The following is a 107099-nucleotide window of genomic DNA, read 5'->3' as shown; positions in this document are numbered from 1 at the left end:
CCCGCACCGCGCAGCGAAGCAGGAACCCACCCGAAGCCCTCACCCATCCGGTGGGAGCAGGCGGGAATCCCCGGCCTTTAGGTCGGGGAGGATGTCAATCGAACCGCGCGGTGTCACCCGCCCCTCGGCGGACGATCTCGACCTCGCCGCCGGAGAAGTCGACGACGGTGGTCGGCTCGGTGCCGCAGTCGCCCGAGTCCACCACGGCGTCCACCACGTGATCGAGCCGTTCCTTGATCTCCCAGCCCTGCGTCATCGGCTCCTCCTCGCCGGGGAGGAGCAGAGTGCTGGAGAGCAGCGGCTCGTCGAGCTCGGTGAGCAGGGCCTGGGTGACGACGTGGTCGGGAATTCGGACGCCGACCGTCTTCTTCTTCGGGTGCAGCAGTTGGCGCGGCACCTCCTTCGTCGCGGGGAGGATGAAGGTGTAGCTCCCGGGCGTCGCCGCCCTGATCGCGCGGAACACGTCGTTGTCGAGCCGGACGAACCGGCTCAACTGCGCGAAGTTCCGGCACACGAGAGTGAAGTGGTGACGCTCGTCGAGGTTCCGGATCGACCTGATCCGGGCGATGCCGTCGCGGTTCCCCAGCCGGCACCCCAGCGCGAAACAGGAGTCCGTCGGGTACGCGACGAGCGCGCCGGAGCGGATGTCGTCGACCACGGTGCCGATGGTGCGTGGCTGGGGGTTGTCGGGGTGGACGTCGAAGTACTTCGCCATCCGGAGACCTTACGCGATCGAGGCGCCGGCGGTCAGGTGGCCGAGGCGACTCCACCGGCCGGCGTGCCGGGGGCACGGCCGCGCCGCGCGGTCAGTCGTCCACGGGCAGTTCGACCGGCGTGGCGACGACGTCGACCAGAGCGTCGGCGCGCAGCGCCGTGAGCGGGAGCGGCTGCCCGATGGCGTCCGCCAGCATGAGCCGCTGCAGCGCCTGGGCGCTCGTCAACGACTCCCCGCCGGCGGTGAGGAGCAGATCGCCGGGGCGCAGCCCGGCCCGGTCGGCGGGCGACCCCGGCACGACCTCGACGATGCGCAACCCGCCGTGCCGGCCGGTCCTCGCGCGGAACTCGGGAGGCAGCGGCGCGGGCGTGGTGGCGATCCCGAGGTAGGCCCGCCGCACCCGACCGTCGGCGAGCAGCGTCGCGATGATTCGCCGGCTGGTGTCGTCGATCGGCACGGCGAGGCCGAGTCCGATCCCGGCGACCGCGGTGTTGATGCCGACGACCTCACCGTCGGCGGTGGCGAGCGCCCCTCCCGAGTTGCCGCGGTTGAGCGCGGCGTCGGTCTGTATGACGTTGTCGATCACGCGACCGGCGACACCGGCCCAGGTCGGCAGCGATCGGCCCAGGGCGCTGACCACGCCCGCGGTGACGGTGCCGGCCAGACCGAGCGGGTTGCCGACCGCGACCACGAGTTGGCCGACGCGCAGTCCGTTGGCGTCGCCCAGGCGCACCGGGGGAGGGGTGGGCCCGTCGGCGCGGGCCACCGCGAGGTCGGAGAGCGGATCGGTGCCGATGACGTGGAACGGAGTGGTGCCGCCGTCGCCGAACTCCACGGTGCCGGCGTCGGCGCGTCCGACGACGTGCGCGTTGGTGAGCAGGAAGCCGTCGTCGGTGAAGACCACGCCGGAGCCGGCGGCGGCCACGAACCGCCCGCCGGGATGGCGGTGCGCGATGTGCAGCGCCGCGACCTTGGGGGTGAGCTCGGCGGCGACCGAGGTGACGATCGCGGAGTACGCGTCGAGCGCGGCTCGCTCCCCGGGGGAGCGGTCGGGCTCGGAAAGTCGCTCTGACACGATTCGGCCCTCCTGTCGGTCCTGTCGGCGCGTCTGTCCGTCCAACAACAGCGGAGCCGCTCCGCTTCCGGGCCCTCGTGGCGGGTTCCGCCGGGGCCCGCCGGAACCCGCCGACCGGAATGTCAGTGGCGTGCGTCACAGTTGTTCAGAGGGCGGGCTCCGGATCGGGAGGTCCGGGGCGACCGTCGAGCGCGACCTCGATACGAGGGGACGAGTCCCATGACGTACGCGTACGCGATCCAGGCGGAGGGCCTGGCCAAACGGTTCAAGGAGACCAAGGCGCTGGACGGCGTGGACCTGGCCGCCCGCACCGGGACGGTGCTGGGGCTGCTCGGGCCCAACGGAGCGGGCAAGACCACCGCCGTGCGGATCTTCGCCACGCTGCTCCAGCCGGACGCCGGGCGGGCCGAGGTCGCCGGGCACGACGTGGTGCGCGAGGCCGGGGTCGTGCGCTCGCTCGTCGGCCTGACGGGCCAGTACGCGGCGGTCGACGAGAACCTGACCGGCACGGAGAACCTGCTGCTGATCGGCCGGCTGCTGGGAATACCGAGGCGTGAGGCGAAGGCGCGGGCGGCCGAACTGCTGGAGCGTTTCGGGCTGACGGACGCGGCCGGGCGCGCGGTGAAGACGTTCTCGGGCGGCATGCGGCGCAGGTTGGACTTGGCGGCGAGCCTGGTGGGCCGGCCCCGCATCCTCTTCCTCGACGAGCCGACGACCGGGCTCGACCCGCGCAGTCGGGGCGAGCTGTGGGACATGCTGCGCGGCCTGGTCGCCGAGGGCGTGACCGCGCTGCTGACCACGCAGTACCTGAACGAGGCGGACCTGCTCGCCGACCGGATCGTGGTGATCGACCAGGGCCGGGTCATCGCCGAGGGCACGCCCGACGAGCTGAAGTCGCAGGTGGGCGGACAGGTGCTCCAGTTGAGGCCGGTGCGGGGGCATGACCTGGCGACCGCGCACGCGCTGGTGGCGCAGGCGGCCGGGCCGCAGACCCAGATCGAGGACGAGGTGATCACGGCACCGGTCAACGACCCCGAGCTGATGCCCTCCGTCGTCCGCCGCCTGGACGGGGCGGGCATCGCGGTCGGCGAACTGACGCTGCGCCGCTCGTCACTGGACGAGGTCTTCCTGGCGCTGACCGGCCACCGCACCGAACCGGACGGGGGACGGACCACGGCGGGCGCCGGAACCGACGACAACGACATCGAGAGGGCGGTGAGCACGTCATGACCGCCACGACGGCGGGTGCACCCCTCACCACGAGCGGCCGGGTCCGCCCGGGCGCCGGACTGCGGCAGACCGCCACCATGGCGTGGCGCAGCCTCGTCGCGGTCAAGCACAATCCGCTGGAACTCGTCGACTACAGCATCACGCCGATCATGTTCGTGTTCCTCTTCACGTACGTGCTCGGCGGTCAGATGGCCGGGTCGCCCGGCGCGTACCTGGAGTACGCCCTGCCGGGGATCATCGTGCAGAACACCCTGTTCATGACCACCTACACGGCCCTGGCCCTCAACACCGACCTCACCAAGGGCGTCTTCGACCGGCTGCGCAGCCTGCCGATAGCCCGCTCCGCCCCGCTGATCGGTCGGATCACCGCCGACCTGGCCAAGCACCTGTGGGCGACGCTCCTGATGATCGCCCTCGGCCTGGTCCTCGGCTTCCGCGTCACCGGGGGCGTCGGTGGCCTCCTCGCGGGCACGCTGCTGCTCGTCGTCTTCGCCGCGGCGGTGTCCTGGAGCGCGGTGCTGATCGGCATGCTCGCCGGCGACGCGGAGAAGGTCCAGGCGTTCGGCTTCACCCTCATCTTCCCGATCACCTTCACCAGCAGTGCCTTCGTCGTCGTCGACACGATGCCCGGCTGGCTCCAGGCATGGGCGGACGTCAACCCGGTCACCCATCTGTCGGACGCCTTCCGCGGTCTGCTGCTGGGCGGCGAGGTGGGCCGGCCGCTGCTGTGGTCGCTGCTCTGGGCGGCGGGCATAGCCGCCGTCTTCTATCCGCTGGCGATGCGGGCGTACCGGGCCAAGGTGTGAGGGGGCGGTGAGGGGGGCGGGTCGCGCTCGACGCCGTTCGAGCCCGCCGCTCCGGTGGGCGCGGCCCGCCACCGCGCCCACCGGAGCGCGGTCGTCGTCCGCTCAGAGGCCGGCGGCGGCCTTGTCCCGCAGGTCGGCCCACGCCGCGCCGGTGACGGCCGGGTCCAGCAGGACGTCGGCGGCGGTGCGGGCCAGCGCTTCGGCCGCGGCCAACATGACCGCGCGGCCCCGGTCGGAGGCGGCGGCCTCGGCGAAGGCCGGTGTGTGGTCCGAGGCGTCCGGGCCGAGGATGGCGACGAACGGGTGGATGGCCGGAACCCGCGCGCTGACGTTCCCGATGTCCGAGGAGCCGAGGTACACGCCCGGCTCGGGTTCCGTCAGGGTGATGCCGGCGTGTCGAAGGTGCTCGGCGAACGTCCGCGACAGCACCTCGTTGTCGCGGAAGTGCCCGTAGCGCGTCGACACCTGCTCGACCACGGCGGTGGTGCCGGTGGCCCGGGCGACGCCCTCGGCACAGCGACGCAACTCCTCGATCAGCTCGTCCAGGGCCGTCCCGGTCGCTCCGCGCAGCCCGAACCGTCCCTCGGCGTACTCGGGGACGATGTTGGTGGCGCGCCCGCCCTCGGTGACGATGCCCTGGATGTGCGAGCCCGCCGGCCGGCGCCGCTGCAGCGCCCCCAGCGTGTTGAACAGCAGTATCAGCGCGTCGAGCGCGTCGACGCCCTCGGTCGGGTTGCCGGTGGGGTGCGCGGCCCGACCCCGGAAACCCACGCGGTACTGCACCTGGGCGGTGAGCGGCGCGGAGGACCAGTCGTGGACGCCGGGATGGAACATCAACGCCGCGTCCACGCCGTCGAACACACCGGCCTCGACCTCCAGGGCCTTGCCGCCGCCGCCCTCCTCGGCCGGGGTGCCGACGGCCAGGACGGTTCCCGGAACATCCCCCAGCGCCCGCCGCAGGGCCAGCGCGGCGCCGAGCCCGGCCGCGGCGATCAGGTTGTGGCCGCAGGCGTGGCCGAGGTCCGGCAGTGCGTCGTACTCCAGCAGGAGGGCGACGCACGGCCCCTCACCGTCGCCGGTCCGGGCGGTGAACGCCGTGGGCATGCCCGCGACACCGCGCTCCACCGCGAAGCCCGCGCCCTCCAACTCCGCCGTCAGCAGGGCCGCCGCCTCGTGCTCCTCGAAGGCGAGCTCCGGATGTTCGTGGAGGGCGAGCGCCACCTCCCACAGCCGGGAGGACAGCGCCGCCGTCTCGCGGCCGATCCGGTCGTACACGGGGTGGGCGGTGGTGGACACGGGCACTCCGAACGATGAGTGGGGACGGGACGGGGACGCGACCGCCCGGAACCACGGGACGCCGGTCGTGGCGGCACGTGTGGTGGCGAGGGCAGGGGAGAGCGCGACCGGGACGGACGAGGCCGCGGAGAGCGGCGACGGCTCCGGTCGTGCCGAGGCGGGCGAGGTCGCTCACCTCTCTGCGGTTGCCCACGGCCGGGGCCTCGATGCCGACTCCTTGCGGCCCCGCGCGCACGGCTCCCGCGCCGGCCCCCGGTGCCGCACTTCGCGTCTGTCGCTCGAAGCGACCACGAACGAGTCGACCGGTGAAGCTCGACTGAACACGGGCGGAGGGCTGCAAAAACTCGGCAAAGAAAAGCTCGTCGAGGGTTGGGGGATCGAGCGGCGCGCGTGCTCGTTCGGGCGCCGGTTCGGGCCGGCCCTTCGTGCGCCCGAGCGCCCCGGAGGGCCGACTCCGCGCCCCGTCTCGGTGGGCTGCGTCGAGTCCCTGACGGTCCGACAGGCGCGGTGCCATCGGGTGGGAGCCGCCGGTGATGCGGTCGCCGGCGCGGCGGAAGTCCTGGCTGCCGTCGGCTGCAAGGGGAATATACGATGCGGGCACCATTCATAAGGTTTTCTTAAGAGGATGTGTGCCTCATGGCCTTCCGTACCCCGTCCCGTTCCCTGCGGGGCATATCCACCGTCGTCGCCCTGCTCGCAGTCGGCGCGACGGGGTGCGGGGATCTCGTCGACAACGCCAAGGACGGGGCGAAGAAGGTGGCCCGTCAGCGGTCGGTGTTCTCGCTCGAACCGGGGGACTGCTACAACCCGAACAGCAAGGAAGCCGAAGGCGAGACGTTCGCCATCGAGGTCGTGCCGTGCGACGAACCGCACCAGGCCCAGGTCGTCGGCGAGTTCACCCTCGACAAGGGGGGAGAGTTCCCCGGCGACGAGGCGATCTGGGCGATCGCCGACCAGCGGTGCCCCGTCGAGGCGGGGAAGTTCGCCCCGGACACCTGGGCGCTCCCCGAGGGGGTCGGCATCCTCTACTACACCCCGACCAAGGAGAGTTGGGCGACGGGTGACCGCGCCGTGAGCTGCACCTACACCAAGGAGTCGGGCACGTTCACCGGTTCGCTGGAGGTCGACGCCAAGTCCCTGAAGCCGGAGCAGAAGACGTACCTGGAGGGCGCGAACGCCGTCTACGACGCACTGTGGGTGAACCAGCCCGAGGCGGAGAACGTCGAGGACGACCTGGACGGCTACAAGGCGCAGGCCGAGGCCGTCGCGACCGCCCTCGACGCGCACATCAAGGGGCTGCGGGACATCGAGGGCACGGAGGCGGGCAAGCTGCGCGCGCAACTGGAGAAGACCGTCGACCACTGGAAGAAGGCCGCGGACGCCGGCGACGTCGACGCGTTCTACGTCGCCTACGAACCGGCCTTCACCGGCCTCGACCCCAACAAGACGGTCGCCACCCGTGAGGAACTCGGCCTGGCGACCACCGTCCCGGCCGACGACGCCGAGGTCTGGGCGGGCTGATCCTCGGGCCGTGCGGGGCCGCGCTCACTGGAGAGCACGGCCCCGCCTCCTGTCCCGTCTCCTGATCCGGTTCGGTCGAGCGGGTCGAGCGAGCCGGTCGAGCGGCTCGAAGGAGGGCACCAAGGCCCAGCGCGAGCCGTCCCGCAAGGCCGCGGGGTCGGACAACCGGGCCAAGGCCCGGCGGAGAGTCGCCCGCGTCCACGCCCGCATCACCGACCGCAGGCGGGACCACCCGCACAAGCTCACCACACGGCTGGTGTGCGAAAACCTGGCCGCCGGGCCGGCGGACAGGTAAAACGCCTGCGGAGGACCGGTAAGACCGGCCCCGGAGTCTTCCGGGGAGGCACGGGCCGATGAACCAGGAACACCGACCCGCGAGGGAAGGAGTCCCCGGCCTTCAGGCCCGGGATGAAGCCGAGTACGGCTGGACGACCGGCGAGGGCGGCCGACCCCAAAGGCGGGAAGAGCGAGTACTTGATCGGCCGGAGCAGCGGGCCGGCCCGCCCGCCGACCTCCGGGAGGGTCGGCGAACCGGTCAGTTCGGGAGAGTCTCCAGGAACTCGGCCAAGAGGGCGTTGTAACCGGCCGGGTCCTCCATGTTGGGGTAGTGGGCCGTGTTCTCGATGGCCGTGGCACGGCCGTCGGGAACGGTGCGGACGAGGCGTTCGGCCATGGCGAGGTGGTCGGACGAGTCGATGGCGCCGTTGATCGCCAGGACCGGGACGTCGATGGTCGCCGCTCGTCTCCAGGTGTCCGGAACCGGCACGAGATGGTTCGGCTCGTCACCGGTGTGCTTGGCGAGCGTCCGCCGACCCATCGCGCGCAACCGCCGCACCACGTCCTGGTCGACGTCGTCGAGCCGGCGGTGCGGGCCGGCCGCGAAACGGAGGAAGGCGTCGAGCCAGCCTTCGACGTCGCCGGCGATCAACGCGCGCCGCTGTTCGGCCAGGACTCCCCGACTCCAGGGGTCCTCGAAGACGGGTTCGCTGGTTCCGACGTTGCCGACGACCACCGCGCGGACCAGGTCGGGGTGTTCGAGCGCGGTGTCGATCGCGGTGCCCCCGCCCATCGACAGCCCGACGAGGACCGCCGGTGCGGCGTCGAGGTGGCGCAGCAACGCGGCGAGGTCGTCGGCCGGGCGGAACGGTCGGGTCGCGTTCGAGGAGGCGCCGTGCCCGCGGGCGTCCGGCGCGATGACGCGGTAGCGCGGTGCGAAGGCACGCACCTGCTCGTCCCACATGGTGTGGTCGAGGTAGCCCCCGTGGAGCAGCACCAAGGTCTGCCCCGCGCCGTCGTCGAGGTAGGCGAGGGAGCCGTCGGAAGTCTTGAAGGACAGGGTCTGGAAGCGTTCCTCGCGAACGGACATGACAGCCACGGTGGCAGTCGTCCGGGACGACGGCAACCGACGCGGCGCCACTTCCGGCTCCCGTGTCGATGGTGCGTGTCGGTAGTGCGTGTCGAGATGGTCCACGACGCCCGACACCGTGTCTTCGCCCGGCTGACCGAACGGGCGCAGGGGCAGACCCCCGACGGTGCGGTGCCGTCGCCGCTGCCCGTGTGGTGACGGGCGCCCCCGACCACCGCGATGGGCGGGCGTGGACGTGGCGACGCCGGTCGCCGGCCGGTCGAGGAGGCGCGTCTCCTGCCGGCCGCTCCCTCTCCGATCGGCCGTCGACGCCTCCTCGGCATGTGTTTGTACAGGTGTACAGGCACTTCGGTACCAGTACGTTTGCATCGAACATGTGAGGAGGGGAGGGCCATGGCCATCGGAGACGGTCACGGCGCGCCTGTCCACAGGGCCCGCCGCGACCCCGAAGGGCGTCGCCGGGCCATCGTGGAGGCGGCGGCGGAACTGATCGTGGAAGAGGGCCCCGGCGACCTGACTCACCGGCGGGTGGCCGAGCGCGCCCGGGTGCCGCTGGGGGCCACCACCTACTACTTCTCCTCGTTGGAGGAACTGCGTGAGGCGGCCCTGCAGCGACTGGCCGACCGCATCGACGAGGAACTGCGCGGCATAGCCGAGGAGTTGGCCGCGGCCGACGGCGATCCCGCCGTTCTGGCCGAGGCGCTGCACGCCTGTCTGGCCGACCGCGGACAGGTCCGGGCCGATGCGGCGCTGTACTTCGCCGCCATCCGGCGCCCCGCGCTGCGTTCGCTGGCGCTGCGCTGGTTCGACGGTTTGACGGAGATCCTGTCGGCCCACACCGACCCCGACGCCGCGCGCGCCGTGGCGGTGTTCAGCGACGGCGCGACCGTCCACGCCGTACTGCACGACGAACCGCTGGACGTCGCCGCCCTCACCCACACGATCACCACGCTGATGCGCCGCGGCACGTCCCGGAGCCGGAGCGAAGGGCGGACGGGGTAAGCGTCCTGGGCCGTGAACAGGCGCCCTCGGTGTCCTCGGCCCTGGTCGAACAACAGCACCGAACCCCCGGCCCTCCGAGCGCGAGACGCCCCGACGTCCCTTCCCGCCGACGTGCGTCACCGCGCATCGGACGGATCGGGGTCGCCGGTGTGCCACATGTCGTCGTCCCAGGGAGGCGGTGGGACTCACCGATGCCGTGCACGCGGACCGGTCACCGTGGGCCGCTCGCCGTCTCGGTCGTCCTCGGTCATCGCACGGGTTCCGTTCCGGGACGTTCAGTAGGATCACGAGGCCCTCCGTGAACGCGCAGACGTATTGAGACGGTGAAGACATGTGGCCGCGGGTCGACGGCATGCGCTCCTTGGAGCTGGGAACCCCGGGCGACCTGCGGTCCCGGCTGAACGCGCTCGTACTGGGCGGGCGGAAGACCGCCACGACCGGCTTGCTCCGGGAGTACGTGGAGGAGACGGAGGGCCTGGAGTACGCCGGTGAGAGGCTCGCCCTGCTGAACGACGACGGGCGGCGCGTCGCCACCGTCGAGGTCACCGGCGTCGAGGTCAAACCCTTCTCCGACGTGACCTGGGAGCACGCCGCGGCGGAGGGGGAGGGGGACGCGTCCCTCGAACAGTGGCGTGCGGTCCACCGCGAGTTCTGGGAGAGCACGGGCACGCCGATCACCGATCACACCACCGTGGTCTGCGTTCGGTTCCGAGTTCTCTGAGGACGACTGACGGGGCCACTGACGGAGCCGGCGAGAATCCGAGCGACCCTGGCGTGAGAGCCGGTCGGCTCGATTGACGGATTGGTGCCCGTGTCCGGTGGGCAGAGAGCCTGAGGTGTGTCATGCTCACGCCCGCCTTTCCCCCACAAGGAGGACGACCATGCACGTCCGCACGCTCGCCCGCGGCCTCACCGCCGCACTGGCGGTGACCCTCGCCCTGGCCGGTGGCCAGGCCACCGCCGCTCCTTCCCTCACCGAGGACCGTGCCCTCGCGCCACGGGTGCTCACCTACGACGCGAGCGCGTCCGCGGAGTTCAAGGCCGCGGTCGACCGGGGCGCGGCGATCTGGAACGAGAGCGTCGACGGCGTCGAACTGCGTCCGGCCGCTGCCGGACAGCGCGCCAACATACGGGTCCTGGCCGACAACGGCTGGCCCCGTGCCCTGACCACCTCGCTGGGCAACGGAACCGTCTACATCGGGCGACAGGCCGTCAGCCAGGGCTATGACACGATCCGGATCTCCGCGCACGAACTCGGCCACATCCTGGGCCTGCCGGACCGCAAGCCCGGCCCCTGCTCAAGCCTGATGTCCGGTTCCAGCGCCGGGACCGCCTGCAAGAACCCGTACCCGAACACGGCGGAGAAGGCGGAGGTCGAGAGGAAATTCGGCGGCGCGCTTCTCCAGCCGGCTCTCCGGTCGGCGGGAGCGCCGCGCAACGCGATGATCCTGGACTGACGTTCGGTGCGTGGGGGCGCGGTACCTCGCGCGCCCCGCCCGCGCACGCGCCGCCCACCTGTTCTCCCAGTGCCGTCCGTCCTGCGCAGGGGCTCGAACGCGCGATGTGATCGTGCTATATTGGATCTTGTGAGCGCCACCGAACGGCAGGTGGTGTGACGCGCGTTGGTGGTCCAAGGAAAGACGCTCCGCTTCCTGCGGGGAGATGCAGGTGCAAGGCCTGCCCAGCGCTCGACGGAGGGCCCCGTTTCCGACAAGGTCGGAAACGGGGCCCTCTCCGTTGTCCAGGCCGACGATCCCGGGTCGAGTCGTGGACCGTGCGTGCTCCGAGCCGTTGCGAACGGCCCCGGACACACGAGACGCCGTTCGTGGTGGTCCTCGTGGTCTTCGACGACGCGGTCGAGCGCCGCACGCCCCGGGCGCGGGGTCCACCGACACCCTCGTGTTCACGGGGCGCATGCCGAGGGCACGGACGGACGCGGTGTGCGCCACCCGGGTGCCGATCGGAGGAGGGCAAGGGATTCGGCCCGAATTCCCCTGCCGCTCGCCGTCATCGGCGGCACAGTGGTGGGTATGGCGGACGAGACGAGTACCAAGGCCGGCCCCACCGCGCGGGGGCGGACGGCGCCCACACACTGGGATCTGGTGGTGGTCGGGGCCGGGCCGGCCGGCGCCGCCACCGCCCTGGGCGCGTTGTACGCCGACCCCGAACTGCGCGTCCTCCTCCTGGACCGGGCGGACTTCCCCCGGGACAAGGCCTGCGGCGACGGGGTGGCTCCGCACGTCCTCGACCTCCTGGCCGAGGTCGGCGTCACCGGTCTCGTCGAGGACCGGGCCCCGGCCGACCGCCTCCACCTCGGCCGCGGCGGCATGGCCGTCGAGCGGCGGATGGCCCGCCCGGCGTGGGTGGTGCCGCGCCGGATCCTCGACGCCCGACTGGTCGACGCGGCGGTCGCCGCCGGCGCCCGGCTCCTCCGACACCGGGTCCGTGCCCTGCGGCAGCACGCCGACGCGGTGGTTTTGGACGGGGAGATCTCCGCCGGGGTCGTCGTCGGCGCCGACGGCGCCCACTCGGTCGTCCGACGCGCGCTCGGCCTGCCCCGTGGCCCGATGGCCCTGGCGCTGCGCGGCTACGCCCCGGTCGCGTCCGGGCGGCGCGGCGCTCTGGTCATCGAGTTCGGCCCCCGTCACCAGCCGTCGTACGCCTGGTCCTTCGACCGCGGTGACGGCCGGGCGAACATCGGGTACGGCGAGGCCCTCCACCGGGACCGTCCGGCGCCGACCCGCGCCCAACTGCTCGAGCGTCTCGAGGCGCTTCTGCCCGGTGCGGCTGAGGGGGCGGAGCACTGGGTCGGACACCATCTTCCGCTGTCGACGGCACGCCGACGATCTCCGGCCGGCCGTGTGCTGCTCGTGGGCGACGCCGCCGGCCTGGTGAACCCGCTGACCGGCGAAGGCATTTACTACGCCGTGGCCACCGGCATCGCGGCCGGACGCGCCGTGGTCGCGGCGCGGCGTGAGGGACGGCCCGAACGGGCGGGGGAGTTGCACGCCCACGCCACCCGCCGAATCCTGCTGTCCCACCTGCGCCACACCGCCCTGGCCGCCCGGCTCGCCCGCAGCGCACGCGTCGTCGAGGCCGCCTTGCGAGCCTCGGCCGCCGATCGGCACGTCTTCGACGACATCGTCGAACTCGGCCTCGCCCGAGGGCGACTCACCCCCGCCATCGCGTTCGGCCTCGCCCGGGAACTCGTCGCCCCCACCCGCCCGCCGGCCCGGGACCAAGGGCCGGCGTGACCATGCGCGCTCCCGCGCGCGGCATCCTGTTCGACTCGAGACGCCGGACTCGCGAGGACCGGGGTCTGCGACGCGCCGGCCCGTCCACTGTCCGACGGCGGCCGGCGTCAGCCTTCCGCGGCCTGCTCGGGCTCCCAGCGCAGCAGGTCTCCCGGCTGGCACTCGAGCACCTCGCAGAGCGCGGAGAGCGTGGTGAAGCGGACCGCCTTGGCGCGGCCGTTCTTGAGCACCGCCAGGTTGGCGGGTGTGATGCCCACACGGCCCGCGAGCTCGCCCACGGACATCTTCCGCTTGGCCAGCATCACGTCGATGTCGACGACGATCGGCATCAGATCACCTCGGCCAGTTCGGCCCGCATCCGCGCCGCCTCGACATCGCGCGCGACGGCCTGGGCGAGCAACATCCGCAGCACGAGCACGATGAGCGCGACCCCGAAGACCGCCAGGGAAACCCCGCCCAGCAGGAGCACGATGCCCGGCGCCACGGCCTCACCCGGCGCCAGCACCACCCCGAGCACGAACACCAGGAGCGCGGCCGACACGAACGCGCCGATCACGAGGTGCACATACCGGAAGGCGGTGTGGGAGAACACCGTTCCGCGTCGCACCATCGTCACCAGCCGCCACACACAGACCAGGACGACCTGGGCCGTCACGATGCCCAGGACCACGATCACGAGGATCGAGGCGCGTCGGTCCGCGAGGACACCCCCTTCCAAATCGGCGGCGAGCAGCGCCACCATCACCGTCTGGACGAACACCGAGCCGGCGAGCAGCGCCCCGAGCACGGCGCGCAGCGCAAACACCGTCGCCTTTCCCATCGCCCCTCCTTCAATCGAGCAACGATGGGAATCTATCGACATTCGATAGACTGAGCAAGGTGAGGGCGACGAGGCGGAGCTCACGGGCCGGCCGCGCGGTGGTCCCGGGCGCTGCCGTCCACCAAGCGACCGAACCACTGCGGCGGTTCGTCGCCGACTTCACCGCGACCACCGGCAGAGCCTGACGATCCGAGGCGGCCCCGTGACACGGCGCGCTCGACGCTCGCGCTGAATGCGGTCGGACGTCCGGTCTCTCCTCGGCCCCGTTCCGGCCGAGTCGCCTTCGGCCCCGGGCGCGTGTCGGGGCCGAAGGCGACCTCAACCGTCCGTGACCTGAGGGAAGAGCGCGGTGAACGCCTCCGCCGGATTCTCCAGTCCGCGGGTGAACGGCGAATCGAAGTACCAGACGAGGAAGAGGAGGAAGGCGATCAGTGCCGTGAACAGCCCGGCCAGCACCAACTCCCGCCCCGAACGCCGGATCTGCAAGGCGAACACCATGCCGACCGCGATCACCGCACCCGCCACCAGCCCCACCCACACCACACCGGGCAGCGTCGGTTCGGCGCCCTGCTCGCGCGCGGTGCGGGCCTCGTCGGCCAAGGCGACCTGCTCCATCAGGGCCTGGTGGGTCTGCGCCTCGCGCGCGGTGCGTGGTTCGTGGTCGGTGACGTTCCGCCGCAGGCGGTCGAAGAACATCTCGCCCCGCTCGGTCGTCTCGCCGTGCTCGGCCATGTACGGCCACTCAACCGTCACCGTGTGGCGGACATAGGCGTCGACGTCGCCACGCACGCCGTCGCGGACCTCGGCGGGGTAGATCCGGGCACGCTCGTGCACCTCGTGCAGAGCCTGGGCCTCCTGGCGCACCCACTCCTCGGCGGACGAACGTCCTTCCCAGACGCCCGCGATGGCCAGACCCAGCACGATCGCGTACACCACGCCGATCATCATCGTCATGTACTCGATGACGTCGGGCGTCTCCGAGGGGTCGTCGTCATCGCCCGCCCGGCGCTGCCGCAGCAGGGTGAGGGCCACGACGGCCAGGCAGGAGACGGCGACGGTGAGCAGCAGGAAGAGCCAATCGGCCATGGAAGTCCTCCAGCGGGGTTCAGCGGGAACGGGAGCCCGAACCGGAACGGGGACGCAGCGCGGCGGCGGCCAGGACGGCGGGGGCGACGATCAGCAGGGTGCGGCCGATGAGCGGAAGGCCGCCACCGTGCCCCCGACGGGGGGTGGCGGCACGGAAGAGGGGCGTGGGCGAAGCCTCGGGGGAAGGCACGGTCCGCGGCGGCGGGATCTCACGGGACGGCACGGGCGCTTCCGGGGGCCTCGGCACGGCCGCGGGAGCGGTCGTCGGTGTCCGTGTGGCGGCGGGCCCGGAGGGCGTCGGACGGGGCGTCGGCGACGAAGCACCGGGAGTGGGGACCGGGGACGAGGTCGGTGTGGGGGCGGGAGGCGGCACCGGTGTCGGGGATGTCGGGGGCGGTGTGGGAGGCGGTGTGGGAGGTGGTGTGGGAGACGGTGAGGACGTCGGGGGTGGTGGGCACGGGTGGCCCAGGATCACCGCGAGCCGTGCGCCGGGATGCTCACCGGTCGTGATCGCCACGGACAGGCTCGGGCATTTCGGCCGTGCCACGACCTCCAGTGAGGACCGGCCGTCGGTCAGTCGGACCTCGATGCCGTCTCCGGCTCGGATCCCGATGCCCGGCGGTGCGGGCCCCGGACCGGTCCGTTCCTCGGCGCGGGCACCGTCCGGCACGACGAACGCGAGGACGGCGCCGGTCACCATCGCGCACGCACCCAACCTGCTCTGCCGTCGATTCACGGGTATTTCTCTATGCGGCCCGGAGAGACGGGCGCAGGGGAACGGCGGCGGATTCCCCCGTTGCGGTGAGCCTCGGCGAAGTACGTGCCGAAAACCGGAAAACGTGCATCGGGTGAAGCGGCCGGGAGCGCCTCGATGATCCGTGCCCGGTGCGGATTCGGTGCGGTGAGCCGCAAACACCGGTGGCCCGGAAGCATCCGATCTGATGAAAGAGACGGGTAATTCTGTTGTGTCCCCGCGGCGAAACCTAGCGTTCTGGCCGACCGCCGGAGATCCCGCTCCCGACGCTCGGGTGCGGGATCTCCCCAGCACGGCGCACCACGCGCCTCACACAGGGGAGACACAGCCGATGTCGGCAGGGGCAGACAACGAAGCGCAGCGGGGCGAGCAGCTCAGCCTCGGCACCGCCGCGGCGCGGAACCTCGCCACCACCACCAAGTCCGTCCCGCAGATGCAGGGCATCACCTCCCGGTGGCTTCTCAGGGTGCTGCCCTGGGTGCAGACCGAGGGCGGCGTCTACCGGGTCAACCGGCGCCTCACCTACACGGTCGGGGACGGACGCATCGAATTCGTGAAGACCGGTTCGCGGGTGCAGGTCATCCCGCGTGAACTCGGCGAACTCGCCCTACTGCGCGGTTTCCAGGACGTGGACGTACTGACGGCGCTGGCCGGCCGCTTCGCCCAGCGCGACTTCGAGGCGGGAGAGGTGCTCGCCGAAGAGGGCACCCCCGTCGACCACGTCCACCTGATCGCGCACGGCAGGGTGCAGAAGATCGGCAGCGGAGCGTACGGGGAGCCCACACGACTGGGAGTGCTCGGCGACGGCGACCACTTCGGCGAACAGAGCCTGCTCGACGGCGACGCGACCTGGGAGTACACGCTCAAGGCAGCCACCGCGGGCACGATGCTGATCCTGCCGCGGCGGGAGTTCACCTCCCTGCTGGACGGCTCGGCCGCGCTCCGGGAGCACGTCGAGGCGTTCGCCGCCCTGCCCCGGCAGCGGCAGAACGACCGAGGGGAAGCGGAGATCGCCGTGGCGTCCGGCCATTCCGGGGAGGCCGAACTGCCCGGCACGTTCGTCGACTACGAACTCAACCCGCGCGAATACGAACTCAGCGTCGCCCAGACGGTGTTGCGGGTGCACACCCGGGTGGCGGACCTCTACAACAAGCCGATGAACCAGACCGAGCAGCAACTGAGGCTGACCATCGAGGCGCTGCGCGAGCGGCAAGAGCACGAAATGATCAACAACCGGGATTTCGGGCTGCTCCACAACGCCGAGTACGGCCAGCGGATCCAGGCACACTCGGGCCCGCCCACCCCGGACGACCTCGACGAACTGCTCAGCCGCCGGCGCGGCTCGAAGTTCTTCTTCGCCCACCCGCGCACCATCGCCGCCATCGGCCGCGAACTGAACGCCCGCGGCCTCTACCCGGACCACGTGGAGCTGCTCGGCAACCACGTTCCGGCCTGGCGCGGCGTGCCCATCCTGCCCTGCAACAAGATCCCCGTCACCAAGGAGCGCACCAGCTCCATCATCGTCATGCGCACCGGCGAGGACGACCAAGGCGTCATCGGCCTGCACCAGACGGGCATCCCCGACGAGTACGAGCCCGGCCTGTCCGTGCGGTTCATGGGCATCGACGAGAAGGCGATCATCTCCTACCTCGTCACCACCTACTACTCGGCCGCCGTCCTGGTGCCGGACGCGCTCGGCGTCCTGGAGAACGTCGAGATCTCCCGCGGGCGGGACTGACGGCGGACGGGACCGACCGCGAGCGGAACGACACGAGGAGAGGGAGACGCGGGTGCCGCAGCCCTTCGAACTGCCGGACTTCTACGAGCCGTACCCGGCGCGGCTGAATCCCCACCTGGAGGCGGCGCGGGCCCATGCCAAGGAGTGGGCCCGGCGGATGGGGATGATCGAGGGGTCGGGCGTCTGGGACGAGGACGCCTACGACTCCCACGACTACGCCCTGCTCTGCGCCTACACCCATCCGGACGCACCGGCCGCGGAACTGGCCACGGTGACCGACTGGTACGTCTGGGTGTTCTTCTTCGACGACCACTTCCTGGAGAGCTTCAAACGCACCCGGGACTCGGCCGGCGCCAGGGCGTACCTCGACCGGCTGCGTGCCTTCATGCCGATGCGTCCCGGCGGCATGACGTCCGAGGTGCCGGCGAACGCGGTGGAGCGGGGGCTGGCGGATCTGTGGGCCCGCACGGTCCCGGCCATGTCGCAGGCGTGGCGCCGGCGGTTCGCCGAGACCACGCGGCACCTGCTGGAGGAGAGCATGTGGGAGCTCTCCAACATCGACGCGGGTCGGGTCGCCAATCCGCTGGAGTACATCGAGATGCGCCGCAAGGTCGGCGGAGCGCCCTGGTCGGCCGGCCTCGTGGAGTACGCCGTGGGGGCGGAGGTGCCCGCCGCCGTGGCGACCGCCCGCCCGATGCGGGTGCTCAGGGACGCCTTCGCCGACGCGGTGCACCTCCGCAACGACCTCTTCTCCTACCAACGCGAGGTCGAGGACGAAGGCGAACTCTCCAACGGCGTCCTGGTCTTCGAACGATTCCTCGGCTGTGACACCCAGCAGGCGGCCGACGCCGTCAACGACCTGATCACCTCCCGGCTGCACCAGTTCGAGCACACCGCCCTCACCGAAATGCCGCCACTGTTCGCCGAGCACGGCATTGATCCGAAGTCCCGCGCGGACGTCCTGGCGTACGTCAAGGGACTCCAGGACTGGCAGTCCGGCGGCCACGAGTGGCACATGCGCTCCAGCCGCTACATGAACGGTGGAGGGGAGGGCCGCCCGGTCGGTGCGGCCCTCCCCGGCGGACCCACCGGGCCGGGCACCTCCGCGTCCCGCATCGTCGCCTCGCTCGCGGCCACGGCACCGGCCCGGATCGGGCGTCACACGCACCTGCCGTACCAGGAGGTCGGGCCGGTACGGATCCCGGACCTGCGCATGCCGTACACCACCCGGCTCAGTCCCCACCTGGACGCCTCCCGCGCACGCAACGTGGTGTGGGCGCGGGAGATGGGGATGATCGACGCGCCGCCCGGAACGTCGGACTGCGGCGTCTGGGACGAGCACAAGCTCAGGGCCTTCGATCTCGCCCTCTGCTCGGCCGGCATCCACCCGGACGCCTCCGCGGAGCAGCTCGACCTGACCACGGGCTGGCTCACGTGGGGCACCTACGGGGACGACTACTACCCCGTCGTCTTCGGCCGCACCCTCGACGCGGTCGGGGCCAAGGCGTGCACCGAGCGTCTGAAGGCCTTCATGCCGGTGGACCGCGAAGCCGTCCCCGTCCCGACGAACGCGCTGGAGCGGGGGCTGGCGGATCTGTGGGCCCGCACGGCGGGCCCCATGACCCCGGATGCCCGCCGGGCCTTCCGACGCGCCGTCGAGGAGATGGTCGGAAGCTGGCTGTGGGAACTCGCCAACCACTGGGAGAACCGCGTCCCCGATCCGGTGGACTACGTCGAGATGCGTCGGAAGACCTTCGGCGCGGAGTTCACCATGTCCCTCTCCCGACTCTCCCATGGCGGGGCGGTGCCGCCCGAGGTGTACCGGGCCCGGCCGGTCCAGGCGATGCAGAACGCGGCGAGCGACTACGCGGGTCTGCTCAACGACCTGTTCTCCTACCGCAAGGAGATCGAGTTCGAGGGCGAGATCCACAACTGCGTGCTCGTCGTGCGGGACTTCTTCGGCTGCGGCGCCACGGAGGCCCTGGACATCGTCGGCGACCTGGTGAACTCCCGCATGCGGGAGTTCGAGCGCGTCGTCACCGTCGAGCTGCCCTCGATGTGCGAGGAACTGGGACTCGACTCCGGGGCACGCGCCGCGCTCACCGAGTACGTGGAGGGGCTCAAACGCTGGATGGCCGGCATCCTCATCTGGCACCGCGGCTGCCGCCGCTACACGGATTCCGAGCTGCGCCGCCCGGTGGAGGTGCCGCCGCGCACCTCCCACGGTCCCACCGGCCTGGGCACCGAAACGGCCCGCCTCGCGACGCTGCTCGGCCGGGTCGCTCCCGGAGCCGGGCGACCGGAAGCGCCGACCGGCGCCCTCACGACGCTCGGATCCCGACCGTGGCCCTCGAACCCCTCGGCGAGGTGACGGGGCGAGGCGACGTGGCGACGTCGAGCACCGACCGATCACGCCACCGGCCCCACGACCGCGCCCACCACCCGGAACAGGCGGGGCGGTGGGCGCCCCACCGCCGGAATGACGGAGGGACGGGCGGTGGCCCGGCCGTGCGGTCCGGTTCTCCCGGGTGGTGTGGTCGTCCGCCGTGCCGGAGCGGGAATGCGGCGACGGGGGTGGTTGTTGCGGGACACGTGGCCGGCATGCGCGGATCAATTCCGCGTGATGCGGGCGAAAGGAGGACTCCATGACACGCACGAACACGCGCCCCGTCGTCACGCTGAGGTCGACGGCCGGTACGGGTGTCACCTACGTGACGCGCAAGAACCGTCACAACGACCCCGACCGCCTCGTCCTGCGCAAGTACGACCCGGTGGCCGGGAAGCACGTCCTCTTCCGCGAGGAACGGTGATCCGAACCCCCGCCTCTGGCGGGGGCCCGTGGGAACCCATGAGGTTCGGCGCCCACCCCGCTCACCCCGTCCTCCGCTCGTGACCGGCCACGGCCCGGTGGGCCCGCCGCCGGGCGGAGGGCGGGACGGTGGGAAGGGCGAGAAGGGAGAAAAGCCATGAAGGTGCGCAAGTCCTTGCGCTCGTTGAAGTCCGTGCCGGGGGCCCAGGTGGTCCGTCGGCGGGGCGTGACCTTCGTCGTCAACAAGAAGAATCCGCGCTTCAAGGCCCGACAGGGCTGACGGACGCCGGGGCCGCGGCACACGTGGCGGTACGTGACGTCCACCGGCGGCCCGCTCACCCGTCCGCGGCCACCGGGTCCGGTACGCCCACGACCGCACCGCGGCCCCGCGGGCTCGCCGCAGGAAAGTCCTTCCGTGACGTAGATCACGACGAGCGTCTCCGTGCGAGGTGCAACCCGCCGACAGGGCGGGTGAGTCCCACGGGGAGACCACGTTCGGCATCCATGGAAGGAATCCATGAAGCTTCACCGTGCCCTGTCGACCGCCGCAGTCATCGCCGCCGTCGGCTCCGTGTCGCTGCTCGCCTCCCCCGCCGCGCACGCGCAGGAAGGTACGTCGGCGGACAGCGGTGCTCCCTCCGCGACGGCCACCACCGGCAAAGCCGCCGATGAGGGGGACTCCTCGGCCGGACAGTCGGAAGGCACGGCGGCCTCTCCGGAGCGGGCCGAGCCGAAGTCCTCGGTGACGACGACGCCGAGCGCCACGCCGTCTCCGACGTACACCCGCCCGGCCTTCTGCTCCGGCATTCCCGAGGAGACCCGGGGGAAGACGGAGCTGCGCGGCCTCCCGAGCAAGATGGTCGCCGGATCCGGGTGGCACGAGTTCACCTACCGCGTCGTCAACGTCTCCACGGTCACGCTGATGGAGACCGACATCACCCTCTACCTCGGCACCGCCGATCCGAGGATCGACGACGTGTCCGAACTCGCCGTCACCGTCGAGTGGCTGGACCCGCGGAGCGGCGCGTGGAAGCCCGTCGAGGGCGAGGGCGCGGAGTGGGACGACAACCAGGACTTCGCCACCGTGGGCGTCCTCGAACCGGGCGAGCACGCGGACACCGACATGCGCGTCAAGGTGGGCCGGGCCGCCAAGGCGGGCACGGGCTACTTCTTCACCACGGGGCACTCGTACGGCGAGGACGGCCAGTGCGGCCACGACGAGATCAGCCAGTTCGACTTCACCGTCCTTCCGGCGGGCAGCGAGCCCGGCAAGGTCGAGGACGCCAAGGGCAAGCCGGGGAACACGGACGCCCCGGCCGGGACGGACCAGGAGCGGAACGGCGGTGACAAGGCCGGCCACGCCCCGCAGGGCGACCGCGCCGAGTCGCCGGTCGGCGGCCGGCTCGCCGAGACCGGTGCGTCGAGCGCGCTGCCGACCGGGGCCGCCATCGGCAGCGCCGCGATCGTCGCGGGAGCCGTTCTGGTCGTACGCCGTCGCAGGGCCGCCGCGGGTGAGTGAGGTTTCTCGGCGCGGTGCGGTCGGCCGTGCCCTCCGGCCGAGCGGTCCGTCCGCCCGGGGAAGCTCCGGGTGAGGAGGAGCGCTCCCAACCGCGGTCGGCGGCGCCTTGGGACCCTGACGCGTCGGGAGCCCTGAGAGCGGCGGTGGCCGTGGCGTCGATCTCGGCGACCGGCCCCTGGTGGGGGATCCGACCCCCGTGTTCGCCAGGGCCCGGGCCGAGGTCGACGAGTCGGTCGGCGCTCACCACGGCCTCGCCGGTCCTGCGCCGGCCGATCACCACCACCGGGGAGAGCCCCTCAACGCCCTCGGTCTCGGGGCTCGTCCACTTCGGCAGCCGGTCGCGGACGAACGGCGGGTGAGTCTCGCCGAGTCGGTGCCCGGCCTCCACCGCGATCGTGTCGAACGCCAGTGACGACTTGCCCGACCCGGACACGCCGACGAACACGGCCGGCCGCGCGGGACGTCCACGTCCAGGCACTTCGGACGGTCGATCCGGACGCCCCGGATACGGATCGTCCGCTCTGGCATACGACGAGGCCACGAACGGACACGGTCGCATCCCGACCACGATGGGGACGGGATCGGACGCAGGGTGGACGCTCCCCGTCGGGGGCGGTGGTGGCCGCGCGGGCTCGGCGGCCGGTGCGACGAGGGGGAAGAGGACGGGAGCCGCGCCGCCACCTCGGAGCCCGGGGGCAGGGACGCGGGAAACCTCAAAGTTGTCAGGGACAAAACATTCCGGTCGGGGCGAAAGGTCCCGCGCCCCGTTGCGGCGGGTACTCGGGCGCGGCTACGGTCGCCGCACCGCGCAGCCGCCGGCCGGCGCGTCCCGTGGGCTGCGCACCCCCACCCTCACCTCACGAGGAGCCGAAGCATGTCCTCGATATCCTCCGCCTCCCCACGGTTGCCGCTCAGACGGACCCTGGCCGTCCTGCTGGGCGCGCTGGTGGTGCTGGCCGGCCTGGCCGCCGCCCCCGCCCGGGCCGGAGAGGCCGGCACGCTGGCCACGCCCAACTTCAAGGCGCCCTACCCCTGCGGCCAGAAGTGGACCTACAGTCACCACTCCGCCGAGGTGCGCCGCGCTCTGGACTTCGTCCGCGCCGACGGCGGGACCACCGCCGGCACCCCGGTCCTGGCCTCCGCGGCCGGCACCGCCACCCGGCACTACCAGGCCGGCGGCGCCGGGAACTACATCGTCATCGACCACGGCGGCGGCTGGAAGACCTACTACTTCCACCTCGCCGCGTTCTCGGTGGCCAGTGGCTCCTGGGTCGCCCAGGGGCAACAGATCGGCACCACCGGCAGCACCGGACACTCCTCCGGCGCCCACATCCACTACGAGCAGCTCTACAACGGCGTGGGCCAGAACATCCGGATCAACGGCTCCGCGCTCGCCTACCCCGGCAGCTACCACCAGTACTACCTGACCAGTGACAACGGCTGCGGCGGTGGCACCTCCTTCATGACCTGGGGCTCGGGCGTGCGGGTCCGCGCGGACGCCTACCTCTCCTCGCCCGTGGTGACCAGCCTGGCCGGCCCGACCCGGGTCACGGTCGTCTGCCAGAAGCAGGGCGACACCGTCAACGCCGAGGGCTACACCAACAACTGGTGGAGCAAGCTCCGTGACCAGGGAGGCTTCATCTCCAACATCTACATCGCCCACCCCGACGCCAGGCTCCCCGGCGTCCCGGTGTGTTGACACCGAGCCACCGACGGTGACGAGGGGCCCGGCCTTCCGGTCGGGCCCCTCGTCCCGTCCCTCACCTCCGCGACCGCGGGCCCTTCCGTGTGGTGGGACGACCGGCGGCTGCCACCGGGCGACCGCCGCCGGCCGCACCGGAAGGGGTCAGGCGCGGACGGCCCGGCCGCGCAGTCGGCGCAGCAGCGCGCTGAACAGCCAGGCGTTGAGCACCGCCGCGGCCGGGACCAGCGCGTAGTAGGACGCCACCGCGACCGTGCCCTCGTCGGGGAGGGCGAGGACGGCCGACCCGGTCGGGAAGGTGAGCAGGACCGGCCACACGCCCGCGAACGAGGCGTCCTCGTGGTGGACGAGGGTCGAGTCGAAGGCCACCCACAGCAGCAGGGCGGCGCACAGCGCCAGATAGCCCCGGGCGATCCGGTTGTCCGCGACGCCGTCGGCGATCCGCCGCAGGGAACCGGGCTTGTCGTTCATCTCCGTCTGCCTCTCATGTCGTCGTGCTGTCGTCGTGCCGGCGTGGTGGTGCCGTGTCGTCGTGGTGGTGCCGTGTGGTCGCACCGCCGTGTCGCGGTGCCGACTCGGCGTCGTTTCGGGCCGGTCCGGCGGAGTGGAGATGTCCCGATGGGCCGCGGAAACGCCATGCCCCAAGCTTTCCGCCCGCCCGCGGCGCGCTCCTCGGCCGGCGGCACGAAAGACGTCTCCAACCAGCGATGGAGGGCACCTCGTACCGGTGGGCGACCCGTCTCCTCCCGGCTCTCCGTAGGCTCGCACCGAGATGAGGGAGAACACCCCCGCCGCGGCGGACACGGCCCTGTGCGCGGCCCTGTGCGCGGTCCTGTGCGTGACCGTCGCGGCGCTGGGCGTCGGGACCGCTCGGTGGCGCGTCCGGCGCGCGTCGCGGCGGCGGGCGGTACGGGCCGCGTACGGGCGGCTGGTCGGGGAGTGGTGCGATCTGTACGCCCACCACCTCGCCGCGGTCGTGGTGAGCGCCGACACCGCGCGGCGGCTGGGCGGGGACAGGCCGGAGCTGACCGAGGACGCCCGGACGCTCGCGGTGCGCACCGGTCGCGAGACGCTGACGGCGCTGCGGCGGCTGGTGGCGGCCCGCCCGCCGGACGGTCCGCATGGTGCCGTGGCCGCCTTCACCGGTCACGGGGCCGTCCTGCGCTCGACGAGCCGGATGGTGTCCCGGGCGGAGGAGGGGCGGCTGGACGACGTCGCGGCCGAGGCCAGGGCCGCGCTCACGGCCCTGCGGGAGGTGGCGGGAGCCCTGCGGCCGGACCCGGAGACCGTACCGGGGACCGCCCCGCTGCCGACCGCTGCCGACATCGGCGACCTGTGCCGCGCCCGACGGGCGGCCGGCCGGCACGTGACGCTGCACGCCCCGCCCGAGGCGGTGGCCGAACTGCCCGCGGCGGTCGGACTGTCGGCCTTCCGCCTCGTGGAGGAGGCGCTGGGAGCGGGGGACACCGGCGCCGCCCGAGCCGTACTGGAACGCTCTCGGAGGAACTCGCCGTCACCGTCACAGGTGTGCCGGCGGCTGCCGCGGGACCGGTCGCCGAACTGCTGCGGCTGCGCTCCGAGGCGGCGGGCGGACGTGCCGATCCGGACCCCACCGGGGTGGTGCGGGTACGGCTGCCGATCGGACCCGACCGGCCGGCGGACCGGTAGCGCGGCGCGTCGGGACCCGGCGGCAGCGCCGACCGCCGCCGGCTCGCGCGGTCGGGAAGTCCGCTACGCGGTCGGTGTGGTGCGCGGCCTGATCAGACCGGTGTCGTACGCCAGGATGGTGGCCTGGACCCGGTCGCGCAGCCCCAGTTTGCGCAGCAGGGCGTTCACATGCGTCTTGACCGTTCCCACGGACACCCCGAGCCGCTCGCCGATCTCGGCGTTGGTCAGCCCCGAGGCGACCAGGAGGAGGACTTCCCACTCGCGGGGCGTGAGCCGATCCAGCGCTCCGGTGGCCCCGGGAGGGGCGGGTGCGCCGTGGGCGAAGGTGGAGATCAGACGGCGGGTCACCGTCGGGGCCAGTACGCCCTCGCCGGAGGCGACCACCCGGATCGCGGACAGCAGGCCGTCCGCCTCGGAGTCCTTGAGAAGGAAGCCGGAGGCTCCGACGCGCAGCGCCTCGAAGACGTAGGCGTCCAGATCGAAGGTGGTCAGCACCAGGACCCGGGCCGCCCCCGCGCCGTCGATGATCAGCCGGGTGGCCGTCAACCCGTCCATGCCGGGCATGCGGATGTCCATCAGCACCACGTCGGGCCGCACCTCGGCCGCCAGCGCCACGGCCGTGGCACCGTCACCGGCCTCGCCGACCACCGACAAATCCGGTTCGGCGTCGACGATGGCGGCGAAGCCCGCACGGACCACGGCCTGGTCGTCGGCGATCAGCACACGGACGGCCATGAGGCCCACTCCTCGTCTGGTGGCCGGTCCACCCTCCGGCCGGCGCCGTGTCATCTTTCCACGTCCCGGGTCTCCCCGGTCACGTGCTCACCGGTGAACCACGGCGTGCGCACCGCGTGGTGACCGACCGCGTGGTGACCGATGGCGTCGAACCGGCGGTCACCCCCGTGCCGTACGGCGCCGGTAGCCTGTACGGCACCGAGCCGGCGGGGGAGTGGGGGAGGGCACATGAACGTCGTACGGCGCGCCCTGGCGGCGGTGGCCGGAACGTGGACGGCGCGCGGCTACCTCGCGCTGTGCGCCGCCCTGCTGCTGTGGACGCTCTTCGACGCGGCCTTCGTCCACCACGAGGACGCCTCGTTCGCCGGCGTCTTCCCCCTGTTGGCCACCGCGCCGCCGAGCCTGTTGATGATCTCCGTGCTGCCGTGGGAGGGCACGGCCTTCTACCTGTCGGTCTGCGCGGTCTCCGCGCTGATCAACGCCGCCGTGCTGAACTGGTGCGTGCGGGCGATGCGGCGATTCCGGAACCCTGCCGAGGGAAGTTGACGCCGCGTCACCGCCCGTCTCCTCTCTCGCTCATCACCGTGCGGCCGGCATCTCCCGCGCCGCCGCCTCGACCCCCTCGCCCGCACCTCTCTCGCCGGGTCCGTGCAAGCCGGCCGGCAACTCCCGCATGGCGGCCAGCGCCGCGCGGGCCTCGGCCGCGACATCCTCCAGCCGTCCCTCCTCGGCATGACGCACCACTCGGCCCGCCCGCTCCATGACGGCCTCACGCAGCCCGACGGCGACGTGCTCCCGCTGGGCCCGCGCCGCACGGGCCGCGTCCCGCAGCACCTCGGCGACCTCGGCCCGCTCCCGGGCCGAGGTCCGGGAGCGACGGCCGCGCACGGCGGCTCCCGCCCGCCAGACCACCGCGAACAACGCGGTGACGGCGGTGACCGCCACCGCCGTCGACAGCGGGTACGCCACCGGCCCGAACCGGTGCGGCAGCAACTGCCCGGCCGCCGCCGTCGCGCCGATCACCGCGCCCAGGACGCAGCCGGCGACCGGTACGACCCACCACGCCCGCCGACCGCGCCGCCCGTGGGCCGCCACGGTGTACACCATCGCGGCCTCCACCGCCACGCCCGCCCACAGCGCCGGCACCAGCGGGGCGGGCAACACGCCCCGGAGAGCGGCCACCGGCCACAGCGTCGCCGACGCCAGAGCGACCGCCAACGCCACCGACGGAGCGTGCCGCCGCCACAGCAGCGGCAGGGCGTGGACGGACATCAGCAGCAGGTACAGCGTGTCGGCCTGCGGACTGTGCGGCTCCCTCCCGTCCGGGACGCTCATCAGCGCGGGCACCAGCGGGTTGAAGAAGGCCACGAGCGCGACCATCACCTGGGCCACCCGCCGGCTGTCGGGAAGCCGCGGACGCCTGCCCGCCGGGGACGCGCCGGGGACGGGCAGCTCGGCGCGCACCCGCCACCCGCCGTCGGGCCGTGACCCGGCCTCCAGGCGTCCACCGGCCGTCTCCACGCGCTGGCGCATCCCCGCCAGCCCACGCCCGGACCCCAGACCGCGCACCGCGCCACCGTCCGCGCCACCGTCCGCGGTGCCGTCACCGCCGGCGGGAGCGCCGTTGTCGACGACCACCTCCAGGACGCCCCGGTGGTGCCGTACCCCGACCCGGACGTCGGCGCCGGGCGCGTGGCGCAGCGCGTTCGTCAGCGCCTCCCGCACGACGCCGAAGACGGCCTCGCCCGTCGGTCCCGACAGGTCCGCCGACAGCTCCACCCGCACTGACCTGCCCAGCCTGCCGAAACCGGCGGCCAACTCCTCGATCCGCCGTCGCCACACCCGCGACGGCTCCCGCCGGAGGTCGTCCATCACCGCCACCAGTTCGCGCAGCGCCGACAGCGTCGCACGGCCGTCGTCGGCCGCGGTCCGCAGCGCCTCGGCGGCCAACTCGGGCCGGGAACCCCCGAGTCGACGCGCCGCCTCCGCCGAGACCACCACCGAGGTCAGATGGTGGGCGCCGACGTCGTGCAGCTCACGGGCCAGCCGGTGGCGCTCGTCGTCGGCCGCCCGCAGCCGGGCCCGCTCGGCCTCGGCCAGCCGGGCCGCGGCGGCACGCCGCGCCGCCAGCAGACGTCGCCGGCTCAGTCCGGCGCCCAGGGCGGCGACCTGCGGCACCACGACCAGCAGGAAACCGACGCCCCCGCCGGCGCCGTGCAGACCGGAGAGCCACACCAACTGCCAGCACAGTTGGGTCACTCCGGTGATCACGGCGGTGGTCGCGTCGTGCCGCACCGCCACCGTGTACAGGGCGACGGCCGTCCCGACGGCGGCGAACACGTCCAGCGCACCGGGGAAGGACACGGCCGGCGCGGTGGCCGCCACGGCGGTGACGCCGGCCAGCACATGGACCGGGGCCCGTCGGCGCCAGGCCAGCAGGACCACCGCCACCGCCATGGCCAGCAGTCCCGCCCCCACCGGCACGGGACCGGTCGCGCCGGGGTGCCGCAGCGCGTCCAACGGCCACCACAGTAACTGCGCGGCGGCCAGGGCCGCCGGCGACAGCCAGTCGCGCGCGGCCCGGGATCGCACGATCCCGGGCCACACCGACCACGGACGCACGGCCCGCGCGGTGCGCGGGCTCGCCGGTCCGGGGGACGTTCCGGGGGACGTTTTGGCGGACACCGAACCTCCGAGGGGCAGCGGGACGTTCACGGGGCGGCCACGGACGGGGACCGGCGGGATGCGAGGGCGCGCCACCGGCCGATGTCGAGGCCGGGCGCCGGCACCGTCCCCGGGCTCCGCTCGGGATGCTCCCCCGTCCGTCCGACCCCGAGGACGCCCTCGTGGACACCCCACGGTGTCCACGAGGGGCCCGATCAGGCGCCGACGTAGGCCGCGAGGTGCTCGCCGGTGAGGGTGGAGCGGGCGGCGACGAGGTCGGCGGGGGTGCCCTCGAAGACGACCCGGCCACCGTCGTGCCCGGCGCCCGGGCCGAGGTCGATGATCCAGTCGGCGTGCGCCATGACCGCCTGGTGGTGCTCGATGACGATGACCGACTTGCCGGAGTCGACGAGCCGGTCGAGCAGGCCGAGCAACTGCTCGACGTCGGCCGGGTGGAGGCCGGTGGTCGGCTCGTCGAGGACGTATACGCCGCCCTCGTCTCCCATGCGAGTGGCCAGTTTGAGCCGCTGCCGCTCACCCCCGGAGAGCGTGGTGAGCGGCCGGCCGAGGGTGAGGTAGCCGAGTCCGACGTCCTCCAGCCGCCGCAGGATCCTGTGCGCCGCGGGGGTGCGCGCCTCGCCGGCGGCGAAGAACTCCTCGGCCTCGGTCACCGACATCGCGAGCACCTCGCTGATGTCGAGGCCGCCGAGGCGGTACTCCAACACCGATGCCTGGAACCGCTTCCCCTCGCACTCCTCACAGGTGATGGCGACGCCGGCCATCATCGCCAGATCGGTGTAGACGACGCCGCTGCCGTTGCAGGTCGGGCAGGCGCCCTCGGAGTTGGCGCTGAACAGCGCCGGCTTCACGCCGTTGACCTTCGCGAACGCCTTGCGGATCGGATCGAGCAGCCCGGTGTACGTCGCCGGGTTGCTCCGCCGGGAGCCGCGGATCGGCCCCTGGTCGATCGACACCACACCCGCGTCGGCGGGGAGCGACCCGGGTAGCAGCGAACTCTTTCCGGAACCGGCGACCCCGGTGACCGCGACGAGCACTCCCAGCGGGATGTCGACATCGACGTTCCGCAGGTTGTGCGTGTTCGCGCCACGGATCCGGAGCGCGCCGGCGGGCTCGCGCACCGTCTCCTTGAGGGCGGCCCGGTCGTCGAGATGGCGGCCGGTGAGGGTGCCGTGGGCCCGCAGCCCCTCGACGGTGCCTTCGAAGCAGACGGTGCCGCCCGCCGTGCCGGCGCCGGGACCGAGGTCGACGACGTGGTCGGCGATCGCGATCACCTCCGGCTTGTGCTCCACGACGAGCACCGTGTTGCCCTTGTCCCGCAGCCGCAGCAGCAGACCGTTCATCCGCTGGATGTCATGCGGATGCAGGCCCGCGGTGGGCTCGTCGAAGACGTAGGTGATGTCGGTGAGCGGGGAGCCGAGGTGGCGGATCATCTTCACCCGCTGCGCCTCGCCGCCCGACAGCGTGCCCGAGGCCCGGTCGAGCGAGAGGTAGCCGAGGCCGATCTCCACGAAGGAGTCGAGGGTGTTCCGCAACGTGGTGAGCAGCGGCGCGACCATGGGGTACTTCCCGCTCGACGAGCCCGGAGAAGGCTCGTCGAGGCCGCGGATCCAATCGGCCAGGTCGCGGATCTCCATGGCGCAGGCGTCGGCGATGCCGACCCCCTCGATCTTCGAGGACCGGGCGGCCTCGCTGAGCCGGGTGCCCTCGCAGTCGGGGCAGACGGTGAAGGCGACCGCCCGCTCCACGAACGCCCGGACGTGCGGCTGCATCGCCTCCTTGTCCTTGGACAGGAACGACTTCCGTATTTTGGGGATCAGTCCCTCGTAGGTGAGGTTGACGCCCTCGACCTTCACCTTGGTCGGCTCTCGGTGGAGGAAGTCGTGCATCTCCTTCTCGGTGAACTCGCGGATCGGCTTGTTCGGGTCGAGGAAGCCCGACTCGGCGTAGAGCCGCACGGTCCAGAAGCTGTCGGACTTCCAGCCGGGGATGGTGAACGCGCCCTCGGCGATCGACTTGGAGTCGTCGTAGAGCTGGGCGAGGTCGATGTCGGAGACCGTGCCCCGCCCCTCGCAGCGGGTGCACATGCCGCCGGTGCGGGTGTAGGTCGCCTTCACGGCCTTCTTGGCGCCGCGCTCGACGGTGATCGCGCCGCTCGCCCGGACCGAGGGGACGTTGAAGGCGAACGCGGCGGGCGGGCCGATGTACGGCTTCCCGAGCCGGCTGAAGAGGATGCGCAGCAGCGCGTTGGCGTCGGTGACGGTGCCGACCGTGGACCGGGGGTTGGCGCCCATCCGCTCCTGGTCGACGATGATCGCGGTCGTCAACCCTTCGAGTACGTCCACCTCGGGCCGGGCCGGTGTCGGCATGAAGCCCTGCACGAAGGCGCTGTAGGTCTCGTTGATCAGCCGCTGCGACTCCGCGGCGATCGTGCCGAACACCAGCGAACTCTTGCCCGAGCCGGAGACTCCGGTGACCACGGTCAACCGGCGCTTCGGGATCTCGACACTGACGTCCTTGAGGTTGTTCACACGCGCTCCGTGCACGCGGATCAGATCGTGGCCGTCGGCAACGTGCGGTGTGGGCGTCCGCGTGTCCGTGCTCGTGCTCGTGACCGTGCTCATGGTGTCTCCAACTACCGGGTGAGTGGTTCCGATGGGATCAGTGGCCGTCCGCGGTCGGTGACCCGACGGTGACGGTGGGGCGCCGGATCGTGGTGGCGCCCGGTGTGCGGAACCGGAGCTCACCGCCGACGGGGCTGGGTGAAGCGCAGCATGTTGCCGGAGGGGTCGCGGAAGGCGCAGTCGCGGACGCCGTACGGCTGATCGACCGGCTCCTGCAGCACCTCACCGCCCGCGGCGCGGACGCGCTCGAAGGTGGCGTCGCAGTCGTCGGTCGAGAAGATGACACCGCGCAACAGGCCCTTCGCCAGCAGTTCGGCCATGGCCTGCCTGTCGGCGGGAGAGGCGTTCGGGTCCGCGACGGGCGGTTCGAGGACGATGTCCACACCGGGCTGCGCCGGTGAGCCCACGGTCACCCAGCGCATCCCCTCGAACTCGACGTCGTTGCGCACCTCCAGGCCGAGGGCGTCCCGGTAGAAGGCGAGTGCCTTGTCGTGGTCGTCGACGGCGATGAAGCACTGTGAGAGCTTGATGTCCATGTGCCTCACGCTACGGGCGGGGCATGGGTTTCGCTTCTCCGTTCCTGACCGGTCGCGTGTGGATCTTGGCGACGCAGGCCGGGACGGCGGCGCCCTCGTCATGACGGCGGGCCCGGTACGAGCTCGGACTCTCGCCGACCAACTCGGTGAACCGTGAACTGAACGACCCCAGCGAGGTACAGCCGACCGCGAAGCAGACCTCCGTCACCGTCAGGTCGCCCCGCCGCAGCAGCGCCTTGGCCCGCTCGATCCGGCGCGTCATCAGGTAGCCGTAGGGCGTCTCGCCGAAGGCGGCGCGGAAGCTGCGGGAGAAGTGGCCCGTCGACATGAGGGCGAAGCGCGCCAGCGCCGGAACGTCGAGCGGCTTCGCGTAGTCGCGGTCCATCAGGTCACGGGCCCGGCGCAGCCGGACGAGGTCCTCCAAGGTCACGCGACCACCATCCCACAGCGCCGGCGCCGCCGTGGCGGAGTCGGCCGGACCCGAACGGTCCGGCCCCGGACACACCTCGCCCGCGGCGACCGGCACGGGTACCGATCGCCGCGGGCACGGCACGGAGAGGCCTCAAACACCCGTGGTGGTGTCGAGGGGAGCTCTGTGAAGGGTGGCGGGGCTCACCACCACGCGGTCCGGTGCTCGGCGTTGGTTTCCGCGCACGACGAGTGCCTGGTGATGCACGCGCGGAACGCGCGCGTGCTGCTGGACGACGTGGGGTACCCGTGGGTCCACTTGATACCGCCCGCCGAAAGGTTCCAGACCGCGGCCCAGGTGTCCGAGGCGTCCACCTTGCGGTCTCCGTTGAGGTCGACCTCGAAGATGAGGTTGTAGCCCGCCTTCGGGTTCACCACCCGCCCCCAGCCGTACTGGACTCCCCCGTAGCTCCCGTGGCGGACCTGGATGCTGCCGGCCGGGGTCTCCTTGGCCACGGCGGTCACCGGGTTCTTGATGCTGTGGACCTGGTCCGGAGTGATCCAGCCCGCGGCGGCGGCCGGGGTGGCCGTCACTCCCACGATGCCGGCGAACGCGGCGGCGGTGGCGAGGGCCCCGAACATGCGCTTGCGCACGATGCTCCTCCTTGTCGTTCCGGGGTTGCTCTCGGTTGTTGCTCGCTGCCAGTCTGTGAGGGCCGGACGAGTGGGGCGAAGTCGTTTCGGCCTGGGCCGAAAGCCCCGAACGGAGCGACACGGACGCGAGGCGTCACACGCCGTGGCGGATGCCGCGCCCGGGAGGACGGGGGCGGGTGGAATTGCTCCCCCACGTCGGCGTCGCCGGCTTCCGATCGGCACGCCGCTCGACGAAGCGTGGTCGTCAGGCCGCCGGGGCGCGGTCCAGGAAACCCTGCACGGAGATGATGCGTCCGTCCTCGGCGAGGGTGATGACGTCGAAGCCGGCAGCGGGTGAGGAACCGTCGACGGTGGACACCAGATCCCATGTGAAGCGGGCGATGTCGTGGTGGCCGTCCACCTCTCCGGTCATCCGGAATTCGAAGCCGGGGAACTGCTCGTGCACCGCGGCGATGACGGCCGCCACCTGCTCGTGGCCGTGGGCCCGGACCAGGGGGTCGGTGTATGTGCCCTCCTCGGTCCAGGCCCGGGCGACGGCCTTGGCGAGGTCCTCGGCGTCGAGGGTGTTCCAGGCGGCGAAGTAGCGCTCGACCGCGCTTGCGTATGCGTTCACGGGTGTTCCCTCCACAAGATGTCGTCCTGCCGCCGCATCGGTGCGGCGACAGGACAACCCTGTGGCAGATCGCCTCACGGGTCGATTACCCGTGAGGTCATCGGAGGCCCCCGTGGGGGTGGGGCGCAATCGCGGACGCGGTCGCGAGGCCGTGGCGGCCGAGCCGTCGATCATGTGACATGTGCGGCATCGGCCCGCGCGCACTCCATCGCCCTCGCGTGCGTTGGTGTCCGCCTCCGGGCCGTGGGCCACACCTCGGTGAACCTTCCCCGACCCGGCCTGACCGAGAGATGGAGGGCCGGGGCGGAGACGCTCCCGGCGCGGTGGCATACGCTGCGATGTGTCGTGAAGGAGGACGAGTGGACCTGGACATGGCGGCCGATGAGTTGAAGAGCGTGCTCAATCGGCTGCGACGGGCACAGGGGCAACTGGCCGGGGTCATCAGGATGCTCGAAGAGGGCCGGGACTGCGAGGACGTGATCACCCAGCTCGCCGCGGTCTCACGTGCGCTGGACCGGGCCGGTTTCGCGATCATCGCCACGGGGCTGCAACAGTGTCTGGCCGACGGCGAGCAGCCGGTGGGCGACCGGGAACAGCTACGGGCCCGGCTGGAGAAACTCTTCCTGTCCCTGGCCTGAAGGCTCTGCCCTCCGTCGCCCTCGGTCGTTCTCGGTCGTTCTCGTTCCGAAGGACCGAGCCGAAGGGCAGGGCCGCCCAACCGGAAGTGGGGCCGCCTGAGCGGCGGCCCCACGGGCGAACACCCGTCGTGGAGGGTGTTCGGCGAGAAGGTCAGGAGAGGGAGAGGAAGAGTTTCTCCATCTTCCGTGTGTCGAGGCTGTCGACACCGCCCTCCTGGGCCAGGCACTGCTTGAGGCCACTGGCGACGATGGCGAAACCGGCCCGGTCCAGCGCGCGGTTGACCGCGGCGAGCTGGGTGATCACGTCCTCGCAGTCCCGGCCCTCCTCCAGCATGCGCACGACGGCGGCGAGCTGGCCCTGGGCGCGCTTGAGCCGGTTGGCGGCCGACCGCACCTGGTCGGCGGGGAGCTGGACCATGGGGTGTTCCTCTCACGGAGGGCCGGTCGGGGACCGGCCCGTGGTCACTGACCGGGGTTCTGGGCGGCGATGGAGGCGCGGACCTCGTCCATGTCGAGTTCGCGGACTGCGGTGATCACCTGGTCCAGGGCCTGGGGCGGCAGGGCGCCGGGCTGGGCGAAGACCAGCACGCCCTCGCGGAAGGCCATCAGGGTGGGGATCGAGGTGATGTTCGCGGCGGCGGCCAGCGCCTGCTCGGCCTCGGTGTCGACCTTGCCGAAGACGATGTCGGAGTTGGCCTCGGAGGCCTTCTCGTAGACCGGGGCGAACATCCGGCACGGTCCGCACCAGGAAGCCCAGAAATCGACGAGGACGATGTCGTTGTCGGTGACGGTCTTCTCGAAGTCGGCGGCGGTCAGGGTGACGGTGCTCATGGGACGTCCTCTCGGAGCTGTCGGTTGATACCCCCTGGGGTACTGAACACCAGGGTGGTGTGGAACATTCCACCGGTCCGCCCGCCCATACGCCGGTACCCCGGCGCACCGAACCTCTCGGCGCGCCGGGGTACCGGCATATGGGCGGGCGCTACGAGCCGTGGACGGCGCGCCGCAGGGGACAGCGGGGGACGAGGCCGTAACAGAGACCGGCGCCCGCGCCGAGCGAGGCGAGCGCGGCGGCGACGGGAAGCCGCAGGTCGGCAGGGGCCTGCTGGAGGAGGGTGAGGGCGCCCATGGCCAGGACGAACCAGGCGAACACCCGGGAGAGGGCGGCGGCGGGGACGCGTTCGGCCAGGCGGGCCCCGACGAGGCCGCCGACGACGGCGGCGGCGGTGACGGCCAGGGTGAGCGTCCAGTCGATGGGGACGGTGGTGAGGTAGCCGGCGAACCCGGCGGCGGACTTCATGGCGATGACCAGCAGCGAGGTGCCCACGGCCACCGGCATGGGCAGCCCGCCCAGCAGGGCCAGGGCGGGGACGACCAGGAAGCCTCCTCCCGCGCCGACCAGACCGGTGACCAGGCCGACGGCGGCGCCGTCCAACAGGACCCGGCCCACCGGGAGCCGCCGGTGGGCGTGCTCGGAACGCACGGTGCGGCGACCGCGGAGCATGGCGGCGGCGGTGACGATCATCATGGCCGCGAACGCGATCAGCAGGACGGCGTCGGGGAGATGGCCTCCGAGCAGGCCGCCGGCGTAGGCGCCGGCCATGCCGGCCGCCCCGAACAGCACACCGGTGCGCCAGCGGACCCGGCCGCCGCGGGCGTGGCCGACCACGCCCACGGCGGAGGTGACGCCGACGACGAACAGGGAGGTGGCGATGGCCTCCTTGGCGTCCAGCCCGGCGACATGGACCAGCAGCGGCACGGTCAGGATCGACCCGCCGCCCCCGAGCAGGCCCAGGCTGACGCCGACCAGCAGCGCCAGAGCCAGGACCAACAGAAGCGTCGGCGTCACGGGGCGGTCACCTGCCGCTGTCGGCGAGCCGGGCGATGGCCTGGCGCGGGTCGACGGCCTTGGGACGGTTCCAGGGCATCTTCGACAGCGCCACGCCCATGGCGCAGGTGTTGGAGACGGCGGCGAAGACCAGCCCGCCGCCGACGAACGCCGACAGCGCCTGCAGGCCGGGGACGGCGAAGCTGCCGAGCGCGCCGACAAGGACCAGGGAGCCGGCGACCAGGCGGACCTGGCGCTCCATGTCCCAGCGCTCCTGGCCGTAGTTGGTCGGGGCGCCGGACTTCTCCCAGGCGGTGATCCCGCCGGCCAGGACGGTCAGACCGGGCCGCCCGGCCTCGGCGAGGGCGCGTTCGGCCTGACCGGCACGCTGCCCGGAGCGGCACACCAGCACCGTGTCGTCGTCCAGGAGCCGGGCGATCTCCTCGCGGTGCTCGCGCAGGATGTGCAGCGGGATGTTGAGGGAGCCGGGTATGTGGGCGGACTCGAACTCGGCGGGGGAGCGCACGTCGAGCAGCCGCGGCGGGGTGCCCGAGGTCAGCTTCTCGCGCAGGGTGGCGGCGCTCAGGTCGCGGGGGGTGGTGGGGGCGGTCATGCGGGGATCTCCTTCTGGTTGTCGGTGTTCTCGGGGGTGGGCACGGCCAGGCCCAGGTCGTGGGCGGTGTCGAAGCCGTCGTCGACGGCGACGACGTCGCGGCCGTGGGCGTGGAGCAGGGCGGCCGCGATCGAGGCGCGGTAGCCGCCGGCGCAGTGGACCCAGACCCGGCCGCCGGGGACCTCGTCGAGACGGCCGAGGAGGTCGTGGAGGGGGATGTGGAACGAGCCGGGGATGCCGGCCCGTTCGCGTTCCTGGTTCCGCCGCACGTCCAGGACGACGAGGCCGTCGTCGCCCTTGTCGAGGGCGGCTTGGAGGTCGGCGAACGAGGCACGCTCGAAGGCGGCGAGGGGCTCGCCGCCGGCCCAGTCCTCGGGGGTGCCGGTGGCCATGGCGGCGGGGCGGTCGATGCCGATGCGGACCAGCTCGCGCTGGGCCTCGGCGACCTGCTCGGGGCTCTCGCCGAGCAGGGTGAGGGGGGTGCCCCACGGGATCAGCCAGCCCAGGTAGGTGACGAACTGCCCGTCCAGGCCGAAGTTGAGACTGCCCGCGAGGTGACCCGCGGCGAAGGCGGTGCGGTCGCGCAGGTCCACCACCCACTCGCCGGCCTCGATGCGGCGCCGCAGCTCGGCCGGGTCCGCGACGGCGGGGGGAGACAGGTCGGGGCCGTCCGGGCCGGCGGCGTTGGCCGGGCCCATGTGGGCGTAGTAGGCCGGGTAGGCGTCCAGACCGGCCAGCAGCCGCTCGACGTAGGTCTGCTCGTCGGCGGTCAGCGCGGCGTTGGTCCGCTTCTCCTGCCCGATGGTGCTGGACACCCCGGTGGCCTGGGTCGCGGAGCAGAACGAGCCGAAGCCGTGGGTGGGCCAGACGGCCGTGTCGTCCGGCAGTTCGGCGGCCAGTCGGTGCGCCGAGCGCCACTGGGCCCGCACCAGGGTGTCGGTGTGCTCCGGACCGAGCAGGTCCGGCCGACCGGTGGTGCCGTACAGCAGGGAGCCGCCGGTGAACACCGCGATCCGCTCGCCGTCGGCCTCCAGTACGTAGGACAGGTGGGTGTGGGTGTGACCGGGGGTGTGGATCGCCCGTATCCGCATGGTGTCGCCGACCTCGACCGTCTGGCCGTCGCGTATCGGGGTCCGCTCGAAGGAGACCTCGTCGTCGGCGTTCACCAGGTAGGCCGCGCCGACCTCGCGGGCGAGAGCGAGGCCGCCGGTGACGTAGTCGTTGTGGATGTGGGTCTCGAAGACGTGGGTGATCCGCACCCCTGCGGCGTCGGCGAGCGCGGTGACGCGGTCGTGGTCGCGCTGCGGGTCGACCACCAGGGCCACGGAGCCGTCGTGGGCCAGGTAGGTGCGGTCGCCCAGGCCGGGGGTCTCGATGGGCAGGACGGTGATCATCGAATCTCCTCGGGGGTGGACGGGGACGTTGGGGAGGGGGCCGGTGCGGTGCTCGCCGCCGGCGCGGGCGCCGGCGGCGGGTGCCTCGGCGCATCGGTGCCGGGTGGTCTCGGAAACCATGCGGGGCTCCTGCTCGCTTGCCTGTGAAATACCCGGGGGGGTATGTCAGTGGTCAACGGTAGCAGGCCCCGGTTTATGCCCCCGGGGGTATCCGGATGTGATGTGTTTCACGGACGCGCGTTCCATCGGGCCGTCCGCCCGGCCCGTCCGCTCGTCTTGTGGGGTTGTGGGGACGGGCCGTTCCTCCGGAGGCGCGAGACCGCCTCGGCGGCGGGTGCGGAGTCCGAGCCGGTCGGACGGCACGGCTCTCCGGCGGGAGCGTGCGAGACGTCGACCCCTGCCACGAGCCCGATTCACAGGGGGTGCGGCGACCACGACCGAGACGTCGGTGCGTGCCGGAGGGGGCGTCGGTGCGTCAGGAACCGGAACCGTCTCCGCCCGCGGACCGGAAGCGGGCGCCCCGCCGCGTACGTCCCGGCGCGGTTCCCGCCCGTGCCCGCCGTGCCCCACGCGGCGGGCACGTCATCCCGGCGTCATCCCGGTGAGAGAAGGTCGTCGGCCGACAGCGCCAACCAGAGTTCCAGGCGGTCCTTCGGGTCGGCGAGCGACCGTCGACTGACCCGCTCCGCGGTGCGCAGCCGCGCGCGCAGGGTGTTGCGGTGCACGCCCAACGCGGACGCCGCGGCCTCCAGGTTGCCTCCCGCCTCCAGGTAGGTCCGCAACGACGCGGCGAGCCGGGTGCCGTTACGTCGGTCGTGCGCGTACAGCCGCCCCACCACCGCGTCGGCGAACCGGCGGACCCCGTCCGGGGCGACCGCTTCGCGCAGCAGGGTCCACGCGCCGATGTCGTCGGCGTGCACGTAGCCGTCCCCGTCGGCCGTGGCCAGCTCCGACGCGCGGCGCACCGCGGCGGCGAGTCCGGTGATCCCGTGCGCCGTGCTCGCTCCGGCGCGCAGCGCCGTGCCCGCCAACTCGCCCAACCGATCGGTCAGCCGCGGTCCCAGTCGCGGCCGGACGTCGGGCAGCACCACCACCAGCCCCGCCGGGACCGGGTGCAGCAGGACCCGCTCCTCCACCGCCGTGTCACCGATCACGTCGGTCAGCGCGTCCAGCGCGGTTCGGGCCGGCTCCGGGCCCTCGCCGTCCTCGAAACGGAACGACACGACCTCGAACGGCGGCTCCGGCAACGGGCACAGCTCCTCCAGCCGCTCCGCGCTCGCCGTGATCAGCGGATCGCCGTCCAGCAGGCCCGCGAACACCCGGGACCGCTGCTCGTGCACCTTCGCGCGCGAGGCCCGCACCCCGAGCATGTCGATGGTCAGCAGGACGGCGGCGTGGTTGCTCAACAGCCGCTGGTGTTGCCTGTCGCCCTCGGGGCAGGACAGCGCCAGCCAGCCGCGCGGCGGTCCGGACAGGCCGAGGCTCTGCACCAGCAGGTACCGCCCGCCGTGTTCGCCGGCGACCACTCCCTGCACACGCCGTCCGGAGATGTCGGTGACGAGCCGAGCGGCCTCGACGTGCCAGTCACGGTTGCCCTGGGGGCGTGACGTGGTGGGCCGACCGGCCGCGTCCATCAGCAGTGTCTCGCCGTCGACGCCGCGGGCCAGCTCGGCGAGGATCCCGCCCGGACCGGACCGCAGCGCGGCCCTGGCCATCGCCTCCTGGACCTTGATCGCGTGCCGCTCGGCACGCATCCGCTCCTCGGCGTGCCGGCGCGCCACCGCCTCGGTGACCGCGATGAAAGGCGTCCGGCCCAGCACGCCGATGACCGGGAGTCCCCGCCGGTCGGCCTCGTCCAGCACGTCGGCCGGGAGCGCGTCGAGCACCTCCGCCGCGAAGCCGATCCCCGCGCACCCGGCGTCCGAGAGCCGCCGCACGTAATCACGCCGACCCTCGGGGTCCTCCGGCAGTCCGAGGCCGACGGTCAGCACGAGTTCACCGCCGCGCAGCCATGGAACCGGGTCCATCAGCTCGGTGGCGTGTGCCCAGCGGACCGTCCGGTGCAGGCCGGAACCCCCGGCCAGCAGCTTGAGCTCCAGCCCGTCGGTGGCGAGCACATCGGCGACGGTGAGTGCCACGGACACCTCCTCGTGCTGTGCACAGCGCACTCATATGACGGGGGCAAGTGTACGGATCGCCCGGCTCTGTTCCGCTCCGGAGGGACTTAATCTGTGCCGACTTCTCGCGGCTGATGGAGGAAGCATGGCCGAGAACAATTCCCAGAGATCCCCGCGTCGGGCCGCGATCGCGTCCTTCGTGGGGACGACCATCGAGTGGTACGACTTCTACGCCTACGCCACCGCGGCGAGCATCGTGTTCGGCTCGCTGTTCTTCCCCGAGGGCACCGATCCGCTCATCGGGGTGATGGCGTCCTTCGCCACCTACGCGGTCGGGTTCTTCGCCCGTCCCCTCGGAGGCGTCCTGTTCGGACACTTCGGGGACCGCGTCGGACGCAAGGCGGCCCTGGTCACCACGCTGATGATCATGGGTATCGCGACGTTCGCGGTCGGACTGCTGCCGACCTACGCCTCGGTGGGTATGTTGGCGCCCATCCTCCTGGTGGTGCTCCGCTTCGCCCAGGGAATCGCCGTCGGCGGCGAGTGGGGCGGCGCCGTACTGATGGCGGTGGAGCACGCGCCCGAGAAGAAGAAGACGTTCTACGGCTCCTTCGCGCAGCTCGGCAACCCCGCCGGCGCGCTGCTGGCGACCGGGTTCTTCAGCCTGATGAGCAGCTTCGGCACCGACGCCCTGTACTCGTGGGGCTGGCGCGTCCCGTTCCTCGCCTCCGCGGTGCTGGTGCTCGTCGGCCTGGTCATCCGGCTGAAGGTGGAGGAGTCCCCGGTGTTCACCGAGGTCCAGCGGCAGGGCGCCTCCTCCGAACCGCCCGTGCGGCAGGCGCTGCGCACGTCGTGGCGGACGATCCTGCTGGGCATCGGTGTGCTGCCGGTGGCGGTCGGCGGCTACTACATCGTGACCACGTTCCTGCTCGCCTACTCCACCACGGACCTGAAGGTGTCCGAGCAGCTCGTCCTCAACGGACTGAGCGTGGCCGCGTTCGTGGAGCTGGTCGCGACCCTCGGGGTCTCCTGGCTCGGCGACAGGTTCGGCAAGCGCCGCGTCGTGACGATCGGCCTGATCGGTGTCGCGGTGTTGGCCGCCCCGCAGTTCCTGGTGATGGACAGCGGCAGCACCCTGTTGATCTTCTTCATGCTCGGACTGATGCGACTGGTGATGGCCGCGACGTACGGCCCGATCGCGGCGGTCCTGTCCCAGATGTTCGAGCCCCAGGCCCGCTACACCAGCATCTCGCTGTCCTACCAGGTGGCCGGTGCGATCTTCGGTGGACTCTCGCCCCTGGCCTGCACCGCGCTGCTGGCCGTGTTCGACAGCGTGGTGCCGGTGATCGCGCTGCTCGTGGCGATGTGCGTGATGAGCATCGTGTGCCTGCGGTTCGCGCCCCAGTACTCCGACACCGACCTGCTCCGCTCCACCGAGCGGACCCCGGCCTGACCGTCCCTACACACAGGAGGTTCCTTCCGTGGCGGACATCCTCGTCACCAACGCCAAGATCCTGACCATGGATCCCGACGTGCCGCGCGCCGACGCGCTGCTGGTGCGCGACAACCGCATCGCGGCGGTGGGCGACGAAGCCCCACGGCTCGCCGCCGCCGACGCCCACCGGGTCGACGCCGGTGGACGCACGGTCGTGCCCGGGTTCATCGACCCGCACAACCACCTGCTCTCCACCGCGGAGTCCCTGGCGTCGGTGGACGCCCGCTACCCCGTGGTGGGCAGCGTCGCCGAGCTCGTCAAGGCGATCGGCGAGGCCGCCGCGCGGACCCCCGAGGGGCAGTGGATCCGCGCCTTCGGCATGGACGACGCCAAGTATCCGGAGGGACGTCCGACGCGGCGACAGCTCGACGAGGCCACGGACCGGCATCCGGTGATCGTCTACCACGTGTCCGGGCACCAGGCGGTGGTCAACTCGGCCGCCTTCGCATGGCGCGGCATCGGGGAGGAGGTCGCCGACCCGACGGGCGGGCGGTTCCTGCGGGACGAGGCCGGCCGGCTGACCGGCATGGTGATCGACTCGGCGATGCAGCACCTGCTGCCGGTCGCGGTGGACATCGGCTGCCACGGCCCGAACTTCCACACCGACCTCCCCGACGAGCAGCTCCTGGGCTGGCTGTCCGACGCCGGAAGCCACTACCTGTCCGCGGGACTGACCACGATCGCCGACCCGCAGGTCTCCCGGCGGGAGCTCGTCGTGTACCGCAGGGCGCGGGCCACGGGCCGGCTGCCCGTACGGGTGATCGCCATGCCGCTGTCCCACCAGCTCGACGCGCTGTCCGCCGTCGGCCTGGCGGGGCCCTTCGGCGACGACTGGCTGAACCTGGGCGCGATGAAGTTCTACGCCGACGGCACTCTGCTGGGCGGCACCGCGATGTTCAGCGAGCCCTACGGGGAGCGCGGCGAGTTCGCCGGCAGCCTGTACTGGCAGCCGGAGCAGCTCGTCGACCTGGTGGAGCGGGCGTCGCGAGCCGGCTGGCAGGTGGCGATCCACACCCAGGGCGACCGGGCGATGGAGTACTCGCTGCGGGCCATCGAGGCCGCCGCGCGGGCGTTCGGTGACGACGACGCCCGACCGCGCATCGAACACTGCGGCTACCCCACGCCCCAGCAGGTGCGCCGGTTCGCGGGGCTGGGCGTCATCCCGGTCAACCAGCCCAACTTCCTCCACGACAGCGGTGGCGACTTCATCCGCCGGCTCGGGGACCGCGCCCACCGGCTGCAGCCGATACGCGAGGAGCTGGACGCCGGGCTGCGTCCGGTGCTGTCCAGCGACTCGTTCGTCTCCAGCCTGCGGCCCATGCACACGATCGCCAACGCCGTGCGCCGCCGCACCAGGGAGGGAGTCGAGATCGGCGCGGACCAGGCGATGACCCTCACCGAGGCGATCCGGGCCCACACCCTCGACGCCGCCTACGCGCTGCGCATGGAGGAGAAGATCGGGTCGCTGACCCCGGGCAAGCTCGCCGACGTCGTCGTGCTCGACGCCGACCTGGAGCAGGCGCCGGCCGACAAGCTCGACGACGTGAGCGCCTGGCTCACCATCCTCGACGGCACGATCGCGCACCGCGCCGCCGCGTGAGAGCGGCGCCGCCGACCGCCGGCGGACACGACGGTGTGAGGACGCCCTCGGGAGCCCGCTCCCGAGGGCGTCCTCACCCGGCGCGGCGCCGCCGGGCCCCGTCCACCGTCGGCCCCGGCCCACACGGGGCCGCGGCGCGGCCGGCGGCCCGACGCCGAGGCCTACTCCAGCCTGATCTGGCGGAGATTGGTCCTGGTGAGTTCGAGGATCTCGTCGCCGCGGCCGGAGAGGATGGTGCGAGTGGCGAAGAGGGTGAACCCCTTGAGCTGCTCGTAGGTGAGTTTCGGCGGGAGGGACAGCTCCTGTCGCGTGATGTGGACGTCGACCACCGCCGGCCCGTCGTGGTCGAAGGCGGCCCGCAGGGCGTCCTCCAACTCGCCGGCCCGTTGGACGCGGGCCGCGTACAGACCGGCCGCGCGGGCCTGCGCGGCGAAATCGGGGTTGTCCAGTCCGGTGCCGTAATGGACGATGCCCGCGGCCTTCATCTCCAGCTCGACGAACGCCAGCGCCCCGTTGTTGAAGACCACGACCTTCACCGGGAGACCCATCTGGCGCAGCGTGCTGAGTTCGCCGAGCAGCATGGCCAGCCCGCCGTCGCCCGCGAGCGCGATCACCTGACGGTCGGGGTGGCTCGCCTGGATTCCGATCGCGTGGGGCAGCGCGTTGGCCATCGTGCCGTGGTTGAAGGAGCCGACGAGCCGCCGCCGGCCGTTCATGCGCAGATAGCGGGCCGCCCACACGGTCGGGGTGCCCACATCGGCGGTGAAGGCCGCGTCGGGTGCCGCGAGCCGGTCGATGGTCGCGGTGAGGTGCTGCGGGTGCAACGGGGAGGTGTCGGGCTTGGACTGGGCCAACTTGTCCTGACGGGTGCGCACCCGGCGGTAGTGGTCGGTCATCGTCCGCGCGAAGGAGTCGTCGGTCCGGCGCTCCAACAGGGGCAGCAGGGCCTGTGCGGTGTCCTTGACCGTGCCCACCAGGGGGACGTCCACCGGTACGCGGCGGCCGATGTGCTCACCGCGCACGTCGACCTGCACCACGGACGCGTTCGGGGGGTAGAACGGGCGGTAGGGGAAGTCCGTGCCGAGCATGAGCAGCGCGTCACAGTGCTCCATCGCCCGGTAGCCGGAGCTGTAGCCGATCAGCCCGGTCAGCCCGACGTCGTAGGGGTTGTCGTACTCCAGGAAGTCCTTGCCCCGCAGCGCGTGCACCATCGGCGCCTTCAGCGCGTCGGCCAGCGCGACCGCCTCGTCGTGCGCGTCGGCACAGCCCGCCCCGGCCAGGATCGTCACCCGATCGGCCCCGTTCAGCACCTCGGCGGCCCGCTCCAGCGACGCGTCGTCGGGCCGGATGTGGGAGGAACTCCTGACCACGGGGCGTCGGGCGGCCCCTTTGGGCGCGTCGGCCAGGAACATCTCGCCGGGGATGACCAGCACCGCCACCCCGTCGCGTTCGAGAGCGGTGCGCATGGCGATCTCCATGAGCCACGGTACCTGCTCGGGGGTGCTCACCAGTTCGCAGTACACGCTGCACTCGCGGAACAGGAACTGCGGGCGGGTCTCCTGGAAGTAGTCGCTGCCGATCTCGTCCTGCGGGATGTGCGCGGCGATGGCCAGGACGGGCACCCGGCTGCGCTGGGCGTCGTACAGGCCGTTGACCAGGTGCACGCTCCCCGGTCCGCTGGTGCCGGCGCAGACCGTGAGGCGGCCGGTGACGCCGGCCTCCGCGGCGGCGGCGAACGCGGCGGCCTCCTCGTGCCGCACCAGTTCCCAGGTGATGCCCCCGTCGCGCCGCAGGGCGTCGGTGAAGCCGTTGAGGGAGTCTCCGGGCAGGCCGTAGACACGGCGCACTCCGGACGTCTTGAGAGTGGCCACGATGAGATCCGCGACGGTGCCGGCCATGCGTCTCTCCTGACTCGGGTCGCCGGGCGGGACCCCCGCTGACCCAGCTCGGCGATGGTGGGCATAGGGGCTGCGGTCGTGCGGGAGCGCGTCCTCGTCGACCGCCGCACGTCATGCCACCAGCATGGAACGGTTCGGGCCTCGCCGCACCCGCTGGTCCGGGCACGGTGGTGACGCCGGTCCGGTCCGGGCCGTGCTCGCCACCGGCCCGGTGGTGGAGACCGGGCCGGTGGCTCACGTGGCCTCCGTACCCGCGAGGCGGTCGGAACGGTCCACGCCGTGCCTCTCGCCCACCGCCCGACGGGACGGGTCAGCGAGTGTCGGTCAGCCCGCCGGTGACGGCGACGATCTCGCCCACGGTGTAGCTGGAGTCCGCGTCGGAGGCCAGGTACACGTAGGTGGGCGCGACCTCCTCCGGTTGGGCCACGCGCCCCAGCGGGCCCTCGTCGCCGAGCCGGGCCAGGCCCTCCTCGGGCATGTTCCGGTCGGCGACGTTGAGCACCGTCCAGGTGGGGCCGGGAGCGACGACGTTCGCGCGGATGCCGTCCTTGGCCAGGTGCGGGGCGATCGACTTGGTGAAGTTGACCAGGGCGGCCTTGGCGGCCGCGTAGTCGATCATGGTGTCGCTGCCCTTGAGGGCTTCTTCCGAGGCGGTCGCGATGATCGCGTCGCCCGTCTCCAGATGGGGCCGGGCGGCCTGCACCAAGTGGTAGTAGGCGTACACGTTCACCTTGAAGGACCGGTCCCAGTCCTCGAAGGAGAGCTGCGACAGGTCCAACTGGCTGTTGAGGTGGGCCGCGTTGTTCACCAGGACGTTCAGGTCCCCCAGCTCCCGCACCGTCCGCTCGACGGCCTCGTGGCAGAACGACGCCTCGGCCAGATCGCCGGGGAGCAACAGGCACCGGCGCCCCTCGGCCTCCACCGCGCGACGGGTCTCCTCCGCGTCCTCCTGCTCCTCGGGCAGGTACGCGATGGCGACATCGGCGCCCTCGCGCGCGTACAGCACCGCCACCGCCCGACCGATGCCCGAGTCGCCACCGGTGATCAGCGCCACCTTGCCGCGGAGTTTGTCCGCCGCGCGGTAACGCCCCGCCCGGTAGCGCGGCCTCGGCTCCATGTCCCCCTCGTGTCCCGGGGGTCGCTGTCGCTGCCCGGGGTAGGGCGGCCTCGGTTCCGAGACCACCTGCGGGGCACTGCCGCGGGTATCGTCGTCGTCCTGCATGTGCGGGAAGCCTCCTGACATCTGAACTGAGAGGAGCCGAGAGGAGTCGGCCTCTCGTCACCGTCTGTGGCCGGATATCCCACACGGTCATGGACAAACGGGAAGCAGCGGAGAGAAGGTGTACCGTGCGGCTTCTTGCCGTGCGCCGGAGGCACCCGCGCCGGCGCGCCGCATCCGGGCCGACGGTCGGCATGCGCGCCGGCCGCGCGAGCCGCGCACGGTCTTCCCGACGTCACCTCCTGGTCAGACAGAACGGGTGCCCGGCCGGATCGATGAACACCCGCCACCTGTCGCCGCCCGGCTGCGACTCAGGCTTGACCGCGCCCGACTCCACCAGCGGGGCCTCGGCTCGATCGAGGTCGTCGACCGCGAAGTCGAGATGGACCTGCTGCGGCACGGTCTGCTCCGGCCACCGAGGAGGCCGGTGGCCGTCGACCCGCTGGAAACCGATGACCAGCCCGTTCTCATGGACGAGTCCCGCGAAGTCGCCGTCGGACCGGTCGGCGAGTCGAAGCCCGGTGGCCCGTTGGTAGAACGCGGCCAGTGCCAACGGGTCGGCGTAGTCGAGCGTGACCGCTGTCAACGTCATCCGCGTGGGCGCATGGGCACTCCGTCTCGGCTGTCGCGCTGTCGGGGGCACGGGGCGTCTCATCGTAGGGGTCGAGCACCCACCCCGTTCGACCCTTCCGAACGTGGAGCCGTCACACCGGCCCTCGGCCCGGACGCTCCCACGGAGGTCGTGTCACGGCCGCACAGGGGCGGACGGTTCTCCTTCCGGAAGGCCCCCGATCCGCGCCCGCGTGACGACCCCCACCGTCCGACGAGAAGCATCCACGTGATCTTGTCCAGGGCCCAATGGCCCCATTGACCAGGGACATTGGGGTATATCCCCTCAATGTCATACTGACCGGCGATTTCACCGGGCGGGTCGGCCCTGTTCGCCTCGGGTCCGCCCACCACTCCCTACACGTTTCTCAGGAGCACACCCATGCCTCGCCTCTTCCGTCGACTCCCGGACGGTGCGCCGGACCGCACGGCCCGACGTCCTGCCGCGCCGGCCGCCACCTCGGTCGAGGTCGGACCGGGTGCCGCCCGGGGCGTCGCCGTCGGGAGCGAGACGCGGAGGGGGTGCTGACCATGAGCGTGGAAGACGGGACGTACCACGCACTCCTCGCCCGCCACGACGCGATGCGACTGCGTCGGCGGCTGCTGTCTCCGGGAAGCGGCCCGGACGGCGGCACCGGCACCCGGCCCCCGGCCGGGGGACCGTACGACGGAGCCGCCGACCAGCGGACCATCATGCGCCACCTGGACCTGGTGGCCCCGTTCGACGAGCTGATCACCCATCTGTACCGGGCGCTGTTCGCGCGACACCCCTCGCTGCGATCGCTCTTCCCCGCTTCGATGGAGTTCCAGCAGGCCCATCTGGCGCGGGCGTTCTGGTACCTGCTGGAGCACCTGGACCAGCCCGAGCGGATCGTCGAGACCTTCACCCAACTCGGCCGTGACCACCGCAAACTCGGCGTGCGCCCCGCGCAGTACGCGGCGTTCGAGACCGCGCTGTGCGAGGCGCTGCGCGTCCGGGCCGGCGAACACTGGAGCGAGGAACTCCAGCAGGCGTGGGTGCGGATGCTGCGGTTCGGCGTCACGGCCATGGTGCGGGGAGCGGATGCCGCGCTGCGCGAACCGCCCTGCTGGCGTGCCACGGTGACGGGGCGTCGACTGTACGGTCCGGACCTCGCGGTGCTCCGCGTCCGACCGCACGAACCCTTCCGGTACCGGGCCGGCCAGTACGCCGCTCTGGAGTCCGCGCGACTGCCGCACACCTGGCGCCCGTACTACCTGGCCGGAAGGCCCGGCGGAGACGGGGAGTTGGAGTTCCACGTCCGGCGTACCGGCCCCGGCGGAGTGAGCGAGGCCCTGGTGCGCCACACCGCGATCGGGGACGAGGTGCGGATCGGGCCGCCCAAGGGAAACCTGACGCTCGGCGAGGAACCGAGGGACGAACTCCGGCTGGTGGCCTGGGACACCGGCTGGGCCGCGATGAAGGCGCTGCTGCAGGAGGTGGACGGTCGTGTGCGTCCGGCGTTCGAGCACCGGACGCACCGGACGCACCGGGTGCGTCTCTTCCTGGGCGTCGAGGCGCCGGCCGAGGTGTACGACGCCGAGTACCTGACCGGGTTCGAGCGGAGCCGCCCGTGGCTGACCGTGGTCCCGGTGACGGGCGGGGGACCGGGAGAGAGCCCGTACGACGGGTTGGCCCGCGAGGTGATCCGGGGCGGCCCGCCCACGACCGGCCGCACCCTGGTCGCCGGGCCGCCGGCGATGGTCCGTACGGTGACGGCCGCCCTCGTCCACGCCGGAGTGCCCGCCGAGCGCGTCCACCACGACCCGCTGCCGTCCGGCACGCTCCGTGTACGTCCGGATGATCGAGGGTGGGCCCACGAGTAGACTCGCACCATGTCCGCTATGTCCGTGATATTCGCTTCTTCGGTCCTCGCGGGGAGGAATGTCGCGGCACGCCGCCCGAACCGGCGGCCCCGCTCCGAGCCCTCCCCGCCCGGACGGCGTCGTCCCCGTCCCGCCACCCGCGAGGAAGAGTCCCTTTCGCGCAAGGAGTCCCCATGACCGACCGCGCCCACACCGTGCCGGCCGGCCTCGACGGCATCCGCGCCGACCTCGAGGACCTCTACAAGGATCTGCACGCACACCCCGAACTCGGGCTACGGGAGCACCGCACGGCGAAGAAGGTGTCCGACGCCCTGCGGGACTTCGGCTACGAGGTCGTCGACGGCGTCGGCGGCACCGGTGTGATCGGGATTCTGGCCAACGGCGAGGGCCCGACCGTCATGGCCCGCGCCGACATGGACGCCCTTCCGGTCCGCGAGCGGACCGGCCTGCCCTACGCCTCCACGGTCACCGTGACCGGCGACGGCGGCACCGAACAGCCGGTGATGCACGCCTGTGGGCACGATGTGCACGTGACCTGCCTGATCGGCTGCGCACGGCTGATGTCCCAGACCAAAGACGCCTGGCGAGGCACCTTCGTGGCCCTTTTCCAGCCCTCGGAGGAGAACGGCGACGGCGCCACGGCCATGATCGACGACGGCCTGACGTCCAAGGCGCCCCGACCCGACGTGGTGCTCGCCCAACACGTCCTGCCCTACCCGGCCGGCTACGTCGGCATCCGCTCCGGACCGTTCCTGTCGGCCGCGGACAGCCTGCGCGTCACCGTCCACGGCCGGGGTGCGCACGGCTCCATGCCCCAGGCCGCGGTGGACCCCGTGGTGATGGCCGCGATGATCGTCGTGCGCCTGCAGACCATCGTCTCCCGGGAACTGGCCGCCACCACCCCCGCCGTCGTCACCGTGGGCAGCATCCACGCCGGCGCCGGCCCCAACGTCATCCCCGACAGCGCCGTCATCGAACTCAACGTCCGCACCTACGACGACGCCTCGCGCACCCAGGTCCTGCACGCGATCGAACGGATCGTCAGGGCCGAGTGCGAGGCGTCCCGGTCGCCGAAGGAACCCGAGTTCGAGAGGACCGCCACCTTCCCGCCCACGATCAACGACGAAGCCCCGACCCGGCGCGTCGCCGAAGCGTTCGCCGCCCACTTCGGCGACGACGCGCACACCATCGACCTGCAGACCGCCAGCGAGGACATGAGCGAGATCCCCAAGGCGTTCGGCGCGCCGTTCACCTACTGGGGCATCGGCGGCATCGACCCCGACCTGTACGCCCGGGCCGCCGAGAACGGCACCGTCGCCCAGGAGATCCCGGTCAACCACAGCCCCACCTTCGCCCCGGTCGTCCAGCCGACCCTGGACACCGGCGTCAGCGCCCTGACCGTCGCGTCCCTCGCCTGGCTCGGCACTTGACAGCGACCTCGCGGTGGGTGGGGACGGCGAGGCCGGGGGCGAGGAGTCGCCTTGACCGCAGGCCGCGAGCGGGACGGGAGCGAGCGCGGCGAGCACGGTAAGGGCGAGCGCGGTGAGAACGACACGTCCTACGGCCGCGGGGCCGGTGCCCTCCGTCGACACGGAGGGCACCGGCCCCGCGGCATTCCCGTTGCCGGCCCGCTTACTTGAGGTAGACGAGGCCGTCGGTGGTGACGGTGGGTCGGCCGCTGGTGCCGACGACCACGATCTTGACGGTGTGTTTGGCGCTGGTGGACCAGGTCTTGGTCCAGATGGCGTCGCGGTACTTGGTGGTGGCCGACTTCAGGTCCACCGTGGCGGCCTTGGTGCCGTCGACGTAGATGTGGGCCTGCCCGGAGGTGGCGGCGCGGGAGACGACCCAGGCGACCGAACGACCGGTGAAGGTCCAGCTCAGCGAGGCGTTCTTGGCGGAGCTGGAGTAGGACTTGCCGCCCAGGTAGCTGGAGGAGGACTTGGTGGTCCAGGTGCCCTTCTTGGTGGCCGACGACTCCTGGAGGATCACCGGAGTGCCGCTCACCGAGGCGGTGGCGGTGTTGCCGGCCTGATCACGGGCGGTCAGCGACCAGGCGGTGGCGGTACCGGATTTGGCGGTGTGGGAGGCGCTGGTGGTGGCCGGGGCGTAGGTCTTGGCCACGGGCTTGGTCAGCTTGACCTCCTTCAGGGCCGCGTTGTCGCTCGCCTTCCAGCTCAGGGTGAGCGGGACCGCGGCGGTGTTGACGGTGCCGGTGCGCAGGGCGAGCTTGGGCTTGGTGGTGAAGGTGGGCGCGGTGGTCTCGGCGACCACGGTCGCGGACGCGGTGGTGGCGGTCTTGCCGGAGACGTGGACGGCGCGGACGGCGACCTTGTGGGTCCCCACCGCCAGTGTGGCCTTGGCCGAGGCCGCGTTCCCCGCGGTGGTGGCGGCGACCTTGCCGTCGACCAGCAGCTCGTACCGGGTGATCAGCGCGGTGGGAGTGCCGGCCTTCCAGTTCACCGTGACGCCGGCCTTGGTGTAGTACGTCGAGCCCGACTGCCCCGCGCCGGTGACCGAGGTGATGGCCAGACCGGTGACGGGACCGGCGGCATGGGAACGGATGGTGGCGAGTTGGCCGTAGAGCTTGTCGCCGGGGCACTGGGTGTTGTAGCCGTCGCGGTGGCCGTGGACGGCGGGGAAGGACAGTTGCGTGCCCTTGGCCCAGGTCTTGCCCGTGTAGCTGCGACCGGCGTCACCGGCGGTGAGGGTCGTGGTGCCCTTCGGGTCGACGCCGTACTGGCCCAGCTTCCACGCGGCGATCCTCGCGACCGAGGTCAGTGCGGCGGTGGAGGCGGCGGTGTTGGTGTAGGTGCCCAGGATCGAGATGCCGGTGGTCTCGGCGTTGAAGCCGTAGGCGTGCGCGCCCATCACCGGACGGTCCACGCCGCCCTTGCGGCCCTCGTAGATCTGCCCGCACTTGTCGACCAGGAAGTTGTAGCCGATGTCCTTCCAGCCCAGCGTCTTGACGTGGTACGCGTAGATGCCGCGCACCACCGCCGGGGCCTGGGCGCAGGTGTAGTCGTTGGACTCGGCGGTGTGGTGCACCACCACCGCCTTGACCTTCCCACCGGGCAGGTAGCCCGGTTCCTCCGGGCTGATCGTCTCGTCCGCTCCCCAGCCCGCGCGGTCGGTGATCGACGGCCGGGGAGCGGTGGACGGCGGTGCGGGCGGAACGCTCGTCGTGGCGCTCGCCGTGGGCGGCGCGCTCGGCGCGGGCGGCGAGGAGGAGGCGGGCGGCGTGGTGCTGTCCGTCGGGGTGCCGGGAGCCGTCTCGCTCGGTGTCGTCGTCGGCTCCGCCGTCGGCTCGGCCGGTGTCTCCGTGGCCTCGGGCGTCGGGTCGGTCGGGTCGGTCGGGTCGGTCGGCTCCACGGTGGGCTCGTCCTCGGCGAACGCCACCGGTTCCATCCCCCCGGCGGGGACGTCGCCCGGATCGATCATCTCCAGGCGCAGGCCCTTGGGCAGCCCGGCCGAGGCCCCTTCAGCGGACCTGACCCGCACCTCCACCCCGTCCGACGGGCCCACCCAGGCCGGTTCGGTGCCGCCGCGCTCGGCGCCGGACTCGCCCTGCCCGCTGTCACCGTCCAGCCTCAGCCAGCCCGACCACTTCCCGGTCGTCGCGCTGCGGGTCCGCGCCTCGACGGCGCCGCCGACCCTGGCCGACGGGTCGGTCCAGGTGACCCCCAGCATGCTGAACGGTTCGACGTCCCGCCGCCCCAGCTCGGCGCTCCGGCCGCCGTCGGCGACCTTCAACGCGGTCGAGCGGATGTCGGACCGGACCGACTGCCCCGATGCTCCGGATGCCCCGTCGTCGCCGACGCCCCCGATGGGAGAGCCGACCACCCCCTGGAGCACCAGCACCCCCGAAACCCCCGCCGCCACCGCGGCAGCCGTGCCCCATATTCGACGCGATCTCATACCGCACCCTGTTTTCTTCTGTTTTGGTCTGATCAGGGGGACCAATCACCCCACCGAACCGGAACGGTAGCGGATGCGGAATCAGGGCACGGACACGCCCGGGGAACCACGGCGCCGCCGGTCGGCGCGGGAGACGGGAACAGTGCACCGCCCATGTGAGCTCCACGCCCGGCGGTGTCACGGGATGCTGGGATTCGCGTGGAATTGCGCGCGTGCGTGCTTCACCGTTCGATCTGCTCGGCGCCTGAAGGTCCGCCTCACCCTTTCCCCTCGCGTGACGCACATCACCTTCACCAAAGGCGGTCGTCCGGTCGCTTGTGGCCGAAAATCTCCCCTCTCTTTCACTCGTCGGCAAATCCGCTTCCGTGTGGAGAGGCTCGGACGCCCGCCGCCGCCGTGCCCACGGTCCCGCGGTGGCGGGGCTCCCACCCGGCGCGCCCGCCGCCGTGTGGTGTCAGTGGGCCCTGCCGGGATGGCCGGCGGCGTCGATGGAACGGAAGCAGCACATGGCCGAGCAGGTGGCCCGCCGCATGGCCGAACGGATCGCCACGAACGCGCCGGACGGCTGGGTCCGGGCCGTGTTCTCTGGGAATGCGGGACGCGGCGGAAGCGGACCGACCGGCGGCCACACCGTCCCCGGCACACGTGCCCTCCAGTGGCCGCCCGAGATGCACTCCTGCCGGCGGAACCGGCGGACGCGATACGCGACGACTGCGGCTGGGAGCCCGTCAACTGGGAGACGGACTGCCGGCCTTCCGGCGAGTACCGGCTGGTCGTGTTCATGGACGGCGTCGGCCGCGTGACCGGGCAGGGCGGCGGATACGAGATCGTCCCGGCCCCCGACCACCGCCTGCCGCAGCCCGGCATCCGCCAAGAGGCGGCCAGCGTCGCCCCGGCCGGCGACCCGGAGCCGGCCGCGACGAGGTTCCGCGCCTGTCTCCAGCGCCGCGTTCGACGACGGGCGTGACCGTCTCGGCCGAGGCGCGGGTGCTCTGCGGCCGGCGGAGCCCCGAGGGCCGCGCCGACGGGCCTGCCGCATGGCAGGGATCACCTCCTTGCTATAGTGGTCTATACCACTAGAACGCTTTTTCCGATCGGCAGGCCCCACGTGGAAGTTGTCATCGTTCCGGACGCCGGCGCGGCCGGGGAACTCGTCGCCGAGACCATGGCCGACCTCTTGCGGCGCAAGCCCGACGCGCTGCTCGGTGTGGCCACGGGCTCCACTCCGCTGCCCGTCTACCGGGCGCTGGCGGCCAAGGCCGCCGCCGGTGCCGTGGACACCTCGCGCGCCCGGATCTGCCAGCTCGACGAGTACGTCGGCCTGCCCGCCGGACATCCCGAGTCGTACCGCTCGGTGATCCTGCGCGAGGTGGTGGAGCCGCTCGGGTTGGACGAGGCGCGCTTCCTGGGCCCCGACGGCTCCGCCGAGGACATCCGGGCGGCCTGCGAGAAGTACGAAGGGGAGCTGGCCGCGGCCGGTGGCGTGGATCTCCAACTGCTCGGCATCGGCACCGACGGACACATCGGTTTCAACGAACCGTGCTCCTCCCTGGCCTCCCGCACCCGCCTCAAGACGCTCACCCGGCAGACCCGTGCCGACAACGCGCGTTTCTTCGGCGGTGACATCGACCAGGTGCCGCACCATGTCATCACCCAGGGCATCGGCACGATCCTGGAGGCCCGCCATCTGGTGCTGCTCGCCACCGGGGAGGGCAAGGCGGAAGCCGTCGCGCAGACCGTCGAGGGGCCGCTGTCCGCGCTGGTCCCGGCCTCCGCGCTGCAGATGCACCCACACGCCACGGTCGTGGTGGACGAGGCCGCGGCGTCCGGGCTGAAGCTGGCGGACTACTTCCGCTCCGCCTACGAGACCAAACCGCACTGGCAGAAACTCTGACGAGCCGGCACGAGACCGCACCGCGGTACGTCGGGGGCCGCCACCGCTCCAGGACCGAGCACGGAAGGACGCACTCCCCGGGCCGGTGAGTTGCCGGGGGTGGGAAGGCACGAGGCCGCGCGGTTGCCCGTTTCCCCTCTTGATGGCCCATCGGGTGTGGTGCAGGGTGATCGCGCGGGACGGCCCGCCGACGAGGCGCGAAAGGGGGGCGTGGATGAGGCATACGCCCTTCTTCAGGTGGGTGCTGGCACTCGGCCTGGTGCTGATCGGGGGCTCGCTGGGCCTGTACATGGCCACGCCGGGTTTTCCCGAACTCCGGCAGGTCGACTTGACCGTGCTCGAAGAGAAGCCCGACGGGACGTGCACGGTCCGGTGGACGGATCCTTTCGAGCATCGGGAGCGCGAAGCGCCGTACCTGTGCGATGCCGAACGGTCGGAGATTTTGAAGGCGCCGCACTACGACCCGGTTTCCGGCTTCGGCTGGGAGACCGGGTTCGTGATCGCCGCGGGCCCGGACAGAGGCGAGCCGTACTCGCTCAAGGAGGACGACGGAGCCGCCGATTGGCGGACCGAGCTCTCCGACATGCTGCTGGGAGGAGGACTGTTCCTGACGGTCGTCGGTCTCGTCGGCGGGACCATCCGCGGACTGTTCCGGGGCCATGGCGTCAACCCCGAGGTCATCCGTCGGGCGGAGCTGCTGCGGGAGGCCGCCGAGCTGGTGGCCCGGGACCACCGGCGGGCCGTGGAGGCGGTGCGCGGGGCATGGACCCCGCTGCATCGGGAACTGGTGGACACGGACCGGCCGGATCCGCGAACCACGGCGCTCCTCGTCGCTCTGCGAGTGCTGGTGGAAGCCGGACCACAGGCACGGAACGCGGCGGAGACGGGCGGGGAACTGGCCGAGCGGCTGGAGTCGCTGTTGGCCGACGCAGCGCCCGCCTCCGGGCTCAGGCACATGGTGCGTGCGGGGCCGGAGCAGCGTCGGCGTGCGCGAGCCGCCGTGGCCGAGTTGCGCTCGCTGGTGGACGAAGCCGACCGGGAAGGCCTCGCGCGGCAGTTCGCGCAGGCATCGGTCGATCTACTGCGCGGGCCGGACAGCGACCCGGTCGGCCTGTCCGCCCGGGTGGACTTCGAGGCCCGGCCCGCGGACTACCACAGGCTCCTCGCGGAGATCTCGGGTCGTGACCTCTCGTCGGCCGACTGACACGGGACATGGACGCGGGCCGCCGGCCCGACGAGCTCGTGCGCGGTCGGCGACGTGCTCGCGGCGGCCGAGACGGCGGGACGACGCATCACCACCGGCCGAGCACGAACCGTTAGGATCCGGGCCATGCCGCTGAGCGTGAAGGACGTGGAACGGTTCGAGGCAGCGAGGCCCCGTCTGGAGGCCATCGCCTACCGCCTGTTCGGTTCCGCGAGCGAGGCCGAGGACGCCGTGCAGGAGACCTTCCTGCGCTGGCAGGCCGTCGACGTCGAGCGCGTCGAGGTGCCCGAGGCCTGGCTGACGAAGGTGCTCACCAACCTGTGCCTCAACCAGCTCACCTCGGCCCGCGCGCGGCGCGAGACCTATGTGGGGCAGTGGCTCCCCGAGCCGCTGCTCGACGGGGACCCGATGCTCGGCCCGGCCGACACCGCCGAGCAGCGCGAGTCGGTCTCCTACGCGGTCCTCACCCTCATGGAACGGTTGTCCCCCAACGAGCGGGCGGTGTACGTGCTGCGGGAGGCCTTCGACTACCCGCACCGGGAGATCGCCGAGATCCTCGACCTCACCGAGGCCGCCAGCCAGCAGATCCTCCACCGAGCCAAGAAGCGCATCACGGACGGCAGGGCCCGCACCGAGATCGACGAGGCCGCCACCCGACGGATCGTCGAGGAGTTCCTGACGGCCGCCACCAGTGGGAGGATCGAGCCGCTCGTGCGGCTGCTCACCACCGACGCCATCGCGATCGGCGACGGCGGCGGGAAGGCCCCCGCCCGAGCCAAGCCGTTCGAGGGCGCCCTCGCGGTCGCGAAGTTCATGCGGGGCCTGCTCAAACCCGCACGGTCCAAGCGCGCCCTGGCCGGTGGCTCGCCCGAGGTCCACGTCACGACCGCCAACGGTGGCCCCGCCGTCGTGGCGGTCGTCGACGGCCGGGTCGTCGGCATCATGTGCCTGGAGGTCACCACCGAGGGCATCGCCGCGTTCCGCAGCCAGGTCAACCCCGACAAGCTCGAACGCGCGACCGAGGTGTGGGCGGCCACCGAGCACGGAGAGCCCCTGTTCCACGCTTTCTGACCGCCGAGACGACCCCACTTCCGGTGTGACCCACCTCACATCGCGTTCCTGTCAGGGAACGGCGTGCTGCTCGGTTCAAGGGGCGGAACCGCGGAAGACAAGGGCGGACCCGCGCAGACAGGAGCAGGAACAATGCAGCACCGCATCATCGTCCTCGGCGCCGGATACACCGGGGCCGTCGCGGCCGGTCGCCTCGCCAGGCGCCTGCACCGTGACGACGTCGCCATCACCCTCGTCAACGACGAGCCCGACTTCGTCGAGCGCGTCCGGCTGCACCAGCTCGCGGTCGGCCAGGGCCTGAAGCCCCGGCCCCTCGGCGAGATGTTCGCGGGCACCGGCGTCGAGCCGAGGCTCGCCAAGGTCACCGGCGTCGATGTCGACCGCAAGGCCGTCGCCGTCGTCGACGCGAACGGCGACGCCGAGGAGTTGGAGTACGACACCCTCGTGTACGCCCTCGGCAGCGGCTGGAACGACCAGGGCGTCCCCGGCGCCGCCGAGCACGCCCACGAGATCGCGAGCCGGCCCGGAGCGCTCCGGCTGCGCGACCGTCTGGCCGACCTGGGCGCCGGACGGCCCGTGGTCGTCGTCGGCGGCGGCCTCACCGGCCTGGAGGCCGCGACCGAGATCGCCGAGGCCCGTCCGGACCCGGCCGTCGCCCTCGTCACCCGCGGCGGCCTCGGCGACTGGCTCTCGGACAAGGGCCGCGGGCACCTGCGGAAGGTCTTCGGCAAGCTCGACATCACCGTGCACGAACACGCCGCCGTCACCGGCGTCGAGGCCGACCGCGTCACCACCGCCGACGGCAAGGACATCCCGGCCGCGGTCACCGTGTGGACCACCGGCTTCGCCGTCCACCCGATCGCGCGGGCCACCGCCCTGGAGGTCACCGACACGGGTCTGATCGTGGTCGACGGGACCATGCGCTCGGTCTCGCACCCGGACGTGTACGCCGTCGGCGACGCGGCCATGGCGGTGGGCCCCGGTGGCAAGCCGCTGCGGATGTCGTGCGCTTCGGGAATCCCCGCCGCCTGGCAGGCCGCCGACGCCATCGCGGCGCGCCTGACCGGCGGCAAGCTCCCGAACACGCCGATCCGCTACGTCAACCAGTGCGTCTCGCTGGGCCGCGGGGAAGGTCTGATCCAGTACGTCACCGCCGACGACCGAGCCGTCAACGCGGCCCTGACCGGTCGGCTCGCCGCCCTCTACAAGGAGGTGGTCTGCAAGGGCGCGGCCTGGGGCGTCGCCAATCCGACCCTCGGCCTGCCGGTCCGTCGCCGCCGCGTCGTGCGGGAGGCGACCCGGACGGATCCGGCCGTCGAGACGTCGGCCTGACACGCGCGGTGAGGCGGGCGTCCACGGCGCACGGCCCGGCCGCTCACCTCATCTCTCTCCCACGGCCGGCGCGCTCGGGACGCCGTCCTGGGGAAGGAACTTCGCGGACTTCCGGGCGAGCACGGCGGCGAAGAACGCCGGAGCCTCGTCGCCGAGCATCCGGTACAGCGCGACCAGGCTGGTGATCGCGGTGTCGGCCACCTCCTCCTGGACGTGCCGCCATGTGTGACTCCGTCCTTTTCGGGGGTTGGTGCCCCACGCGCCGATCACGGCCTGGGCGGTTTCGCCGACCTCCTCGGAGAGTTTGACCACCTGCAGTGTCCACTGCTGTTCCGGGGACAGCCCGCGGGCGGTGTCCAGATCGGTGAAGAGATCGGCGAGACGGCCGACGACGTCCCACGGGGGTGTTTCCACTACGGCTCCTCGACTCGTCGGTGGGCAAGTGCCGACCGATCGTCGGCCGCCGGGATACACGGCGACGGCCTTCCCTCCCACGGCCTCGCCGCCGGTGACATCCCGAGGGCGGAGGGTAACAGACGGGTCACCCCGGGTGAGCCGGAAAACGAAGCGCGCGCCCTACCGCCGGCGGACCGACCCGCCCCCGACGGGGCGGGCGTCGGCACCGTGTGCGTCGACGACGGGGGCGGCCCGTCGGCGCGGACATCGGGCACGGCATCCGCTGGGAGACCGGCCGGGCGGCAGGCCCCGGAGGACGTTCGAGGTCGGACACGTCCAAGCCGTCGGCCCACCGGGAGACCGCCGCGCACCCGGTCCGTCCCGTCCTACCGGGCCACCTCGGGGAGCGGCGGCGCCGACGGGCTCCGCACCCCACCGCGACCGGCGCCGCGTCGGGCGGCGGCGAGGGCCGCGTCGGTGTCGGCGGTGACCAGGTCCGCGTTGACATGGGCGCCGGCCAGGGCGCCGGCCGCGGCGGAGGCACCCACCTGGGCGGTCAGGTCGGTGGCGTTGCCGGCCACCCACACGCCCGGCACCTCGGTGACGCCGGCCGTGCCGGAGACGAAGCGGCGACCCATGCCGCCCGGCAGGTCCTCCATCGGCAGTCCGAGGCCCTCCAGGCCCTCGGCGCGGGCCTGCAGCGTGGTGGCGACCGCGAGGACACGGCGGGCCACGACCTGCCCGTCGGCCAAGCGCACCCCCGCGATGCCGCCGTCCTCGGCCTTCACGACCTCCTCCACCGGAGCGTCGACGACGCGGACGCCGCGGGCGGCGAAGCGGGCGCGCGTGTCCTCGTCCAACTCGGTGCCGCGGGTGAAGTAGACCAGATCATCGGTCAGTTGACGGAACAACAGCGCATGGTGAGCCGAGGCCGGGCCGACCGCGAGGACCCCGATGGGTTCGTCGCGCACCTCCCAGCCGTGGCAGTACGGGCAGTGCACCACGCCGTGTCCCCAGTGCTCCGCCAGCCCGGGAACGTCGGGCAGCACGTCACGCAGTCCGGTGGCCACCAGCAGCCGACGCGCCGTCAGGGCGCGGCCGTCGGTCAGGGTGACGGTGAAGCGCGGGTCGCCGCCGGCGGACGGAGCGGCCGGGACGGCGGAGGTCACCTCGCCGGCGACCACCAGACCGCCGTACCGGCGCACTTCCTCGCGCCCCCGTTCGAGCAGTTCGGCGGGTGGGGTGCCCTCCAGGCCGAGCAGGCCGTGCACTCCGTCGGCGGGAGCGTTGCGGGGAGCGCCGCTGTCGATCACGACGACCGAGCGGCGGGAGCGGGCAAGCATCAGCGCACCGTTCAAACCCGCGGCGCCACCCCCGATGACCACGGCATCGACGGTCTCATCGGGCAGTGCGTCGGTCGCGTACGCGGCAGTCGTGACAGGCATGTCCTCGTGCCCTTTCCTCCGTGCGTGGCCCCGGCCGGCCCGGGACCTCCGCTCACGACGCTAACCGCGCCTTGCGGTCAGGGCATACGATATTGCCTATGACGCAAGACGATGACGAGTTGGACAGCCTGGTACGCAAGCGGATTCGTGCCCTGCGGGTCGCGCAGGGGTGGTCCCTGGAGGAACTGGCCGGTCGAGCCCGGCTCAGCCAGTCCACGCTCAGCCGCATCGAGAACGGCCAACGCCGCCTGGCCCTGGACAGCCTCGTCACCCTCGCCCGCGCCCTGGGCACCACCCTCGACCAACTCGTCGAGACCGCCTCCGACGACGTCGTCATCGGTCCGGTGATCGACAGTGCCCACGGCATGATGCGCTGGCCCGTCAAGTCCGATCCCGGCGTGACCGTCGTGCGTCAACGGATGACCGAGCCGCCCCCTGACAACCCCTCGCGCATGCGTGCCCACCCCGGCCGCGAATGGCTCGTCGTCCTGTCCGGCACCGCGATCCTCATGCTGGGCCACCGTCGCTTCCGCATCGAGACCAACCAGGCCGCGGAGTTCCCCACGATGCTCCCGCACGCCATAGGGGCCGAGGGCGGCCCCTGCGACATCCTGGGGATCTTCGACCGAGACGCCCGCCGTGGCCACCAGCGTGGCGACAACGAGCGCGGCGCGAGCCGCCCCTCCCTGTGACGTCTCCGTGATGTCTCCGTGACGGCGCGCGACTGTGGTGTCCGGCCGGGGTGGGAGGGAGCGCACCGGCACGCACATCCCGCGCGAGCGGGTCTTGCGCGTCCGGCAGTCCGCGCGGTCTTCGTCTTGCGTATACGGAAAGAGATCGTGCCGTAGGCGCATGGCCGTCCTAGCGTGGCGGTATGACCCACACACACCCGCATGCGGCCCACCGGAACCACCGGCGCCAAGATGACGCCGACGACCAGGCGGAGATCCTCGACCTGGAGGCGGAAGTCCTCGCCACCCACACCGCCACCATCGTCGGGTGGCTGCCCATCGAGGCGAGCCCACGCCGGATCGTGGACCTGGGCTGTGGAACGGGCGCCGGCACCTTCGCCCTTCTCGCTCGCTTCCCCGAGGCGCACGTCACCGCTGTCGACTCCTCGACAGCGCATCTCCAGCGCCTGCGGGAGAAGGCATGCGCCGAGGGTGTGGACGAGCGCGTGCGCACCGTCCAAGCCGATCTCGACGTGAGCCGGCCCGATCTGGGCACGCCGGATCTGGTGTGGGCGTCGGCCTCGATGCACCACATGGCCGACCCCGACCGCGTACTGCGCACGGTGCGCGACATGCTCGCACCGGGCGGCCTGTTCGCCCTTGTCGAGCCGGCCGGTTTCCCCCGCTTCCTGCCCGAGAACGCCCCGGAGGACCGGCCCGATCTGGAAGAGCGCTGCCACGCCGTGAGCGACCGCTTCCACACCGAGCGCGTGCCCCACCGCGGCGCCGACTGGGGGTCGAAGCTGACCGCCGCCGGATTCACCGTCGAGGGCGAACGCACCTTCGCCGTGAACGTCGAGGGCTCCCGCGACGAAGCGGTCGGCCGCTATGCCCTCGGGAGCCTGCACCGCATCCGCGACGCCGTCGTCGACGCGCTCTCGGCCGAAGACCTTGCCGCGCTCGACCGGCTGCTCGACACCGACGGCCCTCACGGCATCCTGCACCGCGACGACCTCGCGGTACGCACCGAACGCACCGTCTGGGCCGCACGCCGCGACAACTGAGCCGGGCCCGGCACAGCGCCGCCGGCGAGCGCTCGGCGCTTCCCCGCGCCGGCGGCTCTCTCGTCCCCTTGCCTGCCTCGTGCGCGAACCGTGTCGTTTCGGAGGCAGTCGAGGCGAGGGCGGCCCCCGCCGTCCGACCGGCCGCGCCGGCGCCGCCGAGCGACCGGTCCCGATTTGCCCCGCCTTACCCTCTGTGCATTCTTTTTTCTTGCCGTTCATTTCATTGACGACGTGTAAACCGAATGGCTAACGTGCACTGCACCCACAGGGTGCTGCGCACCCATCCCGGACACGTGAGGCAGGCATGAGCGGCAAGAGCAACACCGTGAACACCGTCCTGGGCCCGGTGCCGGCCGAGGAACTGGGCGTCGTTTCGGTGCACGAGGCGCTGCTGTCGGTGGCTCCGGGCGCGGAATACGCCTTCGACATACGCCTCGACCGCGCCGAGATCTTCGAGACGCTCGCCGCGAAGCTGAAGGACTTCCGCGCCCACGGCGGCGGCACGATCGTCGACAGCACCGGCATGTTCCACGGCCGGGACGTCCGGCTGTACGAGACCCTCTCCCGCACGACCGGTGTGCACATCGTCGCCTCGACGGGGCAGGGCCCGGAGGAGAAGCTCGGCGGCTACTTCCTCACGCCGCAGACCAACCCGCCGACGCCGTGGCCTGCCGAGAAGTTCGCCGATCTCTTCACCAAGGAGATCACCGAGGGCATGGTGGTCCCCCGCGTGGAGCGACGCGGCGCCGCCGGCCTGGTGGCCACCGCCGCGACCGAAGAGGGCATGACCGCGACCGACGAGAGCCTGTTCCGCGGTGCGGCCCGGACCGCCCTGAACACCGGCGTCGCGGTCTCCATCCGCTACGGGAACGACGCCGTCCACGACCTCGACGTCGTCCTGGACGAGAAGCTGCCGGCCGACCGCGTCGTCGTCGGCGGACTCGACCGCGAGGACGCCGTCGCCGCCGGCGCCCCCCTGGAGGTCGCCCGCCGGGGCGCCTACGTCGCGCTCGACCACGTCGGAGTGGAGGACGAGGCCCACATCACGGATGCCGAGCGTGTCGCCCTGGTCGCCGACCTCGTACGGGCCGGCTTCGGCAATCGGGTCCTGCTGTCGAGCAACGCGACCGGGGTGGCGAAGGGCCACCCCGCCAACGACCTGCCGTACAGCTACGTCCTGACCACCTTCGTCCCGCTCCTGGAGGCACAGGGGCTCAAGCCGGAGGACACGCGGCGGATTCTCGTGGAGAACCCGCGCGACCTGCTGTCGGCGCGCTGAGCGCGCCGACGTGAAAGCCCGTCAAGTTCCCCTTCTCGAAGGTGAGTTCCGTGTCGCGAGTGAATACCGTCCTGGGGCCGATCCCGACCGAGGAGCTGGGCCTCGTCGCCGTCCACGAGCACATCGGCTACGGCATGCCCGGCTCCGAGCTGGACACGAAGTGGTGGAAGACCCCCGAGCAGCGGTACGAGGAGACCGTCCCGAAGCTGCGCGCGTTCCACGAGTACGGCGGCGGCACCTTCGTCGACGCCACCGGGATCTGCAACGGCCGTGACGTCGACTACTACAAGTCGCTGTCCGCCAAGACCGGCGTCCACATCGTCGCCTGCACCGGCTTCGTCGGCGGCGACACCGCCCTGTGGCACTTCGCCAAGGCCAGTGTGGACTACCTGACCCGGCAGTTCGTCCACGAGATCACCGTCGGCATCGGCGACACCGGAAGCCTCGCCGGTGTCATCAAGGTCGGCGTGAGCCGCGGCGGCCGTATGACGGACCTGGACAAGCGCATCTACCGCGCCGCGGCCCGGGCCTCGCTCACCACGGGCGTGCCGATCCTCACCCACCTCGCGATCGACGCCGAGAACGCGATCGCGATCTTCAACGAAGAGGGCCTTCCCCTGGACCGCGTCCTGTTCGGGCACGTCGACGACGGTGTGAACGCCGACAAGACGCGCGACGTCTGGATCGCGGAGCAGGGCGGTCGCATCGGCTTCGACACCTTCGGCTACGAGACGGAGCTGCCGGACCCGCCGTTCTGGGCCCGCCCCCGCAAGGAGCGGCTGGACCACTTCCTGAGGTTCATCGGCGAGGGCCGACTGAAGCAGGCTCTCGCCTCCGCCGACGCCAACTGCAGCCCGCTGGGCTGGCCGGGCGTGAAGGGCCACACCGTCAACTACATCTTCGAGGACCTCATCCCGGACCTCCGCGCCGCCGGTCTCGACGAGGCCGCGATCAAGACGATCTTCGTCGACAACCCGGCCGACTTCCTCACCATCCAGAAATAGAGAGAACCACCATGCAGCTCTCGGACCTGAAGAACCTGAAGATCGCCATCGTCGGGGCGGGATACGGCGGCGCGGCGGCGGCCAAGGCCCTCAGCCTCCTCGGCGCCGACGTCAACGTGTACGAGCAGGCGAATCGGATCAGGGAGGTCGGCGCCGGCATCGGTCTGCGTCCCGCCACCATGAACCGGTTCCGCCAGTGGGGGATCTTCGACGCGATCGCGAAGGTGAGCTCGCCGAGCGAGTACTTCGAGATCCTCACGGCCACCGGCGACCCGATCATGAAAGAGACGTGGCCGGCCGACGGCGAACAGACCCACACCCACCTGATCCACCGCGGCGACTTCATCGACGCTCTCCTGAGCGTGCTCCCCGAGGGCATGGTGCACCTCGGCCACAAGCTGGAGACCGTCCAGGACAAGGGGGACGGCTCCGTCCTCACCTTCGCGGGCGGCAAGACCGTCGAGGCGGACCTGGTCGTCGGCGCCGACGGCATCAAGTCGGTGGTGCGCCGGCAACTGTTCAGCGACAAGGGCCCGGTGTTCTCGGGCGAGCACGCCTACCGCGCGGTCATCTCCGTCGACGACGCCCACGGGATGGTCGTCGACGACAACCTCCGGATGTACATCGGCAGAGGCACGAAGATCTATCTGCTGCCGCTGCGCCACCGGGGCCAGGTGTCGTTCGACATCACCGCCCTGTGCCCGGACGCCACCTGGAACCCGCAGGTCACCAAGGACGACATGCTGAAGACGGTGGACGGCTTCGACGAGCGCCTCGTGAGCATCACACGCGGCCTCGACATGGACGCCGTGAACATCCGCGCGGTCTACGACATCGATCCGGTCGACACGTGGCACTCGGACTCCGTGGTCCTCGTGGGCGACGCGGCCCACTCGATGCTGCACCACCAGGGCCAGGGCGCGAACTCGGCCATCGAGGACGCCGGAGCGCTCGCCGACGCCCTGCGGGAGGCGGATTCGGTGAAGGAGGGACTGGCCCTGTACCAGGCCACTCGCAAGCCGGTGACCGACGAGCTGCAGCGCATCTCGCGCCAGGGGTGGAGCGAGGACGAGATCGACGAAGTCTTCCCCGGGCAGAAGCCCGCGGCTGCCGCGCCGAAGGAGTGACCCCCATGCCACTGCATCCCGAGATCGCCGAGTTCGTCGCCGGCCTGCCGGCCCCGCCCGAGGGCCCGCTCGACCCGGCCGCCATGCGTGCCGCGGAGGAGGCGCAGGTCGCTCCTCCCGAGAAGCGCCTGCCGCTCCACGCGGTCGAGGACGTGACGGCGCGGACGGCGGCGGGCGAGGTGCCGGTGCGGATCTACACCCCGGTCGAGGCCGACCGCCACGGCGTGCTGGTCTACTTCCACGGCGGCGCGTTCTTCCTCGGCAGCCTGGAGACGCACGACCACGTCGCGCGCTCGCTGGCGAAGGAGACCGGGCTCAAGGTCGTCTCCGTCGGCTACCGCCTGGCGCCCGAGGCCGCCTTCCCGGCCGGCCTCGACGACTGCCACGCGGCCGTGCGGTGGGTCGCCGAGCAGGGCGAGGACCTGGGCTGGGACGGGAGGACCCTCGCCCTCGCCGGCGACAGCTCCGGCGGCAACTTCGTCGCCGCGGTCGCCGCCCGGGCGCACGACGAGGGCTTCGACCGGATCACCCACCAGATCCTCTACTACCCCTCGCTCGACCTGGACTTCGACACGGACCGCTACGCCTCGCTGCGGGAGAACGCCGTGGGCTACGGCCTGGAGACGGCGGGACTGAAGCCCTTCAACGCCTTCTACATCGACAGCGGCGCCGACCCCGCGGACCCGCTCGTCTCGCCGATCAAGCGGGCGGACCTCACCGGGCTGCCGCCGGCCCTCATCGTCACCGCGGAGTACGACCCGATGCGCGACGAGGGCGAACTCTACGGCCGGCGGCTGCGGGAGGCCGGCGTGGAGGCGACGGTGAGCCGGTACGCGGGCGCGAACCACGGGTTCGTCCAACACTTCTCCTGGATCCCGGAGTACCACGAGGTCTTCGCGGAGACGCGCGACTTCCTCGGTCGGCACTGACCCGACCGACCCGGGTACGAGTTCGGAAAGAGGACCATGACGCACACAGTCGACGTCCACCCCCTGGTCTCGCCGTGGGGGCGGTTCGGTCTGTACAGCTTCTTCGTCGACGCGCCCGAGCCGGCCATCGTCGACACCGGGATCGCCTCCTCGCCCGCCGAGGGGATGGTTCCCGCGCTCGAGGCGATCGGGCGCCGCGTCGAGGACGTGCGCTGGATCCTGCTGACCCACGGCCACATCGACCACATCGGCGGGGCGCACGCCCTGTGGGAGCTCACCGGCCGACGCGCACAGGTGGTGATCCACGAGGCCGACGCACCGATGCTCCGCTCGCGGCGGGCCCACGTGGAGGAGTACCTCGCCGGCCGGGGCCGGTACCTGGACGATCCCGAGGGGGAGGCGAAGGTGACGGCCGCCGCGAACGCCGTCATCTCCGGCGAGATGGAGCCCACCATGCTCGTCAAGGGCGGCGAGACCCTCTCCCTCGGCGGCGACGTCACCGTCTCGGTGCACTCGATCCCGGGCCACACGCCCGGATCGGTCGCCTACGTCCTCGACGACCGGCGCTCGGCGTTCGTCGGCGACGCCGTACAGGTCCACGGGGCCGCCAACGGCTTCCCCGGCTACGCGGACCCGGTCGCCTACCGTGCCGGCCTGGAGTACCTGCGGGACGAGATCCGTCCGCGGCACCTGTACCTCGGGCACCCGTACCGCCGCGTCGACGGCACGCCGTACGGCGTCGAGCTCGACGCCGCGCAGGCGGAGGAGGCCATCGACCAGAGCCTCACCGTCGAGAGCCGGGTCGCCGAGGCCGCCTGCCGTTGCCTGGAGGCCGGTCTTCAGGAGACGGATTCGCCGTACTCCCCGTTCGCCCGCGCCGCCGAGGAACTCGGCTACACCGGCGACCCCACGCTCGAGCCGTCGCCGTTCTTCACCTCGATGCACGGCTACCGCACGCGCAACCAGAACTCGTGACACAGGAGCTTCGCAGTGACCGACTTCCAGACGATCCGGGCGGGCGAGCAGACGATCGCCGTCCGCAAGGACCTCCGGGTGCCGATGAGGGACGGCGTCGAGCTGGCCGTGGACGCCTACCACGGCCAGGACGACAAGCCGCGGCCGGCCCTGATCGCGATGAGCGCCTACGGCAAGGAGCTGCAGGCCCTCGCCCTCACCATGCCCCCGCAGCGCCGTCCCAGCCCGATGTGGGACGGCTGCATCGAGGCGGGCGACATCGCGCGCGTCGTCCAGGAGGACTACGTCCACGTCATCGGCGACATGCGCGGAACCGGTGATTCCGGCGGCGTCATGATCGGCAACTACAACTTCGGCGGCGTCCCCCAGGGGCAGGACCTGTACGACCTCGTCGAGTGGGTCGCGGAACAGCCGTGGTGCGACGGCAACGTCGGCATGATCGGCATCTCCTACTTCGGCTCCATGCAGGTGCTCGCCGCCGCCGAGCGGCCCCCGCACCTCAAGGCGATCTTCGTCAGCGGCGGCCACTACGACTTCTACGAGACCACCTACCACGGCGGCATCATGTGGTTCATGCCGCGTGCCGCCCGCGAGGGCCGCGGCGGGGACTCCGGCATCGCGCACACCAACGTCAGGTCCCGCATGCAGGAGGTGTACTCCCCCGAGGAGCTGAGGAAGCTCGTCGACGAGCGGCTGAAGGACCCGGACGTGGCGGCCTGGCCGAACCTCGTCCACGTGCTCAAGTACCCGAAGAACCGCGAGTTCTGGTTCGACATCGTGATGAACCCCCTCGACGGCGACTGGTACGAGGAGCGCAACCCGATCAACCTGGCCCGGAACATCGACATCCCGGTCTACCTGCAGATCGACCAGGGACGCGGCTGGACGGTGGACGGCCACATCGAGCTGTTCAACGTCTTGAAGGGACCCAAGAAGCTGGACATCGGCTCCTACCCGCCGATGCAGTCGCGCCCCTGGATCGAGGAGCACGACAAGATGTTCCGCTGGTACGAGTACTGGCTCAAGGGCATCGACAACGGCATCATGGACGAGCCGGCCGTGAGCGTCTTCGTGGAGGGCTCACGCGAGGTGGTCACCGCGGCGCAGTGGCCGCCGAAGGAGATCGAGTACAAGTCGCTCTACCTGCGCCCACGGCGCGGGCTCTCCTTCGAACCCGAACTCATGGGCGCCGAGCACGCCGCCCCCGACGGCTTCTACCAGGCGCCGCTCACCGTCACCGACAAGGTCGAGACGCTGAGCTGGAGCACCGAGCCGTTCGAGGAGCCCACCGAGCTGATCGGCACCGGCGCGGCGCACCTGTTCGCGGAGATCGACCAGGACGACACCAACTTCATCCTGCGCCTGTGGGACACCGCTCCCGGCGGCGACCGGCGGCTGATCACCACCGGTTACCTCAAGGCCTCCCACCGCGAGCTCGACGAGGAGCGCACCACCGAGGGCAACCCCTACCACCCGCACACCCGCGCGGTGCCGGTGGAGCCCGGGAAGATCGAGGAGTACGTGCTGCGGCTCTATCCCTTCGCGGCCACGTTCAAGCCCGGTCACCGCCTGGTGGTGGAGCTGTCGAACAACGAGCCGTTGGCCGACGCGCACAACGCGCTGCTGCCGCCGGACGCCTTCCACCTGCCGGTGGGCCGCCCCGTCACCCACAAGATCTACCGCGACGCCGCCCACCCCTCCCGACTCGTGCTGCCGTTCACGGTGCGGAAGGCGGCGGAGCAGGAGAAGTAGAACCAGCCCCTCGGCCGGGGATCCGTCCGGGGACTCGCCGCACGAGGCGGGCTCGTCGCCGGCGGCCCACGGAAGCACCGGCACCGCGACTCCTCGCGGTGCCGGTGCTTCCACGCTTCCACCGGCCATGCCGTCAGGTCCGGCGCACCGGGCGTGGCCGGCGTTGTCGACCGGCCGGTGTCAGAGATCCGCTGCGACGTCGAACAGCAACGCCCGAAGCCATTCGATGAAGTACTGATCGGTCAGTCGGGGGTTCCAGACCATGTCGATCCCGAGCCCGGGAAGCGGGAACGGGAACTCCTCGATCCGCAGGTCGGCGAGCGTCCGCATGGTGGCGGCCACCTGGTAGCGGAAGAGGGCGACACCGCCCGCGCGTGCGACCAGGAAGGGCACCAACAGAAAGTCGGAGATCAACTGGCCGACGCGGTAGGGGACACCCTTCTCCTCGAGCACCGTGTACGGGAAGACCCGCCGATCGGTGTCGACGACGATGTGCGGCTGTGTGGTCAGGAGGTCGAGCGCGCTCGCTTCCGGTGGCGTGTCCGGTGAGGCCACCACCACACAGCGGTCGTCGTACAGTCGCTCGCGAGGGTACGGCGAGAAGTGCCCCTCGGAGAGCAGCACGACATCGACGCCCTTGTCGGTGAAGGTCGCCTCGGTCGGCACGGTGATCGTGAGCAGACGCAGCGTGGCGTGAGGAGCGCGTTCGGCGATGAGCCGCGTCAGCCGAGGGCCGACGACGAACGCCGTGCTGTTCGTCATGGCGATCGTGATGACGCGCCGGTCCGTGGCGGGATCGAAGCGGGGCAGGTTCAGGATGTGTGCCGTCTGTTGCAGGGCACTGCGCAGCGGCGCGATCATCTCCAGCGCCCGCGGGGTCAGCGTGACGCCCGACCCCTGCCGGACGACGAGGTCGTCACCCAACAGGCGCCGCATCCTCGCGAGCGCGTGGCTCATCGCCGGCTGTGACAGACCGACGCGCTCCGCCGCCTTGGTCACCGAACGCTCCTCGAGGAGCGCGAGGAGGGGCACCAGCAGGTTGAGGTTGACCGATGCCAGTCGATCCAACCCCGAACCCGTGGCGCCCTCTCCGTCGTGTCCCATGGGGACAGACCCTACGTGGCCGCCTGGCTCATACGACGCAGCCGAGGTATCGGAATCCGGTGGTTGAGCGCCACGGCCACGCCGGTGCCGTCCCCGTACGACCAGCGCATCAACGCCGACCCACCACCGGGCCCTCCGTCGAGGTACGTCGGTTCCCCCGGCGGCGGCAGATGACCCACCGCCTTGAGACTCAGTCCGAACTGCTCGGTCCAGAAGTACGGCTGGAACCGGAGCGGCGGCGCGTCGTCGCCGTGCAGGAGAGCCCGTGCGGCGACCTTCGCCTGCTCGATCGCACTGCTCCACAGGGGGATGCGGCGCAGGCCGTGTGGGGTGGGGAAGGCCGCCAGGTCACCGACGGCGGCGACATCGGGGCGGACGAGCCCGCGCGAGTCGACCGGGACGGCGGCGCCCTTCGCCACGAGTCCCGTGTCCGCGAGCCACTCCGTGTTGGGCACGTCGCCGACGGAACTCAGGAGGAGCTCCGCTTCGAGGACCGTGCCGTCGTCGAGGACGACCCGGGCGTCCCCCGCGCGCCGTTCGAACCGTGCCGCCTCGGTCTCGACGATGGTGAGCCCCCGATCCAGCGCGGCCTTGACGAAGACCCCGGCGAGGTAGGGGCCGAGCTGGAGGATCAGCGGCGGCCCCTGGGAGACCAGGGTGACCCGGCAGCCGGCGGCCAGGCACCCCGAGGCGATCTCCATGCCGAGCGGACCTCCGCCCACCACGACGACCGACGGCCTGCTCGCCAACCGACCGCGCAGGGACAGCGCGTCGTCGAGTCCGCGCAGGGTGGTCTCCTCGGGGAGGTCGGACAACCGCCGTGCCCGGGAGCCGGTGGCGAGGACGAGGCGGTCGTACGGCAGGGCCGCGCCGTCGTCGAGGGTGACGAGCCGGCGGTCGAGGTCGAGCCCGGTCGCCCGGACGCCCAGCAGCTCCTTCGCCCCGTGACCGGTCGGCGGGAGCTCGTGCGACGTCATGTCGTCGCCGTCGAGCAGCAGCGCCTTCGACAGGGCCGGGCGGCTGTACGCCGGATGCGGTTCGTCGCCGACGATGGTCAGCTCGCCGTCGAAGCCGGCCTCGCGGAGCGTGTCGGCCGCGGTGAGCCCGGCGATCCCGTTGCCGACGACAACGACGCGGTCCACCGTGCCGCCGCTCATATGACCCTCAGCGCCGCGACCGGGCACACGCGGGCGGCGGCGTTCGCCAGGGCGGCGTCGGCTCCCTCGACCTCCTCGCGGTCGAGGACGAGCTCGCCGTCGTCGTCGAGGTGCATGAGCTGCGGGGCGGCCTCCTCGCACAGGCCGTGGCCTTCACAGCGGGGGCGGTCAAGAACGATTCTCATGCGGGAATCACCTCCAGGACGGGGAGCTCCTCGATGCTCCGGGTGGTGTTGCCGGGTACACGGACCTCGGGTCCGACGACGAGGTGATCGACGCGCCGGGAGAGCGCTCCGATCACGGCGTGGGCCTCCAGGCGGGCGAGTCCCTGACCCGCGCAGCCGTGGGGGCCGTAGCCGAACGAGAGGTGGTCGACCGGGTTGCGCTCCACGAGGAAGGCATCCGGGTTCTCGTAGTGCCGGGGGTCGCGGTTGCCGGCGCCGAGCAGGATCGCGACCTGCGCGCCTTCGGGGATGACGACCCCGTCGATGTCGACGTCCCTGGTGGCACGTCGGCCCCAGGCGTTGATGGGCGGCCAGAAGCGCAGCACCTCGTTGAACGCGGCCGGCGCCAGCGAGGGGTTCGCGCGGACCAGGGCGAGCTGGTCGGGGTGCCGGGCGAAGAGGGCGACGATGTTGCCGATCGCCGCGATGGTGGTGTCGACGCCGGCGCCGAGGTACTGGTGGATGATGTGGCCGGCCGTGCCCGGCGGGATGGCGCCTCGTGCCTCGGCGTCGAAGATGCCGCGGCCCACGGACCCCTCGGTCAGGTCGGTGGCCTCGACCTGGGAGCACCACTCGTAGAGTTCGCCGGCGACGGGGAAGTTCTCGGCCGTGCGCTGGTTCGTCGGGCCGAGGACCTGCATGGCGGCCTGCCCCCAGCGCAGCATGTTGTCGCGCACGTGGCCCGTGAAGCCGATCAGGTCCGCGACGACCTCCAGCGGAAACGCTCGGGCGAGGGCGTCGATCGCCTCGAAGGAGCCCTTCTCGACGAGCTCCGCGACGAGAGCGTCGGCCTTCGCCTCGATCCGCCCCTTCAGACCGCGCAGCGCACGCGGGGAGAGGTTCTCGGTGAGCGCGGCGCGCAGTCGGGTGTGCTCCGGCGGGTCGGACGCGAGCGAGGTGCCGGTGAGCGCTTCGTTGGCCATCGGGTTGAACGCGATCGAGGTCGAGGAGAACGACTCCCAGTCCGCGAGTGCGCCACGGATGGTGTCGTACCGCGTCAGCACGTGGACGTCGTTCATCCGGAGGTGGACGACAGGCCCCTGCTCCCTCAGTTCGGCGTAGACGGGGTAGGGGTCGAGCACGACCTCGTCGGCGAAGAGGTCGATGTCGGAGGTGGGTGTGGTGGCCATGCCACCAGTGAAGTGGCCGGCATTACATTGAGCAAGTGAATGATTTACATGCTGTGACATGCATGGCATGCATACCGGGGGAGGGGGGCCACAGGGGCGCCGAGCGGCCCGGGAAGCGTGGCCGGAGAGGGAACGGGCCCCGCCGGTCGTGGGCGGATCGGGGCGATGGGCGTGGTGGTGGGCGTGGTGGCGCCCGCCCGGCCCCGGACACGACGGTGCCCGCGGCCTGTTTCGGCCGCGGGCACCGGGTGGTCGTCGGACTCGCTCCGTGTCAGGCGGACGAGGTCGCGGTCTCGGCGGGGGTCGCCGGGGCCTCGCCCTCGTCCAGGGCGACGTCCTTCGTCTCCCTGCCGATGAGGAGAGCGACCAGGGTGAGGACGGCCATCACGGAGAGGTAGACGCCGACCAGCCACGGGGAGCCGTCGCCGACGTCCCAGAGGGCGACCGCTATGAACGGGGCGACGGCCGCGCCGAGGATGGAGCTGACGTTGTAGGAGACGCCGGAACCGGTGTAGCGGACGCTGGTCGGGAAGAGTTCCGGGAGCAGCGCGCCCATCGGGCCGAACGTCATGCCCATCAAGGTGAAGCCGAGGACCAGCCACAGGATCACGCCGACCGTGCCCAGGTCGATCAGCGGCACCCAGACCAGACCGAAGACGATGATGGCGGCGGTGACCCAGGCGAGGGTCTTGCGGCGGCCGTACTTGTCCGCGAGCGGGCCGGAGACCAGGGTGAACGCGGCGAAGAACAGCACACCGAAGATCATCATCAGGACGAAGGTGGTGTAGCTGTAGCCGAGGCCCGGAACGTCCGCGTCCTTGGCGGTGCGGCCGTAGCTCAACGAGAACGTCGTCATCAGATAGAAGAGGACGTACGTGGCCAGCATCGCGAAGGTGCCGAGGATCAACTGCTTCCAGTGGTGGCGGAAGACGGTGGCCAGCGGCAGCTTGCGGACCTTCCCGGCCTCCTGGGTCTTCGCGAAGACCCGCGACTCGACCAGGCGCATCCGCACCCACAGGCCGATCGCGACCATGACGGCCGAGAACAGGAACGGGATCCGCCAGCCCCAGCTCAGGAAGGCCTCGGAGGGCTGCGAGGGGTCGGCGCCCGCCGCGGAGGGCAGCAGCGCGCCGATGATCAGGAAGAGGCCGTTGCCGATGATGAACCCGAGCGGAGCTCCGAGCTGCGGGAACGTGCCCCACAGCGCGCGCTTTCCGGCGGGCGCGTTCTCGGTGGCGACCAGGGCCGCGCCGCTCCACTCGCCGCCGAGCGCGAAGCCCTGCGCGAGCCGCATCAGCACCAGCAGAGCCGTGGCGACCCAGCCGGCCTGCGCGTAGGTGGGCAGAACACCGATGAGGAAGGTGGCGATGCCCATCGTGAGCAGCGAGGCCACCAGGGTGCCCTTGCGGCCGAGGCGGTCGCCGAGGTGGCCGAAGACGATCGCGCCGACCGGGCGGGCGACCATCGCCGCGCCGAAGACCGCGAAGGAGGAGAGCAGGGCCGTGGTCGGGTCGCTGCTGGGGAAGAAGAGCGTCGGGAAGACCAGGACCGCGGCGGTTGCGTAGATGTAGAAGTCGTAGAACTCGATCGTCGTGCCGATGAGGCTGGCGACCAGGACGCGGGACCGTGAGTTGACGGGCGTGGCCTCGGCCGGGGACTGTGACGGGGGCTGCGCCTGTGCCTGGGCGGGCCCGGTGGCGGGAGCGGACATCTCTGGGACTTTCCCACGAGGGTGGAGTTCGGCCGCCGACGTGGTGGGCCGGCGGTCCCGCACGGCGGCACAGGCCCCCCTCGTGGCAAGGCCGCGCGACCGATGCGGGCACTGCAACGATCTCACGCATCTCACGCACTGGTTAAAGGCTGTCCATGATGTGGGATATTGGAAGTGTTGCGGGGGTGTGGCCGCACCGCCGGGGCTCGGGACGAGGGCCCGGCCGCCGCCGCGCCCCGAGTCGACCCGCCGTCGGCGAGCACGTGTCCGCGGCCGTGCGACCGGCCGGTGCGATCGCGTGGCACGGGCCGGACGTCGAGCCGAGGGACCGCGGAGGGGCGGCGTCCGCTACCGGCCCGGCGGGCCCGTGCTACTCCTCGGGCGCCTGCCGGAGGAGGCGACGCCGGAGCGCCCTGCGTTCGGACGCCGTGGTCCCGCCCCATATCCCCTCGACTTCGCCGTTCCTGACCGCCCAGGACCTGCACGCCCTCGCCACGGGGCAGCGTCGGCAGACGGCACGGGCACGCTCCGTCTGCCGCGCTGCCGCGTCTCCGTCGCCGATCGGAAAGAACAGTTCGGGGTCCTCGCCGTGGCACGCCGCGAGTTCACGCCAGTTCATGTCGACGATGCGGCCGTGAGGGCGACCGTGAGGTGTGAGGGATGCCGCACCGGGCGCGTACCGGGCGAGTCGGCGCGCAGTGGTCCCGCCGAGAAGGCGCTCACCGAGATCTCCAAGGCTCGAGGCGGCCCGTCATCGGGGCAGCCTGACGTTCCTCCCAGCATCGGTATGTGCTGTGGAGCCCGGCAGAGGCTTGGCGCCACCCAATATAAACGACCGGAGCAATCCGGGTCACATGGTGACAACAAGGTGATTGACGGAAATCCGGGGCGGCCCGCAGGGCGAGGGCGGCCGGTGCGGTGCCGGCGTCGGCGGTGCGGCGAGGCGGGCGGCAACCGCGCTTCCGCGACCGGCCCGACCGCCGCGCCGTCCCGGATGGAACGATGGGGCCATGACCGTTTTCCTGACGGAGGAACAGCTCGCCCACCGCACTTCGGCCGCCGTCGACGCGGCGGTCGGGGCGGGGCGCGAGCTCGGGCTCACGGTGACCGATGCCGAGGTGCTTCACGACGTGTTCTCCGTCGTCGTCCATCTGGCGCCCGCACCGGTCGTGGCCCGAATCCCCACCGTCCTGCCGTACCGCGAGGACCTCGACGCCCTGGCCGTCCGCCGGCGGGCCGAGCTGGACGTGACCCGATGGCTCGCGGACCGGGGAACCCCGGTGATCCCGCCCAGCCCACTCGTGCCGCCGGCGCCCGTTCGGCGCGACGGGTTCTCCATCACGTTCTGGCAGTTCCTCCAGGAGGACCGCGGCAAAGAGCCCGACTACGCGGCGAACTCCGAGAGCGTCGCCGACCTGCACGCCGCGCTGCGCGACTACCCGGGCCGGCTGTCGTTCCTCTCCACCGCCGAACCGCGATTCGTCACCGAGAGCCTCGTACGGCTGGAGCGGCACCCCGATCTCCTCGCCCCGGCCGACCTGGACCGCGCACGCCGCGAGTGGCAGGTCCTGGAGCCGCTCGTACGTTCCCGCCCGGCGTTCCAGGAGGCGTTCCCGGGAATCGACCTTCAGCCCGTCCACGGCGACTGCCCGCCCGCGAACATCTTCTCCGGCGTGGACGGGGACCGGTACGCCGACTTCGAGATGGTCACCCTGGGCCCGGTCGAATGGGACCTCGCCACCCTCGGGCCCGACCTCGAAGCCGCCTACAACCGCGGCGCGCGTCGCAACGGCATGCGGCCGTTGGACGCGGACGTCATGCGCTTCGTGAACACCGTGGGAATGCTCCGAACCCTCGCCCACCTCATCCTCGCGCCGCAATTGCCCCCGCTGGTCGACTATCTGAAGCCGTCCGTCGAGCGGTGGCGGACGATGCCCTTCGCCGGCGGCCTCGCCACCTGACTCCCACCCCACCCCCGCCACCGGGCGGGCCCCGCCGCGGCACCGTCACGGAGGTGACGGATCGCGCCCCGAGCCCGCAGGACCGTACAGCGGTGCCGTCGATGCCGGCGGTTCGGCCGCACCGCACACCGACCCGGAGAGCACAGAGGACGCGACACGTGACACATCCACGACACCGACCGACGATCGCAGCCGTTCTGACCGCGGTGGCCCTGATGACCGGCTGCCGGAACGATGGCGGTGCGGAACCGCTGAGCCTGAGCGGCCTGGTCGACATCGCCGACGGTATACCGGACGACGGAACCGACACCTGCCCGCTGCCGTACGACATGGCCGAGGCCGTTAAGGCCGCGGGCCTGGACGCGGAGGCCGGGACCGGTCCCGCGCAGGACGGCGACGAACCGGTCGCCACGGCCGAGGGCGGAAAGCGCGCCAAGCCCGGTGATCCGCTAGCCGAGAACCCGGGCGCCCTGGTGAGCTGCACGTTCCACATCGGTGAGGAGGACGTGCGGGTGCACACCCTCGCCGGCCGTGAACCGATCGGGATCGCCCCGCTCGCGCCGGTGGCCTCGTCGTTGAGCGCGGCGAGCACCGACGACCTGACCGGTTACGTCGACGAGGTCGGGCGGGCCGAGATCGGGGAGGTGGTCGTCACCGACAGCGGCAACGTCGCCTCCGTACGCCTGAGGCTCGACGGCGACGGATACGCCACCCTCCTGGTCGGCGCCGGGAACGCGGGGCACACCTCACTGACCCGGAAGCACATGGGCGACCTCACCGAAGCACTCGCGGAACAGGTGCGGTAGGTCGAGGCCGGGAGGCGAGCGCTCGCCGGCACGTCACCGAGGCGTCCCAAGGCACTCGGAGCGTCGGTCGCCTCGCCGAGCCCTCTCACCGTGGCCGTTGACCGGGCGAGGGCGGTCGCGCCCGCGGTGCACGAGGCTCCCACGCCGGTGAGGGAGGCGGTTGATGTCCCACCCCACCGGCACGGGAGTCTTCGTCGGTTCCCCGTCCCGGCCGCGACCCCGGTGTCGAAGACTTCACGGTGATCTCACGACGCCGGGTCGTGGGGCGGCTTTCGGCCGGACCGTGCGCCACCGCCGCATCACTCGCGAAGCGCTCCGAACCGGTGCGGCACCCGCCTCGAGCCCGACACCCCACCGGGACAGGAAGCTCTCTAGCCGGCGGGTGGGATGCGGGTGGCGGCGATGTCGAATTGGAGACGGACCTTCTCACTCACCAGGGAACCCCCCTGGGCCAGTCTGGTGTTGTATGTCAGGCCCCAGTCGGAACGGTTGATGGTGGTGGTGCCGTCGAAACCGACCCTGTCGTAGCCGAACGGATCGACGACATGCCCGATGTAGGTGAGCTCCAGGACGACGGGGCGGGTGACGTCTTTGATGGTGAGGTCGCCGGTCATGCGGTAGACGTCCTTGCTCGCGAGCTGCACGGCGGTGCTCGTGAAGCTTATGCGCGGGTAGGTCGCGGCGTCGAAGAAGTCGCGGCTGACCAAGTGGGCGTCGCGTTGCTCCACCCCGGTTTCGACGCTGGCGCTGGACAGCACGATCTCGGCCCGGGAGCGAGCCGGGTTACGGCCGTCGAAGTAGAGGCGGCTTTCGTATTCCGTGAAGGAGCCGCGCACCGTGGTGACCATGGCGTGCCGGACGGAGAATCCGATCCTGCTGTGCGCGGGGTCGATCACCCACTCCCCGGTCAGAGCCGCGAGGGCGGGATCAGGCAGGACAGCGGGGTTTGGGACCGCCGGAGCGGCATGGGCCACCGTACGGCGGGGCGGGGAGCTGCGGTTGAACAGGTTCATGGTGCACGTTGTTAGTGCAAGGCAAGGCACCGCCGCAAGAGTTGATCAAGAGTCGGGTTCTTCAGGGGCCCGGCTTGTCACCGAGTGCTCGGAACGCCGGTCACAGTGATCCGTGCCCGACCTCACGCTGACGCGGCCAGGCGAGGAGCGAGGAGCGGCCCCGGCGCGGGGCGCCGGGGCCGCCACAGCGCCTACGGCTTGACGGTCCCGTGCTCCGCGTCGAAGGTGTCGCCGGTCAGTTTCGTCTTGACGAAGCTGATCAGTGAGGACACCTTGCCGCCGGGGGTGTCCCAGTACTCGGCACGCTCCACGTCGACCCGGAGGAGCACCGCGTCCGGGTTCTCGGGGCCGCCGGGCAGCCACGCCTCGGCGAAGGTGTTCCACAGCTCCTTGAGCTTGGCGTGGTCGTCGACGATCCGGGCGCTCCCGGTCATCGCCACCCAGGCGTCGCGGGAGGAGAAGGTGAGGGACACCCGCGGGTCCGCTCCGATGTCGCGGACGTGGCGGGTGTCCCGGGCGGTGATGAACCACAGTTCGGCGCCGGGGTCGACCTCCTGGCGGGCCATGGGGAAGCTGCGCGGTCCCTCCGGTCCGTAGGTGGTCATCATGGCGATGGGCATGTCCCGCATCAGCTCGACCAGCTTCTTCTGCTCATCGGACATGGTTTCTCCCTACGTCGTCGGGGCTGGGCAGGGCCTTTCCCAGTACCCGGTCCGGCGTCCCCGACACGGCCCGGGGGCGTCGTGGGCGACACCGTCGGGCAGGTCAACCGGCTCTGGGCCGGGCGTCCACGCTGTCGTGCACCGTCCCGGTCGAGGCGTCGACGGAGAACAAAGCGTCGAACGGTTCCACGGTGACCGGCCACTCGGCCCGCCACCTCCCTTCTCTGAGCACGGCGGTCAGGTCGTGGACGTGGATGGTCGACGTTCCTCCCGGGGAGGGCCGGTTCGCGAAATGGGCGCGCAGGGCACGCCGGGCGTCCTCCTCGCCGAGCGTCACCTTCGGAAGGCCCTCGGGGTCCTCCACCCGGTGGACGAACAGGTCGGTCACCTGCCCGGATGCTCCGATCCGCAGATCCAGACGCGCGGGCATCACGATGCCGTCCCGCACGCGGTACCAGTCGACCCGCCACCCCCGCTCACCGTCGGCGTCGGCCGCGCTCACCTCGGCCTCGAAGCCGCGCAGCACCCACGGGTAGTGCTCTGCGGCGTAGCGTCGCGCGATGGCCAGCGCGTCGGACCCGTCCCGCGGTGGCACACCGGCGCCGGGCACGGGGAAGCCGTGACCTTCCCGCGGGGGCGGGGAGTGCAGGGAGGCGGAGAACCGGTCGGCACCGGGCCACGACAGCTCCGCGAACCCCTCGTCCAGCGCGATGAACAACTGCCCGGGAGCGTCGGCGGTTTCCGGGCTCGCCTGGACGTTCACCACCGTGTAGCGATCCCCGAAGGCCTGCCGCACCGCCTGTTCGGCGGCGGCTTTCTGCTCGCCGTCGGCGAACCGCAGGGAGGTGCTGTCGACGGCGGTCGGGGTGATCCACACCGACCACACCACGGCTCCCGCGAGCGCGACGGCCGCGGAGGCCGCAAGCGCTTGAGGGGCCCCCGCCCGCCAGCGGTGCACCGGCCGTCCCCGAGCCCACAGGAGGAGCCGGCCGGCCACCAGCCCCAGCAGGCCGCCGACCGCGTTCATCTCCACGTCGCTGGTGTCGCAGCCCCGGCCCAGGGGAAGCGCCCCCTGGGCGAGTTCGGTGGCCACCGTCAGGAGCACCACCCCGGCCAGCACCGGCGTCGGTCTTTGTACCGCGAGCATCCCGAACAGCCCGATGGGGACGAACATCGCCGCGTTCCACAGCCCCTGCGCGGTGAGGAACGGCTCGGCCAGATCGCGGTTGACCACACACCGCCCCGTCATCCCGCCGCCGGTGGACCACATCGTCAAACACACCTCGGTCGCGACCGCGCCGCTCAGCGCCGCGCCCGACCACGGTCTTCCCTCCGCCCGCCGCGATAAGACCAGCCAGGTCACCGCCCCCACCGTGAGCACCACGGCGAGGGAGAAGACCACATACCCCGCATGACCACGGAACACAGCCGTCAGCATGATCCCCCCAACAGAATCGGACGCCCCATCATGCCCGGCCCGCACCGCGGGCCACGGCCGCCCGTCGGGAGAACACCGTTCGCCCCCCGGCCCACCGAAGAGGACCTCGACCGGCGGGCGGCCGGCGGGTGCCCGGCGTTCGGGCGACCCTCCGGCGGCGTCACCCCGCACCCGGTATTCGAACAGACGTAGCATGGCCGGGTGGCCGACGACACGCCCTTCCCGTTCCCGGACGACCTCCTGCACCTGCAGCGCCGACTGCACCGGGTACGGGGCGAGTACACCGGCCTGTGCCGCACGCTGCCGCGCAGCGCCGAGCCGCTGCCGGGCCGAACCCTGGCCGAGCCCGCCCCGGGCGGGACCACCCGCACGGTGACGATCGCCGCATCCCCCGGCTACACCCCCGAGCAGGCGGAGACCGAACGCCGGCTGCGCGAGCAGTTGCTGGAACTGTCCGAGCAGATCGTCACCCACGATTTTTGGACCACCTGCGCCCCCGAAGACCGGTACCGGGCCCGCAGCGCGCTCAAACACGTCGCCGACCCGTCGCCTCCGGCGGCCACGGAGGGCGGCGGGAACCGGTAACCGCCGCCCGCGGCGGACCGCCCACCTCTCTTTCCGGGCAGGGTGTCCGGCCCTTCAGGGCCGGGCCGCGAACACCTCCGCACAACAGCGCCCACCGCCCCAACCCCCGGACCCCGTGACCGCCTTCGGCCCGGCCACCACCCGCGCCGCCCTGGACTCGGGCCGCTTCGCACACCACAAGAGGAAAAAAGGGGGACACCGACGCATGCACCCGACCGGCACCAAACAGCCCACCGGCACGCCGATCTACGACCGCCTGGTCCGCGAGCGCGGCGACATCCCCGCCGACGTCCGTCAGGTCGCCGAGACGACCCTGCGGAGCGCCGCTCGGGCCGTCGATTTCCGCCGCCCTCGCCCGCCGGCTCGCTGAGCCCACCCGCCCCCGCCCGGAAGACGACGGCAGCGCCCATCCCGCCCACCGGGACCGGCAACCCCTCCGTGTCTCCCGCCGTCCCGCCCGGCGGGACGAGCGCCCCGCGCCCGCCTCGACCGCGTACCGAGCCGCGCAGACTGCCCAACGAACGAGCACGAGACGACCCGACGGCGGAACGCAAAGGCGGCGCGGAAATGGGCAAGGCGAGCAGGCGCAAGAAGGGACGCACCCGACAGGAAGTCCGGCAGTGGGATGCCACCGCCGCGGCTCGCGCCGCGCTGCACGACCGGACCGTCACGCTTCTGCGCCTGGAAGACAACCCCTACGTGGCCGCCTGCCTCGCCGCGACGACCGACAGGAACTTCCAACACGCCCTGTGGCACCACATCCGCGCGGGTCTGTCACTCGGGCAGGCGTGGCAGGAAACGGCCGCCTGGATGCTGGGAGAAGCCGGATACCCCGGCCCGTGGCCGCACGGCACCCAGCTCATCGCCGACTACGCCGTGTGGGAACGGCAACGCCAAATCGCCCTGCTGCGGCACGCGGAGATCTGCGTGGTCTCACCGGCGGCCCACGCGGCCGTCATGGCGGCCGCCATGACACTGGACGCCACAGACCTGCTCACCCTCGACCGGGACACCGACATCCCCCTGCGCGCCGGCCTCGTGGTCATGCCGGAACCGGTCGTTCTCCTCAACCGCAACGCCGACCTGGGCGACCTCAGCGTTCTGGGCTGGACCTTCGGCACGATGTACGGATCCGCCGGCGAAGAGCACCCCGCAGTCGGGGTCAGCGGAATGGTCCGCACCGACGGCCCCACCAAGACATCGGAGTGGGCGCAGTTCCTGGCGGAGACGAGAGCCGGCGGCCATCCGGCGCCCCCGTGGTTTCCCGCGGGGACCAACGGCATACGCGCGGACGCCGCCACCAGGAGCACCTCCTCGCACACCGAGGCAGTCGTCTCTCTCCAGGCGCGACGCATGCTCCACACCGCCGTCGGAGACCTCGTCCGCACCAACCAGCGCCCCGCACCCCACGCCGCCCAGTGGAACGGCGAGCCGATCGAGGACCCGTACAACGACTTCGCGGAGCGGTACCTCTTCGCGTTCTGGCGCCTGGCCGCGCAAGGCGTCACCACCGCGACCGGCGCAACACCCCCGGGCACGAGCGACCGCCACCGACCGGCCGCCGAAAACCCCACCCGCGACCAGGCCCCCGGAGCGATCCGCCTGATCGACCTGCGGAGAACTTCGGACCGTGCCGCCCGGACAGGGCAACCCCCCGGCCCCAGCCGGTACCACCACCGCTGGCCCGTGCGCATGCACAAGGTCAACCAGTGGTATCCAAGCCTCGGCCGTCACAAGATCCGCTGGCGCGGCCCGTTCATCAAGGGCCCGGCCGACGCGCCGCTTCGCATAACGGAAAAGGCCTATCACCTGAGCACGTGAAGGCGATCCGCCAGGAGCGTACGAGCGCGCCCCCGGCCCCGGGCCGGCGGCGAGCACCTCCCGCACCGGCCCCCTCGGGGGGCGTCACACCTCCGGCGCGGGCTCGTGCTCGTCGTACGGTTCGTGGGCGGGCACCTCTCCAAAGCGGCGGTGCCGGTGCCGGTCGCCGGTCAGGGCGACGATCCGGTGGACCGGCACCACGATGGGCGGGTGACCCCCGGTGGGGGAGAACTCCAGGCCGGCCTCCGCCTCGAACGCCGTCACCGCGCCGTACAGGCGGTGCAGCACGGTGTCGGGCCGGGGCCCGCACTCGACGTCCAAACACAGCGTCCAGTCCGCCAGCCAGTGGACGGGCAACTGCGCCAACCGCGCGGCGGCGGGGCCCGGACGGTCGTCGTCGGGCACCCAGACGTACGCGCCGGAGATCAGCGCGTTGAACCGCTCGATCACATCGGACTCGCCGTGGGACCAGGCCACGGCGGCGGTGCGCCGCGCCGCCCGGGCCCGGGTCACCAGCGGCGTGGGGGCTGCGCCCACACCGTCGCGCTCGGCGTCGGCCGCCCGTCCACGCCCGGCGCCTGTTCGACGCGCGGGCCGTCAACACAAGATGCCGCCCACCCGGCGTCGGGCCCGCCCGGCACCGGTGGTGGTGACGTGGCCGGGGCCGTGTCGGGGAGGTGAGGTCAGGCGGCGTGGTGGTGGGGGCGGGCCAGCCGCCAGGGCAGTGGATATTCGGTGCCGCAGGTTCCGCACCGGGCGCGGTACAGCGCGGCGGCCGGTCCCGGGGTGTCGGCGGGGACGGCGGCCAGGGTGCGGCCCTCGACGACGGTGACCAGCGACGGCCAGGGGGTGGGGCAGCGACAGGCGGGGGAGGGGCCGAGGCCGCCCGCGGGTGTCTCGGCGGGCGGCCGGTCGGGCGGGCTGGTCACCGGGCCTCCCGCGTCTGCTCGGGCGGGTCGGCGGCCCGCCGGGCGCGGGGGGTGAGGCCGGTGGTCTCGGCGACGGCGTCGACGTCCTCCTCCCTGTAGGCGGTGCGCACCCCGGACACCGACATCCCGGCGGCGGTGGCGAGGTCCTCGAGCCGGTAGGGGCGGGGGCGGGTGAACTCCCGCCCGTAGGCGATCAGCCGGCGAATCTCGGCCTCGGCCCGCCGGCGGCGGTCGCGGGCGGCGGCCAGGACGGTCAGCAGCGGGTCGTGGTCCTCGGCCAGCCAGGCTCCCTCCAGGTTGTCGGCGAGCTTCTTGCGCTGCTCCAGGGCGTCCTGGAGGGCGTCGTCGTAGGCGTCCGCGGGGGTGACGTCGCCGGGCTGCGGCAGGGGGACGGCGATGGCGGCGATGGCTTCGAGCGAGTGCATGTCTCCAGCATCCACCATTTTTTACGATGCTCGCAATGAATTTTACTGAACGCATAACCGGGGGGGGTGGTTCGGGGGCGAGTGGCCCCCCGCGCGTCGGCGGACCGCCCGGCCGGGAACCTCGCCCCCTCCCGGAGAACACCGGCCGACCGCGCGCCGGCCGGCGGCCGACAAGGGCGCTGTCAGTGCCGCCTGCTATCTGCTCCTCTGTCAGATACGCCGCGATATGCACTGGATTGCCAGGAGGTGCGATTCATGCCCTTCACCGCACTGCACCCCGACGCCGGACACCTGGACGCCACGCTGCCCGACCTCGGACGCGGAATGGACTGGGCCCACATCCACAAGGCCCGCCCCCGCGCCCCGCTCACCTGCCCCGAGTGCGGCTGGGGCGTCCACGCCAAGCACTCCCCCCACGGCGTGCGGTTCTTCTGCCACGACCCGGGGCGGCCACCGTCGTGCGAGCTGTCCACCGAGTCGTGGGAACACCACATGCTCAAGCTGGAACTGGCCGGCGCGATCCGCACGGCAGGCTGGTACGCCGAACTGGAGGTGTCGGCCGCCGACGGCTCCTGGCGGGCGGACGTCATGGCCACCTCACCGGACGGCACACGACGCATGGCCTGGGAGGCACAGCTCTCCCCGATCACGGCAGCGGACATCCGAGCCCGCACCGCCCGCTACCGAGCCGAGAAGATCGCGGTGTGCTGGGTGTGCCCGCACACCAGACCGCCGGACTGGATCGACGTGGTGCCGGCGGTACGAGTGCGCGCCCCACAGGAGCAGGGAGAGGCGTGGATGGTGGACGACGGGCTCGCCGGGTTCGACGTCGCCACCGGCACCTGGGAGTTCAAAAAGGAGGAACTGACGCGGTTCGTGCGCTGGACGCTGCTCGGCCGACTGATGTCCGCCCGGAGCCTGCCACGCTACCGACGCGTGCCCCGGCACATCGACGGCGACCTGCGGTGGTTCCACCGAGATCGGTGGAAGCCACTCCCTCCGAGGCGACCGGTCCGGCGGCTCCCGCGGTGGCTGTCCCGCGTCGTCGGTCGTGGGCCTCGTGTGGCCCGCGTACGGCGGGTGTCGCGGTCGCCGCGGGGCGGGGGACAGCGGAGACTGGGGCCTGGATCTCCTCCACGATCGACGCGGGAGCACGGAGACGGCAGAGCATGGCACGTGATCGCACACCCCCGGTCGGCCGGCGGCGCTGGCCCGCCGTGCTGCCCGTCGCGGTCGTCCTCGCCGCGATCGTCGTCGACGTCCTCGCCCCGCCGGAGACCAGCACGTTCCCCCTGCTGGCGGCCGCGCCGGTGCTGGCCGCCCCGGTCTACTCCCTGGCCGGCACGATCGCCACCGGGGTGGCGGCCCTGGCGGCCGGGGCCGCCCTGACCTACGCGAGCGGCGGAGACCTGTTCTCCACCGCCCGCGCCGTCGCGTTCACCAGCATCGTCGTGCTGACCGTCCTGGCCGCGCTCCTCAACCGGACGATGGCCCACGACCGGCAGCGGCTGAAGGACGCCCGGGAGGTCGCCGAGGCCGTCCAGCGCGCCGTGCTCCCCACCCCGCCCAGGCACATCGGACCGCTGGACGTGGCCGTCCGGTACCGGGCCGCCGCGAAGGAGGCCGCCATCGGCGGCGACCTCTACGCCGCCCACTCCACTTCCCACGGCACTCGGCTGCTGATCGCCGACGTGCGCGGCAAGGGCCTGGAGGCGGTGCGGACCGTCAACAGTCTGCTCGGCACCTTCCGGGAGGCCACCCGCCTGCCCGACCCGGCCGACGTGGTCGACCGGCTGGAGGAGCGCGCCCAGGAGTTCAAGGCCGAGGAGAGCGGGATGGAGTCCTTCGCCACCGCCGTCGTCGTCGACGTCCCCGCCGACGGCGGCGAACTGCGCGTGGTCAACCTCGGCCATCCCGCGCCGCTGCTCCTCCAGCAAGGGCGGGTGCGGGCGCTGGAGCCGGCCACCCCGGCCCTGCCGCTGGGGCTGGGCGACCTGGGCCGCCCCCGGGTACCCATCGAGCGGCACCCGCTGCCACCGGACGCGATCCTGCTGCTGTTCACCGACGGCGTGGTGGAGGCCCGCGACCACAACGGCGCCTTCTACGACCCGGTGCCGTTCCTCTCCCGCCCGCTGCCGGCCGATCCCGACGCGGTGCTGGACGCCCTCCTGACCGACCTGGACCGGCACACCGACGGGCGGTTGGACGACGACGCCGCGCTCATCGCCGTCACCCACCGACAGAGCGCTCGACAGAGGCGACCGAACGCATGACACCGCCGGCGGCCTGCCCGTCGCCCAGGCCACGCTGACTCGACCCACCGACTGGAAGCCGCGCAGCGCCCGCCCCTGCCCCTCGGCGGGGAGAGGTAGCCGCAGATGGCCCGCGGATCGGAGTCGGCGAAACGCTCGACGGGCATGGTCGTCCCCAAAAAGAGGTGCGGGAAGAGGACAGACATGCGAAGAGCCCCGTGCGCACAAGGCGACGGGCCCTTGGAGAGACAAGGAGGCCACCGGCGCATCGGAGCGCCGCGGCGTGAACTCACAACGAGCGGGCGATCAACCACCCACCCCACGAAGCAGAGTTGGGACACCCCCCCCGCACAACAGCGGACAGCTGTGGCCGAACAACTCACCACGTGCGACCCGATCACTCATCGCCGCAGGTCAACGAGACGACCGGACACATCGCCGGCCGGGGGCACGCGCAGGGCGAGCAGGGCGACGTCGTCGTCGTCGGCGGGGGCGATGAGTTCCAGCAGTTGGTCGCAGAAGTCTTCCACGTCGCTGCCGGCCAGGGTGGAGGCCCGCAGGCGGAGCCGGGCCATGCCGAAGTCGAGGGGGCGGGTGCGGTCTTCCACCAGGCCGTCGGTGTAGAGCAGGAGGGTGGACTCGGGCGGCAGGGGGTCGATGACGTCGTGCCGGGGCAGGCCCAGGTCCAGGGTGGCACTCATGCCCAGCGGGGGGGTCGGGGTTGTCTTCGAGGTAGCGGGCGTGGCCGTCTGCGGAGGTCAGCAGGGGCGGAGGGTGTCCGGCGTTGGTCCAGTGCAGGCGCAACGGGCCGCCTTCGGGGCCTTCGACGCGGGCGAGGAAGGCGGTGGCCATCGGCGCGCTGCTGGTGTGGGTCATCGCGTCGTCGAGGTGCCGCATGATCATGCTGGGCGGCCCTTCGTGGTTCCAGGCCAGGCCGCGCAGCATGTTGCGGAGTTCGGCCATGTGGGCGGCCGCTTGCAGGTCGTGGCCGACCACGTCCCCGATGACCAGCACGGTGACGCCGTCGGCCAGCACGAAGGCGTCGTACCAGTCGCCACCGACCTCGGTGACGGCCCCGGCGGGCCGGTAGCGGGCGGCGAGACGCAGGTTGTCCGCATGCGGCAGGGGAGCGAGGAGGTTCCGCTGCATGGTCTCGGCGACGTGGCGCTGCTGGACGAAAAACTGGGCGTTGTCGACCGCCGGCCCGGCCCGTCGGCCGATGTCGGCGAGCACCGCGACCTCGGCGTCGGCGTAGGGCGGGGAGTCGGCGGTGCGGGCCACCGTCAGCGCGCCGAACACCTTCCGCCGGCTGGGCAGCCCCACCACGATGGCCGAGTGCCCCCCGAGCCGGTCGAACAGGTCCCGGTGGGCGGCCGTGGCGAGCGGCCTGTCGGTCTCCAGGGCGAGGTCGTCGGCATCCAGCAGCACCGGCTGGGCGCCGCGCAGCGCGCGTGCCAGGGCCGAGCCGGGCGGTGGCGGCGGCAGGGGCCCTTCAAGCGCCTGGGCCACATCGGGGTCGCCGCAGTGGTGGACCGCGACGCGCCACACCGGTCCGGCCTCTTCGGTGCGCAGGTCCACCGCGGCCCAGTCGGCCAGCTCCGGCACCAGCAGGCGGCTGGTCCGCCGCAGCACCTCACGGGTCTCCAGGGTGGAGACGAGCACCGCAGAGATCTCGGAGATCAGGTTCAGCCGGGCGGTCAGCTCCTCCAGCGCCGCCAGGTACGCCGCTATCTCCTCCTGGGCTGCCCGGCGGGTGCTGTAGTCGCGGAAGACCAGCACCGCACCGGCCGTCCGCCCCTCCAAGCGCAGGGGGGTGACCGCCCAGATGACCGCCATCAAGGTGCCGTCGTCCCGCAGAAAGAACTCCTTGCTGCCCTCGTCCGGACGGCTGTCGGCGATCGCCGCATCGGTCGCCGTGTGGATCCGGCACTTCTCGCGGGGGAGGGTCGTGCCGTCCACCGCCCGGCACAGCAGGTCGTGCAGGTCCTGGCCGAGGGTCTGTGCCGCCGGACGGCCCACGAGCTGTCCGGCAAGGGGGTTGGCGGCGATGACGCGACCGGAGGTGTCCGTGGCGTACACCCCGGCCCCCAGGTGATCGAACACCGCCCGCAGCAAGACCATCTCCGGCACCGCATCGGCCGCACTCATCGCTCCGCCCACCTCTCACCGCTCCTCGGGCCCGCGCTCTCGCGTGAATGCGGAGTTCCCATCACCCGCACCCCCAATCGGCCACCACAAAATCTTGGGCATATGGTGCGGCGGGTGGTCCGGAGCGGCGCCGCCCCTTCCATGTTCGGCGACAGCCGCGGTGCCCCCGGGGCACGGCTCTTCTCCCGCAGCACCGGAGGCTCTCGGTCACGCCGCACGATGCCCGCCTCTCGTGCCTTGCCCGCCGGTCCCCGGCCACTGTGGCACAGGCCGGAGGCGGCACGGGCCGATCGCCGGCCGCGACCACCATCGGGCGCCCACCACCACTCCGCCCCTTGCCGGGACCGGCCCGCCCCGCCACACCGGAGAGGACACCATCAGCCCGCCCCATGCGTTCCGCCGTCGAGCGCATCATGCTCGACACCGGCCTGGCCGGCCTTCCGGAGATCGACCGCTGCGGGTTTTGATCAGGGAATCTGACGTGCTCACGGCTCCCACAGCCTTGACGCACGAATCGCCTCCGTCCTGCGGGACCGCGAACAGCGCTCTTCCGACCCGCCCGAAAACACATGACCCCTCTGCCGCGGCGGTGGGAGCATGCGGGAGCTGGACACACCAGGGAGAGGGGGCCGTGCCGTGGCGCTGAGGCGGGGACGGAAGGGTGAGTTGGGCATCGAGGTCCTGCCCTTGATCGAACTGGCGCTGCCCGAACCACCGGACGACCACACCCCATCGCTCCTGCGGGACCGGCACCCGGAGACCGCCGACGCCTTCAGCGCCGCGCTGCAGCGGTCGCTGGACAACCCCTCCCGGCTGCAGGGGCACTGGACGCAGTACGCCTTCGAAGCAGTGGCCGTGACTCTGGGCGCCATCCGATTGATCAAAACCGAGGACGCCGGGCAGTACTACTTCGACGACACCGACGGCAGCCTCCTGCCGCCCGACTTCAGGATCGTGCTGCGCGACAACACCGTGCTCTTGGTCGAGGTCAAGTCCGTCAAGCCCGGTGCGGAAGGAAGGACCAGAGTGCGGGCTGAGGACATGGCCGCCGCCCAGGCCTACGCCCGCGCGACCGGCGGTCGCCTGCTGTACGCCCACCACTGGGCCGGGCCGAACCTGTGGACCCTGGTCGACCCCTCCCGTTTCGAGGAGGCCGGGCGGTACCGGCAGTTGAGCATCTTCTCCGCCCTCAAAGGCAACGAGATGGCGCTCCTGGGCGACGCCCAACTGGCAGGGAAACCGCCGTTGACGCTCTCCGTTCTCTTCGACCCCGAGCAGGAGCGGCCGTCCACCGGCCCGGAAGCGGAGGATGGTGAGCGGCAGGTCGCCGTCTCCGGCGTGGAGTGGAGCAGTGATGGCGAGGTCATCACCGACCCCCTCGAATGGCACCTGGCCTGGTTCCTTGCGCTGCACAGCGGCTGGATGCCCAGGCAAAGGACACAGACCGACAGCGCCGGGCGCATGGTCAGGTTCGACTACGACTTCGCCCCCGATGTCGGCGAAGAAACCGCCGCGCACCACGCCCGGCAGGGCTTCGCCTTCTTCGGCGCGCTCAGCAGCCTGTGCACCCGCCTCTTCCAGATGGCCACCACCACCGAGGACGGCGGCATCATCGCCCTGCGCCGGGAGCCCAGCCCGGCGCTGGCGACCAAGCTCCTGCCCGACGACTACTGGGAGCGGGAGCATGTTCTCAAGGTGTGGAAGTTCGTTCAGAGACCGTCCTGACAGCGAGGTGGGCATCCCCGCATTGAACCCCGGCCTCTGGTGTGCGTCGGTGGCGAAGCGGGCCGCCCCTCCCACACGGCCCCGGAGCCCTAGCCCGGACACCAGGGAACAAGTAACCCGCCAGTAGATTTCAGGGCTTCGTGACCGTGGTCTTCTTCGGCTGACGCGGAACGGTCTTGGCCTTGTCGAGGTGCCCGTACACCGTGGAGCGGGGCACGCCGATCCCTCCTCGGACGGGCCCCCGGAGGGCACCACGGCCGCCGCCGATCAGGGCCTCTTCCTGGGCAGCCCTGGTACCGGGTGGCGACGGCCCAGCCCCCGGACACGGTCGGGCACGGTCGGCAGCACCGCGCGCTGGACGGCCTCCGCCACCTCGCGGGACGTTCTCAGCTGTTCCCGCTCGCGTGCGAACATCCGGTTGAGGAACGCCGCGACGACGGTCAGGATGGCGATGGTCGCGAGCGAAATGAGATCCGAACGGGTGAAGAGAACATGGCCTTCGCGAAGGGCCAGAAGTGCCCCGACCAGGCAGGCCGCCGCACCACTGGCGACCGAAGCGACGAACCAGGCGAGCGTCAGGTACTCCGTGGCGTGCAACGGGATTCGCGTCATGAAGGCGAACACCTGGTCGTTGAGGATGAAAAGCGCCCACACCAAGTTGATGACCAGCAATCCGACGTAGCAGACGAGCACCCCGATCCCCACGGTCACGACCGTCGAGGCGTTGTACAGAGCCGCCCTCCTCCTCGCCTCCGGGGAGATCTCCGCTGTCCGATGCCACAGGTGCGCGTCCACGATCAGCCAGCCGATCATGAGTGCGACGGATCCGACCATGGCGATCACGAGACGCGTGGTACTCAGGGACGCGGCCAGGCTCCAGACGGTGGCGTTCACGGTGGCGATCGCTCCCGTGGCGAGTGCGGCCGCCAGGGCTTTCGACAGGCCCGGCACCAGCCGCCACGGCCGGTTGGCCCGGACCATGCCGCCGAGCACCCTCAGGTAGCCGCGGGGCCCGCCGGTGGTGTACCGAAGATCGGCGGTCTCGTCCTCGTCGACCGGGTCTGGACGGACCGGCGCGAGAGGATCGACGAAGGGCTGCTGCGGCGGTGCGCCTCGCGGTTCTCCCTCGGCCCCGGCGGCCCGCGGGCCCGCCAGGTCGAGCACTGCTTCCTCCACGGCCCTCTGCGCCCTCGTCTGCAGCCGCCAGCCCCCCAGCGAGGGAAGGGACAGCAACGCCAGGCCGTGTTCGTAGTTCAGATCCACCACGAGTTTGCGTCCGTGCGAGTGCAGCGGAAGGTCGGTGAGGGCCACGACGACGTCCCAGTCCTCCACCTCTGCGCGTTCCATGATCCGGCGCATCACGGTGGGCGGGTCCTCGGTCCCCGCGGTGACGGGCCGCTGACCACCCTGACGTCGAACCGTCGTCCCTTGCCCGCCTTTCTGGCGAGCCGGTCAGGAAGTTTCCGGGCCAAGCGCTGAGCGATCTCCGTCGGCGCGTCCGGATCCGCCAGGAGAGCCACGACCGTATCGCCCTGCGACGGCTTCGGCATGGCTGGTCCTCTCTCGTCGGCTGCCCCACGACCGTAAGGTGCCCACAGGATGCCCCTGGACCGGCGTCGTCGCCACGTGACGCGTCGGATCCCTGCCGCCGGGTTGCCGGGCCGGCACGCGGTTGCGGCTGTCCGGCGGGATGGTCCGCGACCACCGGCCCCGGCTGCCGTCGACGGCCTCCCCTGGTGTTTCCCGGCAGGTCGCCACCGCCCCGTCCGTCCTTGCCGGCAGCGCCTCAGGGGAGGCACCCCGTGACGCGGGCCGCTCCGCGACGCGGTGTCCACCGCCCGCTCGGCTCCCCGGGCAGTCGGCCTCCTGGGCCTGGCGGGACAATACGGGGTGGATCGGTTGGGCCCGGCATGCGCATGTGTTCCCGCGCCCCATCGGTCACGCTGGCCGAAAGACAGGGGGCTGGGAGCCGCCCCGGCGCCCGCAGCCGGAGGTTGCCATCATGACCGTGATGTCCGTCGCCAGGTTCGAGAGGTTCTTCCGTGCGGCCGCGGGGCTGAACGTCGACAAGAACGATCTCAAGCGTTACAGCGACTTCGTCGACGCCAAGCTCTACGATCTGCTGACCGTCGCCCAGGCCACAGCCAAGGCCAACGGACGCGACATCATCCGGACCAGCGACCTGCCGATCACCAAGGGCCTGCAGGAGAGCATTCATCGCTTCCGGACGATCGACGAGGACGTAGAACTCAAGCCGATCCTCGAACAGCTTGCCACCCACCCCGCTCTCGACCGCACGCCCGACCAGGACACCGAGGCGGCCTATCCGGACATCATCGGCGGACTCAGCCTCGCCCTTGCCCAGAGCTTCAAGATCCTCCACCCCGACCTGAAGAACCCCCAGACCCAGCACTGGGACGAAGCCCGAGCCGTCTTCGACCTGCTTCTGTGAGGGGCGGTTGCGACGTCCGCCGGCAGCGCCAGGCGGTCCGGGACCCGCGCCGCAGCGTCACGTCCACGTCATGACGCGTCCGGCGGTGAAGCACGGCGCCCGAGGCCGCGCCGGGTGACTCGGGACGGACGGTGCACGCAGTCGGCAGGTGCGCTCGGCCGGGACCGCGGCGGGCCCCGTCGGCTTGTCGCGGCGGACCGGTGTGCGGTGTGCGTGGCTCCGCACGATCCTCCGGGTGAATGGTGTCGCGGGCCGTTCCCGAGGCCTCACCCATCCGGGAGGACACCTCCCGGATGGGTGAGGCCGACCCGACGTCTCAGGGATCGGAGCGCTCGGTTTGTGGCGGCTCGTCGTCGCGGGGATCATCGAACGCATGGACAGGAACGCGTCCGTCGGGTCGGGGGAGCTGCTGCTGGAGGAATTCGTCAGGGCGGCCCAGCTGGCATCACCCGCGGAACTGCCCGTCGTCGTGAACCGGTATGCCGAGGCCATGGGCCTGGGGACAGCAGCGATCTACCTGGTCGACATCCAGCAGAGACTGCTGGTGCCGTTCGTCGAGGGCGGGCCGGATCTGGACCTCGACACGTCGCTGGCAGGATGGACCTACCGCACCAACTCTCTCCGGGTGGAGGAAACCCCGTCCGGAGAGCTGAACGTATGGCTGCCCCTCGCCGACGGAGCGGAACGGCTGGGCGTTCTGGAACTGACCACGGACACCCTGGACGGGCTCAGACTGCGGCGCTGCCGGACGACGGCGTTGCTCCTCGCGTTGATCATCACCTCCAAGCGCACCTACAGCGACACCATCGCGCAGCGCATGCGTACCAGGCCGATGCATCTGCCCACGGAGATGGTGAGTGCCTTTCTCCCTCCCCGGTCGATCGGCACCGGGCGGGTTGTCTCGACGGCGACTCTGGAGCCTGCGTACGAACTGGGTGGCGATGCCTTCGACCACGTGTTCACCGAGGACATCCTGCACACCACAGTCCTTGACGGCATGGGGCACGATCTGGCGTCCGGACTGTCCACCGCTGTCGCCATGGCAGGCTGCCGTAACGCCCGGCGCAGCGGGGCAGGCCTGAACGAACTCGTGGGCACCGTGGACGATGCGCTGGCGAAGTGGCTACCAGATCAGTTCTGCACGGGTGTCTTCACCCAACTGCACATGCCCACAGGTGTGCTGAGATGGTGCAACTGCGGTCACCCGCCTCCGTTGCTCATCCGTCGCCACCGCCTGCTCCACAAGGCACTGGAGCGGCCGCCCGAGCCTCCGTTGGGCCTGCCCGCACGTCTCGCCGGGACCGCCCGTCAGGTGCACGAGGTCAGCCTCGAACCCGGTGACCGCATACTGCTCTACTCGGACGGCGTCGTCGAGTCACGCAACGAGGCGGGCGAGGAGTTCGGCCTGGAGCGCTTCACCGACTACATCATCCGGTCGACCGCAGCGGGGCAGAACGCCCCGGAGGTCCTGCGCCTGCTCATCCATGCCATCCTCGACCACCGGCACAACACACTCAGCGACGACGCCACGATCCTGCTGTTCGAGTGGCAGCCCCCCGATCCGTGACGGAAGGAGCCGGACGGCACCGGGGCGCCGGCGCCGTCCGGCTCCACGCCGCACGCGCTGCGTGGGTGAATTCCCGGCGTGGCGTTGCCCCGGTCTCCCGGAAGCACCGTCGAGGCGGTCCCGCCGCAACGCTGCGCCCGGCCGGGCCCTCGTCCCGCGACCGCAACGGTGGATGACCGAGCAGGTCCTCCTTCGCCGGGTCACGGCAGGAGCGCGGCGAACGAGTTCGGCACCCGGGATTTGAGGTGCTCCCATTCGCCGGCGCTCACATGAAGCGCCAGAGTCTTCAGGACGGTGCGGACCAGCTTCTCGGTGCCACCCTCGACCGCGTAGGGGAATTCGCTCCGGACCCGTGCCAGGAACTCCTCATTGTTCATCCTCACCGGCGCTTCGGCCGGTTTCCAACCGTCGTAGTAGACGCCCCTGACGATGGTCGGCAACTGGGCGCCGAACTGTACGGCCGTCTCGACCGGGAGACGGTCCCGGAGCGGGTGCAGCACTGCCCGCAGCGCCGCGTAGGACTGCTTACGCCGTTCCTTGGGCCATCCGAAGGCCTCCTCGACCTCCCTGAGGAGCCGATTGGCCTTGTCCACCATGGTGTCGAACGAGGAGAAACCTGTTTCAACCATTTGTGTGGGCCTTTCATTCCGGGGTGCCTCGGGCTCAGTCCGCGAGGTCGGCCTTGCCGAACAGGACCGCGTAGCTCGAGGGGAGCTGGCTGATGATCTGATTCAGTTCTCCGCCGGTGACAGCGTCGGCAACGGTGGTCAGGACCGCGCTGGCGTCCCACTGCGCCGTACGCGGCCGGGCGTTGGTGCGCTCGGCGACCCGGCGGTGGAATTCCTCGATCCCGAAGCTCTGCGCCTGCTGCGGCGTGGCATGGTGCAGAAATTGTCCCAGCGGGCCGGGCAGCTGGGATGCCAGGTCCCTGACCTCTCCGGGGCTGATCCGCTGGGCCAGCACTTCCAGCACGGCCTTGGTGACGTTCGCGGCTTCGTCCTGATCCTTGTACTCGCCTCGCTCGCGTACCCGGGCGAGGAATTCGTCATACTTCATTGCTGCCTTCTTCTGTGCTGGTTACCGTTGGTCATGGGGGTCGTCCGGCGCGCTGCCGGACCGGTCGCGTCCGTCTGTCGGCGCATAGCTGCCCTCACCGACGCCCTTGATCCTGGCCTCCCGCTCGGACTCACGCAGTGCACGGCGGAATCGTCCGGGGCCCCAGGAACGGCCGCCCACGGCCTGTTCGAGTTGGTCGCGGCTCGTCGGACCGGATTCCTGGAGCGCCTGGGTAATCTGTTCGACCTCGTCGTCGAGGTGTTGTTCGGCCACGGCGGACGTACGGCTTGCCGTTCCCGCGGTGCCGGCCATCCCCGGCGAATACATCCTGCTGCCCGATCCGGTGCCCGGACGGTAGCGGCGGGCTCCCGTGCGCTCCCGCTCCCGGCGGCGGGCGGTGCGGTCGGCGATCCGCTGTTCCCGTTCGTCGGCGGCCCGCCGATCGCGCTCGGGCCGGCTGCGGTCCCGGGCGTCCTGCGGCGCGGGCTCGTTGCGCCAGGCGGCCTCGGCTTCCTCAGCGGTGAGCGGCCGGGCGATGTTCTCCAGAGACTGTTGTTCGGCCCGGACACCGAAGAAGACCTCGGCCAGCCCGCCCAGCGCCATGGCTGCCGCTCCGACCAGGAATCCGATGGCCACCAGGTCCGCGTCGCCACTGTGAATCAGATGGCCGAACAGCAGCGGGCCGGTGATTCCGCCCACGGCCGTGCCGATCGCGAAGAACAGCGAGATGGACAGGGCCCGGGTCTCCATGGGGAAGACCTCGCTCACCGTCAGGTAGGCGGAGCTCGCTCCCGCGGAGGCCACGAAGAAGGTCAGCGAGACCAGCAGGAAGAACCCCCATGCCGTCAGGGAGCCGTTGACCAGCAAGACGGCGAGGACGGCTGCCACGACGGCCGAGCCGAAGTAGGTGCCCGCGATCATCGGCTTTCTGCCCACGGTGTCGAACAGCCGGCCGAGGAGGAGTGGCCCGAGGAAGTTGGCGATGGCGAAGAGGGCCAGGAAGTAGGGGACCGAGCCCGATCCGATGTCGAAGAAGCCGTTCAGAATCGTGCCCAGGTCGAAGACGATCGCGTTGTACAGGAACGCCTGTCCGACGAAGAGCGCCAGACCGAGAACGGCGCGACGCGGGTACCGCCGGACCGCCACGCCGGCGATCTCCCTGAACGGGATGACGTCGCGCTGCCGTACGGTCACCGCCTCGCCCGGTTCCGGCAGCTCGCGCTGGGTCTCTTGGCGCACCTCGGCCTCGATCCGGTCGACGATGCGTTCCGCCTCGGCTTCCTTCCCGTGGATGAACAGCCAGCGTGGGCTCTCCGGCACATGTTGGCGTACCAGCATGATGCCCAGGCCCAGGAGGCCGCCCAGGCCGAAGGCCAACCGCCAGCCGAGGTTGTCGGCCAGCAGATTCTCGTTGAGAAGTAGCACGGCGACCAGGCTGCCGAGCGCCGCACCGATCCAGTAGCTGCCGTTGATGGCCAGATCCACCTGCCCGCGGTTGCGGGCCGGAATCAGCTCGTCGATGGCCGAGTTGATCGCGGCGTACTCTCCGCCGATGCCCATACCGGTGACGAAGCGGGCGAGGTAGAGGAACCAGGCGTCGTGCGCGAATGCGGTCGCGACGGTGGCGAGGATGTAGATGCCGAGCGTAAGCATGAACAGCTTCTTGCGCCCGTAGCGGTCGGTGAGCCTCCCGAACAGGAGAGCGCCCACGCATGCGCCTGCCACGTAGATGGCGGCGGCAGTCCCGATGTCGGCACTGGTCAGGTTGATGCCACTGCCCGGCTCGGTCATCCGGGCGGCGACCGCCCCGACGATCGTCACTTCGAGTCCGTCCAGAATCCAGACGGTTCCAAGACCGATGACGATCCGCCAATGGAATCGGGACCACGGCAGCCGGTCGAGCCGGGCGGGGACTTTGGTGGTGACGACACCGAGCTCGGCGGTGGTGGTCATGCCATGCCTCCTCGTTCAGGGCCATGGTCTGTTCGCTGAGGGACAGAACAGGCCGGAGTGGGCCGGTCCGCCTAAGGTGTTCTTCTGTGCTGCGCTGCCACTTTCTCGGACACCGTTATCGCTTTCTTCATGAAGGCGACACGATGCTCTGGCGTTGCGCGCGGGAGTGCGGAGCGAAGGGAACCAAGCGGTATCCGACGCCCCAGGACGCCGAGCGTTACGCACGGGCATTCGACCGCGAGGACCTGGCGGACATGGGCCGGCGAACACCGCTGGGCATGCTCCCTCTCCGGCTGCTGCGCACCTGGCGCCTGCGGCGCCGCAAGGAGTCCGGTGGCGGATCTCCACCGCGTGAGGGCTCGTGATGCGGGACGTCCTTCATGACTCACCCCCGATGTCGCGGCTCGGCGGCCCGGCCGCGGTTCCGGACGGGTGTCCGGAACCGCGGCGTTCGCGTCAGCCGTTGCTCCCGGTGCTTTCACTCGTCTCGCTGATCTCGACGTGCCGGGGCTTTGCGACCTCGGCCTTGGGGACGGTGATGGTGAGCACGCCGTCCGACATCTGCGCGCTGATCTTCTCGGTGTCGACCTCTCCGGGCAGCCGCAGCCGGTACTCGAAGGCCCCGGTGCGGCGGGTGCTCCGGCGCAGGACGCCTTTGCGTTCCTTTTCCTTGATCTCTCCGGTGACCACCAGCTCCTGGCCGCTCGCCTCGACGTCGATGTCCTTGCTCTTGACGCCGGGGAGTTCGATCTCGACGTGGAAGGCGTCGTCGGATTCCGTGACATCAGCCAGGGGTGTCCACGCGACTGCGGTCGCCGCGCCTCCCACCGTGGATTCGATCAGCCCGCTCATCTCGCTGAGCAGCTGGTCGAACTCCGTCAGCGGATTGCGGGCCCAGCCGAGCGGCCTGGCCTGCGTTGCGGCACCTCGGTGGTGCCGGACGGGCGTGGCCATTCCCATCGCCTCCTTCTCCTTCTGGTGATCTCGTCGTCCCCTTGGTGTCATGCGAGCCAAGCGGACTCCTTCGGACGGGTCTGCGGGGAGTTGTCGGTGCCGCCGGGCTCGACCGTGTGGCCCAGGTAGCGGTGCACGAAGTGGATGCTCATCGCGCCGTCGCCGACCGCGGAGGCCACGCGTTTCACCGAGCCGCTGCGGACGTCGCCGGCGGCGAAGACGCCGGGCATCACACGAACGCCTCGTGGACGAAGCACCACCGCCAGTTCTCGCCGGGCTCCAGCGACGCGGCGACCGAGTGGCCGTCGGCGGCGGCGTGACGGCGGGCGTGCCGGTTCGGCGAGGAGTCGCAGCAGCCGACGTGGCCGCAGGTCGGGCAGAGCCTGAGGTGGAGCCAGGGGGAACGCGTGGCCAGGCATTCCTCGCATCCCGCGGTGCGCGGGGTCACGGGGCGTACGAGGGCGAGGTGGGGGTCGGTCCGTACGGTCATGGCCGGTCATCCTTTCCCGGCCGGTCCGCGGCCGGCGATCGACTGCTCCACCCATCGCCGCAGGGCAGGGGCGGGTGCAGCCCCCGCCTGCCGGGCGATGGTCTGTCCCATGTCGAGGATCAGCAGCGTCGGTACTGCCTGGACCTCGAAGCGCTGCGCGAGGCGCGGGTTCTTGTCGATGTCGACCTTGACCAGTTTGATCTTTCCCGCGAGATCGGCGGCGACCTTCTCCAGCGCCGGGCTCACCATGCGGCAGGGGCCGCACCAGGTGGCCCACAGGTCGACCACGACAGGAACGGTGGCCTGCTCGGCGACCTCGGTGAAGTCGTCGTCACCCGCCTCGGCCGTCCACGGCAGAGGCTGCTTGCAGTTGGCGCATTGGGGGCGGCCCTCGGCGGCCGCGGGCACCCGGTTGGTGCGCCCGCAGTGCGGGCAGGTGACGTGGGTGGCGTGCAGGGTACTCATGCCGCCCGCGCTCCCTTCTCGTCCTCGGGCAGGTCGTAGGTGACCACCAGCTCTCCGTGCGCGGCGTCGACGCGGACCTTCGCGCCGTCCTGTACGTCGCCGCGCAGCAGGGCGCGCCCGACCAGCGTCTCGACCTCGTGGGAGATGTAGCGCCGCAGCGGCCGGGCCCCGTACACCGGGTCGTAACCCTGGTGGGCGATCAGCTCCCGTGCTTCGTCGGTGAGTTCGACGGCGATGCGGCGTTCGGCGAGGCGCTGCCTCAGCTCGTCGAACTGCAGCTCCACGATCCGCTCGATCTGCCGCTCACCGAGCGGCTTGAACAGCACGATGTCGTCGACGCGGTTGAGGAACTCCGGACGGAAGTGCCCGCGCAGTTCGCCCATCACCAGGGCGCGGGCGTCCGGCTTGACCTCACCGTCGGCGGTGGCGCCGTCGAGGAGGTGCTGGGAGCCGATGTTGGACGTCATGATGATCACGGTGTTGCGGAAGTCGACCGTACGGCCCTGGGCGTCGGTGATGCGGCCGTCATCGAGGACCTGCAGCAGGGTGTTGAAGACTTCGGTGTGGGCCTTCTCGATCTCGTCGAACAGCACCACCGAGTACGGCTTGCGGCGTACGGCCTCGGTGAGCTGACCGCCCTCCTCGTAGCCGACGTATCCGGGCGGCGCGCCCATGAGCCGGCTGACGGTGTGCCGCTCCTGGTACTCACTCATGTCGAGGCGCACCATGTTCTCCTCGGAGTCGAACAGGGCCCGGGCGAGGGTCTTGGCCAGCTCGGTCTTCCCCACGCCGGTGGGGCCGAGGAAGATGAACGAGCCGATCGGGCGGCGGGGGTCGCGGATGCCGGAGCGGGCGCGGATGATGGCGTCGGCGACGAGTTGGACGGCCTCGTCCTGGCCGATGACGCGCTCGCGCAGGATTTCGTCGAGGCGCAGCAGCTTCTCGCGTTCGCCCTCCTTCAGGCGGCTGACGGGGATGCCGGTCCAGGCAGCGACGATGTCGGCGATCTCCTCCTCGGTGACGACCTCGCGGAGCAGCCGTTTCTGCCCCTGCTTCGCGGCAAGTTGCTCCTCCTCGGCCGCCAGCCGGCGTTCCAGGTCCTGGAGGCGGCCGTAGCGGAGTTCGGCGGCGCGGTTGAGGTCGTAGGCGCGTTCTGCCTCCTCCGCCTCGTGGCGGACCTGTTCCAGTTCCTGGCGCAGCCCCTGCACGCGGCGGATCGCCTGCCGTTCCGCCTCCCACTGGGCGTGCTTGGCGTCGGCCTCGCCGCGCAGGTCGGCCAGTTCCCTGCGCAGCTCCTCCAGGCGGGCCTTGCTGGCGGGATCGGTCTCCTTGGACAGTGCCGCCTCCTCGATCTCCAGTCGCGTGACGCGGCGGGTGATCTCGTCGAGTTCGGCGGGCATGGAGTCGATCTCGGTACGCAGCCGGGCGCAGGCCTCGTCGACGAGGTCGATGGCCTTGTCGGGCAGGAACCGGTCGGTGATGTAGCGGTGGCTGAGGGTGGCCGCGGACACCAGCGCGGTGTCCTGGATCTTCACGCCGTGGAAGATCTCCAGGCGTTCGCGCAGTCCGCGCAGGATGGAGATGGTGTCCTCCACGCTCGGCTCTTCGACCAGGACCTGCTGGAAGCGGCGTTCGAAGGCGGCGTCCTTCTCGATGTGCTTGCGGTACTCGTCGAGGGTGGTGGCGCCGATCATGTGGAGTTCGCCGCGGGCGAGCATCGGCTTGAGCATGTTGCCCGCGTCCATGGCTCCTTCGGCGGCGCCGGCGCCCACGACGGTGTGGAGTTCGTCGACGAAGAGCAGGATGTGCCCCTGGGCGGCCTTCACCTCGGACAGCACGGCCTTGAGGCGTTCCTCGAACTCGCCCCGGTACTTCGCCCCGGCCACCAGAGAGCCCATGTCGAGTGCGAACACGGTCTTGTCGCGCAGTCCTTCGGGTACGTCGCCGCGGACGATGCGCTGGGCGAGGCCCTCGACGATGGCGGTCTTGCCGACGCCGGGGTCGCCGATGAGGACCGGGTTGTTCTTGGACTTGCGGCTGAGGATCTGGGTGACGCGGCGGATCTCGGCGTCGCGGCCGATGACCGGGTCCAGCTTGCCGTCCCGGGCCTCGGCCACCAGGTCGCGGCCGTACTTCTCCAGTGCCTCGTACGCCACTTCGGGGTTGGCCGAGGTGACGCGCTGGTTACCGCGGATCTGGGTGAGCGCGCTCAGGAACGAGTCCCGGGTGATGCCGTGCTCCTTGAGCAGCCGTCCGGCGGCGGTGGACGAGCCCTCCTCGGCCAGGGCCAGCAGGAGGTGTTCCACGGAGACGTACTCGTCCTTGAGGCGTTTGGCCTCCCGCTCGGCCGCGTCCAGCAGCCGGGACAGGCGCTGGGTGACGAACACCTGGCCCGGCGCCGCGCCAGGACCGGTCACCTTGGGTCGGCGGGAAAGTTCCTCACGCACAGCCGCACGGAGTCCCTCCGGCTCCCTGCCCGCCTGGCTCAGCAGCCGCGGGATCAGGCCGTCCTCCTGGTCGAGGAGCGCGAGCAGGAGATGCTCACCATCGACCTCGGTCTGTCCCATGCGGACGGCGGCGATCTGCGCCTCCTGGAGCGCTTCCTGTGACTTCTGGGTGAGACGGTTCATGTCCATGGCGGTATGTCACTCCTCTGACCGGCGCGGCGCAGTGCGGCTTCGAGCAGGGTGATGCGGTCCAGCAGATCGAGCACCAGGCCGATGGATGCGTAGTTGAGACACAGACCGGAGCGCAGTCGCTGGATGCGGGCGAGAACCGCCGGGGCGTCTGAGTCGAACACCAGGCGCCCCGCGGCGTCGCGCTCGGCGTCGACCAGGCCCAGGGCGACGAACCGGCGGACCAGGTCGGGATGGACGCCGGCGCGGCGGGCCACGGTGTCCAGGGAGAGCCTGGGCACGGGGACGAGCGCGTACCGCACGGCCGTGGAGCCGGCGCTCGTCCGTACGGGAGGCCCGCCCGCGTCGGCCCGGGCGGTCCCGCCACCGGTCACCCACCATGAGGGTCGGTCGCTCATGACGTCCTCCTGGGATCGTACGAAGAGGTGGCGGCGAGCTCCTCGAACAGCTCGCGCTCCCGGTCGTTGAGCTTGGGCGGCACCATCACGCGGAGTTCGGCGTAGAGGTTGCCGTCGGCGCCGCGCGGGTTCGGCATGCCCTCGCCGCGCAGCCGCAGCCGCCGGCCGCTGGACGAGCCCGCGGGCACCGTGACCTTGGCCGTGCCGCCGCCGGGGGTGGGCACCGGAACCGTGGCGCCCAGCGCGGCCTCCCAGGGGGTGACCGGAAGCTGCACGTACACGTCCCGGCCGTCCAGCCGGAACCGGGGGTGCGGCTGGATGCGGACCCGCAGGTACAGGTCTCCCGCGGCGGCGTCACCACTGCCCCGTCCGCCCTCGCCCGCCAGCCGGATGCGCTGGCCTGCGGTGACGCCGGGCGGTACATCGACGTCGTACCGCCGCGGCTGCCCGTTGGGACCGGCGAGCGTGACGGTGCGGCGGCCGCCCCGGTACGCCTCCTCGACGGTGAGCGGCAGCTCGGCCTCCTGGTCGGCCCCCGGTACACCGCCGCGGGCGGCGCCTGCTCCGAAGAGCGAGCCGAGCAGGTCGTCGATGTCGACGCCCTCCGCTGCGAAGTCGTCGCCGAAGCCGGTGTACCGGACACGGGGGCCGCCCGCACCCGCGGTCCTGCGAGCGCGGAAGCCGCCGCCGCGTCCAGCGCCGACCCGCTCCTCCCAGTCCTCGGGGACGTTCCGGAAGTCCTCGCCGAAGCGGTCGTAGCGGGCCCGGGTCCTGGGGTCCGACAGGACGCTGTACGCCTCGTTGAGGTCCTTGAAGCGTTCCTCCGCCCCCGGGTCCTTGTTGACGTCGGGGTGGTGCTTGCGGGCGAGTTTGCGGTACGCCTGCTGGATCTCGTCCTGGCTCGCGGTCCGTGACACGCCCAGCACCTGGTAGAAGTCCTGTGCCATGACGGGTCACTCCCGCTTCGCGACCGTGACGGCGGCAGGGCGGAGCTGGCGTTCGCCGTCCCCGTAGCCCGGGCGCAGCACCTCGACGACGGTGCCCGGTGGAGCGTCCGGGTCGTTGACGACGCCGACCACCTCGTGCCAGGCCGGGTCGAAGGCGACGCCGGTCTCGGCGTGCCGCGGGTAACCGAGCAGTTCAAGGACGTTCACCGCCTGGTCGCGGACCGCCCGGACGCCCTCGACGATGGCGTCGGGGTCGGATCCGGCGTGGGACAGCGCGAGTTCGAGGTTGTCCAGGACGGGCAGGAAGGCGGCCGCCGTGCGGGACCGCTCGGCCGCCCGCTCGCGCTCCAGTTCCCGGGCGTGGCGCTTGCGGAGGTTGTCGAGGTCGGCGAGTGCGCGCCGCCAGCGGTCCTCGAGTTCCCGGAGCTCGGCCGTGTGCTGCTCCTCCTCGGAGGGTTCGGAGCCACCGCGGGACGCGTCGGGGCCGGGTTCCTCGTCCGTGTCGGACCCCGGCCCGGCCGGCGGGCCCGAGGGCGGAAGATCCCCTCCGGGAGGGCGTACGGCGCTCTCCGGAGCCTGGTCGGCCGGGTCCGGCACGGCCGGGTCGGGTTCCCTGGGGTGGATCGGCATGACGGTTCCTCAGTCCTTGTCGAACTCGGCATCGATGACGTCGTCGTCCCCGCCGCCGCTCGGGCCGCCGCCGCTCGGGCCGCCGCCGGTGGTGTCCTGGTCGGGACCGCCTGTGGTGGCGCCGCCGTGATGGGTCGCCAGTCCGGAAAGGACCTGCTGGAGTTCGGAGGTCAGGGGCCGCACCCGTTCCACGCCTGCCTCCTCCTTGACTGCCGCCCGGGCATCCGACACCAGCATCTCGGCGCGTGCCTTCTCGTGCGCGAGTGCGGCGTCACCCAGCTCGGCGAGGCGCTTCTCGACCTGGTACGCCACGGCGTCGAGTTCGTTGCGGGCATCGACGGCCTCGCGCAGAGCCCGGTCCTGGCCCTGGTTGCGCTCGGCCTCCTGGACCATGCGCTCGACCTCACTGCGGTCCAGGTTGGAGCTCTCGGTGATGGTGATGCCCTGTTCCTTGCCGGTGTCCCGGTCCCGGGCCCTGACGTTGAGAATGCCGTTCGCGTCGATGTCGAAGGTGACCTCGATCTGTGGCTCGCCGCGCGGCGCCGGGCGGATGTCGGTGAGCTGGAAACGGCCGAGCACCCGGTTGTCGGCGGCCAGTTCGCGTTCGCCCTGGAGGACGACGATGTCGACGGCGGGCTGGTTGTCGTCGGCGGTGGAGAAGGTCTCGGTGCGACGCACCGGAATGGTGGTATTCCGCTCAATGATCTTCGTCATCACGCCGCCGCGCGTCTCCACACCCAGCGACAGGGGCGTGACATCGAGCAGCAGGACGTCCTTGACCTCGCCCTTGAGCACCCCGGCCTGGATCGCGGCGCCCAGGGCCACGACCTCGTCGGGGTTGACGCTCATGTTGGGTTCCTTGCCGCCGGTCAGCCGGCGCACCAGCGCCTGGACGGCGGGGACGCGGGTGGAACCGCCGACGAGGATGACCTCGTCGATGTCGCTCTCGCCCACCTTGGCGTCGGACATGGCCTGCTGCACCGGTCCCAGGCATCGCTTCACCAGGTCACCGGTGATCTGCTCGAAGGTGGACCGCATGACGGAGTCGGTGAGGTGCTTCGGGCCGGAGGCGTCGGCGGTGATGAACGGCAGGCTGACCTGCGTCTGCGTCACCGAACTGAGCTCCGTCTTGGCCTTCTCCGCCGCCTCGAACAGGCGTTGCAGCGCCTGCGGGTCCTTGCGCAGGTCGATGCCGTTCTCCTTCTGGAAGCCGTCCGCGAGGTGATCCACCAGACGCCGGTCGAAGTCGTCGCCGCCCAGATGGCTGTCACCGGCCGTGGACCGCACCTCCACGACGCCGTCGCCGACGTCGAGAATGCTCACGTCGAAGGTGCCGCCGCCCAGGTCGAAGACGAGGACGGTCTCGTGCTCCTTCTTGTCCATGCCGTACGCGAGGGCAGCCGCGGTCGGCTCGTTGATGATCCGCAGTACCTCCAGCCCCGCGATCCGTCCGGCGTCCTTGGTGGCGGTGCGCTGAGCGTCGTTGAAGTAGGCGGGTACCGTGATAACCGCCTCCGTGACCCGCTCCCCCAGCTGCTTGGAAGCGTCGTCGGCGAGCTTGCGCAGCACCTGGGCGCTGATCTCCTCCGGCGCGTACAGCTTGTCGCGCACCTTGAAGCGGGCTGCCCCGCCGTCGCCCTCGACGACGTCGTACGCCACCGCCCTGGCCTCGTCGGAGATCTCGTCGAAATGCCGGCCGATGAACCGTTTCGCCGAGTAGATGGTGCCCTTGGGGTTGAGGATCGCCTGGCGCCGGGCCAGCTGGCCCACCAGCCGCTCCCCGGTGTCGGTGAAGGCCACCACCGACGGTGTCGTACGGTTGCCCTCGGTGTTGGGCACGACGGAGGACTCGCCGCCCTCCCACACGGCGATCACCGAGTTCGTGGTGCCCAGATCGATGCCCACTGCCTTGGCCATGAGGAACTCCTCCCGGTGCGGCGGCATGCGCCGGCACTGATCGTTCAGGTATGGGCGGGACGTCCGCCGGCGCCGGTGGGCCGCAGTCCGCCGAGCAGCCGTACGGCCTCGTCGGCGACCGCTTCGTCCACGACGACGACGTACCGACTGGGCTCCATCGAGCGGACGGAGGCGAAGTCCCGGCGGCCGCGCTGCAGGGCGTACAGCAGCAGGCCGAACAGCGCGCCCACGACCGCCCCGAACACCAGGCCGTAGAGGGCGACGAGCAACGCGGACACGAGGGGGTCCACCCAGTCGACCAAGCCGAAGAGCCAGCCGATCAGCGCACCGGGAAGGGCCCCGCTCGCCGCACCGTGCAGGGCGGCCCGGCCGTAGCCCATACGTCCGACGACCTGCTCGACGAGGCGGACGTCCTGGCCGATGATGGCCACCCTCTCCACGGGAAACCCCTGGTCCGATAGGTGGTCGACGGTGCGTTCGGCCTCCTGGTACGTCTCGTACGCGGCAACGGGCCTGCGAGGCTGCTCGGTCATCGCCCAGTCCTTCCTGCCGGTGTGCACAGCGGCCCCCGACACGCCCCAGACTCCCGAACCGCGCAGCTCCACGCCTGCACCCGGCAGGTCAAAGAACGACGGAGCCCGTCCCCCCGCGAGCACGAGACGTGCATTGCGGACATTCGGGTACTCGCTCCGGGACGTCGTCGAGGAAGGGTCACTGTCACCGCTCCAGGCCACAGGGACAGGAGTGATCACATGGCCGGCAGCCGGGTCCAGAGCACGTACCGGCGCCGTTCCGACCGGGAAGGCCGTCTTCCGTCGGTCCGTCTGGGACAGCACCCCACGATCTTGCGGAGAAGCTCCCGCCCGCCCCTTTCCGCCCTGGCATCCCGCAAGCTGCAGGCGGTCTCTCGCGCCCTGTTCGACACCCGGGACGAGATCGAGATCCTGCGCCTGGCCATGGACCATGTGTCGGCCGTCGGCCCGTACAGAGCTGAGGCCGGATACCTCAGAGGGCACGGCCGGCTGATGCCCGGTCCGCAGGCCGGGCCGGACCGCGCGTCGGCCATCGACCGGGCGGTGCGAGAGCTGACGGGGTCGGACGGCCCGGTGTCCGTTCCCGGCCGGTCACGGGGCCGGGCACTGGCCCTGCAGGGACCCAGTGGACTGCACGGTTACCTCGTGGTGACCTCTGGCTCCCGGCCCACCCACGCCCAGCACTTCCTGCTCACCGCGCTGGTGCGCCTCGCCGCCGCGGCCCTGTCGGTCGCCGTCGCGCACCGCCGCCAGCAGGACGAGGCGCTGGAGTTGCACCGACTGCGACGGGAACGAACAACCCTCCAGCGGCGGCTGATCTCCCTCCTCGTGGAGGGGGGATATCAGCGAGCCGTGCACGAGGCCCTCGCCGGGGTCGCGGCCGCGGGCGGCGGCGAGGAGGCCATCACCGGCGCACTGCATGCGCTCACCGGTTTTCCCGTGCTGGTCGAGGACCGCTTCGGCCGACTGCGCTCCTGGACCGGTCCTGGCCGACCCGACCCCTATCCGGAACCGGACCCCGCCCGCCATGAGGAGATGCTCCAGGGGGTCGCCAGGAGAGACGGACCGGTGCGGATCAAGGACCGGCTCATCTCCCTGATACGCCCACGCGGTGAGGTGCTCGGGGTGCTGGCCCTGCTCGACCCCGGGGGCGAGGCCGACGAGTACACCGTGTTCGCTCTGGAGCACGCCGCCACATCACTCGCCCTGGAACTGTCGCACCAGCGCCATCTGGCGGAGGTCGAACTGCGACTGCGCCGCGAATTGGTCGACGATCTTCTGGGGGGCACGGACGAGAAGAGCGCCTACGCCCGGTCCGAGGCGCTCGGACACGACCTTCACCGCACCCAGTACGTGATCGTCGTGCAGTGGAGGGGACGGTCCGCGGACGACGCCTTCGCGCGGACCGTGGGCCGGGCGGCTTCGGCCGTGGGCATGCCGTCGCTGGTGACTCAGCGCTCCGACCACGTGGTGCTGGTCGCCGAGGGCAGGCCGCACGACCACGCCCTGTACGAGACGCTCGCCCGGGAGACCGGCACACGGGACGGGATGATCGGGGTGAGCGCCCGTTGCAACACCCCGGACGGCATCCCCGGCCGGTACCAAGAGGCACTGCGTGCCCTGGAGGTACGCCGCCGGTCCCGACAGCGGTACGGCACGACGTTCTTCGACGACCTGGGCCTCTACCGCATCCTGGGGCCCGGCAACGAGTACCGGGAGCTGGAGGCGTTCGTTCACGAATGGCTCGGACAGCTCGCCGACTATGACGGCCGGCACCGTACGGCGCTCGTGGAGACCCTGTCCCGGTACTTCGACTGCGGCGGCAACTACGCCGAGACCGCCGCGTCCCTCGCGATCCACCGCAGCACGCTCCGCTACCGGCTCCAGCGCATCCGCGAGCTCAGCGGCCATGACCTCACGAACGTGGAGGAGCGCCTCAACCTTCAGGTCGCGACCCGGGTGTGGAAGATCATGCTGGGCGGACAGTGAGGATGTGACGTGGTGACGTTGCCGGTGGGTCTGACTCTTGGGCTGACCGACGTTCTCGACTGTCCTGTTTGGGATTTGTCGGCCCACCGGG

100 protein-coding genes and 5 pseudogenes are annotated in these 107099 nt (G+C 71.6%); 47 read left to right on the top strand and 58 right to left on the bottom strand.

Annotation, left to right across the window (positions count from 1 at the left end; genetic code table 11):
• Nucleotides 1-94 precede the first annotated feature (94 nt).
• Both IF47_RS0117150 and IF47_RS0117145 read right to left on the bottom strand, forming a co-directional pair.
• Entirely contained in the window at nucleotides 95-715 is a 621-nt protein-coding gene (locus IF47_RS0117150) for an L-threonylcarbamoyladenylate synthase (protein ID WP_031509682.1), read from the bottom strand.
• Between the two features lie 91 nt (nucleotides 716-806).
• The gene (locus tag IF47_RS0117145) at nucleotides 807-1790 is read right to left on the bottom strand and encodes a S1C family serine protease (RefSeq protein WP_031509681.1); all 984 of its coding nucleotides are present in this window, start codon (nucleotides 1788-1790) and stop codon (nucleotides 807-809) included.
• A gap of 219 nt (nucleotides 1791-2009) precedes the next feature.
• Here IF47_RS0117145 and IF47_RS0117140 point away from each other — a divergent pair, with 219 nt between their 5' ends.
• Nucleotides 2010-3020: a daunorubicin resistance protein DrrA family ABC transporter ATP-binding protein gene (locus IF47_RS0117140; protein ID WP_031509680.1), complete on the top strand. Its 1011-nt coding sequence runs from the start codon at nucleotides 2010-2012 to the stop codon at nucleotides 3018-3020.
• Nucleotides 3017-3826 (top strand): ABC transporter permease, encoded by an 810-nt coding sequence (locus IF47_RS0117135; protein ID WP_031509679.1) that lies wholly within the window; start codon nucleotides 3017-3019, stop codon nucleotides 3824-3826. The genes IF47_RS0117140 and IF47_RS0117135 overlap by 4 nt, the downstream gene beginning before the upstream one ends.
• Before the next feature lie 102 nt (nucleotides 3827-3928).
• On the opposite strand, the gene IF47_RS0117130 is transcribed toward IF47_RS0117135, so the two are convergent.
• On the bottom strand, nucleotides 3929-5122 hold the full coding sequence (locus tag IF47_RS0117130) for an amidohydrolase (RefSeq protein ID WP_031509678.1): 1194 nt from the start codon (nucleotides 5120-5122) through the stop codon (nucleotides 3929-3931).
• Nucleotides 5123-5758: 636 nt separating this feature from the next.
• Here IF47_RS0117130 and IF47_RS0117125 point away from each other — a divergent pair.
• Together IF47_RS0117125 and IF47_RS29555 are read left to right on the top strand one after the other, a co-directional pair.
• Nucleotides 5759-6643, top strand: a complete 885-nt coding sequence (locus tag IF47_RS0117125) for a septum formation family protein (RefSeq protein WP_031509677.1) — start codon at nucleotides 5759-5761, stop codon at nucleotides 6641-6643.
• Nucleotides 6644-6761: 118 nt separating this feature from the next.
• Nucleotides 6762-6911: pseudogene (locus IF47_RS29555) on the top strand (transposase); the annotation flags it as partial.
• A 267-nt stretch (nucleotides 6912-7178) separates the two neighbouring features.
• Here IF47_RS29555 and IF47_RS0117115 read toward each other — a convergent pair.
• On the bottom strand, nucleotides 7179-8009 hold the full coding sequence (locus IF47_RS0117115; protein ID WP_031509675.1) for an alpha/beta fold hydrolase: 831 nt from the start codon (nucleotides 8007-8009) through the stop codon (nucleotides 7179-7181).
• 75 nt (nucleotides 8010-8084) lie between these two features.
• Between IF47_RS0117115 and IF47_RS31930 the strand changes: the two genes are divergently transcribed.
• From IF47_RS31930 to IF47_RS0117090, 5 genes are all read left to right on the top strand, one after another.
• Entirely contained in the window at nucleotides 8085-8207 is a 123-nt protein-coding gene (locus IF47_RS31930) for a hypothetical protein (RefSeq protein ID WP_281179473.1), read from the top strand.
• A 195-nt stretch (nucleotides 8208-8402) separates the two neighbouring features.
• Nucleotides 8403-9011 (top strand): TetR/AcrR family transcriptional regulator, encoded by a 609-nt coding sequence (locus IF47_RS0117105; protein ID WP_106982581.1) that lies wholly within the window; start codon nucleotides 8403-8405, stop codon nucleotides 9009-9011.
• Between the two features lie 331 nt (nucleotides 9012-9342).
• Nucleotides 9343-9732: an ASCH domain-containing protein gene (locus IF47_RS0117100; RefSeq protein ID WP_031509673.1), complete on the top strand. Its 390-nt coding sequence runs from the start codon at nucleotides 9343-9345 to the stop codon at nucleotides 9730-9732.
• A gap of 160 nt (nucleotides 9733-9892) precedes the next feature.
• Complete coding sequence (locus IF47_RS0117095; protein ID WP_031509672.1) at nucleotides 9893-10468, top strand: snapalysin family zinc-dependent metalloprotease; 576 nt, start codon at nucleotides 9893-9895, stop codon at nucleotides 10466-10468.
• Between the two features lie 573 nt (nucleotides 10469-11041).
• Nucleotides 11042-12265, top strand: coding sequence for an NAD(P)/FAD-dependent oxidoreductase (locus tag IF47_RS0117090; RefSeq protein ID WP_078591901.1), 1224 nt, complete (start codon nucleotides 11042-11044; stop codon nucleotides 12263-12265).
• 107 nt (nucleotides 12266-12372) lie between these two features.
• Here the strand turns inward: IF47_RS0117090 and IF47_RS0117085 are convergent, their stop codons facing one another.
• The 5 genes from IF47_RS0117085 to IF47_RS30765 form a co-directional block, all read right to left on the bottom strand.
• A complete protein-coding gene (locus IF47_RS0117085; RefSeq protein ID WP_031509669.1) occupies nucleotides 12373-12594 on the bottom strand; it encodes a helix-turn-helix domain-containing protein in 222 nt (73 codons plus the stop codon).
• Nucleotides 12594-13085, bottom strand: a complete 492-nt coding sequence (locus tag IF47_RS0117080) for a DUF2975 domain-containing protein (RefSeq protein WP_031509668.1) — start codon at nucleotides 13083-13085, stop codon at nucleotides 12594-12596. The genes IF47_RS0117085 and IF47_RS0117080 overlap by 1 nt, the downstream gene beginning before the upstream one ends.
• 318 nt (nucleotides 13086-13403) lie before the next feature.
• Nucleotides 13404-14171 carry a bestrophin-like domain gene (locus tag IF47_RS0117075; protein WP_031509667.1) on the bottom strand — a complete coding sequence of 256 codons (768 nt, stop codon included), beginning with the start codon at nucleotides 14169-14171 and terminating at the stop codon, nucleotides 13404-13406.
• Between the two features lie 19 nt (nucleotides 14172-14190).
• Nucleotides 14191-14361: a hypothetical protein gene (locus IF47_RS28810; RefSeq protein WP_157839993.1), complete on the bottom strand. Its 171-nt coding sequence runs from the start codon at nucleotides 14359-14361 to the stop codon at nucleotides 14191-14193.
• A gap of 19 nt (nucleotides 14362-14380) precedes the next feature.
• A complete protein-coding gene (locus IF47_RS30765) occupies nucleotides 14381-14629 on the bottom strand; it encodes a hypothetical protein (RefSeq protein WP_051717806.1) in 249 nt (82 codons plus the stop codon).
• Between the two features lie 627 nt (nucleotides 14630-15256).
• Between IF47_RS30765 and IF47_RS0117065 the strand changes: the two genes are divergently transcribed.
• From IF47_RS0117065 to IF47_RS0117035, 6 genes are all read left to right on the top strand, one after another.
• The gene (locus tag IF47_RS0117065; RefSeq protein WP_031509665.1) at nucleotides 15257-16663 is read left to right on the top strand and encodes a family 2B encapsulin nanocompartment shell protein; all 1407 of its coding nucleotides are present in this window, start codon (nucleotides 15257-15259) and stop codon (nucleotides 16661-16663) included.
• A gap of 52 nt (nucleotides 16664-16715) precedes the next feature.
• Complete coding sequence (locus IF47_RS0117060) at nucleotides 16716-19034, top strand: family 2 encapsulin nanocompartment cargo protein terpene cyclase (RefSeq protein ID WP_031509664.1); 2319 nt, start codon at nucleotides 16716-16718, stop codon at nucleotides 19032-19034.
• Nucleotides 19035-19308: 274 nt separating this feature from the next.
• Nucleotides 19309-19473, top strand: coding sequence for a 50S ribosomal protein L33 (gene rpmG / locus IF47_RS28800; protein WP_051717805.1), 165 nt, complete (start codon nucleotides 19309-19311; stop codon nucleotides 19471-19473).
• Nucleotides 19474-19629: 156 nt separating this feature from the next.
• Nucleotides 19630-19752: a ribosomal protein bL36 gene (locus IF47_RS0117050; protein ID WP_031509663.1), complete on the top strand. Its 123-nt coding sequence runs from the start codon at nucleotides 19630-19632 to the stop codon at nucleotides 19750-19752.
• Nucleotides 19753-19989: 237 nt separating this feature from the next.
• Nucleotides 19990-20991 (top strand): hypothetical protein, encoded by a 1002-nt coding sequence (locus IF47_RS0117045; protein WP_031509662.1) that lies wholly within the window; start codon nucleotides 19990-19992, stop codon nucleotides 20989-20991.
• Nucleotides 20992-21865: 874 nt separating this feature from the next.
• Nucleotides 21866-22690: a M23 family metallopeptidase gene (locus tag IF47_RS0117035; protein WP_051717804.1), complete on the top strand. Its 825-nt coding sequence runs from the start codon at nucleotides 21866-21868 to the stop codon at nucleotides 22688-22690.
• Nucleotides 22691-22837: 147 nt separating this feature from the next.
• Here IF47_RS0117035 and IF47_RS27930 read toward each other — a convergent pair whose 3' ends face one another.
• On the bottom strand, nucleotides 22838-23164 hold the full coding sequence (locus IF47_RS27930) for an SCO4225 family membrane protein (RefSeq protein ID WP_051717803.1): 327 nt from the start codon (nucleotides 23162-23164) through the stop codon (nucleotides 22838-22840).
• Nucleotides 23165-23839: 675 nt separating this feature from the next.
• Nucleotides 23840-24019, bottom strand: a complete 180-nt coding sequence (locus tag IF47_RS0117025) for a hypothetical protein (protein ID WP_031509658.1) — start codon at nucleotides 24017-24019, stop codon at nucleotides 23840-23842.
• Between the two features lie 201 nt (nucleotides 24020-24220).
• Between IF47_RS0117025 and IF47_RS30760 the strand changes: the two genes are divergently transcribed.
• Complete coding sequence (locus IF47_RS30760; RefSeq protein WP_157839992.1) at nucleotides 24221-24361, top strand: hypothetical protein; 141 nt, start codon at nucleotides 24221-24223, stop codon at nucleotides 24359-24361.
• A gap of 63 nt (nucleotides 24362-24424) precedes the next feature.
• Here the strand turns inward: IF47_RS30760 and IF47_RS0117015 are convergent, their stop codons facing one another.
• The gene (locus tag IF47_RS0117015; protein WP_031509657.1) at nucleotides 24425-25096 is read right to left on the bottom strand and encodes a response regulator; all 672 of its coding nucleotides are present in this window, start codon (nucleotides 25094-25096) and stop codon (nucleotides 24425-24427) included.
• Between the two features lie 228 nt (nucleotides 25097-25324).
• Here IF47_RS0117015 and IF47_RS0117010 point away from each other — a divergent pair, with 228 nt between their 5' ends.
• Nucleotides 25325-25642 carry an SCO4225 family membrane protein gene (locus IF47_RS0117010; protein ID WP_037732786.1) on the top strand — a complete coding sequence of 106 codons (318 nt, stop codon included), beginning with the start codon at nucleotides 25325-25327 and terminating at the stop codon, nucleotides 25640-25642.
• A gap of 33 nt (nucleotides 25643-25675) precedes the next feature.
• Here the strand turns inward: IF47_RS0117010 and IF47_RS0117005 are convergent, their stop codons facing one another.
• The 6 genes from IF47_RS0117005 to IF47_RS0116980 all read right to left on the bottom strand — a co-directional run bounded on the left by IF47_RS0117005 (nucleotide 25676) and on the right by IF47_RS0116980 (nucleotide 32613).
• On the bottom strand, nucleotides 25676-27688 hold the full coding sequence (locus IF47_RS0117005; RefSeq protein ID WP_157839991.1) for a sensor histidine kinase: 2013 nt from the start codon (nucleotides 27686-27688) through the stop codon (nucleotides 25676-25678).
• Between the two features lie 287 nt (nucleotides 27689-27975).
• The gene (locus tag IF47_RS0117000; RefSeq protein WP_031509654.1) at nucleotides 27976-30402 is read right to left on the bottom strand and encodes an ATP-binding cassette domain-containing protein; all 2427 of its coding nucleotides are present in this window, start codon (nucleotides 30400-30402) and stop codon (nucleotides 27976-27978) included.
• A 119-nt stretch (nucleotides 30403-30521) separates the two neighbouring features.
• Nucleotides 30522-30938, bottom strand: coding sequence for a VOC family protein (locus tag IF47_RS0116995; protein WP_031509653.1), 417 nt, complete (start codon nucleotides 30936-30938; stop codon nucleotides 30522-30524).
• 10 nt (nucleotides 30939-30948) lie between these two features.
• Nucleotides 30949-31368 (bottom strand): helix-turn-helix domain-containing protein, encoded by a 420-nt coding sequence (locus IF47_RS0116990; RefSeq protein WP_031509652.1) that lies wholly within the window; start codon nucleotides 31366-31368, stop codon nucleotides 30949-30951.
• Nucleotides 31369-31550: 182 nt separating this feature from the next.
• Nucleotides 31551-32000: a hypothetical protein gene (locus IF47_RS0116985; protein WP_051717801.1), complete on the bottom strand. Its 450-nt coding sequence runs from the start codon at nucleotides 31998-32000 to the stop codon at nucleotides 31551-31553.
• A 244-nt stretch (nucleotides 32001-32244) separates the two neighbouring features.
• Complete coding sequence (locus tag IF47_RS0116980) at nucleotides 32245-32613, bottom strand: nuclear transport factor 2 family protein (RefSeq protein ID WP_031509650.1); 369 nt, start codon at nucleotides 32611-32613, stop codon at nucleotides 32245-32247.
• A 359-nt stretch (nucleotides 32614-32972) separates the two neighbouring features.
• Between IF47_RS0116980 and IF47_RS0116975 the strand changes: the two genes are divergently transcribed.
• A complete protein-coding gene (locus IF47_RS0116975; protein ID WP_031509649.1) occupies nucleotides 32973-33251 on the top strand; it encodes a metal-sensitive transcriptional regulator in 279 nt (92 codons plus the stop codon).
• A 151-nt stretch (nucleotides 33252-33402) separates the two neighbouring features.
• Here the strand turns inward: IF47_RS0116975 and IF47_RS0116970 are convergent, their stop codons facing one another.
• From IF47_RS0116970 to IF47_RS0116945, 6 genes are all read right to left on the bottom strand, one after another.
• Nucleotides 33403-33669 (bottom strand): metal-sensitive transcriptional regulator, encoded by a 267-nt coding sequence (locus tag IF47_RS0116970; protein ID WP_031509648.1) that lies wholly within the window; start codon nucleotides 33667-33669, stop codon nucleotides 33403-33405.
• 44 nt (nucleotides 33670-33713) lie between these two features.
• On the bottom strand, nucleotides 33714-34082 hold the full coding sequence (trxA, locus tag IF47_RS0116965; protein ID WP_031509647.1) for a thioredoxin: 369 nt from the start codon (nucleotides 34080-34082) through the stop codon (nucleotides 33714-33716).
• A gap of 151 nt (nucleotides 34083-34233) precedes the next feature.
• The gene (locus tag IF47_RS0116960) at nucleotides 34234-35100 is read right to left on the bottom strand and encodes a sulfite exporter TauE/SafE family protein (RefSeq protein WP_031509646.1); all 867 of its coding nucleotides are present in this window, start codon (nucleotides 35098-35100) and stop codon (nucleotides 34234-34236) included.
• A 7-nt stretch (nucleotides 35101-35107) separates the two neighbouring features.
• Entirely contained in the window at nucleotides 35108-35692 is a 585-nt protein-coding gene (locus IF47_RS0116955) for a rhodanese-like domain-containing protein (RefSeq protein ID WP_031509645.1), read from the bottom strand.
• Complete coding sequence (locus IF47_RS0116950; RefSeq protein WP_037732794.1) at nucleotides 35689-37086, bottom strand: MBL fold metallo-hydrolase; 1398 nt, start codon at nucleotides 37084-37086, stop codon at nucleotides 35689-35691. Before IF47_RS0116950 ends, IF47_RS0116955 begins: the two co-directional genes overlap by 4 nt.
• Nucleotides 37087-37679: 593 nt before the next feature.
• On the bottom strand, nucleotides 37680-39224 hold the full coding sequence (locus IF47_RS0116945; protein WP_037732793.1) for a PucR family transcriptional regulator: 1545 nt from the start codon (nucleotides 39222-39224) through the stop codon (nucleotides 37680-37682).
• A gap of 124 nt (nucleotides 39225-39348) precedes the next feature.
• On the opposite strand from IF47_RS0116945, the gene IF47_RS0116940 reads away from it, so the two are divergent.
• Nucleotides 39349-40656, top strand: coding sequence for an MFS transporter (locus IF47_RS0116940; RefSeq protein ID WP_031509642.1), 1308 nt, complete (start codon nucleotides 39349-39351; stop codon nucleotides 40654-40656).
• Between the two features lie 28 nt (nucleotides 40657-40684).
• Entirely contained in the window at nucleotides 40685-42298 is a 1614-nt protein-coding gene (locus IF47_RS0116935) for an amidohydrolase (RefSeq protein ID WP_031509641.1), read from the top strand.
• Between the two features lie 161 nt (nucleotides 42299-42459).
• On the opposite strand, the gene poxB is transcribed toward IF47_RS0116935, so the two are convergent.
• The 3 genes from poxB to IF47_RS0116920 all read right to left on the bottom strand — a co-directional run bounded on the left by poxB (nucleotide 42460) and on the right by IF47_RS0116920 (nucleotide 46007).
• Nucleotides 42460-44196 carry a ubiquinone-dependent pyruvate dehydrogenase gene (poxB, locus tag IF47_RS0116930; RefSeq protein ID WP_031509640.1) on the bottom strand — a complete coding sequence of 579 codons (1737 nt, stop codon included), beginning with the start codon at nucleotides 44194-44196 and terminating at the stop codon, nucleotides 42460-42462.
• 310 nt (nucleotides 44197-44506) lie between these two features.
• A complete protein-coding gene (locus tag IF47_RS0116925; RefSeq protein WP_031509639.1) occupies nucleotides 44507-45418 on the bottom strand; it encodes an SDR family oxidoreductase in 912 nt (303 codons plus the stop codon).
• Nucleotides 45419-45650: 232 nt separating this feature from the next.
• On the bottom strand, nucleotides 45651-46007 hold the full coding sequence (locus tag IF47_RS0116920) for a VOC family protein (protein WP_031509638.1): 357 nt from the start codon (nucleotides 46005-46007) through the stop codon (nucleotides 45651-45653).
• A gap of 548 nt (nucleotides 46008-46555) precedes the next feature.
• Here IF47_RS0116920 and IF47_RS0116915 point away from each other — a divergent pair.
• Together IF47_RS0116915 and IF47_RS0116910 are read left to right on the top strand one after the other, a co-directional pair.
• The gene (locus tag IF47_RS0116915; RefSeq protein ID WP_031509637.1) at nucleotides 46556-47869 is read left to right on the top strand and encodes a globin domain-containing protein; all 1314 of its coding nucleotides are present in this window, start codon (nucleotides 46556-46558) and stop codon (nucleotides 47867-47869) included.
• A gap of 173 nt (nucleotides 47870-48042) precedes the next feature.
• Nucleotides 48043-49299: a M20 family metallopeptidase gene (locus IF47_RS0116910; RefSeq protein WP_031509636.1), complete on the top strand. Its 1257-nt coding sequence runs from the start codon at nucleotides 48043-48045 to the stop codon at nucleotides 49297-49299.
• 202 nt (nucleotides 49300-49501) lie between these two features.
• Here IF47_RS0116910 and IF47_RS0116905 read toward each other — a convergent pair whose 3' ends face one another.
• Nucleotides 49502-51787, bottom strand: a complete 2286-nt coding sequence (locus tag IF47_RS0116905; protein WP_031509635.1) for an N-acetylmuramoyl-L-alanine amidase — start codon at nucleotides 51785-51787, stop codon at nucleotides 49502-49504.
• A 655-nt stretch (nucleotides 51788-52442) separates the two neighbouring features.
• Between IF47_RS0116905 and IF47_RS0116895 the strand changes: the two genes are divergently transcribed.
• The 5 genes from IF47_RS0116895 (at nucleotide 52443) to IF47_RS0116875 (ending at nucleotide 57288) form a co-directional block, all read left to right on the top strand.
• On the top strand, nucleotides 52443-52754 hold the full coding sequence (locus IF47_RS0116895) for a hypothetical protein (RefSeq protein ID WP_031509633.1): 312 nt from the start codon (nucleotides 52443-52445) through the stop codon (nucleotides 52752-52754).
• Nucleotides 52755-52895: 141 nt separating this feature from the next.
• Entirely contained in the window at nucleotides 52896-53681 is a 786-nt protein-coding gene (gene nagB, locus IF47_RS0116890) for a glucosamine-6-phosphate deaminase (protein ID WP_031509632.1), read from the top strand.
• Nucleotides 53682-53895: 214 nt separating this feature from the next.
• A complete protein-coding gene (locus IF47_RS0116885) occupies nucleotides 53896-54885 on the top strand; it encodes a hypothetical protein (protein ID WP_031509631.1) in 990 nt (329 codons plus the stop codon).
• A 126-nt stretch (nucleotides 54886-55011) separates the two neighbouring features.
• Nucleotides 55012-55956 (top strand): RNA polymerase sigma-70 factor, encoded by a 945-nt coding sequence (locus tag IF47_RS0116880; protein WP_031509630.1) that lies wholly within the window; start codon nucleotides 55012-55014, stop codon nucleotides 55954-55956.
• A 132-nt stretch (nucleotides 55957-56088) separates the two neighbouring features.
• The gene (locus IF47_RS0116875) at nucleotides 56089-57288 is read left to right on the top strand and encodes an NAD(P)/FAD-dependent oxidoreductase (RefSeq protein WP_031509629.1); all 1200 of its coding nucleotides are present in this window, start codon (nucleotides 56089-56091) and stop codon (nucleotides 57286-57288) included.
• Nucleotides 57289-57336: 48 nt separating this feature from the next.
• Here IF47_RS0116875 and IF47_RS0116870 read toward each other — a convergent pair whose 3' ends face one another.
• Both IF47_RS0116870 and IF47_RS0116865 read right to left on the bottom strand, forming a co-directional pair.
• Nucleotides 57337-57702 carry a MazG-like family protein gene (locus tag IF47_RS0116870; protein WP_037732783.1) on the bottom strand — a complete coding sequence of 122 codons (366 nt, stop codon included), beginning with the start codon at nucleotides 57700-57702 and terminating at the stop codon, nucleotides 57337-57339.
• A gap of 368 nt (nucleotides 57703-58070) precedes the next feature.
• Nucleotides 58071-59129, bottom strand: coding sequence for an NAD(P)/FAD-dependent oxidoreductase (locus IF47_RS0116865; RefSeq protein WP_051717798.1), 1059 nt, complete (start codon nucleotides 59127-59129; stop codon nucleotides 58071-58073).
• 98 nt (nucleotides 59130-59227) lie between these two features.
• Here IF47_RS0116865 and IF47_RS0116860 point away from each other — a divergent pair, with 98 nt between their 5' ends.
• The 8 genes from IF47_RS0116860 (at nucleotide 59228) to IF47_RS0116825 (ending at nucleotide 67930) form a co-directional block, all read left to right on the top strand.
• Nucleotides 59228-59821: a helix-turn-helix domain-containing protein gene (locus IF47_RS0116860; protein WP_031509626.1), complete on the top strand. Its 594-nt coding sequence runs from the start codon at nucleotides 59228-59230 to the stop codon at nucleotides 59819-59821.
• Between the two features lie 182 nt (nucleotides 59822-60003).
• Nucleotides 60004-60864, top strand: a complete 861-nt coding sequence (locus IF47_RS0116855; protein WP_031509625.1) for a class I SAM-dependent methyltransferase — start codon at nucleotides 60004-60006, stop codon at nucleotides 60862-60864.
• Between the two features lie 304 nt (nucleotides 60865-61168).
• Nucleotides 61169-62143 carry a phosphotriesterase family protein gene (locus IF47_RS0116850; protein WP_031509624.1) on the top strand — a complete coding sequence of 325 codons (975 nt, stop codon included), beginning with the start codon at nucleotides 61169-61171 and terminating at the stop codon, nucleotides 62141-62143.
• A 50-nt stretch (nucleotides 62144-62193) separates the two neighbouring features.
• Entirely contained in the window at nucleotides 62194-63147 is a 954-nt protein-coding gene (locus IF47_RS0116845) for a phosphotriesterase family protein (protein ID WP_031509623.1), read from the top strand.
• Nucleotides 63148-63158: 11 nt separating this feature from the next.
• Entirely contained in the window at nucleotides 63159-64274 is a 1116-nt protein-coding gene (locus tag IF47_RS0116840) for an FAD-dependent oxidoreductase (protein WP_031509622.1), read from the top strand.
• 5 nt (nucleotides 64275-64279) lie between these two features.
• Nucleotides 64280-65203 carry an alpha/beta hydrolase gene (locus tag IF47_RS0116835; protein WP_031509621.1) on the top strand — a complete coding sequence of 308 codons (924 nt, stop codon included), beginning with the start codon at nucleotides 64280-64282 and terminating at the stop codon, nucleotides 65201-65203.
• Between the two features lie 36 nt (nucleotides 65204-65239).
• Nucleotides 65240-66178 (top strand): MBL fold metallo-hydrolase, encoded by a 939-nt coding sequence (locus IF47_RS0116830; protein ID WP_031509620.1) that lies wholly within the window; start codon nucleotides 65240-65242, stop codon nucleotides 66176-66178.
• Nucleotides 66179-66193: 15 nt separating this feature from the next.
• Nucleotides 66194-67930: a CocE/NonD family hydrolase gene (locus IF47_RS0116825; protein ID WP_031509619.1), complete on the top strand. Its 1737-nt coding sequence runs from the start codon at nucleotides 66194-66196 to the stop codon at nucleotides 67928-67930.
• Between the two features lie 180 nt (nucleotides 67931-68110).
• On the opposite strand, the gene IF47_RS0116820 is transcribed toward IF47_RS0116825, so the two are convergent.
• The 6 genes from IF47_RS0116820 to IF47_RS29550 form a co-directional block, all read right to left on the bottom strand.
• Nucleotides 68111-69034 (bottom strand): LysR family transcriptional regulator, encoded by a 924-nt coding sequence (locus IF47_RS0116820; RefSeq protein WP_031509618.1) that lies wholly within the window; start codon nucleotides 69032-69034, stop codon nucleotides 68111-68113.
• Nucleotides 69035-69045: 11 nt separating this feature from the next.
• The gene (locus IF47_RS0116815) at nucleotides 69046-70191 is read right to left on the bottom strand and encodes an NAD(P)/FAD-dependent oxidoreductase (protein ID WP_031509617.1); all 1146 of its coding nucleotides are present in this window, start codon (nucleotides 70189-70191) and stop codon (nucleotides 69046-69048) included.
• On the bottom strand, nucleotides 70188-70376 hold the full coding sequence (locus tag IF47_RS0116810) for a ferredoxin (RefSeq protein ID WP_031509616.1): 189 nt from the start codon (nucleotides 70374-70376) through the stop codon (nucleotides 70188-70190). Before IF47_RS0116810 ends, IF47_RS0116815 begins: the two co-directional genes overlap by 4 nt.
• On the bottom strand, nucleotides 70373-71545 hold the full coding sequence (locus IF47_RS0116805) for a cytochrome P450 (RefSeq protein WP_031509615.1): 1173 nt from the start codon (nucleotides 71543-71545) through the stop codon (nucleotides 70373-70375). The genes IF47_RS0116810 and IF47_RS0116805 overlap by 4 nt, the downstream gene beginning before the upstream one ends.
• Nucleotides 71546-71816: 271 nt before the next feature.
• Nucleotides 71817-73256 (bottom strand): MFS transporter, encoded by a 1440-nt coding sequence (locus tag IF47_RS0116800; protein WP_031509614.1) that lies wholly within the window; start codon nucleotides 73254-73256, stop codon nucleotides 71817-71819.
• 370 nt (nucleotides 73257-73626) lie between these two features.
• Nucleotides 73627-73875, bottom strand: a complete 249-nt coding sequence (locus IF47_RS29550) for a WhiB family transcriptional regulator (protein WP_078591899.1) — start codon at nucleotides 73873-73875, stop codon at nucleotides 73627-73629.
• 391 nt (nucleotides 73876-74266) lie between these two features.
• Between IF47_RS29550 and IF47_RS0116795 the strand changes: the two genes are divergently transcribed.
• Complete coding sequence (locus IF47_RS0116795) at nucleotides 74267-75217, top strand: phosphotransferase (RefSeq protein WP_031509613.1); 951 nt, start codon at nucleotides 74267-74269, stop codon at nucleotides 75215-75217.
• A gap of 158 nt (nucleotides 75218-75375) precedes the next feature.
• Nucleotides 75376-76023 carry a hypothetical protein gene (locus tag IF47_RS0116790; RefSeq protein WP_157839990.1) on the top strand — a complete coding sequence of 216 codons (648 nt, stop codon included), beginning with the start codon at nucleotides 75376-75378 and terminating at the stop codon, nucleotides 76021-76023.
• 371 nt (nucleotides 76024-76394) lie between these two features.
• Here the strand turns inward: IF47_RS0116790 and IF47_RS0116785 are convergent, their stop codons facing one another.
• From IF47_RS0116785 to IF47_RS0116775, 3 genes are all read right to left on the bottom strand, one after another.
• Nucleotides 76395-77036: a YceI family protein gene (locus tag IF47_RS0116785; protein ID WP_031509611.1), complete on the bottom strand. Its 642-nt coding sequence runs from the start codon at nucleotides 77034-77036 to the stop codon at nucleotides 76395-76397.
• A gap of 191 nt (nucleotides 77037-77227) precedes the next feature.
• Nucleotides 77228-77698: a pyridoxamine 5'-phosphate oxidase family protein gene (locus IF47_RS0116780; RefSeq protein ID WP_031509610.1), complete on the bottom strand. Its 471-nt coding sequence runs from the start codon at nucleotides 77696-77698 to the stop codon at nucleotides 77228-77230.
• A 103-nt stretch (nucleotides 77699-77801) separates the two neighbouring features.
• The gene (locus IF47_RS0116775) at nucleotides 77802-79124 is read right to left on the bottom strand and encodes a VanZ family protein (RefSeq protein WP_157839989.1); all 1323 of its coding nucleotides are present in this window, start codon (nucleotides 79122-79124) and stop codon (nucleotides 77802-77804) included.
• A gap of 213 nt (nucleotides 79125-79337) precedes the next feature.
• On the opposite strand from IF47_RS0116775, the gene IF47_RS0116770 reads away from it, so the two are divergent.
• From IF47_RS0116770 to IF47_RS0116760, 3 genes are all read left to right on the top strand, one after another.
• Nucleotides 79338-79721 (top strand): hypothetical protein, encoded by a 384-nt coding sequence (locus IF47_RS0116770; RefSeq protein WP_031509608.1) that lies wholly within the window; start codon nucleotides 79338-79340, stop codon nucleotides 79719-79721.
• Between the two features lie 115 nt (nucleotides 79722-79836).
• Nucleotides 79837-80091, top strand: coding sequence for a hypothetical protein (locus tag IF47_RS30755; protein WP_157839988.1), 255 nt, complete (start codon nucleotides 79837-79839; stop codon nucleotides 80089-80091).
• Between the two features lie 197 nt (nucleotides 80092-80288).
• Nucleotides 80289-81542, top strand: coding sequence for a hypothetical protein (locus tag IF47_RS0116760; protein ID WP_051717795.1), 1254 nt, complete (start codon nucleotides 80289-80291; stop codon nucleotides 81540-81542).
• 84 nt (nucleotides 81543-81626) lie between these two features.
• Here IF47_RS0116760 and IF47_RS0116755 read toward each other — a convergent pair whose 3' ends face one another.
• From IF47_RS0116755 to IF47_RS0116745, 3 genes are all read right to left on the bottom strand, one after another.
• Entirely contained in the window at nucleotides 81627-82079 is a 453-nt protein-coding gene (locus tag IF47_RS0116755; RefSeq protein WP_031509606.1) for a hypothetical protein, read from the bottom strand.
• Between the two features lie 146 nt (nucleotides 82080-82225).
• Entirely contained in the window at nucleotides 82226-82471 is a 246-nt protein-coding gene (locus tag IF47_RS0116750; RefSeq protein ID WP_031509605.1) for a hypothetical protein, read from the bottom strand.
• Nucleotides 82468-82896: a hypothetical protein gene (locus IF47_RS0116745; protein ID WP_031509604.1), complete on the bottom strand. Its 429-nt coding sequence runs from the start codon at nucleotides 82894-82896 to the stop codon at nucleotides 82468-82470. The genes IF47_RS0116750 and IF47_RS0116745 overlap by 4 nt, the downstream gene beginning before the upstream one ends.
• 255 nt (nucleotides 82897-83151) lie before the next feature.
• Between IF47_RS0116745 and IF47_RS31580 the strand changes: the two are divergent.
• Both IF47_RS31580 and IF47_RS0116735 read left to right on the top strand, forming a co-directional pair.
• Nucleotides 83152-83604 (top strand): annotated as a pseudogene (locus IF47_RS31580) (competence protein CoiA family protein); the annotation flags it as partial.
• 461 nt (nucleotides 83605-84065) lie between these two features.
• On the top strand, nucleotides 84066-85169 hold the full coding sequence (locus tag IF47_RS0116735; RefSeq protein WP_031509602.1) for a PP2C family protein-serine/threonine phosphatase: 1104 nt from the start codon (nucleotides 84066-84068) through the stop codon (nucleotides 85167-85169).
• A gap of 380 nt (nucleotides 85170-85549) precedes the next feature.
• Here the strand turns inward: IF47_RS0116735 and IF47_RS32140 are convergent, their stop codons facing one another.
• Both IF47_RS32140 and IF47_RS27925 read right to left on the bottom strand, forming a co-directional pair.
• Nucleotides 85550-85849 (bottom strand): SpoIIE family protein phosphatase, encoded by a 300-nt coding sequence (locus tag IF47_RS32140; protein WP_425423603.1) that lies wholly within the window; start codon nucleotides 85847-85849, stop codon nucleotides 85550-85552.
• A gap of 94 nt (nucleotides 85850-85943) precedes the next feature.
• A pseudogene (locus tag IF47_RS27925) lies at nucleotides 85944-87269 on the bottom strand (SpoIIE family protein phosphatase); the annotation flags it as partial.
• Nucleotides 87270-87932: 663 nt separating this feature from the next.
• On the opposite strand from IF47_RS27925, the gene IF47_RS0116725 reads away from it, so the two are divergent.
• Nucleotides 87933-89021, top strand: coding sequence for a hypothetical protein (locus IF47_RS0116725; RefSeq protein WP_157839987.1), 1089 nt, complete (start codon nucleotides 87933-87935; stop codon nucleotides 89019-89021).
• Nucleotides 89022-89552: 531 nt separating this feature from the next.
• On the opposite strand, the pseudogene IF47_RS27920 reads toward IF47_RS0116725, so the two are convergent.
• Nucleotides 89553-90571, bottom strand: a pseudogene (locus IF47_RS27920) (hypothetical protein); the annotation flags it as partial.
• A gap of 452 nt (nucleotides 90572-91023) precedes the next feature.
• On the opposite strand from IF47_RS27920, the gene IF47_RS0116710 reads away from it, so the two are divergent.
• Nucleotides 91024-91473: a DUF1931 family protein gene (locus tag IF47_RS0116710; protein WP_031509600.1), complete on the top strand. Its 450-nt coding sequence runs from the start codon at nucleotides 91024-91026 to the stop codon at nucleotides 91471-91473.
• A gap of 373 nt (nucleotides 91474-91846) precedes the next feature.
• A complete protein-coding gene (locus IF47_RS0116705; RefSeq protein WP_031509599.1) occupies nucleotides 91847-93040 on the top strand; it encodes a PP2C family protein-serine/threonine phosphatase in 1194 nt (397 codons plus the stop codon).
• A gap of 200 nt (nucleotides 93041-93240) precedes the next feature.
• Here the strand turns inward: IF47_RS0116705 and IF47_RS0116700 are convergent, their stop codons facing one another.
• The 3 genes from IF47_RS0116700 to IF47_RS0116690 are packed head-to-tail and all read right to left on the bottom strand — an operon-like array spanning nucleotide 93241 to nucleotide 96049.
• Complete coding sequence (locus IF47_RS0116700; RefSeq protein WP_031509598.1) at nucleotides 93241-93669, bottom strand: DUF2267 domain-containing protein; 429 nt, start codon at nucleotides 93667-93669, stop codon at nucleotides 93241-93243.
• 34 nt (nucleotides 93670-93703) lie between these two features.
• Nucleotides 93704-94096, bottom strand: a complete 393-nt coding sequence (locus IF47_RS0116695; protein ID WP_031509597.1) for a DUF2267 domain-containing protein — start codon at nucleotides 94094-94096, stop codon at nucleotides 93704-93706.
• 21 nt (nucleotides 94097-94117) lie between these two features.
• The gene (locus tag IF47_RS0116690; protein WP_031509596.1) at nucleotides 94118-96049 is read right to left on the bottom strand and encodes an MFS transporter; all 1932 of its coding nucleotides are present in this window, start codon (nucleotides 96047-96049) and stop codon (nucleotides 94118-94120) included.
• A gap of 143 nt (nucleotides 96050-96192) precedes the next feature.
• Between IF47_RS0116690 and IF47_RS29540 the strand changes: the two genes are divergently transcribed.
• Complete coding sequence (locus tag IF47_RS29540) at nucleotides 96193-96414, top strand: hypothetical protein (RefSeq protein ID WP_078591897.1); 222 nt, start codon at nucleotides 96193-96195, stop codon at nucleotides 96412-96414.
• A 91-nt stretch (nucleotides 96415-96505) separates the two neighbouring features.
• Here the strand turns inward: IF47_RS29540 and IF47_RS0116685 are convergent, their stop codons facing one another.
• The 10 genes and pseudogenes from IF47_RS0116685 to IF47_RS0116640 all read right to left on the bottom strand — a co-directional run bounded on the left by IF47_RS0116685 (nucleotide 96506) and on the right by IF47_RS0116640 (nucleotide 105019).
• The gene (locus IF47_RS0116685; protein ID WP_031509595.1) at nucleotides 96506-97003 is read right to left on the bottom strand and encodes an Hsp20/alpha crystallin family protein; all 498 of its coding nucleotides are present in this window, start codon (nucleotides 97001-97003) and stop codon (nucleotides 96506-96508) included.
• Between the two features lie 47 nt (nucleotides 97004-97050).
• Nucleotides 97051-97233 (bottom strand): annotated as a pseudogene (locus IF47_RS0116680) (cyclic nucleotide-binding protein); the annotation flags it as partial.
• Nucleotides 97233-97493 (bottom strand): UBP-type zinc finger domain-containing protein, encoded by a 261-nt coding sequence (locus IF47_RS0116675; protein ID WP_031509593.1) that lies wholly within the window; start codon nucleotides 97491-97493, stop codon nucleotides 97233-97235. The pseudogene IF47_RS0116680 and the gene IF47_RS0116675, both read right to left, overlap by 1 nt.
• A gap of 6 nt (nucleotides 97494-97499) precedes the next feature.
• Nucleotides 97500-97958: a thioredoxin gene (gene trxA, locus IF47_RS0116670; RefSeq protein ID WP_031509592.1), complete on the bottom strand. Its 459-nt coding sequence runs from the start codon at nucleotides 97956-97958 to the stop codon at nucleotides 97500-97502.
• The gene (clpB, locus tag IF47_RS0116665; RefSeq protein ID WP_031509591.1) at nucleotides 97955-100594 is read right to left on the bottom strand and encodes an ATP-dependent chaperone ClpB; all 2640 of its coding nucleotides are present in this window, start codon (nucleotides 100592-100594) and stop codon (nucleotides 97955-97957) included. Before clpB ends, trxA (IF47_RS0116670) begins: the two co-directional genes overlap by 4 nt.
• Entirely contained in the window at nucleotides 100585-100992 is a 408-nt protein-coding gene (locus IF47_RS0116660) for a chaperone modulator CbpM (RefSeq protein WP_031509590.1), read from the bottom strand. The genes clpB and IF47_RS0116660 overlap by 10 nt, the downstream gene beginning before the upstream one ends.
• Complete coding sequence (locus tag IF47_RS0116655) at nucleotides 100989-101939, bottom strand: DnaJ C-terminal domain-containing protein (RefSeq protein ID WP_031509589.1); 951 nt, start codon at nucleotides 101937-101939, stop codon at nucleotides 100989-100991. Before IF47_RS0116655 ends, IF47_RS0116660 begins: the two co-directional genes overlap by 4 nt.
• Before the next feature lie 6 nt (nucleotides 101940-101945).
• A complete protein-coding gene (locus IF47_RS0116650; RefSeq protein ID WP_031509588.1) occupies nucleotides 101946-102569 on the bottom strand; it encodes a nucleotide exchange factor GrpE in 624 nt (207 codons plus the stop codon).
• Between the two features lie 9 nt (nucleotides 102570-102578).
• Entirely contained in the window at nucleotides 102579-104486 is a 1908-nt protein-coding gene (gene dnaK / locus IF47_RS0116645) for a molecular chaperone DnaK (protein WP_031509587.1), read from the bottom strand.
• 44 nt (nucleotides 104487-104530) lie between these two features.
• On the bottom strand, nucleotides 104531-105019 hold the full coding sequence (locus IF47_RS0116640; protein WP_051717793.1) for a general stress protein: 489 nt from the start codon (nucleotides 105017-105019) through the stop codon (nucleotides 104531-104533).
• A 219-nt stretch (nucleotides 105020-105238) separates the two neighbouring features.
• On the opposite strand from IF47_RS0116640, the gene IF47_RS0116635 reads away from it, so the two are divergent.
• Entirely contained in the window at nucleotides 105239-107008 is a 1770-nt protein-coding gene (locus IF47_RS0116635) for a PucR family transcriptional regulator (protein ID WP_031509585.1), read from the top strand.
• Nucleotides 107009-107099: the final 91 nt, after the last annotated feature.

Source organism: Streptomyces megasporus (genome assembly GCF_000718985.1).
GTDB classification, from domain to species: Bacteria; Actinomycetota; Actinomycetes; order Streptomycetales; family Streptomycetaceae; genus Streptomyces; species Streptomyces megasporus.
Note: the sequence above shows the minus strand (reverse complement) of the source record. Positions and strands in the feature narration are given on the sequence as shown.

Coding starts and splice junctions, on each gene's coding strand:
- IF47_RS0117115 (WP_031509675.1), bottom strand. CDS start 8,009: ATGTCCGTTCGCGAGGAACGCTTCCAGACCCTGTCCTTCAAGACTTCC.
- IF47_RS0116850 (WP_031509624.1), top strand. CDS start 61,169: ATGAGCGGCAAGAGCAACACCGTGAACACCGTCCTGGGCCCGGTGCCG.
- IF47_RS0116760 (WP_051717795.1), top strand. CDS start 80,289: ATGGGCAAGGCGAGCAGGCGCAAGAAGGGACGCACCCGACAGGAAGTC.
- IF47_RS0117045 (WP_031509662.1), top strand. CDS start 19,990: ATGAAGCTTCACCGTGCCCTGTCGACCGCCGCAGTCATCGCCGCCGTC.
- IF47_RS0117090 (WP_078591901.1), top strand. CDS start 11,042: ATGGCGGACGAGACGAGTACCAAGGCCGGCCCCACCGCGCGGGGGCGG.
- IF47_RS0117050 (WP_031509663.1), top strand. CDS start 19,630: ATGAAGGTGCGCAAGTCCTTGCGCTCGTTGAAGTCCGTGCCGGGGGCC.
- IF47_RS0116655 (WP_031509589.1), bottom strand. CDS start 101,939: ATGGCACAGGACTTCTACCAGGTGCTGGGCGTGTCACGGACCGCGAGC.
- IF47_RS0116910 (WP_031509636.1), top strand. CDS start 48,043: ATGACCGACCGCGCCCACACCGTGCCGGCCGGCCTCGACGGCATCCGC.
- IF47_RS0117085 (WP_031509669.1), bottom strand. CDS start 12,594: ATGCCGATCGTCGTCGACATCGACGTGATGCTGGCCAAGCGGAAGATG.
- IF47_RS0116640 (WP_051717793.1), bottom strand. CDS start 105,019: ATGACCGAGCAGCCTCGCAGGCCCGTTGCCGCGTACGAGACGTACCAG.
- IF47_RS0116815 (WP_031509617.1), bottom strand. CDS start 70,191: ATGAGCGGCGGCACGGTGGACCGCGTCGTTGTCGTCGGCAACGGGATC.
- IF47_RS0117035 (WP_051717804.1), top strand. CDS start 21,866: ATGTCCTCGATATCCTCCGCCTCCCCACGGTTGCCGCTCAGACGGACC.
- IF47_RS0116915 (WP_031509637.1), top strand. CDS start 46,556: ATGAGCGTGGAAGACGGGACGTACCACGCACTCCTCGCCCGCCACGAC.
- IF47_RS0116955 (WP_031509645.1), bottom strand. CDS start 35,692: ATGACCGCCCCCACCACCCCCCGCGACCTGAGCGCCGCCACCCTGCGC.
- IF47_RS0116685 (WP_031509595.1), bottom strand. CDS start 97,003: ATGGCCACGCCCGTCCGGCACCACCGAGGTGCCGCAACGCAGGCCAGG.
- IF47_RS0117010 (WP_037732786.1), top strand. CDS start 25,325: ATGAACGTCGTACGGCGCGCCCTGGCGGCGGTGGCCGGAACGTGGACG.
- dnaK (WP_031509587.1), bottom strand. CDS start 104,486: ATGGCCAAGGCAGTGGGCATCGATCTGGGCACCACGAACTCGGTGATC.
- IF47_RS0116745 (WP_031509604.1), bottom strand. CDS start 82,896: ATGCACTCGCTCGAAGCCATCGCCGCCATCGCCGTCCCCCTGCCGCAG.
- IF47_RS0116795 (WP_031509613.1), top strand. CDS start 74,267: ATGACCGTTTTCCTGACGGAGGAACAGCTCGCCCACCGCACTTCGGCC.
- IF47_RS0117025 (WP_031509658.1), bottom strand. CDS start 24,019: ATGTCGGCAGCGGTCGGCAGCGGGGCGGTCCCCGGTACGGTCTCCGGG.
- IF47_RS29550 (WP_078591899.1), bottom strand. CDS start 73,875: ATGAACTGGCGTGAACTCGCGGCGTGCCACGGCGAGGACCCCGAACTG.
- IF47_RS0116995 (WP_031509653.1), bottom strand. CDS start 30,938: ATGGACATCAAGCTCTCACAGTGCTTCATCGCCGTCGACGACCACGAC.
- IF47_RS0116840 (WP_031509622.1), top strand. CDS start 63,159: ATGCAGCTCTCGGACCTGAAGAACCTGAAGATCGCCATCGTCGGGGCG.
- IF47_RS0117125 (WP_031509677.1), top strand. CDS start 5,759: ATGGCCTTCCGTACCCCGTCCCGTTCCCTGCGGGGCATATCCACCGTC.
- IF47_RS0116785 (WP_031509611.1), bottom strand. CDS start 77,036: ATGAACCTGTTCAACCGCAGCTCCCCGCCCCGCCGTACGGTGGCCCAT.
- IF47_RS0116855 (WP_031509625.1), top strand. CDS start 60,004: ATGACCCACACACACCCGCATGCGGCCCACCGGAACCACCGGCGCCAA.
- IF47_RS0116830 (WP_031509620.1), top strand. CDS start 65,240: ATGACGCACACAGTCGACGTCCACCCCCTGGTCTCGCCGTGGGGGCGG.
- IF47_RS0117075 (WP_031509667.1), bottom strand. CDS start 14,171: ATGGCCGATTGGCTCTTCCTGCTGCTCACCGTCGCCGTCTCCTGCCTG.
- IF47_RS0116810 (WP_031509616.1), bottom strand. CDS start 70,376: ATGAGAATCGTTCTTGACCGCCCCCGCTGTGAAGGCCACGGCCTGTGC.
- IF47_RS0116780 (WP_031509610.1), bottom strand. CDS start 77,698: ATGTCCGATGAGCAGAAGAAGCTGGTCGAGCTGATGCGGGACATGCCC.
- IF47_RS0116970 (WP_031509648.1), bottom strand. CDS start 33,669: ATGGTCCAGCTCCCCGCCGACCAGGTGCGGTCGGCCGCCAACCGGCTC.
- IF47_RS0116950 (WP_037732794.1), bottom strand. CDS start 37,086: ATGATCACCGTCCTGCCCATCGAGACCCCCGGCCTGGGCGACCGCACC.
- IF47_RS0116835 (WP_031509621.1), top strand. CDS start 64,280: ATGCCACTGCATCCCGAGATCGCCGAGTTCGTCGCCGGCCTGCCGGCC.
- IF47_RS0117105 (WP_106982581.1), top strand. CDS start 8,403: ATGGCCATCGGAGACGGTCACGGCGCGCCTGTCCACAGGGCCCGCCGC.
- IF47_RS0117080 (WP_031509668.1), bottom strand. CDS start 13,085: ATGGGAAAGGCGACGGTGTTTGCGCTGCGCGCCGTGCTCGGGGCGCTG.
- IF47_RS0117140 (WP_031509680.1), top strand. CDS start 2,010: ATGACGTACGCGTACGCGATCCAGGCGGAGGGCCTGGCCAAACGGTTC.
- IF47_RS0116920 (WP_031509638.1), bottom strand. CDS start 46,007: ATGACGTTGACAGCGGTCACGCTCGACTACGCCGACCCGTTGGCACTG.
- IF47_RS27930 (WP_051717803.1), bottom strand. CDS start 23,164: ATGAACGACAAGCCCGGTTCCCTGCGGCGGATCGCCGACGGCGTCGCG.
- IF47_RS29540 (WP_078591897.1), top strand. CDS start 96,193: ATGCTCTGGCGTTGCGCGCGGGAGTGCGGAGCGAAGGGAACCAAGCGG.
- IF47_RS0116880 (WP_031509630.1), top strand. CDS start 55,012: ATGCCGCTGAGCGTGAAGGACGTGGAACGGTTCGAGGCAGCGAGGCCC.
- IF47_RS0116905 (WP_031509635.1), bottom strand. CDS start 51,787: ATGAGATCGCGTCGAATATGGGGCACGGCTGCCGCGGTGGCGGCGGGG.
- trxA (WP_031509647.1), bottom strand. CDS start 34,082: ATGAGCACCGTCACCCTGACCGCCGCCGACTTCGAGAAGACCGTCACC.
- IF47_RS0116875 (WP_031509629.1), top strand. CDS start 56,089: ATGCAGCACCGCATCATCGTCCTCGGCGCCGGATACACCGGGGCCGTC.
- IF47_RS0117065 (WP_031509665.1), top strand. CDS start 15,257: ATGTCGGCAGGGGCAGACAACGAAGCGCAGCGGGGCGAGCAGCTCAGC.
- IF47_RS32140 (WP_425423603.1), bottom strand. CDS start 85,849: ATGAGTGCCACCCTGGACCTGGGCCTGCCCCGGCACGACGTCATCGAC.
- trxA (WP_031509592.1), bottom strand. CDS start 97,958: ATGAGTACCCTGCACGCCACCCACGTCACCTGCCCGCACTGCGGGCGC.
- rpmG (WP_051717805.1), top strand. CDS start 19,309: ATGACACGCACGAACACGCGCCCCGTCGTCACGCTGAGGTCGACGGCC.
- IF47_RS0116650 (WP_031509588.1), bottom strand. CDS start 102,569: ATGCCGATCCACCCCAGGGAACCCGACCCGGCCGTGCCGGACCCGGCC.
- poxB (WP_031509640.1), bottom strand. CDS start 44,196: ATGGCCGGCACCGTCGCGGATCTCATCGTGGCCACTCTCAAGACGTCC.
- IF47_RS0117000 (WP_031509654.1), bottom strand. CDS start 30,402: ATGAGCACGGTCACGAGCACGAGCACGGACACGCGGACGCCCACACCG.
- IF47_RS0116690 (WP_031509596.1), bottom strand. CDS start 96,049: ATGACCACCACCGCCGAGCTCGGTGTCGTCACCACCAAAGTCCCCGCC.
- IF47_RS0117095 (WP_031509672.1), top strand. CDS start 9,893: ATGCACGTCCGCACGCTCGCCCGCGGCCTCACCGCCGCACTGGCGGTG.
- IF47_RS0116885 (WP_031509631.1), top strand. CDS start 53,896: ATGAGGCATACGCCCTTCTTCAGGTGGGTGCTGGCACTCGGCCTGGTG.
- IF47_RS0116735 (WP_031509602.1), top strand. CDS start 84,066: ATGGCACGTGATCGCACACCCCCGGTCGGCCGGCGGCGCTGGCCCGCC.
- IF47_RS0117015 (WP_031509657.1), bottom strand. CDS start 25,096: ATGGCCGTCCGTGTGCTGATCGCCGACGACCAGGCCGTGGTCCGTGCG.
- IF47_RS0116695 (WP_031509597.1), bottom strand. CDS start 94,096: ATGAAGTATGACGAATTCCTCGCCCGGGTACGCGAGCGAGGCGAGTAC.
- IF47_RS0116805 (WP_031509615.1), bottom strand. CDS start 71,545: ATGGCCACCACACCCACCTCCGACATCGACCTCTTCGCCGACGAGGTC.
- IF47_RS0116710 (WP_031509600.1), top strand. CDS start 91,024: ATGACCGTGATGTCCGTCGCCAGGTTCGAGAGGTTCTTCCGTGCGGCC.
- IF47_RS0116660 (WP_031509590.1), bottom strand. CDS start 100,992: ATGAGCGACCGACCCTCATGGTGGGTGACCGGTGGCGGGACCGCCCGG.
- IF47_RS0116925 (WP_031509639.1), bottom strand. CDS start 45,418: ATGCAGGACGACGACGATACCCGCGGCAGTGCCCCGCAGGTGGTCTCG.
- IF47_RS0117135 (WP_031509679.1), top strand. CDS start 3,017: ATGACCGCCACGACGGCGGGTGCACCCCTCACCACGAGCGGCCGGGTC.
- IF47_RS0116635 (WP_031509585.1), top strand. CDS start 105,239: ATGGCCGGCAGCCGGGTCCAGAGCACGTACCGGCGCCGTTCCGACCGG.
- IF47_RS0116705 (WP_031509599.1), top strand. CDS start 91,847: ATGGACAGGAACGCGTCCGTCGGGTCGGGGGAGCTGCTGCTGGAGGAA.
- IF47_RS0116800 (WP_031509614.1), bottom strand. CDS start 73,256: ATGTCCGCTCCCGCCACCGGGCCCGCCCAGGCACAGGCGCAGCCCCCG.
- clpB (WP_031509591.1), bottom strand. CDS start 100,594: ATGGACATGAACCGTCTCACCCAGAAGTCACAGGAAGCGCTCCAGGAG.
- IF47_RS0116700 (WP_031509598.1), bottom strand. CDS start 93,669: ATGGTTGAAACAGGTTTCTCCTCGTTCGACACCATGGTGGACAAGGCC.
- IF47_RS0116675 (WP_031509593.1), bottom strand. CDS start 97,493: ATGACCGTACGGACCGACCCCCACCTCGCCCTCGTACGCCCCGTGACC.
- IF47_RS0117150 (WP_031509682.1), bottom strand. CDS start 715: ATGGCGAAGTACTTCGACGTCCACCCCGACAACCCCCAGCCACGCACC.
- IF47_RS0116860 (WP_031509626.1), top strand. CDS start 59,228: ATGACGCAAGACGATGACGAGTTGGACAGCCTGGTACGCAAGCGGATT.
- IF47_RS0117100 (WP_031509673.1), top strand. CDS start 9,343: ATGTGGCCGCGGGTCGACGGCATGCGCTCCTTGGAGCTGGGAACCCCG.
- IF47_RS0116940 (WP_031509642.1), top strand. CDS start 39,349: ATGGCCGAGAACAATTCCCAGAGATCCCCGCGTCGGGCCGCGATCGCG.
- IF47_RS0116820 (WP_031509618.1), bottom strand. CDS start 69,034: ATGGGACACGACGGAGAGGGCGCCACGGGTTCGGGGTTGGATCGACTG.
- IF47_RS0116865 (WP_051717798.1), bottom strand. CDS start 59,129: ATGCCTGTCACGACTGCCGCGTACGCGACCGACGCACTGCCCGATGAG.